Source organism: Antarctobacter sediminis, from assembly GCF_019218285.1.
Classification (GTDB): domain Bacteria; phylum Pseudomonadota; class Alphaproteobacteria; order Rhodobacterales; family Rhodobacteraceae; genus Antarctobacter; species Antarctobacter sediminis.
Map to the genome: position 1 here is coordinate 453,136 of NZ_JAHUZG010000003.1, position 112,028 is coordinate 565,163.

The following is a 112,028-nucleotide window of genomic DNA, read 5'->3' on the forward strand; positions in this document are numbered from 1 at the left end:
TCCTGCCGGACGACCTGCGCCTGAAGACTGCCAACCGACTGGCCAGCGCGGACCTCTACAAGGGGGTGGTCTATGCCCACAACCCGCAGATGTTCTACCTTGGCATGCAGGACCAGTGGTTCACCTTCAACATGTTCGACGCGCAGGCCTGGTGGGTCCGCGATGCGATCATGGGCAAGATCGACATTTCCGGCGTCACCAAGGACCAGATGCTGGCGGATGTGAAAGAACGCGAAGAGCGCGAAGAAGCCAGCGATGACGTGAAATACGCGATCCGTTATCAGGCCGACTATATCGAAGAGCTGGTTGCCGAAACGGACTATCCCAGCTTTGACATCGATGGCGCCTGCCAAGCCTTCTACGAATGGAAAAAGCACAAGGCCGAAGACATCATGGCCTTCCGCAACAACAGCTACAAGTCCGTGATGACCGGCACCATGGCACCCGTTCACCACACCCCGTGGAAAGATGCGCTGGACGACAGCATGGAGGCCTATCTGCGGAACTGATCCAGATGGTTGCCCGGGGCCGAGCGAACAGGCGTCCCGGGCCTCCTATCCTGTGGCATGCGCATTTTCTCACTCCCCGCGTTATGTGCTGCCACAGGACCCAACCCCGGCTCTGCCTGTCTTTCAGGCAGAAAGGGGTCTGAAACATCCCCCTCCCCGGCCCGAAGAACTGTCCCCTTCACGGTCCGGTTTGGCCCCTGTCTGAATGGCAGGGGCTTTTTTCATGCGTGGGTCCAAGTGTCGGCGCCGCCAAATACTTATATTAAAAGCAGTATCTTAGAGCGACCCCAAGGGCGCGCCTTGGAGGTCTTGCGGCCAAAAAATTCACTTTGGGAATTTTAGTTTCCCTAGAGGGCGTCCCTGTGTCGGGTTTCGAACCATGCCAACGGCACTTCACGAATATCCGGATTTTCGCAAAATGTCCGATCTGTGCCCGTTTCGGTCTGAATAGGACGGCGACTCGGACCAGCCTTTGGCCGAAGATGAAACAAAGGAGTCCGAATCTATGCACTACTCAGGGTTCAAGGTCATCAAGGAAGCGCTCACCGGCCATCGCGGCTGGGGTCCGGCATGGCGCGATGCCACACCGAAAGCGCAATATGACTATGTCATCATCGGCGGCGGCGGTCATGGACTGGCCACAGCCTACTATCTCGCCAAGGAATTCAAGCAGGCGCGTATCGCGGTGCTGGAAAAGGGCTGGATCGGTGGCGGCAACGTCGGCCGCAACACCACGATCATCCGCTCGAACTACCTGTTGGACGGCAACGAACCCTTCTACGAGTTCTCGTTGCAACTGTGGGAAGGACTGGAGCAGGAACTGAACTACAACGCGATGGTCAGCCAGCGCGGTATCCTCAACCTGATCCACACTGACGCACAGCGCGATGCCTTTATCCGTCGCGGCAACGCGATGATCCTGAACGGCGCCGATGCCGAACTGTTGACCACCCAGCAGATCGTGGCGCGCTATCCGTTCCTGAACGTCGACAACGCCCGCTTCCCGATCAAGGGCGGACTGGCCCAGCATCGCGGCGGCACCGTGCGCCACGATGCCGTGGCTTGGGGCTATGCGCGCGCCGCCGACAAGCACGGCGTCGACATCATCCAGAATTGCGAGGTCACAGGTTTCCGGATCGAAAATGGCACCTGTACCGGTGTCGAAACCTCGCGCGGATTCATCGGGGCAGGCAAGGTCGCGGCCTGTGTTGCGGGGTCGTCCTCGCGCCTGATGGAGAAGGCAGGCATGCGGCTTCCGATTGAAAGCCATGTCCTGCAAGCGTTCGTGTCCGAAGGTCTGAAGCCGCTACTCCCCGGCGTCATCACCTTCGGCGCGGGCCATTTCTATTGCAGCCAGTCCGACAAGGGCGGCCTTGTCTTTGGCGGCGACATCGACGGCTACAACTCTTACGCACAGCGCGGCAACCTGCCCGTGGTCGAGGACGTCTGCGAAGGCGGCATGGCGATCTTCCCCAACCTTGGCCGCGCGCGACTGCTGCGTATGTGGGGCGGAATCATGGACATGTCGATGGACGGCTCTCCGATCATCGACCGCACCCATATCGACGGGCTCTATTTCAATGGCGGCTGGTGTTACGGCGGCTTCAAGGCCACGCCTGCCTCGGGCTTTGCCTATGCGCATCTGCTGGCCACCGACACACCGCACAAGACCGCAACCGCCTATCGCCTTGATCGTTTCGCCACCGGGCACATGATCGACGAAAAGGGCATGGGCAACCAGCCCAACCTGCATTGAGCGAGGACCGGACATGCTGATCAATCACCCCATCCTCGGCCCCCGCGACGCCGCCGAATTCGTCTACAAGGGCGACGCATCCCTGATCCACCGGCCGGACTGGCAAGCCCCTGACGCAGTGGCACAATTCACCGAATACGGATACCTGCGCGACAACCCCGCCGGGCTGCACCGCGAGTTGTGGTTCCACGAACAGGGCGACCGGTCCTGGCTGGTCGTGACCCGCGACACCACCACCCATGAAATCACCAAGGTAGAGCTGGCGCGCGATGTGGCGCGGGCCGAGGGGCGTTCCAAATGACCGGCAAAAACCGACTGAACGGCGGCCTGATCGACCGCAACAAGCCCATGTCCTTCACCTTTGACGGCAAGCGCTATAGCGGGTTTCAGGGGGATACGCTGGCCTCTGCGCTGTTGGCGAACGGCGTGCGCCTCATGGGCCGCAGCTTTAAGTATCACCGTCCGCGCGGCCCTCTGACCGCCGGGTCCGAAGAGCCGAACGCCATCGTCGAACTGCGCAGCGGTGCCCGGAAGGAACCGAACACCCGCGCCACCACGGCCGAGTTGTTCGACGGGCTGACCGCCAATTCGCAGAACCGCTGGCCGTCGCTGAAATTCGACGCGATGGCGGTCAACGACCGGCTGTCCACCTTCTTTGCCGCCGGGTTCTACTACAAAACCTTCATGTGGCCCGCCGCCTTCTGGGAGAAGGTCTATGAGCCGATCATTCGCAAGGCCGCCGGATTGGGCACGCTTGCGCATGAGCCGGACCCGGACAGCTATGACAAGGGTTTTCTGCACTGTGATCTGCTGATCATCGGCGCTGGTCCGGCGGGTCTTGCCGCGGCGTTGACCGCCGGGGAATCCGGGGCACGCGTGATCCTCGCGGACGAGGATTATATGCTGGGCGGGCGCCTGAATTCCGACAGCGGCCTGCTGGCGGATGAGGATGGCACCGCCTGGGCCGCGCAGGCCGTCGCCCGTCTGAGCGCGATGCCCAATGTTCGCGTCATGTCGCGCAGTACGGTGATCGGAGCCTTTGACCACGGCATCTATGGCATGGTCGAACGGGTCAGCGACCACCTGCCCGAACCCGCTCCCGGCAAGCCGCGCCAGATCCTGTGGCGGATCTATTCCAAGCGCGCGATCCTCGCAGCCGGGGCCACCGAACGCCCCATCGTCTTTGAAAACAACGACCGTCCGGGCATCATGCTGGCCTCGGCCATGCGCAGCTATGCCAACCGCTGGGCGGTCACACCGGGCAAGGCGATTGCCGTCTTTACCAACAACGACGACGGGCACCGCACCGCTGCCGACCTGCACGCCAAAGGTGTCAAGGTGACGGTGATCGACACCCGCCCCGATGCTGGCATCACTCCGGATTACGAAATCCTGTCGGGTGCCCGTGTCACCGACACCAGCGGACGGCTTGGCCTGCGTCATGTCGAGGTCACGCAGGCCAATGGCCAGACGCGGACCCTGCTGGTTGACGGTCTGGGCGTCTCTGGCGGCTGGAACCCCAACGTTCACATGACGTGCCACCAGCGCGGTCGCCCGCAATGGGACGAAACGCTGGCCGCTTTCGTTCCCGGCGGCACCATGCCGACCGGCCTTATCCCGGCGGGTGCGGCCAAGGGGGTGTTCTCTACCCATGGTGCGCTGACTTCGGGACAAGAAGCAGCGGCACAGGCCCTGTCCGATCTGGGCATGGCGGCCCCTGCCCCGGTTCTCCCGCGGGCCGAGGATGCGCCGGTGCGCCTGACACCCTTCTGGCATGTCAAAGGTGCAAAACGTGCCTGGGTCGATCAACAGAACGACGTGACCGCCAAGGACGTGAAACTGGCGCATCAGGAAAACTTTGTCTCGGTCGAACACCTAAAGCGCTATACCACGCTGGGCATGGCCACCGACCAAGGCAAGACCTCGAACATTGCGGGCCTTGCCATCATGGCCGAGGTCGCCGGCAAACAGATCCCCGAGGTCGGCACCACCATGTTCCGCCCGCCCTATACTCCGACGGCTATGGGCGTGCTGGCGGGTCGGTCTCGCGACAAGGATTTCCGCCCCGTCCGCAAGACCCCCAGCCACTACTGGGCCGAGGAACAGGGCGCTGTCTTTGTCGAGGTCGGCATGTGGCTGCGCGCGCAATGGTTCCCGAAACCCGGCGAAACCCATTGGCGGGAAAGCGTGGATCGCGAGGTTCTGCAAACCCGGAAATCCGTGGGCGTCTGTGACTGTACCACGCTGGGCAAAATCGACGTGCAAGGCACCGATGCAGCCGAGTTCCTGAACAAGGTCTATGCCAATGGCTTTGCCAAACTGGCGGTGGGCAAGACCCGCTATGGCCTGATGCTGCGCGAAGACGGGATCGCCATGGACGACGGCACCGCCGCGCGCCTTGCAGAGGATCATTTCGTCGTCACCACCACCACCGCCAACGCGGTGCCGGTCTATCGTCACATGGAATTCGTGCGGCAGGTCCTGTTCCCGGACATGGACGTACAACTGATTTCCACCACCGAAGCATGGGCGCAATATGCCGTGGCCGGTCCGAACTCGCGCAAGCTGCTGCAAAAGATCGTCGACCCGGAATTCGACATCTCGAACGAAGGCTTTCCCTTCATGGCCTGCGGCGAGATCACCGTTTGCGGCGGCTTGCGGGCGCGGTTGTTCCGGATCTCCTTCTCGGGCGAACTGGCGTTTGAAATCGCGGTGCCGACCCGCTATGGCGACGCGCTGATGCGCCGCCTGATGCAAGAGGGCCAAGAGTTCGACGTCACCCCCTATGGCACCGAAGCGCTGTCCGTCATGCGGATCGAAAAGGGCCACGCCGCAGGCAACGAGCTGAACGGAACCACCACCGCCAACAACCTTGGCATGGGTCGCATGGTCTCTAAGAAGAAGGACTCGATCGGGTCTACCCTCTCGGAACGCCCCGGCCTGAATGAAGATGGCGCGCTGAAACTGGTGGGCTTCAAGCCGGTCAACGCGCAGGACAAGGTGCCTGCCGGTGCGCATCTGATGACCAAGGGGTCGCCGGTCGATGCGGCACATGACCAAGGCTATATCACCTCGGCCTGTTTCTCGCCCAATCTTGGATGCCATATTGGCATCGGCTACCTGAAATCCGGCGATACCCGCCTGGGCGAGGTTGTTCGCCTCGTCAGCCCGCTGACCGGCGTCGATCACGATGTCGAAGTTGTCAGCGCCCATTTTGTCGACCCAGAGGGGGAACGTCTCCGTGCATGATCTGAAACCCCTGACCCCGCTTGGTGCCACCGATCCGCGCGTCGACAGCATCGGATCGGTGACCCTGACCGAAGTCACCTCTGTTGCGCTGGCCTCTGTCGCCGCGCGGCTGGGCCACGAAGAGGCGGCGCGCAGTGCCTTGGCGGCCTTCATCGGTGGCGAGGTTCCTGCCCCGTCGCGCCATGGTGGCGGTGCGCTCAATGCCTTCTGGACCGGCCCCGATCAATGGATGGTCGAGGCCCCGATGGATACCCATGAGGACCTGGCGCATCACCTGGCAGAGGTGCTGGGTGCCGATGCCAGCGTCACGGAACAGACCGACGCATGGTGCCGGTTCGATCTTTCGGGCTATGAACTGCCGTCGATCATGGAACTGCTCTGCCCGGTCGACCTGCGGTCATGGCAGGGGGGCGAGGTTCAGCGAACCTCGATCGACCACCTTGGCTGTTTCGTGCTGAACCGCGGCCCGCGCGCCCTGTCGGTGATCGGCCCGCGCAGTTCGGCAGGATCGCTGCACCACGCGCTGATGACGGCCTGCAAGTCGGCCGCCTGACAACACCTATACCGAGGGCACCGGACGGTTGCCCTCGGTCCTGTACAGGTTGATCCGTTTGCGATCCTCCTGCGGGCTCAGCCCGTATTCGGCGCGGTAATGGCGGGTGAAATGCTTGGCGCTGGCATAGCCCACCGCCGCCGCCACATCCGCCACCGCGTCATTTGTGTACATCACGATCTGACGTGCCGCCTGCATTCGCAACCACCGGAAATAGGTGGTCGGGTTCTGCCCGGTGGCCTGCTTGAAACTGCGCTCAAGGTGGCGGGGCGTGATTTCTAGTTGCGCCGCAACTTCGGCGACAGAGGGCGGGTCGGTCAGGTCGGCGGCAAAAACCTCGATTGCTTTTGATACGATAGGCGACAGGTCGTCCTTGATGCTGCCGGTCAGGTGGACGGGCACCGATTGCTTGACCCCGATCTTGCGCATCATCGGGTGCTGGAACCAGCAGGCAACCTCGGTCGCGACGTGACCGCCAAGGGCATCGTCGATGAATCCCAGCGCCAGATCAAAGGCCGCAGCCGCCCCAGAGGCCGTGACGCAACGTCCTGAAACCTCGATGACCTCATCGCTGTAAGAAATTTCCGGGAATTCGGTGGCGAATGCGGCCTCGTAACACCAGTGAACGGACAGCTTTTCACCCGGGACAGCACCACTTCGGACCAATGGGAACACCCCGCCGCTGATCGCCCCAAGGGTGCAGCCATGCCGCCCCAAACGGCGCAGATGCGCAGCGCTGCGGGGGTCCGAAAACCGCACTGACGGTGCGGACAGTAACAGCAGGTAATCCACCTCTTCCACCGTTTCCAACAGGGATTGCGGCTCGAACGGGATGCCCGCACTGGATTGAACCGGCATGGGGGCCTCGGCGATCAAGGTCCATTCAAAGGCTGTGCTGCGCGAGATTTCATTTGCCGCGCGCAGGGGTTCGATCACCGATGTCAGACACGCCATCGGGAAACCCGGGAACAGAAGGAAGCCGATTGTCTTAGTCATCTGAACCAATCTCCGCCCAATCCGACCAATTTTTAACCACGGGAAAACTTTTTTGCAATGGAGTGAATTTTCGCTAGACTGTTGACCGGTAGCAGTTGCCGTTTTTTGCCGCTAAATCTTGAGGGTCAGCATGAAGATTGAGACGACGAAGCCCATGACCAAACTGATCCAGGATCCGCACAGTCTTCGCGATGAGCGCGAGAAGGTGCTGGAGGTGGCGATCGGACGCGAGGTGCGCGCCTATCGCAAACAAAAGGGCATCACCGTCGCGGAACTTTCCAAGCTGACCGACCTGTCCATTGGTATGCTGTCCAAGATCGAGAACGGCAACACCTCGCCTTCGCTCACCACCTTGCAGACGCTGGCCAATGCGCTTTCGGTGCCCCTGACCGCCTTTTTCAAAGGCTACGAGGAACGACGCGAGGCCGTACACACCAAGGCCGGCGAAGGTTTGGAAATCGAACGCGCCGGCACGCGTGCCGGGCATCAGTACAGCTTGCTGGGACATATCGGATCGAACTCCAGCGGCGTGATCGTGGAACCCTATCTCATCACTCTGAATTCCGAGGCCGACACCTTCAAGACCTTCCAACACGACGGGATCGAGATGATCTACATGCTGGAAGGCAGGATTGGCTACCTGCATGGCAAGGAACACTACCCACTGGAACCCGGTGACACGTTGTTCTTTGACGCCGATGCGCCGCACGGGCCCGAAGTGCTGACCGAACTGCCCGCGCGTTATCTTTCGATCATCTGTTACCCGCAGAAAAGCTGATCCGGGACAGAAGGCCAAGCCCCCGGACATCGGGAGCTTGGCCGGGCCACATCATTTCTGAAGCGGCGGTTCGGTTTCAAGATCCGGCCAGACCCCCGGCGACGTCGGCAGGCCATCGTCGAACTGGCTGAGATAGTCCAGCATCATCGGACGGTTGGCGATGAACCCTTTATAGGTCGCCAGCTCTTCGGGCAGGTCACGGACAACACGATGCAAACGGCGGCCCCATTTCGGCACCGATACGATGTCCTGAAAGGCAATCAGGTAACAGCGGATCGGGAACAGCAGCGCGTTTGACCGGGGCAGACGGTAGAAGGTCTGCAACTCGACCCGCAGGTGCTGTTTCGAACCGATGTTCTCGGGCGTCAGCGTGGTCTTCTGCACTCCCCATTTGTGATAGTTCTCGGGGCTGGTGTCCAACAGCGGGTTCACCGTCATTGTCCAGTTCAGCCGCCGCGCCGGGGCACCCTGCTGGACGTTCAGCAGGAATTTCAGCGCGCGCTTGAAAATCCCCATCTCATGGGCCAGCGGCACAGGCGCGTGCCACTCGAAGAAGTCCATGCCGATATCGAAATCAAGGCTCCAGTCCGCCTGGGTCGTGACCATGCCCGCATCCATGTAGAGCATGTCGTTGCGCTGATCGAGCACCGCGAAATCGCCCTGCGCCTGCCGCGTGATGTATTCCAGCGGCCCGCAAGGCAGCGTGGTTTCATCGAGGAAGGTAAAGCTGTGGTCGATCCCCATCGGCTTGTTGATCCAGCGCCAGCGGTCGCCATCACGGTGCAGTTCGAACAGGTCCGGATAATCCTCGGACTTGCTGACCATGATCAGTTCCAGCGTGTCCCATCCGGCCAGCGTCATATGCGGCAGCGACTGGCAGCGCAAAGGGTCATCAGCCAGCACAATCGCGCGGTCCCGCATTTCCGAAACATAATGTTCGTCAACGTCGAACCGTTTTTCATAGACCGACCCGGCCGGTCCGCCCCGATGCTGTTCCATGTTCACCGAGTACATGTAGCTGTCTTCGTGGAACGGGAACGGGAAGCGTTTGATTGCCCAGTCCGAATTGCGGAACGAGTAATCGTCGCGGAAAGTCTCTTCGTTGAATTGAATCGTCATGGTCGCGCTCCCCTATCGGTCCAGAACCAGCGTCTTGCCGACAAAACGGCTGACGCAGGGCATGATCTTCTTTCCGCTGGCGTGGTCTTCGTCGTCCAGCCAGTGATCGCGGTGGACGAACTCGCCATCCGCCTCGACCACATCGGTCTCACATTGGCCGCAGGCGCCGCCCCGACACAGGAAGGGCGCCTCGACGCCACAACGTTCCATCGCCTCCAGCAGGCTTTCGTGTTCGCCCACCTGAATGGTGATGTCGGATTTGCACAGGCGCACCTCGAAAGGTTTGCCGGGTTGCGGGGCAAGGAATTCCTCAGAGTGCACGTTTTCGTCCGGCCAGCCATGGGCCTCGGCGGTCTTGTGCACCCATTGGATCATGCCTTGCGGGCCGCAGACATAGACATGCGTGCCAAGGGGCTGTCCGTCCAGAAGATCCTCCAGCGCGATGGCCTGTTTCTGGTCATCGTAATAGACATGCACCTTGTTCGGATGGCGCGAGGTCAGCTCGTCGACATAGGATCCCAACGCCTTGCTGCGGCAGGCATAGTGCAGTTCCCACGCGCCGCCCATGCGTTCCAGATGCGCAATCATCGCCATGAAGGGCGTGATGCCGATACCGCCGGCAAGGAAGACATGTTTGCGCCCGCGCAGATCCAGCGGGAACAGGTTCACCGGATAGGTGATTGTCATCGCGTCGCCGACCTTGACGTTGCGATGCATGAACACCGATCCGCCCCGGCCTTCGTCATCGCGACGCACCGAGATGGCATAGATCGACTGGTCGGCGGGGTCGGACATCAGCGAATAGGGGTTCAGGCGGGTGCGGCCGTTGTCGTTCATCTCGACCACGGTATGCGCCCCGGCCGAAAACGGCGGGAAGGGCTTGCCGTCGCGGCGTTTGAACTCGAACCGGGTCACAAGCTCGTTCAGCGGCACGATGGCGCTGACTTCGACTTCGATCTTCTCGGCGCCGGCCTTGGCTTTCTGGGGGGCAGCACTCATTTGTAAAGCTCCACGGGTTCGGGCACGTTTCCGGGATCCTCGGCGTCGATGCAGACACCCTGGAACGCGGCCAGCCGACGCGAGTAGTGGTCGCGCACAAACAGGTTCAGCCCGCAATGCGAACAGACGAAGGGATCGGTCATCACGTCCTCGGTGATGCCCTTGCAATGCACGCATTGCATACGGCGCGCCACCGATCCGCGATGTTCGGTCTGGATCGCGGTATGGGGGATGCCAGCGGTCATCGCCTCGTTCTGCGCCTGCCCCATCAGTCCCTCGGTCCCCGTCAGGTAGACCTGAAGCCCCATGTGGGCGTCGGACAACACGCGGCGGATCCGCTGGACCGAAGCCTCGTAACTGGGGCCAACATAGAATTGCGCGGGCTCCAGCGCCTTCAGGCGGTCGACATAGGTCTCGCCCGTGGCCTTGGGGATATAGATGATATGCGCGGTGCGGAAAATCTCGGCATCCTGCGCCGCGAGGTCCAAAAGCGCCTCGGCGCCCTCGGCATCGGCGATCATCAGGTGCGCCTTTCCCGGTCGCGGTTCGAGCGTGCCGTAGACAGGCCGGCTGCGGATGCTTTCGGGGAATTTGAATTTCGACATGCTGCCGTTTCTCCCTGCGGATTATTGGTGGCAAAAAGGCGCGCCCTTCGGGGTCGCGCCTTCTGCAGTGTCAAATATCAGCCCTTGGCGGTCCGGATCGACTTGTCCTTGTCGTAGAAGGGCATCTCTTCGGCAACGCAGGGGATCTCGGTCCCGTCGGCGTTGCGAACGGTCAACTGGGTGCCCGGAACCGCGCAGTCCACCGGCATCCGCGCGATGCCGACCGTGTGGTCGAACAGGTCCGAACGCATCCCGTAGGTCACGACGCCAACCGGCTTGCCGTCCTTGAGCAGTTCCGCACCCTCGTCGGCGGCGGTGGTGCCTTCAAGGCGGACACCGTAGATCTTGAACCGCTCTTTGCCTTCCAGAGCATAGTGGTTTTCCGCACCGCGGAAACCTTTCTTGCCCGGCGACACGGTGAACTCCAGCCCCAGTTCCCACAGCGAATCGCCACAGGGGCCATCGTCGAACGGATAGGTTTCCGAGTTGTCGCCCGGATAGAACAGCAGGTAGCTTTCGGTCCGCAGCAGGTCGAGGGTCGAGAACTGCACCGGGCGGATGCCCATGTCCTTGCCGTCTTCGAGGATCGCGTCCCACAGCTCGATGGCGTGGCGACCTTCGCAGAAGATCTCGTAGCCGCGTTCGCCGGTATAGCCGGTGCGCGAGATCATGACCGGTTTGCCGAACAGCTTGGTCTGGATGATGCCGAAATAGGCAAGATCACGGATGCCGGGCACGTGCTTGGCAAGGAAGTCCACGGCAACGGGGCCTTGCAGTGACATGTCGTGCAGGTCGTCGTCGAAGATCATCGAGACGTTCTTGCCGTAGGCTGCCATGGCAAGGCTTTCGTGGCCGGTTCCGGTGCCGTGCACAAGCAGCCAGTTGTTGACCGACAGGCGATAGATCACGCAGTCGTCGATGAACAATCCGCGGTCGTCCAGCATCGCGGCATAAACCGCGCGGCCCGGCATCAGCTTGTCGACGTTCCGGGTGGTGGCGCGATCAATCACCGCGGCGGCATGCGGCCCGCTGAGGTGGATCTTTTTCAGGCCCGAGACGTCCATGAGGCCCGCCTTGGTGCGCACCGCCTCGTAGTCGGCCTTGGCGCGTTCGTCGGAGTGGTCATAGAACCACGCCGTCCCCATGCCGTTCCAATCTTCCAGCTCACCGCCGATCTCGGCGTGGCGCTGAGCCAGTGCCGACGTTCTGTAGATGATCGCCATCGCGTCTCTCCCTGTCATTCGAGGTTGGCGGATATTGAGACCCAAGCGATTTCAAAAATCAATACTTGTGTTCAGATTTTTTTCCTGCCGGGAAACTTCGCAAATGCGGCCCCGGCGCGTTCGGAAAGCGGGCAAAACCGCAACCGATACACCCTGACAGTGAAAAAAATTTGACAGGGTGAATGAAAATGGCTTCCCATAGGTAAAATAACTTGAACCAAAATTAAAGTCCGAAACGCAGGGAGAAAGCAAAATGGACGGCAACCTGAACGCCCTGACCACGGTGTTCACCGAGTTTTACTACTGGGTGACTGTGGTCTTCATGTTCCTGATTCACGTCGGGTTCTGCATGTATGAAGTCGGTGCAAGCCGCCGACGCAACCACATGCATACATTGATGAAAAACGTCATGGTGATCCCGCTCGTCACGGTGACGTTCTTCTTCTTCGGTTGGTGGATCTACTGGGCCTTCCCCATGTTCCCCTTCTTTGGTGGACTCGACCACGACATGGGTTCGGGCAACCTGCCCTGGGCCGAAACCATGGGCCCGAACGCCGCCGACCGAATCACCGGCGTCTTCTGGGCGGCCTTCCTTTTGTTCTCCTGGACGGCGGCCTCGATCGTGTCCGGCGCTGTGATCGAACGCATCCGCTCTTCGGCGCTTTGGGTACACGCGGTGCTGATCGGGTCGGTCTGGTGGATCATCGATGCCGCATGGGGCTGGCACTATGACGGTTGGATGGTGAAATACCTTGGCTACCACGATGCCTATGCATCGGGGGTGATCCACGCGATTGCCGGTGGCTATGCCCTTGGGGTCATCGCGGTGCTTGGCCCGCGTATCGGCAAGTTCGCGGCCGATGGCACCCCGCGGGACATCCCCCCGCATAACCCGTGGATGCTGACCATCGGCATCTTCCTCATCTACACCGGCTTCTGGGGTTTCTACGCCGCCTGCAACGTGCCCGCCATTTCGCCCGAGGCCATTGGCGGCCAGATCACCGGCACCACATGGACGGCCACCAACATCTATCTGGCACCGACGTCGCTGTCGGGGATCACCTTCAACTTCCTGATGTCGCTCTCGGGCGGGTTGATGGCGGCCTATGTCGTGTCCAAGGGCGATGCCTTCTGGACCTTCTCCGGCGGTCTGGCCGGTGTCATCACCGCCTCTGCGGGCAATGACCTGTATCACCCGGTGCAAGCGATGCTGATCGCCGCCGTCGGCGTGGTCATCGTCTACCGCCTGCACTTCTGGGTAGAACGCCGGTTCAAGCTTGACGATGCGGTGGGCGCGGTCGCCGTGCACGGTTACGCCGGTTTCGTCGGCCTCGTCATCGCGGGCTTTGTCCTCTGGGGGGCGCCTTCGTCACCGTATGAAGGATATGCCACGATCAACCCGGTGGGTCAGATCACCGGCGCGCTGATCATGTTCTTTGGTCTTGGCTTTGTGCCGGCCTTCGTGGTGTCCAAAATTCAGGCAGCCATGGGCGTTCTGCGGATCCCCGAGGAGGTCGAGCTTGAAGGTCTCGATTACGCTGAACACCATGCCTACGAAGAAGCCAAGGAGGCCATCATCGAGGCCGACAAGGCGCATCTGGCCACCAAACTCACCCCCGCGGAATAAGGAGACATCACCATGTCTACGATTGGTTACGAAAGCTGGGCCGTCGATCTGGCGGATGTCGGTCCGATCTATCCCTTCCAGGGGCACGAGATGCTGATGGTCGCCTTGGGCGTGATCTTCTGGCTGGGTTGGCATCGCGTCCAGTTCATCCGCGAGAATGAACACCTTGAGAAAGCCAAGCAAAGGGCGCTGGACCACGAGAAGGTGCAGCAAAGCGTCGAACGCTACTGACCCGTCATTCGGCAAGAGCGGCTGTGCCCGCTCTTGCCTCTAAGGAAAAAAATATTCATCCTAGTTGCGGCAATGGAAATCCGGTGCTAGCCTGATCCCATCACCCGACATGGGTAGAATCAAGAAAGTGGAGCGACACCAGAATGTGCGGAATTGTCGGACTGTTTTTGAAAGACAAGGCGCTTGAGCCTCAGCTGGGTGCCTTGCTCACCGATATGCTGATCACCATGACCGACCGCGGCCCCGATAGCGCCGGGATCGCGATTTACGGGGCCGAAGACACTTCGGCATCGAAACTCACCGTTCAGGCCGAAGATCCGGAAACGGCATTTGACGGACTGGCCGACAAACTGGGTGCGGCCCTTGGTGGCGCCGTCACCCTGACCCGCAACAGCACCCACGCGGTGCTCAGCGTCCCCGCCGGCAAGGCCGACGAGGCCCGGACCGCCCTGCGCGAGATTGCCCCCGACGTGCGGACCATGTCCTTTGGCGACACGCTGGAAATCTACAAGGAAGTCGGCCTGCCCAAAGACGTGGCGGCGCGTTTCGACATTTCCAAGATGTCCGGCACCCATGGCATCGGCCACACCCGGATGGCGACTGAATCCGCCGTGACCACACTGGGCGCGCACCCGTTCAATACCGGATCCGACCAGTGCCTTGTGCACAATGGCTCGCTGTCGAACCACAACTCGCTGCGCCGCAAGCTGCAACGCGAAGGCATCCACATCGAAACCCAGAACGACACCGAGGTCGGCGCAGCCTACCTGACGTGGAAGATGCAGAACGGCGCGACGCTGGGCGAAGCGCTGGAAGCCTCGCTTGAGGATCTCGACGGTTTCTTCAACTTCGTCGTCGGCACCAAGGACGGTTTCGGCGTTGTGCGCGACCCGATCGCCTGCAAACCCGCCGTCATGGCCGAGACCGATCAATACGTGGCCTTCGGTTCGGAATATCGGGCGCTGGTGAACCTGCCGGGTATCGAAACCGCCCGCGTCTGGGAACCCGAACCCGCGACCGTCTATTTCTGGACCCACGAAGCGGCCCCCAACCCGAAAAAGAAGGCGGCATGATGCAGACCTACGATCTTCAAGCCAACAGCCTGCGCGAGCTGAACGCCGCGCTCCATGCCCAGGCCAATGACACCAATCAGACCAGCTGGGAAATCGTGAACCCGCGCGGCAGCCATGCGGTGGCCGTGGGTCTGGATGCCCCCATTGAGGTCAGCGTCAAAGGGTCGACCGGCTATTACACCGCCGGCATGAACAAGCAGGCCACCGTGCATGTGCATGGCTCGGCCGGCCCCGGCGTGGCCGAAAACATGATGTCCGGCACCGTGGTCATCGAAGGCGACGCCAGCCAATACGCCGGCGCCACCGGCCACGGCGGTCTGCTGGTCATCAAGGGCAATGCCTCGTCGCGGTGCGGCATCTCCATGAAGGGGATCAACATCGTTGTGCATGGCAATGTCGGCCACATGTCGGCCTTCATGGCGCAATCAGGGAACCTTGTGGTCTGTGGCGACGCGGGCGACGCTTTGGGTGACTCGATCTACGAGGCACGCCTCTTCGTGCGCGGTTCGGTGAAATCGCTGGGCGCGGACTGCATCGAAAAAGAGATGCGCCCCGAGCACATCGAAATCCTGCGCGACCTGCTGGAACGCGCCGGAAGCGATGCCAAACCCGAAGAGTTCAAGCGCTACGGCTCTGCCCGTCAGCTGTACAACTTCAAAGTCGACAACGCGTACTGAGGGAGACATGAGCGTGAAAGACATCAAGGACAAGACGCCCCCTCGGACGATGCCGATCCAGTCGGCAACGTTTTCGAACCCGATCAACGCCGAAATCCGTCGCGCCGCGGCGACCGGCATCTACGACATCCGCGGTGGCGGGGCCAAGCGCCGCGTACCGCATTTCGATGACCTTCTGTTCCTCGGCGCTTCGGTGTCGCGCTATCCTCTCGAAGGCTACCGTGAGAAATGCGACACCAAGGTGACCCTTGGCACGCGCTTTGCGAAAAAGCCCATCGAGCTGGATATTCCGATCACCATCGCGGGCATGTCCTTCGGTGCCCTGTCGGGCCGCGCAAAAGAGGCGCTGGGACGCGGCGCTTCGGCAGCGGGCACATCGACCACCACGGGCGACGGCGGCATGACCCCCGAAGAACGCGGCCATTCGTCCAAACTGGTCTATCAGTACCTGCCCTCGCGCTACGGGATGAACCCCGACGACCTGCGCAAGGCGGACGCCATCGAAGTTGTGGTTGGCCAGGGCGCCAAGCCCGGCGGCGGCGGTATGCTGCTGGGTCAAAAGATCTCGGACCGCGTGGCCGAGATGCGCAACCTGCCCAAGGGCATCGACCAGCGTTCGGCCTGCCGTCACCCCGACTGGACCGGCCCGGACGATCTGGAAATCAAGATCCTCGAACTGCGCGAAATTACCGCGTGGGAAAAGCCGATCTACGTCAAGGTTGGCGGCACCCGCCCCTATTACGACACAGCCCTGGCGGTGAAGGCTGGTGCGGATGTCGTGGTTCTGGATGGCATGCAGGGCGGCACTGCCGCGACGCAGGACGTGTTCATCGAACACGTGGGCCTGCCGACGCTGGCTTGCATCCGCCCGGCGGTTCAGGCGCTTCAGGATCTGGGCGTGCACCGTGAGGTTCAGCTGATCGTTTCCGGCGGCATCCGCACCGGCGCCGACGTGGCCAAGGCCATGGCGCTTGGCGCAGACGCGGTCGCCATCGGCACTGCCGCCCTGATCGCACTTGGTGACAACGACCCCCGTTGGGAATCCGAATACCAGAAGCTGGGCACCACTTCGGGTGCCTATGACGACTGGCACGAAGGTCTGGATCCGGCGGGCATCACCACCCAGGACGCCGAACTGCAAATGCGTCTGGACCCGGTCGAAGCCGGGCGTCACCTGCGCAACTATCTCAGCGTCATGACGCTGGAAGCGCAGACCATCGCCCGCGCCTGTGGCCACAACAACCTGCACAACCTCGAACCCGAGGATCTGTGCGCGCTGACGATGGAAGCCGCGGCCATGGCCCGCGTCCCTCTCGCCGGCACCGAATGGTACCCCGGCAAACCCGGTTTCTGAAACACAGGGCGCGGCCTCTTGCAGGGGGCCGCGCCGCTTCACAAGATGGCGCCCAGACAGATGACGACCATCGCGACACAATAGGACAGAGAGGATGACACAAATGGCAAAAGATCAGGTCGCGCCGGACGCAAAGATCGACCTCGCCACCTACGCCGCTGAACGCGGCGTCAAGTATTTCATGATCTCCTTCACCGATCTCTTCGGTGGCCAGCGCGCCAAGCTGGTGCCCGCAGCGGCCATTGCCGACATGCAGGAAGACGGCGCCGGGTTCGCTGGATTTGCAACCTGGCTGGATCTGACTCCCGCGCACCCCGACATGCTGGCCGTGCCGGATCCGTCCTCCGTCATCCAACTGCCCTGGCAGCCGGACGTGGCCTGGGTGGCCGCCGATTGCGTCATGGAAGGCAAACCCGTCGAACAGGCCCCGCGCAACGTGCTCAAGCGCCTGATCGCCGAAGCCGCCGAAGTGGGTCTGCACGTCAAGACCGGCATCGAGGCCGAATTCTTTCTGCTGACACCGGAAGGCGATCAGATCTCGGACCCCTTCGATACGGCGGCCAAACCCTGCTACGATCAGCAGGCGGTGATGCGCCGCTACGACGTGGTGCGCGAGATCGCGGATTACATGCTGGATCTCGGCTGGAAACCCTACCAGACCGACCACGAGGACGCGAATGGCCAGTTCGAAATGAACTGGGAATTCAACGATGTCCTGACCACCGCCGACCAGCACTCGTTCTTCAAATTCATGACCAAGTCGGTCGCCGAAAAGCACGGTTTCCGCGCCACGTTCATGCCCAAGCCCATCGAGGGCCTTACCGGCAATGGCTGCCACGCGCATATCTCTGTCTGGGATGCCCCGGGTGACGCGTCCAAGACCAACGTCTTTGCCGGCGAAGGCGAAGGCCCGACCGGCGAAGTTGGCCTCTCCGAGCGCGGCAAACACTTCCTCGGCGGCATCATGAAGCACGCCTCGGCGCTGGCGGCGATCACCAACCCGACCGTCAACAGCTATAAGCGGATCAACGCACCGCGCACCATTTCGGGCGCCACCTGGGCCCCGAACAGCGTGACATGGACCGGCAACAACCGCACGCACATGGTGCGCGTCCCCGGCCCGGGCCGCTTTGAATTGCGCCTGCCCGACGGCGCGGCGAACCCCTACCTGTTGCAGGCGGTCATCATCGCTGCGGGCCTGTCCGGCATTCATTCCAAAGCCGATCCGGGCAAGCGCTGGGACATCGACATGTACGCCGAAGGTCACAAGGTCCGCGGTGCGCCCAAGCTGCCGCTGAATATGCTCGACGCGATCCGCGAGTATGACAAGGACAAGGAACTGAAGAAGATGATGGGCGACGATTTCTCGTCCTCCTACATCAAGATGAAGATGCAGGAGTGGAACTCCTTCGTGACTCATTTCAGCAAGTGGGAACGTGACCACACGCTGGACATCTGAGGTCCTGAAACTCGAAAACGAAGGGCCGCTGCATATTGCAGCGGCCTTTTTTGTGGCTGTGTGCGGGAATGCCGGGATATGAAAAACCGCCGTGGCTATGTCCACGGCGGTTTTCCTGACTGTCTTGTACTGTGCCGTTCTGGGCTGTACTGGCCGGTTTGGTTCAGAGGCCGGGGTAGATGGGGAAGCGCTGGCAGAGGGCTTCGACCTCGGCGCGGACCTTGGCCTCGACCTCGGCGTTGCCCTCTTCGCCATTGGCGGCCAGCCCGTCGACCACCTCGATGATCCAGTCGGCGATCTGGCGGAACTCGGCCTCGCCAAAGCCGCGCGTCGTGCCCGCGGGCGAGCCAAGACGGATGCCCGAGGTCACCGTCGGCTTTTCGGGATCGAAGGGCACGCCGTTCTTGTTGCAGGTGATATGCGCCCGCCCAAGCGCCTTTTCGGTGGCATTGCCCTTGACGCCCTTGGGCCGCAGGTCAACCAGCACCACATGCGTGTCGGTGCCATGGGTGACCGTGTCCAGACCGCCCTTGATCAGCTGGTCCGACAGCGCCTGCGCGTTGTTCACCACGTTCTTGATATAGGTCTTGAACTCGGGGCGCAGCGCCTCGCCGCAGGCCACCGCCTTGCCGGCGATCACATGCATCAGAGGGCCGCCCTGAATGCCGGGGAAGATCGCCGAATTCACTTTCTTGGCGATATCTTCATCATTGGTGAGGATCATGCCGCCACGCGGACCGCGCAGGGTCTTGTGCGTGGTGGTGGTGGCCACATGGGCATGCGGGAAGGGGCTGGGATGTTCGCCCGCGGCCACCAGACCGGCGAAATGCGCCATGTCCACGTGCAGATATGCGCCGACCATGTCGGCGATCTGCCGCATGCGGGCGAAATCGATCTGGCGGGGGATGGCCGATCCGCCGGCGATGATCAGCTTGGGCTGGTGTTCCTTGGCCAGCGCCTCGACCTGGTCGTAATCCAGCATGTTGTCCTGCTGGCGCACGCCGTATTGCACGGCGTTGAACCACTTGCCGGACTGGTTCGGCCGCGCGCCGTGGGTCAGGTGGCCGCCGGCATCCAGGCTCATGCCCAGGATGGTGTCGCCGGGTTTCAGCAGCGCCTGATAGACGCCCTGGTTGGCTTGGCTGCCCGAGTTCGGCTGCACATTGGCATAGTCGCAGTTGAACAGCTGTCTGGCGCGCTCGATGGCAAGGTTTTCGGCCACGTCGACGAACTGGCAGCCGCCATAATAGCGCCGGCCGGGATAGCCCTCGGCGTATTTGTTCGTCATGACCGAGCCCTGCGCCTCCATCACCGCGCGGGAGACGATGTTCTCGGAGGCGATCAGCTCGATCTCGTCACGCTGACGGCCAAGCTCGCCCGTGATCGAGGCGAAAACTTCGGGATCGCGGGAGGAGAGCGACTCGGTAAAGAAACCGTCGTCGCGATGGGGGGCGTTCATGGCGCTGCTCCTTTGGATTCGGTTGGCATGTTTCGTATCGGAAACTTGCCGGGTCTCAAAGAACCTAAAGCGACGCAGGGGAGGTTTCCAGCGGCATTGGCGGGCAGGCACTGGCCCTGCCGGTAAACATGTGCTTCCATCCGCCCCGGATGAAGACGACAGGAAACCCCCGATGAGCTTACGGATCGCTTTTTGCGCCTCGCGCGCGCCTGTTGCGCAGGCCGCCCTTGCCGGGCTGAGCCGCCGTTACGGCGATCATGCGGAACAGGGAGCGGATGTGATCGTTGCGCTGGGCGGTGACGGGTTCATGTTGCACACGATGCATCGGACGCAGGCGCTGGAGGTGCCGGTCTACGGTATGAATCGGGGCACGGTCGGCTTTCTGATGAATGAATATTCGGAACACGGGCTGGTAGAGCGGCTGACCGCAGCGGAAGAGGCAGTGATCAACCCGCTGGCGATGCGCGCACAATGCGCGGACGGGACCGAACATCACGCGCTGGCGATCAACGAGGTGTCACTGCACCGGTCCGGGTCACAGGCCGCGCGCCTGCGGATCAGCGTCGACGGGCAGGTGCGCATGGCGGAACTGGTCTGCGACGGGGCGCTGGTTGCCACGCCCGCAGGATCGACCGCCTATAATTACTCGGCGCACGGGCCGATCCTGCCCATTGGGGCGGATGTGCTGGCGTTGACCCCGGTGGCGGCTTTTCGTCCGCGTCGCTGGCGGGGCGCATTGCTGCCGAAATCGGCAGAGGTCAGCTTTGACGTGCTGGAAGCCGACAAGCGGCCCGTCATGGCGGAGGCGGACGGATCCGAGGTGCGCGACGTGCTGGCGGTGCATATCCGGTCGGAACCGAATGTGGCGCACCGGGTGCTGTTCGATCCGGGCCATGGGCTGGAAGAGCGGCTGATCCGCGAACAATTCGTCTGACCTTTACCCGGCAGGTTTGGTCGTTGCCCGACTCGTCGCCATGCGTCAGGCTGGCAGGGGGAGGCCATGGCCAAAACGCGCCAACCGAGGGAGGATTTGATGTTGAATTCGAAATGGGGGCCCATTGTCGCCACTGGTGCAATGCTGGCCGCGGGCGTCGTGCGGGCAGAGTGCGCGGATGATGCGGCCATTGCGGGCTATGTCGCTGACTACCTGTCCAAGACGCCGACCGCCGCGTTGATCCCGGACGGCAGCATGGAGGATGCGCGCTGTACCCAAGATAAGCTGGTGGCGGCCATGGTGCCGCATCTTGGGCCGGTCATCGGCTACAAGGCGGGGCTGACCAGCAAGCCCGCGCAGGAACGTTTTGGAGCAAGCGAACCGGTGGCCGGTGTCCTGTACCGTGACATGATGCTGGACAACGGTGCCGAGGTGCCGGTGAACTTTGGCGCGCGGTCTCTGTTCGAGGCGGACCTGATCCTTGTGGTCGGCGATGCCGCGATCAACGACGCCAAAACACCCGAAGAGGCCATTGCGCATATCTCGGCCGTGCATCCGTTCATTGAACTGCCGGATATTGTCTATGCCGCCGGTGAACCGATCAACGCGGTGACGCTGACGGCCAATGGTGTGGCCGCCCGCATGGGGGTGCTGGGCGCTGCCCTGCCGGTCGACGATGAGGCGGCGATGCTGGCGGCGCTTGCGGCGATGACGGTCACTGTGCGCGATGCCGAAGGCGCTGTGCTGGCAGAGGCGCCGGGGGCCGCGGTGTTGGGCAATCCGGTGAACGCGGTACTGTGGCTGATGTCCAAGGGATATGAGCTGAAGGCGGGCGACCTGATTTCGGTCGGGTCGATCGGGCCGCTGCTGGCTCCGCCGCAGGCAAAAGGCGCCGCCAGCGTGACCTATGCCGGTTTGCCCGGCGACCCGGTGGTCACCGTAACGTTTACCGAATGAGGCAAAGCGCGGGGGCGGCCGGTGGCTCGTCCCTGCGCGCCGGTTCCTACTGCTGGGGTTTCAGGTCGAAGCCGTCAAGTTCATAGCGCTTGCCACAGGGGCCGGCGTCCTCGGACTCGCCACAGGCGGATCCCTTGAAGCTGAGCGTCAGGACGCCCGGCTGGCCGGTGACGGCGGCATCCTGAATCGCGTTCAGGAACACGCGGCGATAGCGGCCATCCTCCAGCCCGATCCAGAACGAGGTCAGGCATCCCGCCGGGCCGCAGACCATGTCAGGTGTGCTGTCACAGACCATGGCGCCATGGTTGACGCGCAGGTCCAACGGCGGTTTGCCATCAATATCCAGCGTCTGCTGGAATCCGGTGCCGACGGTCAGTTGACCATCCAGAACCGAGCAAGCCTCCCGCATGTCGCCCAAGATCTGCGCGGCGGGGTCCTTGAGCGTGCGGCGTTCCAGTTCACGTTCCGCGAAATCGGGCAGCGGGCAGTATTTCTGCACCTCGGTGATCGCAGCGTTAGAGCCGATCAGGGTAAAGCGATGGATCTCGGGCGCGCTGTCCGCGCTGTACCAGACATGCAACTGCGCCCGGATCCCGGCCTTCAGGCGGTTGATGCCCCGCAGATGCGTTTCTTCCAGCGGGGCATGAAAGCTTTCCAGCCCGCTGTGGCTGAAATCCAGCGACCCGGCCAGTTGCGATCCGACGAATAGCAGCGTGTCCAGACGCGGTGCGGCCACCATGTCTGGCATGTTCTGCGAGGTCAGCCGATAGGACAAGGGATCGCCCTGCGCGCAAGCCAGTTCAAAGCAAAGCCTTTGGTCCGATCCGTTGCAGACGCGGGCCGCGTGGTCGGTTGCACCTTCGCCGCCGATGAACTCCCAATTCGCCATGGCGGTGCCGGTCCAGGACCAGAAAGCGGCAATGGCGAGGATCAGCGCCCTGAAGGCCTTGCTTTGCATCGAGATTCTCCTTTCGCGAGTTCCGGGGATGAGTCCATGGCATCGCGGGCAGGTCAAGCCGTGAGCCTCATCACTTCTGCGCAATGCGTCTTTCCGCAGTAACTTTGCAACCTTGGCACCAAGGCCGAATCGAAACTTTGCAAACTGGGTGAATCATCAAATCAGGCAGCAATTATTCGGCGGGTTTGCAAATCTTTGCAGGCGGATTCCGCAAATCTTCTGCGATAATGTGTCCTGACCGTCGGTAACAGGCTTGCCCGGTCGCGGACGCAGCGCCTAAGCGATTTGTCAGGGAATAGAGGAGGCAACCCCATGGGCTATCAAGACGTGTATGACAGCGCTCAGGCCGATCCGGAAGGCTTCTGGATGGCCGCGGCCGAGGCGATCGACTGGGAAAAGAAGCCTTCGAAGGCGCTCTTTGACCGGGGCGATCACATGTACGAATGGTTCGCCGACGGCATGGTCAATACCTGCTGGAACGCGGTGGACCGCCATGTCGAAGCGGGCCGGGGCGAACAGACCGCCATCATCTACGATAGCCCGATCACCCATACCAAGCGCGAGATTTCCTACGTCGAACTGCGCAACCGGGTTGCCAACCTTGCCGGAGCCCTGCGCGCCAAGGGCGTCGAAAAAGGCGACCGCGTCATCATCTACATGCCGATGATCCCCGAGGCGCTGGAGGCCATGCTGGCCTGTGCCCGCCTTGGCGCCGTGCATTCGGTCGTGTTCGGCGGTTTTGCCTCGAACGAGCTGGCGGTGCGGATCGACGACGCCAAGCCCAAATGCATCATCGCCGCCTCCTGCGGGATGGAACCGGGCCGCGTGGTCCACTACAAACCGCTGCTGGATGGCGCCATCGAACTGTCCGAGCACAAGCCCGATTTCTGCGTGATCTTCCAGCGCGAGCAGGAAGTGGCGCAGCTGATCGAGGGGCGCGACTATAACTGGCACGGGTTCCAGTACGGCGTCGAGCCGGCGGAATGTGTCCCGGTCGAGGGCAACCATCCTGCCTATATCCTCTATACCTCCGGCACCACCGGTCAGCCCAAGGGCGTCGTGCGCCCCACCGGCGGCCACCTCGTGGCGCTGAACTGGACCATGAAGAACCTCTACAACGTCGATCCCGGCGATGTCTTCTGGGCGGCCTCGGACGTGGGCTGGGTCGTAGGCCACAGCTATATCACCTACGGCCCGCTGGTTCACGGCAACACCACCATCGTCTTCGAGGGCAAGCCCGTGGGCACGCCCGATGCCGGCACCTTCTGGCGCGTGATCCAAGAGCACAAGGTCAAGAGCTTCTTCACCGCGCCCACGGCTTTCCGGGCCGTGAAACGCGAAGACCCCAAGGGTGAATTTGTCAAGAAATACGACCTCTCGGGCCTGCGGGCGGTTTTCCTTGCCGGCGAACGCGCGGACCCGGACACCATCGAATGGGCGCAAAACCAGCTGAACGTGCCGGTGATCGACCACTGGTGGCAGACGGAGACCGGCTATTGCATCGCCGGCAACCCCTTGGGGATCGAAGAGCTGCCGATCAAGCTGGGTTCTCCGGCAAAGCCGATGCCGGGCTATGACATCCAGATCCTCGACGAAGGCGGACACCAGATGCCGCGCGGCGAATTGGGCGCAATCGCGATCAAGCTGCCGCTGCCGCCGGGAACACTGCCGACGCTGTGGAACGCCGAGGCGCGGTTCAAGAAAAGCTACCTTGAACATTTCCCCGGTTACTATGAAACCGGCGACGCGGGCATGATTGATGAGGACGGATATGTCTACATCATGGCGCGCACCGATGACGTCATCAACGTCGCGGGCCACCGCCTGTCCACCGGCGGCATGGAAGAGGTGCTGGCCGCCCATCCCGACGTGGCCGAATGCGCGGTGATCGGTGTGACCGACCAGCTGAAAGGTCAGTTGCCGCTGGGCTTCCTCTGCCTGAACGCGGGCACCAACCGCCCGCATGACGAGATCGTCAAGGAAAGCGTCAAACTGGTGCGCGAAAAGATCGGCCCTGTTGCGGCGTTCAAGCTCGCCTGCGTGGTGGACCGCCTGCCCAAGACCCGCTCGGGCAAGATCCTGCGCGGCACCATGGTCTCCATCGCGGACGGGAAAGACTACAAGATGCCCGCCACGATCGACGATCCGGCAATTCTGGATGAGATCAAAGAAGCCCTGCAAGCACTGGGTTACGCCAAGGGCTGACACCCGGCGGGCGTTGCGGGACTCTTTTCCCAACCGGTATGAGGGGCGCTGCGGCGCCCTTCTTTGGTTTTGTAAATACCTCGGGGGAGGCGCCGGAGGCGACGGGGGCAGAGCCCCCATCGCGCAGGTTCGGGCCGACGCGCGGTCTCAGCTGTAGTGGTCAACCGGGGTTCCGGCGATGGCCGCCATGTTCAGCAGGCCGCGCGCGGTGATCGACGGTGTTACGATATGGGCGCGGTTGCCCATGCCCATCAGGATCGGACCGACTTCCAGCCCGCCGCCCTTCATCTTGAGGATGTTGCGCGTGGCCGAGGCCGCATCCGCATGGCCAAAGATCAGCACGTTGGCCGCGCCTTTCATGCGGTTGCCGGGGAACAGGCGTTCGCGCAGATCGGGGTCCAGCGCGCTGTCCACGTTCATTTCGCCCTCGTAGCAGAAGTCGCAGCCGCGTTCGTCGAGGATCTCCAGCGCGTCGCGCAGCCGCTGACCCGAGCCTTCGGACTGGTTGCCGAATTGCGATTGCGAGCAGAAGGCGACGTTGGGTTCGATGCCAAAGCGCCGCACGTGACGGGCGGCACCGACGGCGGTCTGTGCCAGTTCATCGGGTTTGGGCAACTGTCGGACATGGGTGTCGGCGATGAACAGGGGGCCGTCTTCGAGGATCATCAGCGACAGCGCCCCATGCGGGTGCAATTTCTTGGTGCCAAGGATCTGACGCACGTAATTCAGGTGCCAGCGATATTCGCCGAAGGTGCCGCAGATCAGGCTGTCGGCCTCGCCGCGATGCACCATGATGGCGCCGATGGCGGTGGTGTTGGTGCGCATGATCGCGCGGGCCAGATCGGGGGTGACGCCGCGGCGGGCCATGATCTGGTGATAGGTTTCCCAGTAATCGCGATAGCGCGGGTCGTTTTCCGGGTTCACGATGTTGAAATCGCGATCCGGCCGGATTTCAAGGCCAAGCCGTTCGCAGCGCGTGTTGATGACCTCGGGGCGGCCGATCAGGATCGGCGTCTCGGTGGTCTCTTCCAGGATCGCCTGCGCGGCGCGCAGCACGCGTTCGTCCTCGCCCTCGGCAAAGACGATGCGGCGGCTGGCGGTGGCGGCGGCCTGAAAGACCGGGCGCATCAGCAGGGCGGACTTATAGACGCTGGCGTCGAGGCGCTGCTTGTAGGCGTCCAGATCGGCCAGCGGACGGGTGGCGACACCGCTTTCCATCGCCGCGCGCGCCACGGCCGAGGACACGATGCCCGACAGGCGCGGATCAAACGGTTTCGGGATCAGGTATTCCGTGCCAAAGGTCAGCTGCTCCCCGCTATAGGCCGCAGCGGCCTCGGCGCTGGTGGTGGCGCGGGCGAGGGCCGCGATGCCCTCGACACAGGCCACCTGCATGGCGTCGTTGATCTCGGTCGCGCCCACGTCCAGCGCGCCCCGGAAGATGAAGGGGAAACAGAGGACGTTGTTGACCTGATTGGGGAAATCGCTGCGGCCCGTGGCGATGATCGCATCCGGCGCGGCCTCGCGGGCGAGGTCGGGCATGATCTCGGGGGTCGGGTTGGCAAGGGCAAAGATGATCGGACGGTCGGCCATGCGGGCCACCTGTTCCGGCTTCAGGACGCCGGGGCCGGACAGGCCGAGGAAAAGGTCGGCACCGTCGATCACATCGTCCAGCGTGCGCTTGTCCGAGGGCTGCGCAAAGCAGGATTTCTGCGGGTTCATGTCCTCTTCGCGGCCTTCGTAGACCAGCCCGTGAATGTCACAGAGCCAGACGTTCTCGCGCTTGACGCCCAGCTTCAGCAACATGTTCAGGCAGGCGATACCTGCCGCGCCGCCGCCGGTGGACACCACCTTGATGTCGGCCCAGTCCTTGCCCGCCACATGCAGCGCATTGGTCGCCGCCGCCCCGACGACGATGGCGGTGCCGTGCTGATCGTCGTGGAAAACCGGGATGTTCATCCGTTCGCGGCAAATTCGTTCAACGATAAAACAATCCGGCGCCTTGATGTCTTCGAGGTTGATCGCGCCAAAGGTCGGTTCCAGCGCGCAGACGATATTGGCCAGTTTCTCGGGATCGGGTTCGTTCACCTCGATGTCGAAACAGTCGATGTTGGCGAATTTCTTGAACAGGACGGCCTTGCCTTCCATCACCGGTTTCGAGGCCAGCGCACCGATATTTCCCAGCCCCAACACCGCCGTTCCGTTGGAAACCACCGCAACGAGGTTGCCGCGCGTGGTGTAACGGGCGGCCGCGCTTTCATCGGCCTTGATTTCAAGGCAGGCCTCGGCGACCCCCGGAGAGTAGGCCCGGCTGAGGTCGCGCCCGTTGGCCAGTGGCTTGGTCGCGCGGACTTCCAGCTTTCCGGGTTTGGGGTTCTCGTGGTAAAACAGGGCCGCTTGGCGCAATGTTTCGTTGGGTGTATCGGTCATGAAGAGCCCCTCCCGAGGAATTTGTTTAGCGTTAAACGATCCCTGGCTCCCGCGATCAGGAGTCGCGGCTGCGATACCAGTTTAGATCATCCTTGAAAATTGCAAACCGCCGCGTTTCGCGGGGCAAATGTGGCTGTTCCCGCTAACAGTGCCGCTGCGCGCCCCCTTGCAATCCGCAGGGCGGCTTCGCAACATGGGGCGCAACTGTCGAGGGAGATCCTGCGCATGGCCCAACCCACCAGCGAAACCGCCGATCTGGCCGAAGCGGCCCGCGCCGTGCGCGAAAACGCCTATGCGCCCTATTCGCATTTCAAGGTAGGGGCCGCCCTGCGCACGCCGTCCGGCGCGGTTTTTGTGGGCTGCAACGTGGAAAACGTGGCCTATCCCGAAGGCACCTGCGCCGAAGCGGGGGCCATTGCGGCCATGATCGCCGCGGGTGAAACCGAAATCGCCGAGGCCTATGTCATCGCCGACAGCGCCCACCCGGTGCCGCCCTGCGGCGGATGTCGGCAGAAACTTTTCGAATTTGCCAAGGCCGGAACGCCGGTTACCCTGGCGACCGTCGATGGCGCGGAACAAAAGGTCAGCGTGGCCGACTTGCTGCCGGGGGCCTTTGCGAACAGCCACATGGATCGCGCCTGATGGATGCCCGCGGCGTCATTTCCGAACTGCGCAAGGGAGAAGAACCGTCCACCCGTGAACTGGCGTGGTTTGCGCAGGGACTGGCCGATGGCACCGTCAGTGCCGCGCAGGCCGGGGCTTTTGCCATGGGGGTCTGCCTGCGCGGCTTGTCAGAAGCGGGACGCGTGGCGTTGACTCTGGCCATGCGGGATTCCGGTCATGTGCTGGACTGGGATCTGGACGCGCCAGTGGTGGACAAACATTCGACCGGCGGCGTGGGCGACTGCGCCTCTTTGGTTCTGGCCCCGGCGCTGGCCGCCTGCGGGGTCTACGTGCCGATGATCTCGGGGCGCGGCCTTGGGCATACGGGCGGTACGCTGGACAAGCTGGAGGCGATCCCGGGCTATTCCGTTTCGGTCGATGAGACCATGTTGCGCCACGTTGTAAACGAAGCAGGATGTGCCATCGTCAGCGCCTCGGCTGACATTGCCCCGGCGGACAAGCGACTTTATGCTATCCGGGACGTGACCGGGACGGTCGAAAGCCTTGACCTGATTACCGCCTCGATCTTGTCGAAGAAACTGGCCGCCGGGCTGCAATCGCTGGTTCTGGACGTCAAGACCGGTTCGGGTGCCTTCATGAAGACGCGGGACGAGGCGCGTGCCCTTGCCGAGGCGCTGGTCAGCACGGCCAATGCCGCCGGGTGCCCGACAACCGCCCTGCTGACCGATATGTCCCAGCCGCTGGCGCCCGCGCTGGGCAATGCGCTGGAGGTCGACGTGTCGATGGCGGTGCTGACGGGGCAGGACAAGGGACCGCTGTATGAACTCAGCGTCGCGCTGGGGACGGAGCTGTTGCAGACGGCCGGGATCACCGGGGGCGAGGCAAAGCTGCGCAAGGCCATAGCCAGCGGCGCGGCGGCAGAACGGTTCGGGCGGATGATCTATGCGCTGGGCGGGCCGCTGTCCTTTGTCGAGGATTGGCGCCGGTTCCTGCCTGAAGCGACCGTAATTCTGGAAGTGCCGGCCCAGACGGACGGCGTTGTCACCGCGATCGACGGCGAGGCGCTGGGCCTTGCGGTGGTGGATCTTGGCGGCGGACGCCGGGTGGAAACGGATCAGGTAAACCCGGCGGTGGGGCTGTCGGACGTCGTGCGGCTGGGCACGCGCCTGTCGCGGGGGCAACCTTTGTGCCGGGTCCATGCGGCGCGTGAAGAACAGGCCGCGGCAGCCGCGCTGGCAGTGATGAAGGCCGTCACGCTGGGTGACGCGGCCTCTGCCGATGTGCCTCTGGTGTTGGAACGGGTAAGCTGATGCGCGCATTCCTCGTTGTCATGGACTCGGTCGGGATCGGCGGCGCGCCGGACGCGGACCGTTATTTCAACGATGGCCAGCCGGATACCGGTGCCGATACCTTGGGCCATATCCTTGACGCCTGTGCGCGCGGCGCGGCCGAGGATGGCCGCAGCGGGCCGTTATATCTGCCCAATCTTGCGGCGCTGGGCTTGTACCGGGCGGCGGATCTTGCCACAGGCGGTGCCCGCGCGGATGCAACGACGATCACCGGACTGTGGGGCGCGGCGACGGAGGTCTCCAAGGGCAAGGACACGCCCTCGGGCCATTGGGAACTGGCGGGGCTTCCCGTGCCTTGGGACTGGCACTATTTCCCCGACACCGTACCCGCCTTTCCCCAAGATCTGATCGCCGAGGTTTGCCGCATTGCAGGCACCGAAGCGGTGCTGGCCAATTGCCACGGATCGGGCACGGTGATGCTGGAGGATTACGGGGCCGAACATATCCGCACCGGTTGGCCGATCTGCTATACATCGGCCGACAGCGTGTTCCAGATCGCCGCGCATGAAGAGCATTTTGGCCTCGAACGGCTGCTGGCGCTTTGCGAAAAGCTGGCCCCGACCCTGCACGCGATGAAGGTGGGCCGGGTGATTGCGCGGCCCTTTGTCGGTGAGCCGGGCAGTTTCAAACGCACGATCAACCGGCATGACTATGCCATAAAGCCACCCAGTCCGATCCTGACGAACTGGGTGCAGGAGGCCGGGCGCCGTGTCTATGCCGTGGGCAAAATCGGTGACATCCTGTCCATGAGCGGCATCGACGAGGTGCGCAAAGGTGATGACGCCACGCTGATGGGGCACCTGTCGGATCTGGTGGATGAGGCCGAGGAAGGATCGTTGACCTTTGCCAATTTCGTCGAGTTCGACAGCCTTTACGGCCACCGGCGCAATATCGCGGGCTATGCGCGACACCTGGAATGGTTCGACGCAGAACTGGGACGGCTGCTGCCGAAACTGCGCGAAGGTGACATGCTGCTGGTCACCGCCGATCATGGCAATGATCCCAGCTGGATCGGCACCGACCACACGCGCGAACGCGTGCCGGTCTTGATCGCAGGTAAAGGTGCGGGCAGCATCGGGCAGGTTGCATTTGCCGACGTTGCGGCCTCTATCGCGGAGCATCTGAAAGTTCCGGCGCAAGGGCCGGGAAGGAGTTTCCTGTGACAGAAGAAGACCGCCGCCCGATCACGGACGAAGAGCAACTGGACCGCATTGCGCGCCTGCCCAAGGTTGAATTGCATCTGCATTTCGAAGGCGGTGCGCCGCCTGCCTTTATTCGCGGGTTGGCCAAAGAAAAGAACGCCGACATCAGCGGGATCTTCAACGAGGACGGATCTTACGCCTATCGCGACTTCTGGCATTTTCTCGAAGTCTATGAGGCGGCGACCTCTGTCCTGAAAACGCCCGAGGATTTCGGGCGGCTGTGTACGGCGGTTCTGGAGGAAAGCGCCGCCAATGGCGTGGTGTATTCCGAAACCTTCCTCAGCCCCGATTTCTGCGGCGGTGGCGATGTTGCGGCGTGGAAGGAATATCTGCACGCGATCCGCGAAGCCGCCGATGCGGCCGAGCGCGACATGGGCATCACCCTGCGCGGCATCGTTACCTGTATCCGCCATTTCGGCCCGGAACAGGCCAAGCGCGCCGCGCTGTGCGCGGCAGAGACCGCCGGCGACTGGCTTGTGGGCTTTGGCATGGGCGGGGATGAGAAGAAAGGCAAGCAGCGCGACTTTGCCTATAGTTTTGACATGGCGCGCGAGGCGGGCCTGCGGCTGACCACCCACGCCGGAGAATGGAACGGCCCGCAAGAGGTTCGTGACGCGGTTGAGGATCTGCGTGTTGAACGGATCGGCCACGGCGTCCGCGCGGCCGCAGATCTTGCCGTGGTCGACATGCTGGCCGAGCGTGAAATCACGTTGGAGGTTTGCCCGGGGTCCAATGTCTTTTTGGGGGTCTACCCGTCGTTGCGGGCCCATCCCATCGATTTGCTGCGCAAACGCGGGGTCAAGGTTACGGTTTCGACCGACGACCCGCCGTTCTTTCACACCACCATGCGGGATGAGTACCTTGGGCTTGCCAAGAGCTTTGGTTGGGACGAAGAGGTGCTGTCAGAAATCAACCGAACCGCCCTCGATGCCGCTTTCTGCGATGCGGCCACGCGCGAGGCCGTGCAAAAGAGACTGGAGCAGCCATGAGCGAGCATCTCACCGTCGTCGATCACCCGCTGGTGCAGCACAAGCTGACATTGATGCGCGAACAGACCACGTCGACCGCAAGCTTTCGGCGGTTGCTGCGTGAAATCAGCCTGTTGCTGGCCTATGAAATCACCCGCGATCTGCCGATGTCGACCATGCGCATCGAAACGCCCCTGTGTGAGATGGACGCGCCCGTGATCGAAGGCAAAAAGCTGGCACTGGTGTCGATCCTGCGGGCAGGCAACGGGTTGCTGGACGGCATCCTTGAACTGATCCCGGCGGCGCGGGTCGGTTTTATCGGGCTGTACCGCGACGAGGAAACGCTGAAGCCGGTTCAATATTACAACAAGCTGCCCGAGCAGATGGGGGAACGCCGGACTATCGTCGTTGACCCGATGCTGGCGACGGGCAATTCTTCGGCGGCGGCGATCGACCTCATCAAAGAGGCCGGGGCCAAGGACATTCGGTTCCTTTGCCTGCTGGCCGCCCCCGAAGGCGTCAAGCGCATGGCCGAGGCGCACCCGGATGTGCCGGTGGTGACGGCCTCGCTGGACGAACGGCTGAACGAAAAGGGCTATATCGTTCCCGGCCTGGGCGATGCGGGCGACCGGATGTTCGGCACCAAATAAGGCCAGAGCTTTCGCAGCGGGCGCAGGCCGTGGAAATGGCATTCCGCCCGCTGCGACATTCCCGGCCATTGCGGCGATTGCGGGGTGCCACACCTGTGGACAACTCCGCCTGCCCAAGGTTTTCAAGGCTTTACAGGTTGTCTTTCAAGGGGGTACTCTAACGGTTATCATCTGTGGGGACAGACATGACCTTGAAAAAGCTCTCTTTTTTTGCGCTTGCCGTTTCCGGATTCGGAATTTTTTCTCTGCCAGCGGCCGCGCAAAACTCCGTCCGGGACGTTCCGGCCAACTTTCCACCAGCCTCTTTCACGGGCAAGCAGTTCGTTGACAGCCGCGGCTGCGTTTATGTGCGGGCGGGCTTTGACGGGGCCGTGACATGGGTGCCGCGCGTGTCGCGGCAACGCCAACACATTTGCGGGCAAACGCCAACCTTCGGGACCACCGCTGCCGCGGCACCGGCTGCCCCGGTGGCACCGAAACCCGCCGCCCCCAAAACCGTCGAGATCAAGATCGCTCCGGCGGCGAAACCCGCCGCACCGGTGCGTCAGGTCAAGACACCAGTGCGCGCCGCCAAGCCGGTCGCAGCCCAGCCGCCGCGCGTGGTGCGCCGTGTGCCCGCCGCACCCGCCCCGGCCCCGGTGGCCAAGAAACCGGTTGTCAAAAAGGTTGCGCCCGCCGCCGTGCAGGGACAGTTCGCCTGCGTCAACGGGGAAACCTATCGCGTCGTCAACGGTATGAAACTGCGTGCCAGCTGTGGTCCGCAAAAGACTCCGCACGCGACGATCATCCGCCGGGGCGAGGCACCCGCGCCGGGCAAAAATGTTTATTACAACAAGAACAGCTGGGAAGGCAGCAGCCTGACCCTGCCGCCCAATACCCGGATCGTGCCGGATCACGTCTTTGAACAGCGTGACACGCAGGTGGCACATGTGCCCGCGGGCTATCGCCCTGCATGGGTCGACGACCGGTTGAACCCCTACCGTGCATGGCAAACCGTGCAGGGGCATCAGGATACGCAGAAGGTCTGGACCAACACCGTCCCGCGCAAGCTTGTGACCGAGGTCCGTCGGCACGAGGTCAAGGCGCCGGTGATCGTGGGGCAGGCCAAGTCGCCGCTGCCCCTGACAGCCATCGTCACGACCTCTGGCCATGCGCCCAAAGCGGCCAGCGAGCCGCAGGTCAAGGTGGGGCGCTGGATCGAGGTCGGCGCGTTTACCACGCAGGACAAGGCGAAATCCGCCGCTCATCGGTTGCAGTCGGCGGGCCTGACGGTTCGCATGGCCAGCGCCACCCGGCATGGTCAGGCTTTTTCGCTGCTGCGCGTGGGGCCCTATGACTCGTTCGAACAGCTTCAGATGGCGCTGCGCCGGGTGCACGGCACCGGGTATACACAGGCCTACATCCGCTGAACCTGTATCAAACCTGATCGCCAAGCCCGCCCGCGCAACTTTGCGCGGGCGTTTTCATGCGCCGCAGATGCCTTGCAGGCGTACCCAGTCGGCGTCGCTCAGCACCTGACGGCTGCCTTCGGTGGCCCTTGGGTCGGCCTCGATCAGCGGCAGGGTGCGTTCACCGGTGATGTCCAGCGCATAGGCAAACGGAGAGCTGCGGATCTCGGCGGCGGCAAAGGCGGCGATCAAAGGGTCGATTGGCGGAAGGGGCGGTGTGTCGGCCATGACCTGTTCCGCATAGGCGGCCAGCGCATTGTCGGGCAGTTCGCCGGTGGTCAGCAGCCGCAGGCTGGCCACAAGACCGGCGTGATCCAACAGCGCAGCCAACGGATCGGTGCGGGATACCCGCACCGCTTCAGTAAGGACGAACCCGGCCGCCACGTCGGGATCTTCGTGATCCTCGACCACCGACCGGTTCAGCAGAATGATACCGCCCGGCAGATGGGCGCTGAGCTGGGCGCCGCCGGGCAGGATCACGATCCGGCCCCGTTCCAACAGTCGGGCTGACAGATGTTCAAGCGGCAGGCGCGCGTCGCGCGTATTGCAAGGCTTGCCCGCGACCCGTTCGATATGGCGCAAGAGTTTGTCGCCGATCTCGGCTCGCTTGACCGGAGGCACCACCGTCACCGCGTAGCGTTCCAGCGCGCCGGGCAACCAAAAGACCGCCGCTGCGGCCAGCGCCGCGAAAACGCCGCCCGTCAACAGAAAGCGCAGCTTGCCCGGCCGCGGGCGACGGCGTTCGATGGCGCGCAGCAGCCTGTCGATGCCTGCGATCATCTCGGTTTCCGAAGCCGGAAGCTCCAGCGTTTCGTCCGGCGCATTGTCCGGGTGGTAAATGGCGGGCAGGTCCTTGCCATTGGCGCGGTTCACTGCCCCCAGCGACCAATGCGCCAGCGCCGTGCCATTGATGTCCGAAAGCGTCAGCGTGGCCTCGCCCAGCGAAACGATAACCTCACGCCGCTGATCCTCTGGCGAGGGGCGCCAGAGGCCGGTCGCTTCGAGACGGGCAAATTGTTTAAGGGCGGTCATCGGGCGCTGCTCTGCCTCGGGTTTGGGCGACGCTAGCACGGGGGCGGGGGCTGGGCAATCGACCGGGGTGTGAGCGATTGCCTCAGCTGACGATTGAAACGCTGTAGGTCGAAAAGGCGCGGTCGCGCACGGGGATAAGCGCCTTGTATTCCTCGCTCTGAAACAGTGCGTGAACCGCATCCATGTCCGGGTATTCGACCACCATGATGGCCTCGGCGGGCTTGTTGCCGACCACCACGTCGCCCACCGGAAAATGCTGGGACAGTTTGCCCCCCACCTTGTCCAGCAGCGGCATGGCCACTCTGAGATAGGTTTCGTAATCGTCCTGATGCTCCGGGTTCGGGGTCAGGCAGGCGATGACATAGACGCTCATGAGGGCCCCGCAGTCTGTTGTAAATCAGGCGCACGTGACGGCAACATGCCAATGGTTGCAATGACAGATGTCATTGCAATCACTGTTTTCAAGGATTTTCGGGGGGGCGCCGCTTAGTCCAGCGTCTTGGCCGCTTCGCGCAGGGCGAATTTCTGGATCTTGCCGGTCGAGGTCTTGGGCAATTCCTGAAACACCACTTTCTTGGGCGTCTTGAACCCGGCCAGCCTTTCGCGGGCAAAGGCGATCAGGTCGGCTTCGGCGGCCTTGTGCCCGTCCTTCAGTTCGACAAAGGCGCAGGGCACTTCTCCCCATTTTTCGTCCGGCTTGGCCACCACGGCACAAAGCAGCACCGCGTCATGGGCCATAAGCACGCCTTCGACCTCGACCGACGAGATATTCTCGCCGCCCGAGATGATGATGTCCTTGGCGCGGTCGGCGATCTGCACATAGCTGTCGGGATGCTGCACGGCGATGTCGCCGGAATGGAAAAATCCGCCCTTGAAGGCCTCAGCCGTGGCCTTGGGGTTCTTGTAATAGCCTTTCATCACCCCGTTGCCACGGAACATGATTTCGCCCTTGGTCTCGCCATCGCGGGGGATGTCGGTGCCCTGCTCGTCATGCACCGTGACCTCTTCCATGAAGGGCATGGCCACGCCCTGACGCGCCTTGATCGCGGCGCGCTCGTCGCCTTGCAGTGGTTCCCATTCGGCCTTCCATGTGCATTCGGTCGCCGGGCCATAAACTTCTGTCAGCCCGTAGACCTGCGTGACGTTGAAGCCCATGGGTTCGATCTTGGCCAATGTGGCAGGGGCAGGGGGCGCACCCGCGGTAAAGACCTCGACAATATGGTCGAAGTCCCGCTTTTGGTCCTCTGGGGCGTTGACCAGCATGTTCAGCACGATGGGCGCGCCGCCGAAATGGGTCACGCCTTCGTCGGCGATGGCGTCATAGATGGCGGGCGCGGTGATGTCGCGGCAGCAGACCACGGTGCCGCCAAGCGCGGGCATCATCCACGTGTGGCACCAGCCGTTGCAGTGGAACAGCGGCACGATGGTCAGATAAACCGGGTGCAGCACCATGCGCCAGCTGACGATCTGGCCCATGGCGTTCAGATAGGCACCGCGATGGTGATAGACCACGCCCTTGGGCCGCCCTGTGGTGCCCGAGGTATAGTTCAGCGCGATGCTTTCCCATTCGTCCTCGGGCATGATCCAGTTGAAATCCGCATCGCCTGAGGCAAGGAAATCCTCGTATTCGGTGTAGTCGCCATAGGCATGAACGCCAGCGTGATCGTCGGCCACCTCGATCACGATGGGCGCGGGGCCTTCCATGTCTTCGATGGCGGCGGCCAGCACCGGCAGGAACTGCGGATCGCAGAGCACCAGCTTGGCACCGCCGTGGTCGAGGATGTAGGACACCGTGGCCACGTCCAGCCGCGTATTGATCGCGTTCAGGATCGCACCGCAGGCGGGCACGGCGAAATGCGCCTCGGCCTGGGCGGGAATGTTCGGCAGGATGGTGGCAACCACATCGCCCGGCTGTACACCCGCCTTTGACAGGGCCGAGGCCAGCCGCGTGACCCGTGCGATGTATTGGGCATAGGTCTTGCGATGGGGACCATAGACAACGGCAAGGTGATCGGGCCAGATCCCCGCCGCGCGGCGCAGAAAGCTGAGCGGTGTCAGCGGCACGTAGTTCGCGGCGTTGCGCCCCAATCCGGTTTCGTCAGCCAGCCACCCCATGAGTTCCTCCAAATGCCTCTGTTTGCGCGGAATATGCGCAAGATTCTTGCGCATGAAAAGCCCCGTAAGGGGGATTCATTTCGGTCCGGCCTGCGGCTAATCTGCGGGCATGATCCTGTCCCCGGGCCGCCGTTTCATCTTTGTCCACATCCCCAAGACTGGCGGCACTTCGATGGCGCTGGCGCTGGAGGCGCGGGCGCATCGTGATGACATCCTGATCGGGGACACGCCAAAGGCGCGCCGCCGCAGGGCTCGGGCCAAGGCATTGGCGGAACGGGCGCGGGGACGGATCTGGAAACATTCGACGCTGGCGGATCTGGACGGCGCCCTGAGCCGGGACGAGATCGGCACCATGTTCTGTTTCTGCCTTGTTCGGAATCCTTGGGACCGAGTGGTCAGCTATTACCACTGGCTGCGGGCGCAAGAGTTCGATCACCCGGCGGTGCCTCTGGCCAAGGCGCATGATTTCGCGGATTTCCTGCGGCATCCACATACGCAGGCGACCCTGCGTGCCTGGCCCTATGGGCGCTACATGCGCGATGCCTCTGGTGTGGAAAGGGGGCATTTCCTGCGGCTGGAGCATTTGGCCGCGGATATGGCACCCTTGGTCGGCCACCTCGGTTTCCGACCGGACATGCCGCATGAAAACCGCTCGGCCCGGGATAGGGACTACCGTGCATATTATGAGGCGGGGACCCGTGCTCTGGTTGCGGGCCTCTGCGCCGAAGACATCGCCCGTTTCGGTTATGCCTTCGACGACTGAGACAGGGCTCAGGGGCAGACACCGCCAATGTTCAAGTATCCGCCATAGACCCACCCGTTGGGGTTTGCCGCCCCCCAAAGCGGGTTGGTGCATCGCCCGGACATGCATTGGACCTGATACCAGCTGCCCGAGCGATTCCAGACGGAAATCTCGTCACCCAGATACAGCTCGCCGATCTGTTGATACCCCGAACCGGGGCCGGTCCGCACGGCCAGAAAACCGTTTCCGCCCGCATGGTTGTACTGGCTGATCGGACGAACCCCCACCACCCAGCCGGTACAATCCCCGGCCTGAACCTGCGGGGCCGAGGCGACGGCCAAAAGGGCCGCGGCGGCCAGCGTCTGAATGCGTGTCATCTGTTCCTCCCGGTTGATGGCTTGCGCCGCTCCGTCAGGAGCGAGCGGGAGAAATATCGCATTCCGATTTTTGCACGTCTTTGACCTGCGTCAGGCGGGCGGTGCCGGGGCCGCCCGCCGGACCGTCAGCGGATCGGCGTGAATTGCGCGTCTTTCAACGTACAGTCCCGCACCACGTCGCGACCGCAGGGCACCGGATCAAGGTCGCGCGACAGGCAGACGCGAACCTCTTGTATGTGGCTGTCCTTGCAGGTGACGGTGATCATGTCCGGCTCCAGCGTCGGATTGGCCTTGATAAAGGCCTCTTCGACCAGCGAGGCGGGCAGCGTCACGGGTTTGTCCAGCTTTCGAAAGACCTCGGGGCGGGTGATCCGTCCATACGCCTCACGTGAGAGCGCGTAGTATTGCGTGGCCGAAAGGCCAGAACAAACGCCGTGTTTCTTCCACTGGTGCCAGGCCAGACCGCCGGATCCCATGATGTCGGCCATCTCACCGGTCATCCGGCGCGAGGGTGCCCGTTCAACCGTGGGGCAAAAGGCTGGCCAGCCGCGATGGTACTGCGGCCACAGACCGTGCAGAATCCAGCCGGCATCTGTTTCGCATTGCTCTGCGTCGCGGGCATCGCCTTCCAGTGCGCACCAGTTCGGCGACCAGCTAAGCGCCATCACGTAGTAATCAAAGACCCCGGCTTTTTCACCATCCGCGCGCGACGCGCCGCCGATCAGGGCCAGAAACAGCACCAGAACACTCATCAAACGCATTTTTGCTTCCCCTTTGGCTTTGCGGTCACTATATAGACGCCGAGTTTCCCGACAACGGTAACCCGCTCCGCCCGCCGGAGCCGCCCTTGGCCCAGACCGGCCTCGGGCCGCGCAGGAGGCTTGCCAGCGGAACCGGTCATGACCAAGGAGTAGACGAAATGTCCAAGCTGCTGCACCCCAAGGCGACTGCCGTCTGGCTGGTGGACAATACCACGATGACCTTCAAGCAGATCGCCGATTTCACCGGGTTCCATGAACTGGAAATCCAGGGGATCGCCGACGGGGACGTGGCCACCGGGGTCAAGGGCTTTGACCCGGTTGCGAACAACCAGCTGGAACAGTCCGAGATCGACAAGGCGGAAAAGAACCCGCTGCACAAGCTGAAGCTCAAGCACAACCCCGCCGCCCGCGACGAGGAAAAGCGCCGTGGCCCGCGCTATACCCCGCTGTCCAAGCGGCAGGACCGTCCGAACGCGATCCTCTGGCTGGTCAAATTCCACCCGGAACTGGCAGACAGCCAGATTGCCAAGCTGGTGGGCACCACAAAGCCGACGATTCAGTCGATCCGCGAGCGCACGCACTGGAACATCCAGAACATGCAGCCCATCGACCCGGTGGCACTGGGTCTGTGCAAGCAATCCGAACTGGATGCTGCCGTGGCCAAGGCCGCGAAAGATCTGGAGCGGGTGATGACGGACGACGAGCGCCGCAAGCTGGTTTCGACCGAGCAGAGCCTCGACATGGATCCCGAACCCCGCCTGCCTTCGGCGATCGAGGGGCTTGAGACCTTCAGCCTGTCCGATCCGCGCGGCGATGAGGACGACGAAGACTCGCGCAAGAGCGACGATGATTACCTTGACGCGGACAGTTTCTTTAACCTGCCCGGCGGCGACAAGGACGACGACGAAGACGAACGCTGAGATGGACGGCGGGGCGCCGCTCCTGCCCCTTGCGGACCATATCGCCCCGCCCACCGTCCCACAAAGGGCGTCCCGATCCGGGGCGCCTTTTTTCTTTTCATTGGGAAATCAGGCGGACTTCAGAATTCCATGCCCAGCTTGATGCCCCAGAAGGTTTCACGATCGACGTCGCGCGACACCTCGGCACGACCCTTGAGCCCGGTTCTGCCGGTGTCAAAGCTGGTTCCCAGCGTCATGGCCCCGCCCCCACTGACATCGGCGGCATCAAAGCTGGTGCTGGCCCCGCCAAGTGAAAAGGTGATGTCGTCCGGCGTGCCGCCAAAGGTTGTCACCGCCAGATAGGGCCGCATCGACAGATCATCCATTTGCATCGGAAGGCCTATTTCCAGCCGCAATGCGGTGCTGGTTGTGGTCCGTTCACCGATCCGTCCCCCGGCAAGGCCGGTCACGTCGTACCCTTCGGTCTTGTGGCGGAGGTAGTCGCCCTGCACCACCATGTCGATGCCATATCCCGCCGTCGGATTCTGCCAGAGCAGGCCGGTGCCGCGCAGGCTGATCCCCAACAACTGACCGTCGAAATCGGCGGAACCGGTGCGGAAATCGGGGCTGCTGATCTTGTTGTGCGTCCGCCCGGCATAAAGCGCACCGTCATAGCTGAACCGGCCGCGTTCGCCAGAGATGCCAAGGCCCACGAAATAGGACCGGATCCGGGTTTCGGTCACACCATCGTCCAGATCGCTGGCACCCTGCCCATAGCCGATAAAGGGCGCAAGGCCAGCCCACCGCGTCGTATAGCCCAGCGTCACGCCGCGTCCGTCATAGTTCGCGCCCTGGCTGGCATCAGGAGCAATTGCGCCGGATGTGGCGAAGGTGCCCAGCCACGGCCCCTGTTCCGCGCGAAAATCCAACACGCTGCCGCCGATGCCCATACCCAGTTCGCGCGACAGGCGGTCCGCTGAGGAAACCGGGGCTTCGTCGACCACCACGAGGAACGGCGCACCCAGCGCGGCTGCCGGGATCTTGCCGCCGCCAAGGCCGGGCCCACTGCCATCGACAAGGAGAAAACCGCCCCCCTTGACCTCGATCGTTTCGGGCAGGCTGCCGAAGGTCAGAACCTGCGATTGCCGGGTCAGAACCCGCAGCGTGTCGGCTCCGGCCCCCATCTCGATCGCGCCGGTGATCCGGCTGCCGTCCAGCAGAGTCAGCATGTCGTCGCCGCCGCCAAGGTTCAGCGCGGTGCCGCCACGCCCGATCAACGTGCCCTTGTTCACGACTTCATGGACCGCCAGATCGCCCCCATCGGTGTTGATGGCGATCTCACCCTCGATGTGGCCAGTGTTGTAGACAAAGGACGGCCCGGCGGCGGGGGCGTCGAAATCGATCCCGTCCTCGGCCCCGAGGCTGATCAGCCTGCCGTGGTTGGTGATCCGTCCGCTGTCCAGATCAATGGCGTCCTGATCTCCGGTCGACTGGATCAGGCCCGAGTTCACGATCTCGGCAAAGTCTCCGGCGTTCACGCCGTCGTCGCCCGCGATGATCGTCCCGGTGTTCGTCACCTTCGCATGATCGACGTTGACGTTGATGCCTTCGTCCGGCGCGGTGATCGTGCCGTGGTTGATGACCAGCGGATTGTCTTCCAACTGGACACCATCGTCGTCGAGGCTGGTGATCACACCGTTGTTGATGACCACGCCATCGTTGTCGATATTGATACCGTCGCCGCCCACGCCGATCACGGTGCCGTTGTTGGTGACATGCACGTCATTGTCACCCTGAATCCCGTGGTCGCCCGGGCCTCGGACGGAACCGTCATTGACGATGATGACATTGTCATCCACCCGCAGGCCCCGGTCGCCGCCATCGATCACCCCGGTCGGGGTCACGGTGACGGTCCCGCCGTCGAACCCGCTGTCTTCGATGCCCAACCCGGTGCCGGCGCAGACAACCTCGTCGCCGTCATCCGGGGTGGCGGGAACACAGGCCGACTGTTGCGCCAGCGAAGCGACCGGGACGAGGGTGGCAAAGGCAACAGAGAGGGCAAGGACAGAAACGCGGTTCATCGAAAAGCCTTTTCGTAAAGAATGCGCCATGCCCGCTAAAGCGCCCATGTAACAGAACGGTATCGTCGCGGCGCTGTGCCGACGACTGCGGCACAGCTGCAACGCTAACGGGTCACAGACGTTTGCGGGCGTTCAGCGCTGCGGTGATGGTGCCATCGTCGAGGTAGTCCAGCTCGCCGCCGATGGGCACCCCTTGCGCCAGAGAGCTTAGCTGGATGCCACGGTTTTCCAACTGGTCGGCGATGTAATGTGCGGTTGTCTGGCCGTCGATGGTGGCATTCAGGGCAAGAATCACCTCGCTCACGCCTTCGACCTCCAGTCGTTGGATCAGCTGCGGAATCCGCAGGTCTTCGGGGCCGACGCCATCCAGTGCCGACAGCGTGCCGCCCAGAACGTGATAGCGGCCTTTGTAGGTGCCACTGCGTTCCATCGCCCAAAGGTCGGCCACCTCTTCGACCACGCAGAGCAGGCCGTTGGCCCGGGTGTCATCGGCGCAGATCGAACAGATCTCGGAGGTGCCGACATTGCCGCAGTTCAGGCATTCGCGGGCGCGTTCGGCCACCTCGCTCATGGCTTGTGCCAGCGGTCCCAGCAGGATGGCGCGTTTGCGGATCAGGTGGAGAACGGCGCGCCGCGCGGATCGTGGCCCCAACCCCGGAAGGCGCGCCATCAGGTCTATCAGGGTCTCGATCGGGTTCGTTTCGCGCGCCATGTCAGAGCGCCTCGCCGGGCAGGGGCACGCGGGTCACGGTAAACCCTTCGGCCCGCAGCAGTTCGATCATGCCGTTTTCGCCAGGCAGGTGGAAATTCCCGACAGCGGCAAAAACGCCCCCCTCTGTCAGCGCGTCCCTGGCCGCTTTGACAAAATCCACATTGCGTTCATCCACCAGGTAGTCCGTCATCCGCGCATATAGCGCAGGGCCTTCGTTGCCCAGCGAAGCGGTCACCTGCGCATGGTCCCATGCCATCATCAGGCCCACCTGGCCGCTGCCATACAGCGCCAGCGCCGTGGCGCGGGCCTCGGGCGTGCCGCCGGGCATGAGGTAGATGGCATAGGTGCCGATGATCGCGCGGGCCAGATCCTCGTTTCCCGGGGTGTTCAGCTTGGCCGACAGGCGGGCGCTGTCCTCCAGCGGCAGAACGGGAATGCCGTGAATATGGGCAAGCGTCTGGATATAGCTGTCCTGCGAGGGCAGAACCCCGGCCGAGAAATCCTCGCAAGGGTCGTACAGCAGCAGTTCCGCCAAGGTGCCCAGCTTCAGTTCACCCAAGGCATCGCGCGGCCAGCCAAGCGCGCCCAGCCGGGTCACAAGATGCGGTTCGATCCGGGGGGGCAGGTCCAGATCGGCATAGGCGGTGACGCGGGCATCGGGGCGATAAACATCGTCGCCGCGCATATAGGCATCATGGCTGGCACGGTCCGGGAAGGTCGGGTCGATTTCCAAGGCAACGTGGCTGGCGCCTTCGATGGCCGTGGTCACGGGGGCAGGCAGGGTCAGGACGCTGCGGTGGCTGCTGTGCATGGTGCCCCAAAGATGGGACACCGCGCCAGCCGGGGATTCGATCCGCCAGAAACGGCCGGTGCCGTTGGGAATTTCGGCCGCGCGCCGTTCCAGTTCGTCCCTGCCCTCGGGGGCAAAGACCGTGTCATGGATTTCGATCCGGGGGGGAAAGCACAGCGCGCGCGTGGCCCATGCCTGCGCCTCGGCCCGTGGCGCATCGGCCAACAGGGCAAGGCAGGCCAGACCGCCGCAAAGCACACCCCGGATCATGCCGCGCATGGATCAGAACGGCAGCTTCATGTCGGCGGGCAGGCCCATCGACTCGGTCAGGGCGCGCATTTCCGACTGCGCGCGGTCGCTGGCGCGGGCCTGAGCGTCCTTGATCGCGGCAAGGATCAGATCCTCGGCCACTTCCTTTTCTTCGGGGACAAAGATGCTGGGGTCGATTTCCAGCGCGGTCAGTTCGCCTTTGGCGGTGGCGGTGGCCTTGACCAGACCGGCACCGGATTCGCCGACGACTGTCATATTGGCGAGGTCTTCTTGCATCTGGGCCATCTTGGCCTGCATTTCCTGCGCCTGCTTCATCATCTTGGCCATATCGCCAAGACCGCCGAGTCCCTTGAGCATCTACCTGTCTCCGCTGGATGGTTTGCGCGGTTATCGCAGGGGCGGGGCGGTGGGGCAAGGGGCTGACCCTTGCCCTGCCGTTCTCGGCGAAAGCGGGCCGTTACGGCGAGACCTGAGCCGCCTCGATCCGTTCGATCAACGCGTCAAGGTCCTGCGTGACAGATCCGGGGTCGCAGACCAGCGTCGCCAGAACCTCGTTGTCACGGGACACGTTGATGCCGCCGTCTTCGCCTTCGTACCACACCTCGTAGCCGTATGCGCCGTCTTCGGAACGGAAGGTCACCGATGCGTTCGGGACGCGGGTCATACCATTCCACGGAACGTAATAGATGCTGGCCATGTCCATCGACAGTTCCAGTTCCGGGGCCTTGCCGGGCGCAAAATAGCCATAGGTGGCCTGCATGCCGTCCTGCCAGATCGCATCACAGACCTCGACGGCCTTGGCACCGTTGTTGAACGTACAGGCGAACCGTTCGGTGCCATCGATTTCGCAGTATTGGCCGGCAAGCACGGGGCTGCCCAAAAGCATAAGAGCGGGAAGGATAGATTTCATAACGATCACCAAGTTTTAAAGTCACGACAAAATCGTCGTGCGAGACTTGGCATGGTTGGCGTCCTGCGAAAAGCCTGCCGTATGGTCACTCTTCCTCGAAGGGATCCCATTCGTCCTCGACCTCGGGCAGCGCTTCTTCCAGCGCTTCGGTCGCGGCTTCTTGCGCGGTGCGGATATTGGTGATCTTGGCCTTGGGAAAGGCGGCCAGCGCGGCGCGGACAAAGGGGTGTTCCTCTGCTTCGGCCTCCAGCGCCAATCGCGCGGCATCGCGTTTCTCAACCACGGTCAAGGCCTCGCAGCCGTTGACCAGCGTGACTGCCCAGCGATTGCCGGTCCAGCGTTGCAGGGCGCTGCCAAGCCGCTGTGCCAGATCCGGGGCGGCGTTGTCGGCGGGTGTGAACTCGATCCGGCCGGGTTGATAGGCGGCAAGACGCACCCCGGCTTCGATCTCGACCAGAAGTTTTACGTCGCGGTTGGTGCGGATCAACTCCAGCACATGTTCGAAGGTCGGGTAATGGGCCAGCGCGGCTGAGGCGGCAGGCGCAAGGGCGGTCACGGTGCCGCCCTGCGATGCCCCCGATCCGCGCGGCGCGCTGGCCTGCGGACCGGGGCCGGTGGCATAACCGCCGCCGCCGGGGCCTCCGCCCGGACCGCCAGTAGGCGGTGGGGGCGGGGGGCTGTCCTGCAATTTCCGCATCAGTTCCTCGGGAGAAGGACCTTCGGCCACATGAGTCAGGCGGATCACCGCCATTTCGGCAGCCATCATGGCCGAGGGGGCATTCGAAACCTCTTCGATCGCTTTCAGCAGCATCTGCCACGCCCGTGCCAGCGCGCGCATCCCCAACCCATCGGCAAAGGCCTGACCGCGCCCGCGTTCATCGGGGGAAACTGTGGGGTCCTCCGCCGCCTCTGGCGTGATCTTGACCACCGAAATCCAATGCGTCAGTTCGGCCAGGTCGCGCAGCACCGCCAGCGGGTCGGCCCCGTCGGCATATTGCGCCGAAAGTTCCTCCAGCGCGCCCGCCGCATCGCCGCGCATGATCCGTTCGAACAGGTCCATGACCCGGCCCCGGTCGGCCAGCCCCAGCATGGCGCGCACCTGATCGGCGGTGGTTTCGCCCGCACCATGCGAAATGGCCTGATCCAGCAGCGAGGTCGCATCCCGCGCCGACCCTTCGGCCGCGCGTGTCACCAGCGCCAGCGCATCATCGGTGATTTCGGCACCCTCGGCCGTCGCGATCTTGCGCAGCAGGCCGATCATGTCCTCGGGCTCGATCCGGCGCAGATCGAACCGCTGGCAGCGGGACAGAACCGTGACCGGCACCTGCCGGATTTCTGTGGTGGCAAAGATGAATTTCACATGGCTGGGCGGTTCTTCCAAGGTCTTGAGCAGCGCGTTGAAGGCGCTTTTCGACAGCATGTGAACTTCGTCGATGATGTAGATCTTGTAGCGTGCGCTGGCCGCCCGGTAGTGCACGCTGTCGATGATTTCGCGGATGTCGCCCACCCCTGTGCGGCTGGCGGCGTCCATTTCCATGACGTCGACGTGGCGACCTTCCATGATGGCGACGCAATGTTCGCACTGACCGCAAGGATCGGTCGTCGGGCCGCCCTGTCCATCCGGCCCGATACAGTTCATCCCCTTGGCGATGATGCGGGCGGTGGTGGTTTTCCCCGTGCCGCGAATCCCTGTCATGATAAAGGCTTGCGCAATGCGATCGGCGGCAAAGGCGTTTTTCAGTGTCCGCACCATCGCGTCCTGCCCGACGAGATCGGCAAAGGTTTCGGGGCGGTACTTGCGGGCGAGCACCTGATAGGCGGGCGAGTCGGTCATGAACGGTCCTTTTGGCGGCCTCTGGAAGCTACCGGTTTGGCCGGGGGGATCGCAAGCCGTTCACGTGCCCCGGGAACCGATGACGCCGCGCCGGGGTTGAAACAGCAGGAGGGCCATATGCGACTGAGACATGTAAAGCGCAGCCGGAACGTCGAGGATCGTCGCGGACGGGGCGGCAAGGCGGCCGGCCTTGGCGGTCTTGGCGTGGGCGGCGTGCTGTTCGTTCTGGCCATCGGCTATTTCACAGGCATCGACGTCACGCCCCTGCTGACCGGTGGCCAGCAAGGCCCGCAATCCAGCACCCCGCGTGAGCTGACCGAGGCCGAGCGACAGGCAGGCGATTTCAGCGCGCAGGTGCTGGCCACCACCGAAGAGGTCTGGGGCGGGATCTTTCCGCAGGCCTTTGGCCGCGCCTATGATCCGCCTGTGCTGGTGTTGTTTTCCGGCGTGACCTCCAGCCCCTGCGGCGGGGCTTCGGGGGCCACCGGCCCTTTCTACTGTCCCGCCGATGAAAAGGCTTATCTGGACACGGCGTTTTTTGCGACCATGCGGTCGCAGCTTGGGGCCGGGGGCGATTTCGCGGCGGCCTATGTCATCGCGCATGAGGTGGCCCATCATGTGCAGAATGAACTGGGTATCCTCGGGCAAGTGAATGCCGCCCGCCAGCAGGCCAGCCAGCGTGACGCCAACGCCCTGACCGTCAGGCTGGAATTGCAGGCCGATTGCCTCAGCGGCGTCTGGGCGCGCAACGTCGAAGGGTTGATGGAAAAAGGCGACCTGCAAGAGGCGCTGAACGCCGCCCGCCGGATCGGGGATGACTATCTGCAACGACGCGCCGGGAAGGTTCCGCAGCCGCATACCTTTACACATGGCACCTCGGAACAGCGGCAACGCTGGTTCGCGCGCGGCTTTGATGCGGGTGATCCGAATGTCTGCGATACCTTCGACACGGATCGGCTGTGATGCAGATCAGGGGCCGCGAGGCTTGATTTCCGCGCCCGGACACGGCAAGCCTGTGGCAGGCCGTTCACCGGCGGCCTCCTGATCCGCGGAAAGCGCCTGCACCGGTTCCCGACGAAGAAATCCGACACCATCGGTTTTCTCTGGCCCGATACAGCGGATCGCGGGCCGTGACGGAGGAACCCGATCATGACCGAGCTTTCCCTCGATTCCCTGCGCTTCGAAGCCAAACGCCTGCACCGCGCCTTTATCGCGCGTGAGGTCTGGGCCGTGCAGCGCCTGCAACAACACCCGCCCAAGCGCGCCGGGGATGCCCTGCGCCGCGCGGATTTCCTGCATGTGATCGCGCAGGAAAACGGTTTTGCCAGCTGGCCGCGCCTGAAACTGGCGGCGGAAACCACCGGTCTGGACCGTGCGGCCAGACAGCAGCGCCTGAAAGTCGCGTTGTTCCACGGCCAGAACGCAGTGGTCGAAACCTTGCTGGCCGATACACCGGATCTTGCCGACGGGTTGTTCGGCCTCGAATGCGCCCTTTATCGGCGCGAGGCGGTCGCGGCCGCGCTGGCCCGCGATCCCGAACTGGCGACCAAACGGCTGGGGCCGCGAACGCCGATCCTCCACCTTGCTTTTTCTCGCTGGCACAAGGCGCGCCCGGACCTGCGCGAGGACATGCTGGCGGTGGCCGAGATGCTCTTGGCGCACGGGGCCGATGTGAACGACGGCTATCCCTTTGCCGAGGGGGACGATCACCTGCTGTCCGCGCTTTATGGCGCCATCGGGCATGCGGACAACATGACTCTTGCGCGCTGGCTTTTGGACCAGGGCGCCAATCCCAACGATGGCGAGTCGCTGTACCACGCGACCGAACTGGGTCATCACGACGGGCTGCGGATGTTGCTGGAGGCGGGGGCCGATCCGCATGGCACCAATGCGCTGCTCCGCGCCATGGACTTCCACGATCACGCGGCCGTGGTGCTGTTGATTGAACACGGGGCAAAGCCGGACGACTTCAACGCGGCCGAAGTGGGCGGCGAACAGCCTTGGGTCGTGCCCGCCCTGCATCAGGCGGCGCGCCGGGGCTGTGACCGGCGCATGGTCGAGATCCTGCTGGACGCCGGGGCCGATCCGGCCCGTATCTGGCAAGGGGCCAGCGCCTATGGCTTTGCCCGCGTTCACGGCAACCGCGCAGTAGCGGAGGCGATCGAGGCACGCGGTGCTGTCGTTCCACTAACACGCGAAGAAACCCTGTTGGCCGGAGCTGCCGAGGGTCAGGACAGCAGCGGTGCCTATATCGACCCGGCCATCCTGCCCAAAGCCTATCGCAACATCCTGCGCGAGATCCTGCACCTGCCGGATCGTCTGCCGCAGATGCGGCGGCTGGTGGCGCTGGGCCTGCCTTGGGATCAGCTGGACAGCATGGGCGTGCCCCCGGTGCAGGCTGCCGGGTGGGAGGGGCTGCCCGAGGTCATGGGCTTTTTCCTCGATCAAAGACCAGACCTGTCCCATGTCAACGGCTATGGCGGCACTTTGTTGTCGACCATCCTGCACGGGGCGGAAAACGCCCCCGACCGCGAAGGGCGTGATCATGTCGGTTGTCTGGAAATGGCCCTGACCCACGGGGTTGCCCTGCCACGGCGCGAAATCGGATTCGCGGCCCGCGAGGACGTCCGTGCCTTTCTGGAGGATTGGGCCGAGTCGCACCCCGGACAGGTTGTCTGACGCCGGTCCGCGCCTTCGGGCGCGGGCCTTTGCGTGGCATTCTGAACGCACCACGTGAAAAACCGTCTCCAACTGTCCCGATTCTGGCGGGATTCGCCCGGTTTGCCCCTGTCGAATCGCTAGGCCGACCGGGGACCGCGTGTATTATCCCCAGTGGCGGAAATCCGCGACCGTGGGGGCGGTCGGGGCGCCGTCGCTGCCACTGGGGAGACACCGAATGGTCGAGGATGAGCAGATAACAGCCGGCACCGCCGGGTCTGTCGTTCTGCATGTCCTGCCGGTGGGGGGCGGTATCGTCGCCTTTTCCCCTCTGCCCGGCGCGAGAGGCGACTATCGCGGCGATCTGGACCACCTGTCCAGCTGGCGTCCCGCTATGGTGATTTCCCTCGTGACCCCGTCCGAGATGCTGGATGCCGGAGCGCAGTCGCTTGGTCAGGACATTCAGGACAAGGGCACACGCTGGATTCACCTGCCGATTCCACGCGGCGAAGCGCCCAGTGCCGCGCTTGAGGAAACATGGTTCACGGTCAGCAAACAAGCACGCAAGGCGCTGTTGGGTGGCGGGCGCGTGATGATCCACAGCCGTGACGGACGCGGGCGCGCCGGCATGTTGGCCCTGCGCCTGATGATCGAAGCGGGGGAGGCCCATGATGAGGCGTCGGACCGGCTGGCCGCGGTACAGCGCGGCATCTTCCTTGAGCCGTGGCAGCGCAACTGGTCCTTTGCCGCGCAACGCGATCCGGTGCCATTTGTGCGCCACGCCCGGTCTGGCTGAGGTTTTTTCTGGCCTGGAAACGGCAACGGCCCGGCGCAAAGCACCGGGCCGATTGAGGTGAGAGATTGCAACGACCCAAGCGGGGCTCGTTACGGCTGCTTCCTTCCGGACCTGACCGGGTTGGCGAGGCGCCTGCCCGCACAACCTCTCGACCCTCTATTTAGGCCTCCTGCGCGGAATTTGCAATGGGGGGCGATGTGCTCTCCCTTTCGGGGGAATTGGCCGCTATGACAGCGTGATGGACGAGACATTCGAGATATTCGCAAGCGTGCCCCCGGGGCTGGAACCGATGCTTCTGGCCGAGGTGCAGGAGGCGGGATTCGCCGGGGCCGCGCAGGTGCCGGGCGGTGTGACCTTCGCCGGCGGCTGGGCCGAGGTGGCGCGGGCCAACCGTGACTTGCGCGGCGCAGGCCGTGTGCTGGCACGCTTTGCCAGCTTTCGGGCGATGCATCTGGCGCAGTTGGACAAGCGCGCGCGCAAGCTGGACTGGGCCGGGATCCTGCGCCCGGATGTGCCGGTGCGGGTCGAGGTCAGCTGTCGTAACTCGAAGATCTATCACGACCGCGCGGCGCGGCAGCGGGTGGAACGGGCGATTGCCGAAACCGTCGGCGCGCCGGTCTTGACCGAGGCCGCGGACGAGGCGGTGCGGATCATGCTGCGGATCGAGGATGATCTGGCGGTGTTCTCGGTCGATACCTCGGGTGAGCCGCTGCATCGGCGCGGGCACAAGCAGCAGGTCGGCAAGGCCCCGATGCGCGAAACGCTGGCGGCGCTGTTCCTGCGGGCCTGTGGCTATGACGGGTCGGAAACCGTGATCGATCCAATGTGTGGTTCTGGCACCTTTGTCATCGAGGCATCGGAATGGGCGGCGGGGCTGGCCCCGGGGAGGGCCCGCAGTTTTGCCTTTGAAAAGCTGGCCGTCGCGGTGCCAGAGGCGCCGCGTCAGGCGCGGCGCGGGGTCACTGCCCAGTTCCACGGATCCGACCGGGACGACGGGGCGATCCGCATGAGTCTGGCCAATGCCGAACGGGCCGGGGTGGCGGATCTGTGCGATTTCAGCCGCGCCGCGGTCAGTGATCTGGTGCGGCCAGAGGGGCCGCCGGGGCTGGTCATGGTGAACCCGCCCTATGGCGCACGTATTGGCAATCGCAAGCTGTTGTTCGCGCTATACGGCACGTTGGGCGCTGTGTTGTCCGAGCGGTTCACAGGATGGCGGCTGGGCATGGTGACTTCGGATGGGGGGCTGGCCAAGGCCTCCGGGCTGAGCCTGACGGCGGGGCCACCGGTCAGTTTCGGCGGGCTGAAGGTGAAGCTGTATCAGGCGCGGTTGTAGCCACTGTCCAAGCGTGGGCAGATTAGGGTGCTCTGACTCACCACCAAGATGACCGGGCCAGTTTCGGAGCGCCATCGCTTGCGATACCTGAGACCTCCGGCGGTCTGCATCAAGGGCGCTTGCAGCGCCGCCTGCGGCGGTGAACCCTTGACCCAGACCCCCGGACGCCTCTTGGACGGTATCGCGACGGCGGCTCCGCGAAGATGGCCCTTGCCGGGATCCGGCTGCGGCGCGGGGTCTATTCGCGGACGAGACCGCCCGGGCAGAAGAAGCGGGTGTACAACCCGTAGCAGGTGGCCGTCATCTTGTAGCCCTTCACATCGACGCGGGCATACAGGTAGCGGTCGTCGTAGGTCAGGTCGATGCCCTGCATCAGCAGGTCACCGCAGGCGCGCGGGTCGGTGCGGCAGAGCAGCAGCGCCGCCGCATCCAGACCGGATTTTCCGTCCAGACCTTCGTTGACGATGGCGAGTTGCAGTTGCTGGCGCAGTTCGGCCTCGGCGGCTTCGGGGCCGGGTTTGGTGACAAAGGCAGCGATCAGCGCCATGGCCAACATGCCGAACAGGAAACGGAACATCGCGGCCCCCTTGAATTTCACGCAACTGACTATGCAGTAGGCGACCGGCCCGCGGCACGCAACAAGGGTTTCAGAACAGGCCGGCCATTTTCGCCCCGCCCAGCAGGTCCTCGGCCATATGATGCGCATAGCGGCCTGAAGGCGGCACCATGTCGGCCACCTGAACCACGGTCATCCCGGCGGCAAAGGCGGATTCGGCGCCGGTGTTGCTGTCCTCGAAGGCCAGACAGCGGCGGGGATCGGCCCCCAGCCGTTCGGCGGCAAGAAGATAGGGATCGGGGGCCGGTTTCGCCCGGCTGACGCAATCGCGGGTCACAACCACGTCGAACCGTGGCGCGAGACCGGATTGTGCAAGTTTGTGCAGCGCCCCGTCACGCCCAGAGGAGGTGGCGATCGCACGCGGCATGTTGCGTTCGGCGAGGTGCAGGAGAATCTCGGCCGCGCCGGGTTTCAGCGGGATGCCCGATGCGGACAGGCGACGGCTTTCCGCCTGCCAATCGGCGCCTATGGCGTCAAAGTCCCGGTCGCCGAAATGCTCTTGCAGGATGGACCGGCCGGTATCCACGGCAGTGCCGACGAGACGCAGGAAGATCGCTTCGCTGAGGTCGAGGCCATGCCGGGCCAGCGCCGCGCGGCCCGATGCAAAGGCGAGCCGTTCGGTATCCAGCAGGGTTCCGTCCAGATCAAAGATCACGGCGTCATAAGGCATTGCGGCTCCTGTCGCTTGGTTGCTGCCGGGGTACAATGGAAACGGGCGGCCCGAAAGCCGCCCGCTGTCACGAGTTATGTCGCAGTCTTGCAGGCTGTTTACAGCTGGATGCGGAACAATGCGAAACCGTCCGCGCCTTCGCCTGCGTCCTCGATCTGAACCGCCTGCACGTCATCCATGTAGTTGCGCGCCTTGGGGCCGGTTTCGAAGACGACTGTGGTGCCCTCCATCGGCTTGAAGTGCCAGTTGGCATCCGCCGCCGGGTTGATGGTGCCCTGTTCGACGATGTAGCGCACGATCACGTCGCGGTTGGTGTCCGGTGCCTCGAAGATGATCGTGTCGCCCATGGCACCCGGGAAGCTGCCGCCGCCGGACGCGCGGTAGTTGTTGGTGGCGATGATGAATTCCATGTCATCGGTCACCGGCTGGCCATTGAACATCAGGTCCACGATGCGGCTGGCCTCAGGGTTTTCCAGCTCGCCCTTGGGACCAAAGCGCGACGGCTGGCTGAGGTCGATCTGGTAGGTCACACCGTCGATCACATCGAAGTTGTAAGACGGGAAGGCCGCGTTCAGCAGCGGCGCGTCCTGCGCGCCCGGCGTCACCTGATTGAACATGCCGGCGGAGCGTTCCAGCCAGCCCTTGACCTGCGCGCCCGTCACCTTCACCGCGCGAACGGTGTTCGGGTAGAGATAGAGGTCGGCCACGTTCTTGATCGCCACGGCGCCGGGGGCGACATCGGTGTAATAATCGGGGCCACCGCGACCACCGGCCTTGAAAGGCGCGGCGGCGGAAAGGATCGGCAGGCTTTCGTACTCGGTGCCCTTCATCATCTGTTCGATGTACCATTTCTGGGCGATCGAGACGATCTGGACCGAGGGATCATCGGCCACCAGAGCAAAGTAGCTGTGCAGCGGGGCCGAGGTCTGGCCCACGGCGCGGCGCACATAGGCCAGCGTTTCCTCGTGGTCGGTCTGGGTGGCGTCCAGCACCGGCTGGTAATCCTCGACCAGCGCGGTGATCGAGCGATCCTCGTTCCGCTTGGAGATCGGGCGCGATTCCGAGGTGGTGGTGACCACACGCCAGCTGTTGCCGTCGCGTTCCAAGAGCAGGTCGATCAGGCCCATGTGCGAGCCCCAGAAGCCGCCCATGACGGCGGGCTTGCCGTGGATCGTGCCCTTGTCCACGTCGACGGCGGCGAAATCCGCATAGGTCGGCGAGGGGAAGACAAGGTGCGAGTGGCCAGTGACAAGCGCGTCGATCCCGTCGAGCGCCGCCAGCGGCACACTGGCGTTTTCCATGCCGTCGCTGTGATCGGCCGAGCCGATGCCCGAGTGCGACAGGGCGATGATGAGATCTGTGCCCTGTTCCTGCATTTCGGGGATATAGGCCTTGGCGGTTTCGACGATGTCGCGCGCCTCGACGTTGCCTTCAAGGTGCTTGCGATCCCAGTTCATGACCTGCGGCGGGGTAAAGCCGATGACGCCGATCTTGATCGGGTGTTTGGTGCCGTCGCCCATCTCGATCTCGCGGTCGAGGATCGTGTAGGGCTTGACCAGGGTCTCATCCTCACGCGCGGAGGCACCTTTTTTCTTGGCCAGGTTGGCAAGAACGACCGGGAAGTCAGCGCCGGCCAGCGATTTCTCAAGAAAGCTGAGGCCGTAGTTGAATTCATGGTTGCCCAGGGTGGCGACATCATAGCCCAGCGTGTTGAAAGCGGTGATGATCGGGTGGCTGTCGCCGTCGTTCATGCCGCGTTCATAGGCGATGTAATCGCCCATCGGGTTACCCTGGAGAAAGTCGCCATTGTCCACCAGCAGCGAATTCTTCGCCTCGGCGCGGATGCCATTGATGATGGACGCGGTGCGCGACAGGCCGACGGTGTCGACAGGGCGGTCCGAGTAATAATCATAGGGGTGAACGTGGACATGGATGTCCGTCGTTTCCATGATCCGCAAATGCGCCTGGTTCGAGGCAGCATTGGCCGAGTAAGGGTGCAAGGTGATCAAGGCGGCCCCGGCAGTGGTGCCCGCCAGGAACTGGCGGCGCGATAGTTTTGTGTTCGGGAAGGACATGGGAAACCTCTAGTGTTCGATTCAGGAGCTTCCCATGCACTTCTTTCCTGACAGTCGCATGACAGTCCCGAAATTCAAGCCTCAACTGTAGCGTGTATCTTGATGTTCCGCTACGGCATTTCGGCTTGCCGGTTTGCATCCCCGGGCGACACGGGGCAGGTTGCGCCAACAATGAATGAGGGCGCCATGCGGCACGCGGAACAAGTGACATTCGGAGGTTCAGGGCTGGACCGGGCGGCAGAACTGCGTGGGGACATCGGTGCCCTTGCGGCAGCCATGCAGGATGCGCGCTCGCGCACGATCTTGATGTGGCGCGGCAAGCCGCTGGTGACCGGGGATGATGGCATGACCCTGCTGCGCCTGCCGCTGGATCACCCGATCCTGTCCGAGTCTGACAATCCGCCAATCCTGTTGGGCCGCGAAGAGGGGGCGGCTGTCTTTTGTCATGACATCTCGCGTTGGACCCCGGATGATTTCGACGCAGAGGCACAGGCCAGTTTCCTTGATCCCAGCGAATATGTGCATCCCGGCTGTCCCGAAGGGCGTTTTGCCGAAATGCGCCGCATCATGACATGGCTGACACCGCGCGATGCCGAACTTGCCGCAACGGCCAAGGCGGTGCATGGCTGGCACGCCTCGCACGGCTTCTGTTCCCGCTGCGGCGCAAGATCCGAAATGCATCAGGCCGGGTGGCAGCGCATCTGCCCCGCTTGCGGCGCGCATCATTTCCCGCGCACCGATCCTGTGGTCATCATGCTGATCACGCGGGGCAATCGCTGTTTGATGGGGCGCTCCCCCGGATGGCCCGAGGGGATGTATTCCTGCCTTGCCGGTTTCGTCGAACCCGGCGAAACCATCGAGGCGGCGGTCCGCCGTGAAACATGGGAAGAGGCCGGGATCCGTGTGGGTGCAGTGCGTTACCTTGCCAGCCAGCCATGGGCATTTCCGGCCTCGTTGATGTTCGGGTGCCATGGCGAGGCGCTGGACGATCAGATTACAATCGACCCTGCAGAGCTGGAAGATGCGATCTGGGTCACGCGCGAAGAGCTTGCCCAAGCCGCCGCAGGCCAGAACCCGAGGTTGATGCCCGCACGAAAAGGGGCAATTGCGCATTTCCTGTTGCGTAACTGGATGGCGGATAGACTGGACTGACAGGTCTACTGCGGTAGGATACCGGCAAAGAGCCGGACAACTAGAGGCGGAGCAGGCACATGGAACTGACGGCACGCGAAGATATCGAAGCCCCGCAAGACCGGGTCTTTGCCATGATGAGCGATTTCGACACCATCGAACGGCAGGCCATGCGGCGCGGGGTCGAAGTTTCGCGCACCGCCGAAGGGCCCGGCGCGGGGATGGCTTGGGACACGGGGTTTCGGTTTCGTGGCAAACGGCGGCAGGCACAGGTCACGTTGACCGAATACCAGCCTTCGGAACGTCTGGTCTTTACCAGCGTGTCGGGCGGGCTGACCATGGTGCTGACGCTGGACATCGTGGCGCTGTCGCCGGGCCGGACCCGGATCAATGCCACCACCACCATGAGCGCCAAGACTCTGTCGGCACGGCTGTTCCTGCAATCCATGAAACTGGCCCGGGGCGGCATGGACAAACGGTTCCGCAAGGGCGTGGCCGAACTGGCCGGTGCCATGGAAACGCGTCTGCGCGGCGCCGCCTGACCGGTTGCGGCGGCAGGCCGGGGCGCTAGATTGCCGGGATAGGCAGCGGGGAGGAGCGCCGAATGTTTCGATTGACCTGGGTTCTCGCGGTGTTGGCCGCGCCTTTATCCGCGCATGAATTCTGGATCGAACCCTCGGGGCCCCGCTTTGACGAGGGCGCAGCTGTGCAAGCCCGGCTTCTGGTCGGAACAGAACTGAAAGGCGCAACCTACAGCTACAACCCGCAGAATTTCACCCGGTTCGAGATTGTCACCGCGGCGGGGGTTCAGCCGGTCGAGGGCCGGGTCGGCGACAAGCCCGCGCTGAACATGGTGCCCGAGGGCAACGGGCTGGCCACCATCGTCCACGTCACCCGCAACTACAACCTGACCTATCGCGAGTGGGAAAAATTCACCGGTTTCTGTACCGAAAAGGATTTCACTTGGGCCATCGACCGGCACCTTGAACGCGGCCTTGGTCAGGACCGTGTCCGTGAAAGGTATTCCCGCCATGCCAAAAGCCTCGTGGCGTTGGGCGATGGTGTCGGCGCGGACCGTGAACTGGGCCTGATCACCGAGATCGTGGCCGAGGCCAACCCCTTTACCGATGACCTGTCGGATGGGATGCCGGTGCGGGTGCTGTACCAAGGCGCGCCGCGCGCCGACGTGCAGGTGGAACTGTTCGAGCGTGATCCAGAGGGCAATGTCACCATCCACCGCTACCGCACAGACGCCGAAGGCCGCGCCACGATCGGGGTGAAACCGGGGCATTTCTATCTTGTCGACGCCGTTGTGATGCGGGAACTTGAGATCGAGGAGGAGGGCGACCCGGCCTGGGAAAGCCTCTGGGCCTCACTGACATTCGAGGTGCCGAAATGACACTGGTCGAGGAACTGGGCGGGGTGCTGGATGCCTCGGGTCTGCTGACGGGCGAGGATATGGCCGCGTGGTCGCGGGACTGGACCGGCCAATACGCATGGACCCCCCTTTGCGTGGCGCGCCCGCGCAGCACCGCCGAGGTCTCGGCCGTGCTGCGCGCGGCCCATGCCGCCAAAGTGCCGGTGGTGCCGGTGTCGGGCCATACCGGGCTCGCAGGCGGAACCTTCGGCGCGGGCGCAGTCATGCTGTCGCTGGACCGAATGAACCGGATCGAGGAAATCCGCGCCCCGGCACGGCTGGCGATTGTCGAGGCGGGCGTGGTGCTGAGCGACCTGCATACGGCGGTAGCCGAAAAGGGGCTGAACTTCCCCATGACCTTCGGCGCCAAAGGATCGGCGCGGATCGGCGGATTGCTGGCAACCAACGCGGGCGGGTCCAACGTTCTGCGCTATGGAAACACGCGCGATCTGGTGCTGGGGATCGAGGCGGTGCTGGCGGATGGCCGTGTCGTCGACCTGATGTCGGAACTGCACAAGAACAACACCGGCTATGACCTGCGCCACCTGCTGATCGGCTCCGAAGGCACGCTGGGCATCATCACACGGGCGGTGCTGAAACTGGTGCCGCAACCGCGCGCCTACGCCACCGCAATGGTGGCAACCGAGGACCTGCCCGGCGCGCTGGCGGTCCTGAACCGCCTGCAAGACGTCACGGGCGGCGCGGTCGAAGCCTTTGAATACATGCCGCGCCTCTACATGCAGACCTTTGCCCGAATGCACCCGGAGGCGCAAAAGGTCTTTGATGCGGAATACGAGGTCAACATCCTCGTGGAACTGGGCGCCACCGCGCCGCGCGATGTCGAGCCGGGGCCGGATGGGCAGGTGCCGCTGTCTTCCTACCTCGAAGACGTGCTGGGCGACCTGCTGGAAGAGGGGGCGGTGGTCGACGCCGTGGTGGCGCAGAACGATGCGCAGCGCGCCGCCATGTGGGCCCGGCGTGAAGCCGCAGCCGAAGTGTCTCTGTCGCACAAGCCACTAATCAACAACGATGTTTCCGTCCCGGTGGACAAGGTCGGCACCTTCCTCGAACAGGCGGATGCCCGGCTAAACGGGATCGACGTCGGCGCCCGTGCGATGGTCGTGTCACACCTTGGCGATGGCAACATACACTACGCGGTCTGGCTGACCGATGAAAATGCCAAGGATGCGGTGATGGAGGCTGTCGAAGACGTGGTCCTGTCGCTGGGCGGGTCGTTTTCCGCCGAACATGGCATCGGCCTGTCCAAGCGCCCCTCGATGGCGCGCCGCAAGGATGCTGTCGCGCTGGAAATGATGCGTGCAATCAAATCCGCGCTGGACCCTGGCAATATCCTTAATCCGGGCAAGGTGCTGCCCGAGGCGTAAGCGCGGCGCTTTCTTCGCGGCGCTCCGTTCCGCGGCATCGGTCGGGCGAGGGGGCGCTGCCCCCTCTGACCCCCGGAGTATTTTCCCCAAGAAGAAGCACAAGAGATCATCGGTCTCCAGCGCCCTTGGTTTCTTCTTGGTCCAAATACTCAAAAAGCCTGTATCGCCACGCGCATCAAGCGTCCCGTTGGGCAATCCAGTCATGGTCGGGGTGGTTCTTGAACCGCCATTTGCGCAAGGGGCCGGCCATGACGTTCAGGTAATACATCTCATAGCCATAAGGCGCGCCGCAGGGGTGGTGGCCCTTGGGTACCAGCACCACGTCATGGTCGCTGACGGACATGGTTACGTCCAGTGACCCGTCTTCGGTAAAGACCCGCTGGTGGCCATAGCCCTGCGCCGGGTTCAGCCGGTGGTAGTAGGTCTCTTCGAGGTAGGTCATGTCGGGGAAGGTGTCTTCGTCATGGCGATGCGGCGGGTAGGAGGACCAGTGGCCCGACGGCGTGTAGACCTCGGTCACCAGAAGCGAGGAGGCCACGTCGCGTTCCTCCATCGCGATGGGGTGGATGTAGCGGGTGTTGGTGCCCTTGCCGCGTTCGACGAGGTCGATGCCGGCGGGGCCTACCTGCGCCGCCGGATAATCGCCGATGGCCGGGGCCGAACAGACCGCCAGCGTGCAGTTCGTGGTGGCGGTGGCGGTCCAGTCGCTGCCGGCGGGAAGGTAGACGGCGTGGGGCGGGATGCGGTCGAAGACGTTCATCCGGTCGCCGAGTTCGCCGAAATCCTTTCCGGCACCGCTGACATGGGCCTTGCCTTCGACCAGCACGAGGATCACCTCACGATCGCCGGTGTGGCCCTCGGCGCGTTCGTCGGCGCCCAGTCGCCAGAGGTCGAAGCCGACATAGCCCCAGTCGGGGCTTTCCGGGGTGCGGGCGTTGTCCACGGTGATTTCGTGGACTTTGCCGCTGGTTCCGGCGGGTTTGCGGAGAAGTTGGGTCATCGGGGCTTTCCTTGGGTCAGGGCTGGCGGCGCGCGTCCTGTTGGGCCAGCGCCTTGGCAAAGGCGTCGGGTGACAGGCCATCGGACAGGGCGCGGTGGAACAGCGCGTTCTGGGTTTCGGGGGCGAGCCCGCCAAGCGGCGGATCGCTGTCAAGATTGGTCGGGAAAGAGTAGCCTTCGGCCGCGGCGCCAATGGCGGCGGCGGTGGTTTCATCGTCCAGCTTGCCGCTCGCTCGCAGCGCCTGGATCGCCGGGTAGAGGACGCCGCACATGGCGCTGCGGTCCACGGTTTCCATCGCGCGGCCAAAGGCCGAGGACACCTGCAGCAGGTTCGCCATGCGGTGGATGTCGCTGCTGCGGTTTTCGCCTGCCGCATGGAACAGCGCCGGGTTGAAGAACACGGCGTCGCCCTTGGACAGTGGCAGCTGGATGCAGTTTTCTTCGAAATACTCGCGGAAATCCTCGCGTCGGTAGGCCATGTAGCCGGGGCGGAAAAGTTGCGAGAAGGGCAACAGCTTGGTCGGGCCGCTTTCGATCGGCATGTCGCAATGGGCGACCGCGCCTTGCAACGTCATCACCGCCGAAAGGTCATGCACATGGGCCGGGAAGCGCGCCGCCACCTCGGCGGTCTGGAAACCGAGGTGATAATCGCGATGCGCACTTTGCGCCTGACCGCCGGGGCGGACGAGGTTCACCTGCGCGGTCATCTGGTAGAAGGGGCCAAGCCATGCCTCGCAGACGGCGGCGATGGCGGTGTTGCCGTAGTAGAGGGCAAAGGCCTGCGGGTCTTCGAGGCAGTGTTTTTGCAGCGAGTTCCAGATCCGCGCGTTCGACCCTGCCTTGGCGAAATGATCGCCTGCGCCCAGTCCGGCCTCATGTTCGCGCGCGATGATACGTTCGAAGACCTCGGTCGCGCGGTCGATGGGCGCGGTGTCCTGATAGGCGCCCTTCAGGGCCAGAGCCCCGGCGGATTGCCCCAGAACAAAACCCCATTCCGCCAGCAGTTCGGCGCGTTGGGCCGGGTCGCTCAGCACGCCTTGCAGTGCCGCGATATCATAGACGGGAACGTTCTTTTCCACCGCCGAGGCGAACCGCAGGTCCGAAACCGACAGGGATTGCCCCGTAAGCTGCGCGAACTCGGCAAGGTCACAGGATGTGACGTCAAAATAAGCCGTATCTTTCATGGGTCTCCTCCCTGGTCTTCTTGTTTCTTGCGGACCGCCTGAGCGTCCCAGGCGACAAAGAACTGATGGGCGCAATAGGTGCCGATGGCGGCAAAGAGGATGGCCCAGAGCGGGTTGCCCCAGCTGAGTTCCAGTCCCGCCCATCCAAGGCAGAGCGCCACCGTCGCCACCCGCCGCCAGAGCGGTAGGAAAAACGGGTGTTGGACGTCAAAGGCGCTCTGTTTCATGGGTCAGCTTTCGATTTCCAGCCCGGCCTTGGCGCAAACGTCGAGGATGTGCTGATAGCCCTTCTTGGAATACTCGTAGGGCGGGGCCTTGGCCGGGTCCTGTTCGGCCTCGACCACGATCCAGCCATTGTAATCCATCGATTTGAGCTTGTTCGCCACCTGCTGGAAGTCGATGCAGCCGTCGCCCGGTACGGTGAAGGCGCCCGCGATCACCGCATCAAGGAAGCTCCGGTTGTTGTCGCGCACGTCCTTGACCACCTCGGGGCGGATGTCCTTGAAATGCACGTGCAGAACGCGGTCGGACCAGCGGTCGAGCGTGCGCATCACGTCGCCGCCGCCGAACAGCAGGTGACCGGTGTCGAAGCAGAGCGAGACCTCGTCCGAGGTGCCCTCCATCAGCCAGTTCACGTCATCCTCGTCCTCGCAGAAGGATCCCATGTGGTGATGGTAGGCCATGGGCATGCCCTGATCCTTCATCCACTTCGCGACTTCCGAGAGCTTGCGGCCATAGTCCAGCACCTCGTCCCGGGTCAGCTTGGGGCGGTCGTTGACCGGCGTGCCGATCTGACCCTGCACGGTGTTGGAACATTCGGCATAAACGATGCAGGGGCTGTTCAGGGCCACGAATTGCTCGACCTGCTGGCGGACGGCCTCGATTTCCTGCGCCACATCGTTGACAAAGAGGTTGCCCGAGCACCAGCCACCACAAAGACCGATGTCGTATTTGTCGAGGTAGGCGCGCAGGCCGGGCGTGTCATGCGGCATGCGCTGGCCACGTTCGACGCCGGTATATCCGATCTCGCGGCTTTCCTTCAGCGCCTGTTCCATCGTGTAGGCGGCGGTGAGGTCGGGCAGGTCGTCGTTCTGCCAGGCAATGGGCGAAATGCCGATCTTGACGCTCATTTGGATGTCTTTCCGTTGGATGTTGGGGGTAAGCCGGGCTTAAGCCCGGCCTACGGAAATTGTCAGCCGCGGTCCTTGAGTGCGGCCTCGTAGCCTTTGCGGGCCTCTTGCACCTCGGCGCGTTCCGAGACCTCGGGGACGGCCACGTCCCACCAGTTGCCGCCATGCGGGGTGCTGGGGTAGGGGTCGGTGTCGATGACGACGACAAAGGGGCCAGTGGCCTCCTTGGCGCGGGCCAGCGCCTCTTCCATCTCGGCGATAGAGTTTACATGCACCGCGGCCGCACCCATCGAGGCCGCATGTGCGGCAAAGTCGATATTGGCGGCATTCTCGTGCACCGTGTGGTCCAGCAGGTTGTTGAACTCGGCCCCGCCGGTGCCCATTTGCAGCCGGTTGATGCAGCCGTAGCCGCGGTTGTCGGTGATGACGAGCGTGAACTTGATGCCCATCATCACGGCGGTCGCCAGTTCCGAGTTGGCCATCATATAGGTGCCGTCCCCGGCAAAGCAGACCACGTCGCGGCCGGGCTGGGCCATCTTGATGCCCATGGCGCCGGCGATCTCATAGCCCATGCAGGAATACCCGTATTCCATGTGATAGGCGCCGGGGCGCGGGGCCTTCCACAGCTTGTGCAGCTCACCCGGCATGGTGCCTGCGGCGCACATGACGACCGTATCCGGCCCGCTGGCGCGCTGAACGGCACCGATCACCTGCTGATCCGTGGGCAGGGCATTGCCGTCGGCGGGCGCATCGGTCAGCGGGTCGACATTGGCGAACCAGTCCGCTTTCAGCCCGCTATCCACGTCTGCGGCCCGGTAGCTGGTCAGTTCCAGCGCCAGTTCCGTCAGGCCCGTCTTTGCGTCCGATTGCAGCGGTATGGCACCGTGTTTCACCGCGTCATAGGCATTGACGTTCAGGCTGACCAAGGTCGCCTGCGGGGTCTTGAACAGCGACCACGACCCGGTGGTGAAATCCTGAAACCGGGTGCCGACACCCAGCACCAGATCCGCCTCGGCGCAGACCGCGTTGGCCGAACTCGCCCCGGTCACGCCCACCGGCCCCATGTTCAGCGGGTGATCCCAGGCCAGCGCCGACTTGCCCGCCTGCGTCTCGACCACCGGGATGTTATGCGCCTCGGCAAAGCTCTGCAGATCCGCACAGGCGTCCGCGTAATGCACGCCGCCCCCGGCGACGATCACCGGGCGTTTGGCGGCGCGGATCTTTTCCACCACGCGGTGCAGCTCGTGATGATCCGGGCGGATGCGGCGGCGGAACCATGTGCGCGGCTCGAAGAAACTCTCGGGGTAATCGTAGGCCTCGGCCTGCACGTCCTGGCAGAAGGCCAGCGTGACCGGGCCACATTGCGCCGGGTCGGTCATGGTGGCCATGGCGCGGGGCAGGGCGGTCAACAACTGTTCCGGACGGGTGATCCTGTCGAAATAGCGCGAGACCGGCTTGAAACAGTCATTGGCCGAAACCGTGCCGTCCTCGAAATCCTCGATCTGTTGCAGAACCGGGTCCGGGCCGCGATTGGCAAAGACATCGCCGGGCACCAGCAGCACGGGCAGGCGGTTCACATGAGCCAGCGCGGCGGCGGTGACCATATTGGTCGCGCCCGGCCCGATGGAAGAGGTCACCATCATTGCGCGCTGTCGGCCCGATTGCTTGGCATAGGCAATGGCGCAATGGGCCATGGTCTGTTCGTTGTGGCCGCGCCAGGTGGGGAAATCGCCCTGCGCGTGGTACAGTGCCTCGCCAAGGCCCGCCACGTTGCCATGGCCGAAGATCGCCCAGCACCCGGCAAGGAAACGCTCGCCATCCTCGTTCATCTGCGCCGAAAGATAGCGCACCATCGCCTGTGCGGCGGTCAGTCGGATCGTCTTCATGGTCACTCCTCCCCGCGTGCGGCATCCCAGTAGCCACACAGCCGTGCATAGTTGTCTTTCATCTGCGCCACGGCCTCGGCATCCGTGAGCGCCCCGGTCATCCAGCCCTTGGCGGCTTCGGCAAAGATCGTGCGGCCGACGGCAAATCCTTTGACCAGCGGGTATTTCGCCGCGACCTCAAAGCTTTCCTTCAGCGCCGAATCCTCGGCCCCAAGACCCAGCACCACGATACCACGGGTGTTCGGGTCGTTTTCCTCGATGGCGGCGACCGCGTTCTGCCAACCGGCCTCTGTCTTCATCGGTTCCAGCTTCCACCAGTCGGGATAGACGCCCAGATCGTAGAAACGGCGGATCACCTGCGCGGTGGTGTCGTCACCCACCGGTCCGGCTTTCGACGGGATCACCTCCAGCAGGAATTCCAACCGGTTGCGGCGGCAGGCGTGGAACAGGCGGGTGACGGTGGCTTCCTGCTCGGCCTTCATCTCGGGCGTGTCGTCGGGATGGTAGAAACACAGCACCTTGACCACATGTTCCAGCGGCCATTCGTTGAGGCCCCCGAAATCCGGCCCGATCTCGGGTTCCAGCGTCAAGGGGCGCGAGCCGGGCCATTCCACCGGGCGGCCGATCCACAGGCCGGTGCCTGCCGCCTTGTACAGCGCATCGCGGCCAAGGCGCGAGTCGCAGAGCAGCCCGTAACCGGGATTGCCGCCCGCCACCTCGGCGCAGGCCTCTAGGCACAGTTCCTTGAAGGTGCCGATCTTGTCGGGCGTTGCGCCGTCCAGATCCTCCAGCTGCATCCGGTGGTCGAAGGCAAAGACGCGCATGGTCGACCAGTCGCCCTTGCGGTTGGTGGCCCAGTGGACCTGCTCCAGCTCCTGATCCTTGCGCAGGGCCTTTTCCTTGACGCCGCGTTTCAGGAAGAACTCCAGTTCCGCCCACGAAGGATAGGCGGGCGTGCAGCCGTGGCGCGACACGGCAAAGGCGCCGCAAGCGTTGGCATAGGTCAGCGCGGTCGGCCAATCCTGATCGGTCAGCCAGCCTTTCAGAAGGCCGGACATGAACCCGTCGCCAGCGCCCAGCACGTTGAAGACCTCGATCGGGAAACCGGGGCCGCTTTGCCCTTCGTCCAGCGTGTCGGGCACGTCGCCGGTAAAGGCCACGGCGCCCATCGGTCCCCGCTTGCAGACCAGCGTCGCGCCCGAAACCTTGCGCACATTGCGCAGCGCCTGGATCGTATCGGTGGTGCCGCCCGCGATGTGAAATTCTTCCTCGGTCCCGACGATCAAGTCAAAGAGGTGTAGCGTCGATTGCAGCTTGGCCGTGACCTTGTCCGAGGCGATGAACCGGTTTTCGCCGTCGCCATGCCCGGACAAGCCCCAGAGGTTTGGGCGATAGTCGATGTCCAGCGCGGTCTGCATTCCATTCGCGCGGGCGATGTTCAGCGCCTTCAGCACGGCGGCCTCGGTCCGCGTGTGGCTGAGGTGCGTACCGGTGGCCACGACCGAACGTGCCTGCGTGATGAACCCCTCGTCGATGTCGTCTTCGCACAGCGCCATATCGGCACAATTGTCGCGGTAGAAGATCAGCGGGAACTGTTCCTGATCGCGGATACCCAGCAGCACCAGCGCCGTCAGGCGCTCCGGGTCGGTTACGACGCCGCGCGTGTCGACGCCTTCCTTTTGCAGTTCTTCGGTGATGAAGCGGCCCATGTGCTCATCCCCTACGCGGGTGATCAGCGCCGATTTCAGGCCCAGCCGCGCGGTGCCCGCCGCGATATTTGTGGGCGATCCGCCGATATACTTGTTGAAGCTTGCCATGTCTTCAAGACGCCCGCCGATCTGCGCGCCGTATAGGTCCACCGAGGACCGGCCAATGGTGATCACATCAAGGGTCTTGCCCATGCCAAACTGCCTTTCCGGAACGTCGAGAGGGCGTGCCGCTCTCCTCAGCGCGGCACGTGTTGGCGCTACCGTGAGGGGAGGGCGGCATCCGGTCAATTCCCCGGGCCGTGAATCCTTTCATCTGTGAGGGTGTTTGACAGGCATCAAAGAGAGGTTTTCGCCAAATGAAGTGAAACGTCTCAAGAGTGTACCTCGGCGTCCGTTCACCGCCCCGGTGTCGGAGCGGGCAGGGGGCGCGGGGCCTCTTGCCCGCTACCCGAGGAGCGGCGTGCGACGCAAGCCCATGAAAAAAATTGGTTTTGGCGCCAGTGAAGCCCGGCCTAGACGGATTCCGGCAGATAAAGATCGGGGCGTAGAAAGTGCTGACCGGGCGAGGCGCTTTCCTGTTGCTGGACGGCGGCGATCATCAGCGTGACAGTATCGTTGCAAAGCTGTTCAAGAGGCGTGGCAATGGCCATCTCCGCATAGCGGTCTGCCAGTGCGGCGCGCGATTCCGGAATCAGTTCGTGCAGGATCAACGTCACCTGGCCGGGCGCGCGCACTTCGCGCAGGGCGGCAATCGCGCCTTCCATGCCGCCGCCCGAGCAATACAGCCCTTTCAGATCTGGATGCCGCTGTAACAGTTCCAGCGTCGTTTCATAGGTCAGTTGCCGGGTTTCAAGGTTGACCATCGTGTCGAGGATGCTGAAATCCGGCGCGTATTCGCGGAAGTAGCTGCGGAACCCGGTTTCACGCAGTTCGTGGCCATGCCAGCGATAGCCGCCCACAAACACTGCCAGTTTACCGGGGTGGCCCACTGCTCGGAACATCATGTGGGCCGCAATCCGACCGGCCTTCATGTTGTTGAGACCGATATATCCGTGGCGCACGCCCTGCGCATAGTCATTCAACATGGCGAAACAGGGGATGCCGCGCCCCTGCAACTGGGCCACGGTATCGGTGATCTGCATGTGATTGACCGCCGAAGAGGCGATGGCATCGGTCCGGTCGGCAAGTTTCATCATCAGACCGGCGATGTCTCCGGGGCTTTGCGAGGGGGCGAATTCGACCGCGATCGAGCCGCGAATGCCCGGTGCGCGGGCGACGGCGGCCTCCATCTCGCGGGCGACGTTTTGCCAGAAGGGTTGCCGCGCCTTGGGAAAGACAAAGCCGAAACGGATTTCCGGCAGGTCGGCAAACATGCGTTGGCCGATCAACGCCGCCGCATGATAGCCGATGCGCTGCGCGGCCTCATAGACCCGGCGGGCGGTTTCCTCACGGACCTTGGCGCGGCCGTTCAATACGCGGTCGACGGTGGCCACGCTGACGCCTGCCTCGCGGGCGAGGTCGGTGATTGTCGGGCGTCCTGCCATGGCGGTTCCTCACGACTGCAACACAATGCAGGGCATCATGATGCAATTTGCAAGAAATCCAATCCCATTCTTTCATCGGTTGCGCGGTGATTGTGCCCTGATGTGCAAGGTTTCCCGCCAGAGCCTAGATGTTCGGATCTTCGGCGGCGCGTTCGAGCGCGTCAAAGGCCTGCATCAGTACAACGATCTGTGTCGGGTCGATATAGGACCGCAGCGCCTGCTGGCGCGCCTGCATCCGGGGCATGGTGCGTTCAAAGATCTCACGACCCTTGTCGGTCAGATCCAGGTGCAGTGCCCGGTTGTCCGCCTCGTCCCGGGTGACGGAAAGATAGCCTTCGTTGCTGAGGGATTTGACGTTCCGGCTGATCAGGCCTTTGTCCATTGCGGTCATGCGCGACAACTGCGCCGATGTGCAGCGGCCACCATCCCCAAGCACCGCGATGATACGCCATTGCGTGATGGTCAGCCCGGCGTGATCGCGCAGGATGCGCGAGGCCTGAGCGTTCAGCTTGGATTGCACCTTGGCAAGGCGGTAGGTGAGAAAATTGGCCAATGGCGCCTGTGCCAGGCCGACGGGATCGGTGTCGGTGTCCATGAAAAAACTATCCTTGCCGGAAGGCGAATAAACAAAAGGCCCAAGGCCTGCCTCAGGTTAGCGGCGCGATTGCGTTACAGGCAAGGAAGAAAGGCAGGGGCCGCGTCCCGTGTCGGACGTGGCAAACCCCTGCCCACGCGACCGCGGGCAGGGGAACTGTATCAGTACTGGCAGACCGTCGTCGCGGTTTGCAGGACGGCACCCGGAGTATTGGGCAGGCGCATGAAGGTCACGCGCCGGTTTTCGGCGGCATCGGGATATGCCTCGTTCTTGAGGACGTATTCCCCCCAGCCCACCGGGTAGAGCGGCACGCCGACATAGGCGCCTTCCAACAGGCGGGTGACAGAGGCCGCGCGCCGCAGGCTGAGGTCACAGTTGTATCCTTCCGAGCCAACCGCATCCGTGTGGCCGACCACCGCATAAGACGTGCCTTGCAGCGCCGGGTCGTTCAGCGCGGCGATCAGCGTATCGATCTTGCCGCTCTGGTCCTGCCGAACCTTGTCACTGTCATAGTCGAACTCGATGGTGATCGCGACCGAAGGCAGGACGACCTTGCCGGTCTTGGGCGGTTCGGGCGCGTCGTATTTCGGCGGTTCGGGCGGCGGTGCCTTGCTGACAACCACCTTCTTGTTGTCGAGGTCCAGAACCAGGGTTTCGAACTGAACCGCCGGCCCGGCGCTTTCCAGCGCGATCCCGTCCGGGTCGATGTCGACCCCGGCGCAGTTGCCCGCATTGGCGTTCAGCAGGCAATTTGCCATCGCGCTTTTTGGCTGCGGTTTGAACGACATGATCGGGTCGTCGCCCTGGATGAAGATTTCGCCCTGCTGCGCAAGGCCTGCCGAGATCGGCAGGCCAAGGCAGAGAGCGACGCCGCAGAGAAGCTTACGCATCGCTCTCGTCTCCTTTTAGTAGTCCCGGACCACGACCGAGATCTGAGCCTTGGTCACGTCGGGGTTATGTTTGGACACGGCGCGGTAGTCGACGCCACTGTCGGTGTGCTTCTTGTCTTTCTCGCCGGCACCAAGGTCGAGGACCAGGGTTTCGTTGACGACGGTCTCATAGTGATCTTTCGACACGGCCTTGTGACCAACCGAGCAAGAGACCTTGGAGGTATCGCGGGTCACCTTGTCGATGGCCGCCTGACCGCCGTTGCAGATCGCAAGGATGGTTTCCAGGCCCGGCTCCGAGGTGCGCAGCGCACCCTTCGGCGGGAAGACGTACTGGGTGCCGCCGGGGATGACGATGTCATCGAGGCCCGGGAAAGGATACAGCACACAGCTGTCGTGGTCGTCGTCGATCGAGATCAGCGTCAGACGGCAGTCGTGGCGCGGTTCGATAAAGACCCGCAGTTCGTCACCAACCTTGTAGGTAGGCTTGTCGGTGTAGACGGTCAGGTGGCTTTGCGCCGCAACCGAATGCTGAACCGGGTCATAATCAGCGCCGTATTTCTTGGCGTCGTCATGGGTCTTGATCGGTTCCTTGCCTTTCACGACATAGTCGTTGCCGGTCGGCTTGTAGTCATCGTCCGCCTTGACGGCCACGGTGGTCTTGTAAGGATCGTCCTTGGTCACGACCACTTTCTTGTCGTCATAGTCGTCGGCCTTGACGATCGGCTTGGCGTCATAGTCGTCGTCCTTGACCACCACGATCTTTTTCTTCGGCTCATAGTCGGTGTCCTTGACCACCTGCTTGACCGAGTAGGACAGGTCCGCCGTCACGACGTGATCCGTCTTGTAGGGGTAGTAGTCGGTCAGTTTGTCGAGCAGCACAGGATAGGCCGCCGTCCATTCGTCCCGAGCGATGGGCGAGGTGTCCAGACGGGTCAGCAGGCCGGCCATTTCATGCCCGGCAAAGGCCATCCGCCCACGCAGGGCATCCGAGGTCAAACCCAGTTCGTTGGCCGCCTGATCGAAGTCGATGAAGTAATCGACGTGATAGACAAACAGGCCGCGCACCGGTTCCAGGCCAGCGGCCTTGGTGTCCGGGTCGATCCCGGCGCTTTCAAGGGTGGCAAGGAAGGCTTCCATGTCGCGCTGGAAGTACTCGTTCACCACATCCTTGCCCGGATAGATCGCGTCGATGGTCTGACGTGCCGAAGAGGGCAGGGCGAGGTTGTTCAGCGCAACGTCACGCACGGTGTCGTTGTTGAACCGCATACCTTTCGAGTGGCACGAGATGCACGAGATGCCGTTGACCACTTCGCCGGTGCCGTCGGGATAGTCCGTGTCACGGACGATCTGGGTCGGGCCGACGTTCAGGCGATCGCCTTCGGCGGTGTTCAGGTAATAGGCATGGAAACCGTTGGGCAGGGTAAAGATCGACTCGCCGCCGTCATGGTTGAAGGCAAGGTCAGGCCCATAGGCATCTGCCGGTCCCAGCGGGTATTCAAAGAAGCTCTGCCGCTTTTTCGACCCCGCAAAGTCATAAGAGGTCCAGAAGAAACCGGTGCCCATCGGGTGACGTTCGATAAGGCGGTTGTGCGTGGACACACCCGAATCCTGAAAGCCGGCGCGGACGACCTGCTCGTTCAGGATGTTTTTCTTCATGCTGATGCCCAGCTTGTGTTCCAGGCCCTGAACGGTGTCCGGCAGGCCAAGCACGTCGTAATACATCGGCGAAACCGAGGCGGTCGCCGCGAACCAGTCGGCCCGGATGATCGGGATCTTGGTGCCCGCGAGGTGTTGCAGCGAACCAAGGTAGGGGTCGGTGTCGCTTTCCATCGCGTAGGGATATTCGGCCTCGAGATAGGCCCAGGTCTCGTGGGTCCAGTCGAGATCCGGCAGGAAGACGCGCAGCAGAACGCCGTGTTCGTCGACCTTTTCGAACTTGTAGACGTTCGGGTTCCAGCTGAGCGCATTCATCAGCTTGACCGTACCCGCCAGGTAGGCGGTGTAGTTGTCGTCGGTGACCTCCGGGTCATTCCACATCGGGCGCATCGAGATATAGCGCACGCGGTCGCGGCGGTTGGTCGGCAGGCTCTGCATGTCGGCATGTGCCATGGCGTACATATCCGCCAGCGAGATGAACTTGCGCGGTTCGGGCGCGGTATCGCCAAGGGCGACGATCCAGTCCTGAAGCTGCTGAAGCTCGGCTTCGTTCGGCACACAGCTGGGATCCCAGCAGTTGTCCGGCATCGCCGGCGCGCCGCCGGTGATCACCTGATACAGCTTGGATTTCGAAGGCTCGCCCACGGCGACAAGCTTGGGGTCGTTGGCCAGCCGGCGCATGTCAAGAACGTGACCGAAACCGGCCTTGGCCTTGGTCAGGCCGTCGCCCAGTTTGCCGGTCTGGTGACAATCGGCGCAATATTTGTCGAGCACCGCATAGGCAGCCTTTTCGGCATCGGTCGCATCGGCGGGAAGCTCATAGTTCAGGTCTTCGGGATCAATGAGCAAGGTGCCGTCCTGCGCCCATGCGGGCACGGCGAAAGCGGTCGCAAGGGCGATCGCGCTCACCTTCATCAGGTCGTTGGGTTGCATAACATAGTCTCCTGTTGAAAGAGGGCTTGGTTGGAATCGGGTTACTGACACCGGATCGAGAGGTATTTCTTCGAGGCCCAGCCGGTGACCCCGCCGGTGCCGCGTTGTGGGTTCATGCACTGTCCCGAGAGGCAGCGGACCTGGGCCCAGTTGCCGCTCTGGTTCAGCACCTGAAGTCTGTCGCCGAGGTAGGTCTCGGAGATGATCCGGCCGCGCGTGCTGGCCTGCGTCCGGATATTCAGAAAGCCGGACCCGTTGTTGCGGGTGTGGCTGGTGAGCCTGTTCAGGTTGATCACCGTCGCGGTACACTGTGCGACCGGGCGGTCTGTCGGCTTGCTGGAGGCGAGGTAGCGGTTGGAAACCCACCCGTTCTGCCCGTTCGACAGACGCACGTTGTTCCAGCCGTCGTTTTCACCCAGCACGGTCACCTTGTCGGCAAAGTCGATACGGTTGATCACGCCATACTGCGTGCCCGGGCCCGAGCGGACGTTCAGGTGGTCGGTCCCGGTGACATACATCGTGTGTGTCTGCGTCGGCGGCGGAGTCACCACCTTTTCGGGCGTCTTGAGATAGGTGATCCGTTCGATCACAACCCGCGCGATACAGTCGGCATCGGCACCACAGCGGTCGCGGGTTCCGGTACGCCAGGCGTGTTGCTGGGTCGCGGTCACATTGCGGGCGGGGGCCTTGTAGGCACGCTCCATCTCTTCGTCGAGACCGGCAAGATAGCGGTCGCCGCAGATCGTGCGTTCGGTTGTGTTCAGGTTGCCCGACTTGCACCACCACAGCAGCGGCTCTTGGGGGCGGGTATCGACCACGGGCGGTGCAACCGGGGTTTCATCCGCGGTGCACTGACGTGCCACGTAGGATTTGGCGAGGATCGAATAGCCGTGCTCGCCGCAGACCTGAAGGTAGGCTTCGTAGGCGAAGCATTCGTTGAACTCCTTGGCCTCGGCATAAAGCGCATCGCACAGTGCCAGTTCCGGCTCGACCGGGGGCGGCGTGACCTCGCCATTGTCGGCGGGCGGTGCCGGTGGGTTGACCGGATCGGGGGCCCCGGGGACAACGGCGGCCTTGAGGATCGTCGATTGTGCCAGAATTTCGGCCATGGGAATGGCATAGTTCACCGCGTCACGGTTGGACCCGGCATGATGCAGGCCCACGACCTTTTGCAACGAGGCGTCGATCACAGGTGAGCCAGAGTTGCCCGGCAACGTGTCACAGGTGTGCAGAAGCTGCCTGTTCGACAGGGCAGGCGCATTGGCGCGGCATTTCTCGCGGCTGATGCGCTGGGCTTCGCCCATCGGGTGGCCGATCACCCAGTAGGGATCGTTGTCCTGCGGCGTGACGGCTGCAAGATCCAGCTTGCCGAATTCGGACGAGGGATCGCCGATTACCTCCAGCACTGAATAATCCAGATCCTTGGAGGACTCGACCGGAGTGGGCACCACGGTAAAACGGCGCGTGCCCTGATCGACGCCGGGCTGACGATAGCCTGCCACGAACAGCACCGAGTCGATGCGCGTGGCACCTGCGCGTTCGTTGTTCAGGATGCCCGGCACGCAATGGTGGTTGGTCAGGATGTGCTTTTTGTCGACGATGAAGGCGGTGCAAGGGTAAACGCCTGTATCCGTCAGGATATCCAGTCGGCCCACCGCCAGCCCCAGCTTGGAAAACACGCTGTTGGGCGAATAGTTGAGGATCGGTTCGTTGTTATAGTCGCCGATCGCCAGTTCAAGGTTGATGTCGCTGCCGCCCCCGGCCGCCTGATTGCGGCGCAGCACCACGCTGCCAAAGCTGGTCCGGTCGAACCCGACGAAGTCCTGCGCGTGGGATGGGGCCGGCGTCATGGCCGAAAGTCCCAGCGCAGTCATCAGTGTTGCCAGAGCAGCAGCGGTACGCACGACGAAGATCCTTCAAAAAAAGGGTTTCCAAAAGTCGTGTTCAGTTTGTTCAGAAGGGGCCGTTGCGTCAACGAAGGAAAACCCGACCTTGGGAAAAGTCGGGCAAAATCGGGAGTTTGGGATCTGGTCGCCGGGGGTGAAACCCGTGATGCCTACAGCACGCGGGACAGGAAGGCGCGGGTGCGCGCCTCTTGCGGGTCGTTGAAGACCTGTTCAGGCGTTCCGGATTCGAGAATGCGCCCCTCGTGCAGGAAGCAGACCGTATCGGCCAGTTCGCGTGCAAAACCCATCTCATGGGTTGCAAGAACCATGGTCATGCCCTCGGCGCGCAACTGTCGCAGAACGTCCAGAACCTCACCCACCAGCTCGGGGTCCAGCGCCGACGTGATTTCGTCGAACAGCATGATCTCGGGGCGCATGGCGAGCGCGCGCACGATCGCGACGCGTTGTTGCTGGCCGCCGGACAACTGGTCTGGGAAATGCTGCATCCGGTTGGCAAGGCCGAAACGGGCAAAAAGCTCGGCTACCTCGGGTTCCAGTTCGGCGCGGCTGCGGCCATGAACGCGACGCGGGGCCAGCATCGCATTGTCCAGCGCGGTCATATGCGGGAACAGGTTGTAGCTTTGGAACACCATGCCGATCCGCTGGCGCACTGGCTGCGGGTCGAACCCGGGTTCCGAAATATCGGTGCCGTCCAGCGTGATGCTGCCGTCGTCGATGGGTTCCAGCAGGTTCATGCAACGCAGCAGCGTGGACTTGCCCGACCCCGAGGCACCGATCAGGCAGATCATCTGCCCTTTCGTGACTTCTAGGTCGATGCCCCGCAGCACGGGGTTTTCGCCAAAGCTCTTGCGGATGTCGGACAGGATCAGGCTTGCCATCAGCTGCGCGCCTTTCGTTGCCGGTTCATCAGGTGGTCGGCATAGCGTGTTGCGGGAATGGTGATCGCAAGGAAAATCAGCGCCGCGCCCACATAGGGTGTGAAATTGGCCATCAGCGACTTATAGACGCCTGCCTGCCGAAAGATCTCGACCGGGCCGATAAAGCTTAGCAGCGCCACGTCTTTTTGCAGCGCGATAAAGAGGTTCATGTTGGCGGGCACCACGCGACGGATTGCCTGCGGCAGGATCACGAAACGCATGCAGTCTGCCGGGGCAAGCCCCAGAGACAGCGCGGCGGACCGCTGACTTTCGTGGATGGATTCGATGCCCGAGCGGATGACCTCGGCCACATAGGCGGCGTAGACAAGGACCAGAGCCAGAGAGCCCCAGATATAGGGCGAATTCCAAGGGCGTGGCAGGCCAAGGCCGGGAATGCCAAAGCCGATCAGGTAGATCACAAGGATCACCGGCAGACCGCGAAAGATATCGGTGTACAGCACCGCCGCCAGCCGCAGGGGATAGAGCGCTGGCGTGCGCAGGTCCCGCGCGATGGCCACCGCCAGCCCCAGCGCCGCAATCAGCGGTGCGCACCACGCAAAGATCGCGATGTCCAGCAGAAAGGCATTCAGCAGGCCGGGAAAGGTCTTGGCAAAGACTTCTCCGTTGAAGAACACGCGCTGCACCCTGTCCCATCCCGGCGCAAGCGGGATCAGGACAACAAGAGCGATCACCACGGCAAGCGTGGATCCGGCGGCGATAAGATTGGCGCGACGACGTTGCCGCGCTTCGAATATCTGGCGACGAGTGGGCATGCGCCGCGCCATAAGACGAAACAGGCCCGATGGGAAGGGTCTGAAGACGGTTTTCGCACCGGCAAATCCTGCGGCGAGTCCGATCCGGGGCTTTCGATCCGATCGGGGCCGGGGTATCGCGGAACTGGTGGTGCCACCAAGGTTCAAAGACAGGAAAGCCCATGATCGTCCGAGACCAGCCGTCCTCTCTGCGCCTGTTCCTTGTGCTGCAAGGCTCTGTGGTGCCGATGATCCTGTCCAAGATCCTCAGCATCACCCTGCTGTCGGTGATCGTCCTTTTGGTGGACCTGCACGTGATGACCCTGCCGCATATCTCGATCGCGGGGATGGGCATCTTTGGCGTGGCATTGTCGCTGTTTCTCGGCTTTCGCAACAATGCCGCCTATGACCGCTGGTGGGAGGCGCGCAAGCTGTGGGGCACGATGATCGCCGACGTGCGCAACCTCGGTCGGCACATGTGCATCTATGTCGGCAAGGGGGAAGACCGCGAAAGGATCCTGTCCTGCGTGGTGGCCTTCGCGCATCTGCATCGGGGGTTCCTGAGGGGCGTCGACGTGCGGGACCAGATCACCGGCTGGGTTGGCGCCGAAAAGGCCGATGTGATGCTTGCACACAGGAATCCGGCGGATGCGGCGCTGCGGTCGATGGCGGACCAGATCGCCGATCTGTCCCGGACCGGCGGTATCAGCGGCTATGGGCAACTGACCCTGTCACAGACCTTGTCATCGCTGGCCCTTGCGCAGGCCGGGTGTGAGAGGATCTCGACCACGCCCTTGCCCTATGTCTATTCGCTTTTGGTGCGGCGGACGACCTACCTTTATTGCTGGCTTCTGCCCTTCGCCCTGATCGAGGCGGCGAACTGGTTCGCACCGGTGGTCGCGGCGGTCGCGGCCTATGTGTTCTTTGGCCTTCAGGCGGTCACGAACGAACTGGAACAGCCCTTTCGCCACGTGCAGAACGGCCTGCCGCTGGACGCCATGTGCCGCACGATCGAGATTTCCGTGGCCGAGGCGCTGGACCGCACCCCGCCAGAGCCGTTGTTGCCCGGCAACCACGTGCTGACCTGAGAGCGGCCAGAGCGGCCCGAGCGATCGTGAAGCGCGCCCGGGCCAGTGATAGGGTTACTCGATGACCGGAACGCCGGTGGTTTCCTGAAGCCACTCGGCCTCGATCTCGGCCAGCTTGCCACTGTCTTTCAACGCGGTCAGGGCGGCGTTGACGCAGGGTTTCAGCGCACTGCCTTCTTCCATCAGCAGGCCGAACTGATCGGGATTCTCGGTCCGCTCGGGCGGGAACTGGCCAAGGATCACGCCGTTTTCCAGCACAACCGCCGCAAGGTACAGCGCGGTCGGAAGGTCGAACAGCGCGGCGTCGATCTGGCCCGCCTGCATTGCGGCAGTTACGTCGACGTTGTCACCGTAAAGCATCGGCTGCTTGTCGGGATCGATCAGGTCGGTCAGCATTGGCACGGCGGTGGTATTGGCATCCGCGCCCCACAGCAGCGACTTGAGGTTTTCAACCTTGGGTTCCGCGCCAGCGTCAACCACCGATTGCGTGGTCAGAACGGCCATGGCCGAGCTGTAATAGGGCAGCGAGAAATCGACGACCTTTTCACGATCCTCGGTGATCGAGAACTGTTGCAGGTTGAAATCGAAATCCTTGGCGCCGGGCTGGATCGACTGATCGAAAGAGGTGCGGACCCATGTCACCTGTTCGGGCGCAAAACCCATTTCTGCGGCGACCGCATAGGCGACGGCGGCCTCATAGCCTTTGCCGCTTTCAGGGGCGTCGTCCAGCACCCAGGGGAAAAAGGCCGGGTTGCCGGTGGCCACGGTCAGCGTGCCGTCGGTCAGGGTCTTTCCGGCAGCACAGTCGTTCTGGGCAAAGGCGGCGCCCGCCAGCCCGCAGGCGAGGGCGGCATAGATCGTCAGTTTCATAGGAGGGTTCCCCTGTCCTTGTTTGATTGGCGACAGCTTTGCCTTGCGGCGCGGCGTTGTCAATTTGGCTGCGGTTTTCCGCGCTGGCGTTTGGGCCTGAACGGGCCGTGCCATGTCGTGATGCTGTCACGCCCGGGGCATAAGATGCGCGGGATTCGGACCGGGGGACAGGCCATGAAATTCATTCATATGTCGGACATTCATCTGGGTGTGCCGGGCATGTTGATCGAGGGGATCGACCCGCACGAACGGTTGGCGCGTGCCTTTGGACACATTGCCGAACATCATTCGGACGCGGCGCGGCTGATCATCACCGGCGATCTGACCCATTGGGCCGATCCCGAGGCCTACGCGGCCCTGAAACAGGCCCTGCGGGTACTGCCGATGCCGGTACGCCTGATGGTGGGCAACCACGACGACCGCGCGGTGTTCCTTGACCATTTTCCCGATCATCCGCGCGACGCGGGTGGCTTTATCAACCACGCCGAAGACCTTCCCGAGGGGCGGTTCATCTATTGCGACACGGTTCAGCCGCAGACCCACGCGGGTCATTTCTGCGCGGCTCGGCGCGGCTGGCTGAAACAGCAGCTTGAGGGCTGCGACACCGCCTTTTTGTTCTTTCATCACAACCCGCTGCACCTTGGCGATCCGTCGACGGACATGCTGTCTCTGAACGACCGTGATCAGGGACCGCTGCGGACCCTGCTCAAAGCGCATCGCGCCAAGATTGCGCATATCTTCTTTGGCCACGTACACGAGCCGCTTTCGGGCACCTTGGCGGGTATTCCCTTTTCCGGCGTTGCCTCGACCGTACATCAGGCGATCCCAAACCTGTCACCGTCGAAACTGTCGGGTATGGGACCGCTGGATCCGTCTTATCGCGTGGTTCTGATCCGTGGCGAGGACGTGGTGGTGCACCAGATCCCCTTCGCTTGGGATGGCGAGGTGATCTGGCACGGCAACGATTGGGAAGACTGGGCCAAAGAGGCCTGAGTACGGCTTCAGCCGGGCTTGTAGGCGCGGTTGGCCTCGGGGTCTTCGTCCGAGAAGGGCAGAGCGGAGAGGTCGTCCCACAGCGCCTCGGGCAGTTTCATCGCCGCCCAGTCCAGCGTTTGCTGCACGCGTTCCGGTTTCGACACGCCCACGATGGTCGAGGTGATGCGCGGGTCGCGCAGCGAGAATTGCAGCGCCGCCGGTCCGGTCGGCACGCCGTGGCGGGCGCAGACCTCCTCGATGGCGCGGACAGGGGCCAGCGCGGCGTCGTCGGCCTCTTGATAGGTGATGCGCGGCATCTGGGCGCTGCCCTTGGCCAGCACACCGCTGGCAAAGGGGGCCGCGTTCAACACGGCAATTTCATTGTCATAGGCATAGTCGAACATGCCATCGGCCGCCCGGTTCAGCAGGGTGAAGCGGTTGTGAGAAATCAGCGCGTCGAAAGGATAGGCGCGCAGGATCGGCTCCATGATGTCCAGCCGCCCCATGGCAAGACCGACCGCCTGCGCCAGCCCCTCTTCCTTGAGCTTGAACAATTCGTCCAGCGCGCCGCCTTCGCCGGTGATCTCTTGCAGATCGCGGGCATGTTCCGGGTCGTGCAGGTGAAGCAGGGGGATGGTGTCGAGGTTCAGCGCGGTCAGGCTTTCCTCAATGCTTTCGCGGACGCGGGTCGCGTCAAAGCGGCCCGTTTCCATGTCGCGGTCCAGTTTCGTGGACAGGACAAAGCCGTCGGGCAGGCCGCCGCGTGCCTTGATGACCTGCCCGATGCGCTCTTCGGATCGGCCAAAGCCGTAGTTGCGCGAGGTGTCGAGAAAATTCACCGGCCCGTCGAAGATGGCATTGATCGTGGCAAAGGCCCGGTCATCGTCAACGGAATACCCGTAGGTGTCGGGCATGTCGCCAAGGGCCGAGGCCCCGAAACAAAGCTCTGTGACGTCAAGGTCGGTCTTGCCAAGGGCGTAGCGGGCCATGGGGCCTCCTGAATGTCCGGGGTTTGGGCAATTTGTGACCGGATCGGGCTGGGCTGGCAAGGGGCGCGCGGGTGTCCACGCGTGGACAGTTTGGGGGGACTGCGGAATCGATGGGTTACAGGGGCAAATTTACCCTTTGTTTGGATTTGCCCGGCGCAGGCAGACGCCGCGGCCCCCCGGTCTGGAAACCCTATCAGACAGAGGGGCATGCCAGATTTCTGCCGGGCAGAATGCGCGGCAAGACCGGCATTCGCAGGATGTGCTGCGATCGCCGGTTTCCGGAGAAGGCGTCTACAGCCGCCTACTTGCCGACCCATCCGGTATAGCTTTCGCCTTCGTCGTTTTCCGCCGTACACGGTTGGCCGACGGTGCGCGGCGGACCGGACAGAAAGGCGCGAAAGGATTCGTTTACACATCGGTCCCCCAAGTCGGTGACATGCAGGCATTGGCCGACAATCTGGATAAAACCCGGGCCGCAGTAATCCGAGCATCCCGCTTCCAGGCAGGTCTGAGCGGATGACGGCACGGGGATCGCCATCCCCGAGGCCGCGAGCGCCGCCATTGATAGAAACTTTCTGAACATGTCATTCCCTCTCTGCTGGATTGCTTCCCATTGTCCGGGCCCGAGTGCGCAGATCGCTCGAATGCCCGACGTTCAATACGCGGCGCAGACGGAGGCGCTGAGCGCGACAAGTGCTTCGTGCGGGACGGATTGCTTGTCAGGGTAACTCTGGTAGACGGCGCCCCACATCCATGACGCGGACGCCCCGCATCTGACGGTCAGGTCGCCCCTGAAATCCCCTGTCTTGCCCTCGCCCTTGAGAGTGACGGAGCAGGTTCCATTGCCGTTGGAACGGACGTTTTCGACCCACCAGTTCTGACTGTAGACGCCTTCGAGGTCTTCTGTGTAGGAGCCTCCGCCCCAACAGTTTGCGATTGCGGCGGATGGCGCAAGCGCCCCGACCAGAAGAGCAACGATCAGTCTGCATGTCATGACGCGGCGTCCAATTCTGTCTGTGGGCAAAGCCGAATTGCACCCGCCAGAAAGCGTGACTACCCCGACCTTGGCCGACATTCCCCAAGCGGAATGCCATCCATCAATGGGCGCTCACGTTTGCGCATTGTCAGAAAATATTGGGCACCAATCATGAACTCCCATCTGGAGAAGCCTACGGGATAACCCGGGTAATAGCGACCCTGCTGTGGGCAGGCGTGGACGGGGCCACCGCCTTGGCCGCCGGGTTTTCCACCAAGACAGCTGCGCCCGCGCAGCGGGCTGCAGGGGCGCAGGTGCATCGCGAGGCAAAACGCGTGGCCGGACGTCAGGCGGCGGGGTAGTGAGTAAACACCTCAGTCGTGCCGTCGCGGCGGATGAGGTGGACGTCGTAGGCCTCGCGCTCGGACTCTGGGCCCATGCCGGGCGAGCCGTAGGGCATCCCCGGAACGGACAGGCCGCGGGCGTCGGGGCGTTCGGCCAGCAGGCGACGGATGTCGGCGGCGGGGACATGGCCCTCGATCAGGTAGCCGTCGATCCGCGCGGTGTGGCACGACGTCATTTCCGGCGGGATCCCGTTGTCCATCTTGAACCGGATCAACGCGGCGTTGTGCGTATCCTCGGTTGTGACGGCAAAGCCCTCGCGCCGGAGGATCTTGACCCATGCGCTGCAACAGCCGCAGTTGCGATCCTTGAGCACGTGGATCCGGGGCGTCTCGGCGCGCAGCGCACCGGGAAGGGCGGTGGCCGCAAGGGCGCCCAGCAAGAGGCCCCGTCGGTGAATGGTCATGGTCGTCATATGCAGTCCCTGTCTGGTTCCGCAAAAGCAGATAGGGGTTCCGGTGGGGGGAAGGTCAAGACCGGCGGCCTATCCTCGCGGCAATGTCATCTGCGGATCATAGGGGCTGGGGTCGATGACCTCTGCGGCGATGCGATCGCCCAGCAGGTCGAGGTCCAGCCGCGTGCCCGGCGCGGCCAGATCAGGATCGACAAAGCCGAGGGCCAGGTTCATCCCGGTCCGAAACCCGTAAGCGCCCGAAGTCACCGTGCCGACCACCCGGTCGCCCTGCATCATCGAGGCGCCGGGCGCGGCTTGGCGGTCCGGGGCGTCGTGGCGCAGGGTGACAAGGTGTTTGCGCAGCCCGACGTCCTGCCGTTTCAGCAGTGCCTCCTTGCCGTGGAACGCTTTGTCGAAGGTTACGAAACGGTCCAATCCGGTCTCGAAAGGGGTGAATTCGGTCAGCAGGTCGGCCTTCCAGTGCAGGAAGCCCTTTTCCAACCGCATGGACTCGACGGCGAGGCTGCCGAACAGGCGTAGCCCGTGTTGCCTGCCCGCCTCGCGCAGGGCGGTGTAGGCGGCAAAAAGCGAGGCGTTGGGGACGTGGATTTCATAGGCCAATTCGCCGGAAAAGCTGACCGACAGCACGGTGGCCGGGGCGTAGCCGACGAAACACTCGCGGGCCGACAACCACGGAAAGCCGGTGGCAGACCAGTCGCCGCGCGCAACCTCGGACAGGACGGCGCGCGCCTTGGGGCCGGCAAGAACGAGGATGGTCTGATCGTTGGTCAGGCTGCGGATGCGCACGTCTTCGCCGGGGCGCAGATGTTGGCTCAGCCAGTCGCGGTCATGGTATTCCGAAGCCGCCGCCGACCCGTACCAAAGCCTGTCCGGCCCCCGGTCCGAGGCGGGCAGGTTGGCGAAGGTCGCCTCGGCCTTGATCATGCCGTGGTCGTTCAGCAGATAGCCAAGGCCCACGCGGCCGTCCTTTTTCGTCACCCGGCCACAACACAGCCGATCCAGAAAGGCATGACGGTCGGCGCCGGTGAGTTCGAGGCGGTTGAACCCGTTGACCTCGCAGAGGCCGACGGCGGTCTGCACGGCGGCCACTTCTGCCCGAACGGCGTCATGCGCCTCGTCAAAGCGGAAGCTGGGCGTGACATGTACGCCGGGGGCAAAGACCTCGGCCCGTTCCCAACCGTTTACCGGCGCGAAATGCGCGCCTTCGGCCTGAAGCACCGGGGTCAGGGGCGTGGTCTTGGCCATGCGGCCCGCCGGACGATGTTCATTGGGGAAATGAAAGCGGAATTCATTCTGGTAGTCCTGGATCGCCATGCGGGCGGTCAGTTCCGTGTTGGCATGGCCGGTAAAGCGGCGCGGGTCGATACACCAGCTGTCATAGCAGGCCTCGCCATGCACGATCTGCTGTGCCAGCATCCAGCCGTGGCCGCCGCCTTCGCCAAGGCCCGCGCGCAAGCCGATGATGCAATAGGCGTTGCGCTTGCCGGGGATCGGGCCGACCAGCGGCGCGCCGTCGATGGTATAGGTGATCGGGCCGTTGACGACGGTGGTGATGCCCACCTCGGTCAGGGCGGGCATCCGGGCAAAGGCGCCTTCAAGCACATCCATCACCCGTTCCAGATCATCGGGGCAGAGCGCGTTGACGAAATTCGGATCGATCCCGTCCATGCCCCATGTCTTGCAGTCCTGTTCGTAAAAGCCGACCAGCAGGCCGTTTTTCTCTTGCCGCGAGTAATAGTCCGAAATCGGGCAGCGGATCAGCGGCATCCGGTGGCCTGCCTCCCGGATAGCGGGGATCTCCTCGGTCACGAAATACTGGTGTTCCATCGACATCACCGGGTGATGCACGCCCATCATGGCGCCGACCTCGTTCACGCGATAACCGCAGGCGTTGATGACAACCTCGGCGTGGATCTCGCCCTTGGGGGTGGTCACAATCCACGTGTCATCGGACAGTTGCCGCAGAGCGGTGACGGGCGTGTTGCGGTGTACCTCTGCCCCGGCCTTGCGGGCGCGTCGGGCCAGCGCCTGACACAGCTGGGCCGGGTCGATGTCGCCGTCCAGCGGATCCCAGAGCCCGCCGATCAGGTTGTCGGTCGAGATGAGCGGATGGCGGCGGGCGCATTCCTCAGCGTCGATCACCTCGAACGCCACCCCCATGCCGCGTGCCATCGACGCGAAATGCCGGTATCCGTCCATCTGCGCCGCGGTGTTGGCAAGGCGGATGCCACCGTCGGCGTGGTGGTAGGTGATGGGGTAATCCGGGTCCTCGGCAAGCTCTTTGTACAGCGCGATGGAATGGCTTTTCAGGCCGACCATGGTCTGGTTCATGCCAAAGTTCGTCACCTGCGCCGCCGAATGCCAGGTGGTGCCCGAGGTCAGTTCGTCCCGTTCCAGCAGCATCACATCGGTCCATCCCTCCTGCGTCAGGTGGTACAGCGTCGAGCAACCGGCAATGCCTCCGCCGATGACGACGGCGCGGGTGGTGGTCTTCATGTCTGGTCTCCGTTCTGGCAGCCGTATCGGGGCGGAAAGCCGGGCATCGGGCAAGGGTGGCGATCTGTGTTAAGCGTCTCGAAATGTGAGTTTTCGAAAGCCTGTAGCTGCACGAGGTGGCTTGCCAGATAGCGGGGCCGCGACCGTAGTGGCGGGCATGGAACGCGATGATATGCAGAAATCCCGCCGGGCGGGTCGAGGCGGTGGCCGTCAGGCGCGCCATGCCGCCCGGGCGGCGGGGCCGGTCAACCCTGCGCCACCGGGCCAGCGGGGTGGGCAATATGCGCCGCTCAGCGCCCCGGATATCGAGGCGATCTACGGTGCGGCCAAGCGGTTGCTCCGGGATCTGGGGATGGGCGAGGTGCCGCCTCGCCTGCAAGCCGACCTTGTGGCGGCAGGTGCCGAGGCGCGCGCGGGGCGCGTCCATTTTCCTGCCAGTCTGGTCGACGACGCCGTGGACAAGGCCGCCAGACAGTTTGTCCTGCACGGGCGCGATCCATCGCGGTCAATCGAAGTGGGCGGCGACCGCGTGCATTTCGGAACCGGCGGCGCGGCGGTGCAGGTGCTGGATCTGGACAACGGCAACTATCGCGCGGCCACGCTGAGGGATCTCAAGGATTTCACGCGGTTGCAGGACGGGTTGGAGAATATCAGCTGGTTCACCCGCTGCTGCATCGCCACGGATCTAGAGGATGTGCGCGACCTTGACCTGAACACCGCCTTTGCCCTGCTGTCCCACACCACGAAACCGGTGGCCACGGCCTTTACCCTGGCCGAGACAGTGGCGCCGGTGGTGGCGATGATGGACATGGCGCTGGGGCAAGAGGGTGCCTTTGCGGCGCGGCCCTTCGTCAAGGCGCATATCAGCCCGGTGATCTCTCCGATGCGCTATGGCGAGGACGCGGTCGAGGTGGTCTATGCCTGCATCGACCACAATATCCCGCTGTCCTGCATCACCGCCGCGCAGGCCGGGGCGACGGCCCCCGCCACGCTGGCCGGGTTCCTTGCGCAATCGCTGGCGGAAACGCTGGCCAGCCTTGTCATGGTCCACGCGATCCGGCCGGGGCATCCGATGGTGTTTTCCAACTGGCCCTTTGTCATCGACCTGCGCACCGGGGCGTTTTCCGGCGGCGGCGGCGAGGTGGCGTTGATGAACGCGGCCTCGGCGCAGGTGTCGAATTGGCTGGGCCTGCCTTCGGGGGTGGCGTCGTCGATGACCGATGCCAAGGCGGTGGATGCGCAATACGGCGCGGAAAAGGCGATGACGGCATTGGCGGCGGCGCTGGCCGGGGGCAACCTGATCTATGAAAGCGCCGGGATGACGGCATCGCTGTTGGGGGCGAGTTTCGAGGGCTTTATCCTCGACAACGACATGTTGGGGGCCGTCTATCGCATGTTGCGCGGGGTCGAGGTCAGCGATGAGACGCTGGGGGTCGATGCGATCTGCGAGGCGGTGCTGGGCGAGGGGCATTTCCTCGGCTCGGCCCAGACCATGGCGGCGATGGAGCGGGACTATCTGTATCCGCGGCTGGCGGATCGGACAGACCCGCGCAGTTGGCAATTGGCGGGCGCGCAGGATGCCTGGACCCGGGCACGGGACGAGGCGCGCAGGATCCTGTCGTCGCCCGGGCCAAGCTACCTCAGCTCGGCCCAGGATGCGGCGATCCGCGCCGCCTTTCCGCAGTTGCGCTGACCTAAAGTCAGGCGGCGGCCTGATTTCGGGTTGCCACCTGTGCCGGATTTGCCGCGCTGCCATGCAGGCGCAGGCCGGCCAAGGCGCGTTCCACCTCGGATGCGTTCTGGCGCATGATGGCCGCGGCGGCGGTGGTCTGTTCCACCATGGCGGCGTTTTGTTGGGTGACCGAGTCCATCTGGCTGACGGCCGAGTTGACTTCGGACAGGGCGGTGGATTGCTCGCTTGATGCGGCGGCGATGGCGGCAGACAGGCTCGACACCTTGTCGAAACTGTCCACGATGGCTTGCAGGTTGCGCGCGGCATTGTCGATCAGGTCTACGCCGCTGGTCACCTCTTTCGAGCTGTTCGAGACCAGTTCGGTGATCTGCCGCGCTGCGTCCGACGCATTGCCGGCCAGCACGCGAACCTCTTCGGCCACGACGGCAAAGCCGCGTCCGGCGCTGCCGGCCCGCGCGGCCTCGACCCCGGCATTCAGGGCCAGAAGATTGGTCTGAAAGGCGATGTCGTCGATCAGCCCGATGATGCGGGTAATCTGATCCGAAGACGTTTGAATCCGGTTCATGGCACCGGATGCCTCTTCGACGGTTCGGGCGCCCTCCATGGCGGTCTGCGCGGCGCTGGCAGCGACGCGGTCAGCTTCTTGTGTGTTCTCGGCAGAACTGGCGACATTTTCGGTCAGCTCATGCACGGCGGCGGCGGTTTCCTCCAATGAGGCGGCCTGATTGGCGGTGCGCTGGGACAGATCGTCGGCGGCGGCGGAAACCTCTTCGATGATCTTCACAAGGTTGGCCATGGTGCCGGTGACTTTGGTCATCGTGTCCCGCAGGCTGTCGGTGGCACCATTCAGCTTGCGCCGCACATCATCGAACCGTTCGGGGTAGTCGCTGTTGTCCGGTCCGGGGATGACATGGGTCAGATCGCCCTCGGCCAGTTTGTCGATCGCGGTATTTAGATGGGCGAAAGCGGCGGATTGCTCTTCGGCCTGAATGCGAAAGCAGGTTTCGACCACTCTTTCGATGTCCAGCGCAAAGGCGCGGGTCAGTACGCCGACCATGGTGGCCAGTTGCGCGCGTTTTCGCCTTGGCACCCGTTTGAACAGGGCCGTCACCAGATCCGATGTCGCCAGCGAATAGGCGGACATGTAAGTGTCCAGTGGCAGGTTGATGCGGGCATGTGTGCGCCCGATCCGATCCACCGAGGCAAGGTAATCGGCATCAAAAGTGGCGGACAGCAAACGTGTCCAATGCTTTTTTTGCGCGTTGCGCGCGTAATCCATGCGTTCCGGCCCGTCGAAGAAGGCCGCAGCCTCTGGATCGGCTTGGGCGCGGGTGTAGAAGGCGGCCAAAACGGCATCAAGTTCGGGCTGTAATAACGTCCCGACCTCTCGCAGTAACTCTGCGTTCTTGCCGTCCAATTGGAAGTGCGAAAGTTTCTTGGTCAGATCGTTTGTCATCGGCTGTTCCGTTGCTGATCCCGTGGTGATCCCGGTCGCGTGGCAGCCATATAAGGGCAGAGAGGTTAACAAGCCCGTCGCGTCAGGCCGGACAGGCGGCATTTCTTGTCTGGCGTTTGCTTAAAGTTGTCCCTGCGTAAGGTTCGAGATTGTGTTGATAGGTCAACGGTTTGCCGATTTTCTGGTCAGACTGATACCTTTTTCAGCAGCACCTCGCGCGGGGTGTCCGCCTTGGGCGCGTCATGGATCACGCGGCCCCGTTCCAGCGCCACGAAATGGTCGCCAAGATCATAGGCGAAGTCGAAGAATTGCTCGACGAGGATGATCGCCATGTCGCCCTTTTCCCGGAGATAGCGGATCACCTCACCGATCTGTTTGATGATGTTGGGCTGAATCCCCTCGGTCGGTTCGTCCAGCAGCAAGAGCTTCGGCTGGGCAATGAGCGCGCGTGCAATGGCCAGCTGCTGTTGCTGTCCGCCAGAAAGATCGCCGCCGCGCCGGGCAAGGAACTGCTTGAGGATCGGGAACAGTTCAAAGGTTTCCTCGGGGATGCCCCAGTCGGATCTGGGCAGGCAGGCATAGCCGGTTTCGAGGTTTTCGCGCACGGTCATCAGGGGGAAGATGTCGCGGCCCTGCGGCACGTATCCGACCCCCGCGCGGGCCAGCGTATGGGCCGAGGTGCCCTTGGCGACAGGTTTGCCGTCCAGCGCCATCTCGCCGCCCGAGCGCGGGTGCGTGCCCGAGATCGCCTTGAGCAACGAGGTCTTGCCGACCCCGTTGGTGCCCATCAGGCAGGTGACCGCGCCGGGTTTGGCCGTCATCGAGATGTCATGCAGGATCTGGCTGTGGCCGTAGTGGAGGGTCAGGTCGGAAAGGCTCAGCATGGCGTTGGTGTTCCTGTCATCCGGGCCCTGCGCGGGTTTGCGCGGACGGAAGTGAGTATTTGTCCCAAGAAGAAGCGGCGGGTCACTTTTACCGGCCAAGGTAGACTTCGATCACCTGCGGGTCGCTGGTGACATGGTCGATGGAGCCTTCGGCGAGGACCGAGCCTTCGTTCAGGACGGTGACCTTGCAGCCAAGGCGGCGAACAAATTCCATGTCGTGTTCCACCACGACGACGGCGCGGGTCTTTGCCGCCTCGACCAGCATTTCGGTGGTTTTTTCGCGCTCGGCCGGGGTCATGCCGGCGGCGGGTTCGTCGACCAGCAGCAGGCGCGGTTCCTGTGCCAGCAGCATGCCGATTTCCAGCCATTGTTTCTGGCCGTGGCTGAGCTCGCCCGCGGGGCGGGGCAGTTCATCGGTCAGGCCGATCTGTTCGGCGATAGTTTCGATCCGATCCGCGCCCTGTCGGGTCTTTTTGTAGAAGAGCACGTCGAAGGGGCCGCGCGGGTTTCTGAGCGCCATGGCGAGGTTTTCGCGCACGGTCTGGGCCTCGAAGACGGTTGGCTTCTGGAATTTGCGGCCGATGCCTTCGCGGGCGATGGCGGATTCCGACAGGCCGAGGAGGGAAATCCCCTTGTCGCCCCAGAGCACATGGCCTTGGTCCGGTTTGGTCTTGCCGGTGATGATGTCCATGAAGGTGGTCTTGCCCGCGCCGTTGGGACCGATGATCGCGCGCAGTTCCGGTTCTCCGATCTGGAAGCTGAGGTTGTTGATCGCCTTGAACCCGTCGAAGGACACGGAGACGCCGGACATTTCAAGCAGGGTCTTGCTCATGATTTCCTCGCGAACTTGTCGACCAGACCGCCAAGACCTTGCGGGGCGAACAGCGTGACGGCGACGAAGGAGAGGCCCAGCAGCACCAGCCACCAATCGGTCCACTGGATCGTGTAGACGCCGAGGTCAATGTCGGGGGCGCCACCGCCGGTGAACCAACTGGAGGCCAGCGTGACGAAGACCGTGCCGAGGACGGCGCCGTAGAGCCGGCCACGCCCGCCGATGGCCACCCAGACGGCGAGGTAGATCGAAGCGATGGGGGCGATTTCGGCCGGGTTGATGATGCCCGCCTGCGGGTAGTAGAGCGCGCCCGCGATGCCGGCAACCACGGCGGTGAGGGTGAAGACGAAGAGCTTGTAGCTTTCCACGTGATAGCCGAGGAAACGCACGCGGGTTTCATCGTCGCGGATGGCGCGGATCACGCTGCCCATCTTGCCCGAGGTGACGAAGGCAAACAGGACATAGCCCAGCGCCAGCGCCACGGCGGAGGCCCAGAAGAAAGCCATGCTGACCACGCTTTGCGGGGTGGATTCGAAACCGGGGATGTTCTGGAGGCCCGAGAGGCCATTGTTGCCGCGCAGCCCGCTGTCATTCTGGAACAGGTAGAGCGAGAGCGCGAGGGTCATGGCCTGGGTCAGGATCGAAAGATAGACCCCGGTGACGCGGCTGCGGAAGGCCAGCCAGCCGAAGACCAGCGCCAGCAGGCCGGGCACCAGAACGACCATCAGCAGTTGCATTGGCAGGGAATGGGCGAAGGCCCAGATCGGCGGGAACTCGGACGCGCCGACCACGCCGAAGATCTGGGTGGCGATGGCATCGGAGAGTTCTTGCGGGGAGGGGGGGACGACCTGTGCCGCCATGCTTTCGGTGACGATGACCTCGGTCCGGGCATACATGAGCCACATGCCCACCGCGTAGCCGCCGATGCCGAAAAAGGCGAAATGGCCGAGGCTGAGGATGCCGCAATAGCCCCAGACAACGTCCATCGCGATGGCGATGAGGCAGAGGCAGAGGGTTTTGCCGAGGGTCTTGACGAAGCTGGTCGAGATCAACCCGGTGCCGGTTGCCTCGGCCATGAGGGTCACGACGCAGGTGAACAAACCGAGGCAGGCGAGGAACCAGAGGACTGAGGGGTTCTTGGCGAAGAAGCTGCGGGTCATGCGATCGCTCCCTGAAGCGGATGGCCTGTGGGTCCGGGGGCCGGTCGGGGTGGGGGCGCTGCCCCCTCTTGCCCGCTGGGCAATTCACCCCCGGGATATTTCCGGACAGAAGAAGATGGGTGTTTCGCCTTTCTTCCACCGGAGGGGGTGGGGGGGAGGGGCGTTACGAGAACGCCGTTCAGGTGGCTGCAATACAGGGTGCGCATGGTCTCAGTCTCCTGCCGCGCGGCCCTTGAGGGCGACGATGCCCTTGGGGCGGAACTGGATGAAGAGGATGATGAAGAGGATCATGTAGGTCTGCGCCGCCAGAGTGTTGGACGGATTGAACCATTCGATGCCCTTTTGCAGGGTGCCGATCATGAAGGCGCCCGCGAGCGTGCCCCAGACATTGCCGACGCCGCCCACGACCACGGTCATGAAGCTTTGCACGATGTAGTCGGCCCCCATTTCCGAGGTGACCTTGGCGTAGAGCCCGATGGCGACGCCCGCGATGCCGGCGATACCGGAGCCGAGGCCGAAGGTCATCATCTTGATGCGGTCGGGGTTGATGCCCATCGAGGCGGCCATGCGCGGGTTTTGCGTCACGGCGCGGACCTCCAGCCCGAGGCGGGTTTTCTTCAGAATGAAGAGCAGCAGGGCAAGGAAGAGCAGCGCCAGAACGAAGATCGCGATGCGGATGTAGCTGATGGCGATGACCTCGTTGATCTGCCATGCGCCGTCGAGCCAGCCGGGCGAGGTGAGGGGGCGCGCCTGCGTGCCAAAGATGTTCTTGGCCAGCTGTTGCAGGGCAATCGACACGCCGAAGGTGGCCAGCAGCGTTTCCAGTGGCCGGTTGTAGAGCCAGCGGATCACCAGCCGTTCCATTGCCACCCCGGCGGCGAAGGTCACGGCAAAGGCCAGCGGCAGGGCGATGATCAGCGACAGCGTGTAATCGGGGATGAACAGTTGCACCACGTAGCCGGTATAGGCGCCCATCATGATGAATTCGCCATGCGCCATGTTGATGACGCCCATGACGCCGAAGGTGATGGCAAGGCCGATGGCGGCGAGGAAATAGATCGAAGCCAGCGAGATCGCATCCAGCCCGAGGTCGGCAGCCCGGCTGATGCCGACGCGGCCTTGCACATCGATCCATGTCTGTTCGGCGATGTCCGTGATGGTCCTGTCGGGTTCGTCATAGGCCTCGTAGATGGTCCATCCGGCGAGGGTTTCGGTGACGATCTCGGGCGTGGCGCGGGGCGGGACGGTGCCTGCCGCGGCCAGCGCGTCATAGGCGCGCAGGCGCATGTCGGGCGCGCCCAGTTGGCTGACCGGGATGCCGCCGACCTTGCCGCCTTGCACATGGCTTTCCAGCAGCTGGCGGATCGCGGAGGGGTTCAGCAAGGCCGGTGCGCCGGCGGGTTCGGCAATCATCGCGTAGGCCTCGGCCGGTGTCAGGTCGGTGCCGGGCTTCAGGATGCGGGCGACATTGGCGTCTTGGGGGAGGGTTTCGGCGATCTGCGTCCTTGTGGTCAGGATCTGCGACAGGACGGCGCGGCCATCGACGCTGAGGTCGCCGGACAGGGAGGCGATGGCGTCGATGCGGGCCTGCGGTGTCTCGCCGTAGCGGGCGACAAGATAGGTCAGCAGTTTCTCTTTGCGGGCCTTCAGCGCGGGATCGGGCTCTCCGTTGATCGACGCAGAGAGCGGCGCGATCTGGCCGGGATCCAGCCCGCGGGCGATGGCCTCGACCGCTTCGGTGCGGCGGGCAATATCGGGATCGGACAGCTGGAATTGCACCAGCGCCTCGGCGATGGCCTTGCGCACGCCGCCGTTGGGTTTGATCTGCTTCACCGCGCCTGAATCGACGCCGGTTTCGACCGGTTCGCCGCTGGCGAGGTCAAGCAGGGTCAGGCTGTCGCCGCTGTCCTCGATGTAGAAGAACAGCCCGTCCTCGGTGCGGACATGGACCTCTTTGTCCTGCCAGCGTTCGAGGAAGCGCGGAACTTCGGGCAGGCCCGAGGCTGTCAGTGCCTCCAGCACGGGGCCGACGGTCTTGCGCGAGGGTTTGGCGACCTCGGCCTGATGCGCTTGCAGGATGGATTGCAGGTCCTGCGAAAACCCGGGCGCGGGAAGCCATGCGATCAGGAGAACCGCAAGAAGGGCACGAAGCATGTGTCAGCCTGTCATTGGAAAGGGGACCAAGCGGCGGGGCAGCGTGCCGCCCCGCCTTGTGTCATGCAGGGGCAGGGCGGTGGGACCGCCCCGCGCGCTGCCGGGTCAGTAGTTCGACTTGAGCTGAACGCAGGTCGAGGTCTCGGTGTTGTACATGCCGCAGCCGAGGTCTTTCCAATCCGACTTGAGCACGGCCGATTCCGGCAGGAAATCGGTCCAGGCGTCGCCCGGAACCGGATCGGTCTGGCTGATGATGTCGAACTGGCCTTCGGCGGTGATTTCGCCGATCAGGACCGGCTTGGTCAGGTGGTGGTTCGGCAGCATGACCGCGGTGCCGCCGGTCAGGTTCGGAAATTCCTGTCCGTACATGGCGGTGCGCACCGCGTCGACATCGGTGGTGCCAGCCTGCGAGACCGCGTTCACCCACATGTTGAAGCCGATGTAATGGGCCTCCATCGGGTCGTTGGTCACGCGATCCTCGCCCATGCGGGCCTTCCACGCTTCGACCCATGCGGCGTTGGCGTCGGTTTCGGCGGACTGGAAGTAGTTCCAGGCTGCGAGGTGGCCGACGAGGTTGACCGTGTCGAGCCCCGAGAGTTCCTCTTCGCCGACCGAGAAGGCCACGACGGGGATATCATCCGCCGAGATGCCCGCAGCCGCCAGTTCCTTGTAGAATCCGATGTTGGCGTCGCCGTTGATTGTGCTGATGACGCCGACCTGCTTGCCGTCTTCGCCCAGCTTGACCACGTCGCCGACGATGGTTGCCCAGTCAGAGTGACCGAAAGGCGTGTAGTTCACGAAGATGTCTTCTTCGGCGATGCCCTTGGATTTCAGGTACGAGGCGAGGATGTTGTTGGTCGTGCGCGGATAAACGTAGTCAGTGCCGAGCAGGGCGAATTTCTCGACGCCCAGTTCCTCGAGGAAGTAATCCACCGCCGGGATCGCCTGCTGGTTCGGAGCCGCGCCGGTGTAGAAGACGTTTTTCGACGATTCCTCGCCTTCGTATTGCACGGGGTAAAAGAGCAGGCCGTTCAGTTCCTCGATCACCGGCAGCACGGATTTTCGCGACACCGACGTCCAGTTGCCAAAGATCACGTCAACCTCATGCACGGTCAGCAGTTCGCGCGCCTTTTCGGCAAAGAGCGGCCAGTCCGAGGCCGGGTCGACCACGACCGCCTCAAGCTGACAGCCCAGCAGGCCGCCTTTTTCATTCTGCTCGTCGACCAGCATCAGCATGGTGTCTTTCAGGGTGGTTTCCGAGATCGCCATGGTGCCGGACAGCGAGTGGAGCACGCCCACCTTGATCGGGCAGTCCTGGGCGCTGGCGCCGCTGGCGATGATGGCCAGTGCGGCGGCACCGGACAGCAGTTTCGTGAAACGGTTCATTCCTGTCTCCCCGCGGGCAGGCGCCCCTTGTCCCGGCATGGCCAAGGACATAGGTCCTTTCCCGCAACTGTTTGTTGCATCCAGTGTGGCGGCCTGATGAGCTGCAAACTTTCTTGGTCGCCACACGCCCTCTTCCGTTCATCGTCAAGCAGCGCGGTTCAGGCGCCCCGAGTCATCTGGCGCAGGTCGCTTGCGGTCAATCTTGCGTCGGGATTGGACTGCGACCCGGCGGGGAATGCCCAAAAATTCACCTCTTGCGAGTGTGATTGGTGAATTATTAATCGTGCAGGTCGATCAAAGGGCGGTCGGCGCGGACCTGTCTGTTGCAATATTGGGCAGGGGCTGGCGGTAATGAGGCAGAACACGTCGCCGGGGGGGCAATGGCACTACAACTGCGCAAGGAACGCCCGGCCGAGGCCGCGGCCGGGGCGGCTCTGCCCCGGGCGCGTGGCACGCTTGATCTGGCGACCAAAACGCGCGGTCCTGTGTCGGGCATCGACCGGTTGCGGACTTCGGGGTGCCTGCGGGCGCTGTTCCCCCGGCGGTCCGCCGGGGTCGAGGCAATTGTCATCAACACCTCGGGCGGTCTGACCGGCGGCGACCGGCTGGACCTTGGCGCCAGCGCAGGGGCCGGATCGCATCTGACGCTGACGACACAGGCGGCAGAGCGGGTCTATCGCGCCAGTGCAGATGTGGCGCGGGTTGAAACCCGGCTGAACGCGGCCCCCGGGGCGCATCTGCAATGGGTGCCACAGGAATTGATCCTGTTCGAAGGGGCCCGCCTGCGGCGGCGGCTGCGCGTCGATCTGGCAGGTGATGCCCGTTTGTTGTTGGTCGAGCCGGTGATCTTTGGCCGCAGCGCCATGGGTGAACACCTGACGGACATTGGGTTCGATGACCGGATCGAGGTCTGGCGCGAGAATGCGCCGCTCTATCTTGATGCGCTGCGCCTGACCGGGGACTTGCAAGCGCAGATGGCCCGGCGCGCGCTGGGCGGTGGCGCGGGGGCCATGGTCAGCCTTGTCTATGTCGCCCCCGACGCCGAGGCGCATCTGGGCGCGGTGCGCGCGATGCTGCCCGATACCGGAGGCGTGTCCTTGATGCGGGACGATATGCTGGTGTTGCGCCTGCTGGCACCGGACAGCCTGTACTTGCGCCGCAGCCTCTTGCCCATTCTGGACCGGCTCAGCCGGGACACACTGCCGACTTCGTGGAGACTCTGACGACATGCAACTGACCCCGCGCGAAAAAGACAAGCTGCTGGTCGCGATGGCCGCCGAGGTGGCGCGCAAACGCCTGAGCCGTGGCGTAAAACTGAACTACCCAGAGGCGATTGCCCTGATCACCGATGCCGTGGTCGAAGGCGCACGCGACGGCCGTTCGGTCGCGGACCTGATGCAGGCAGGGGCCGAGGTCATCACCCGCGAGCAATGCATGGAGGGCGTGCCCGAGATGATCCATGAGGTTCAGGTCGAGGCAACCTTTCCCGATGGCACCAAGCTGGTGACGGTGCACGATCCGATCCGCTGAGGGCGGTCGCAATCTGAACAAAACAGGGGACATGAAGATGAAGACACTGGTGACATTCGGCGCGGCCCTTCTGGCGGCGGGTCCGGTCTGGGCGCATGAGGGCGGGCACCTGCACCCGCACGGGATGGAAAGCGGCCTGTCGCTCTTGCCGATGGCGGCGCTGATTGGCGTGGCGGCCCTGATCGCCTGGAACCGCAAATGATCCCGGGAGAGCTTTTCCCCGCTGACGGGGATCTTGTGCTGAATGCGGGCCGCGAGGCGGTGACGCTGCGGGTGGCCAATACCGGGGATCGCCCGGTGCAGGTCGGTTCGCACTATCACTTTGCCGAGGCCAACCCGGCGCTGGATTTCGACCGCGCCGCAGCGCGTGGGCTGCGGCTGGACATTGCGGCGGGGACGGCTGTCCGGTTCGAACCGGGGCAGGCACGTGAGGTGCAGTTGATCCCGATTTCAGGCGCGCGCCGTATCTTTGGTTTCAACCAGCAGGTGATGGGCGCGCTGGACGAAAAAGGGTGAGTCGGCACAGACTGGGGGTTTGAAGGACCAACCAGGGAAGGAAAGACCATGTGCGATCTTTGTGTAATGGAGACGGTCAAGGAAAGGATGCTGTCGCGGCGTTCGTTCTTCAAAGCCAGCGCCGCCGCAGGGGCGGGGGCGGTTATCGGCGCCAGTGCCGCTGCGCCCGCCATGGCCGCAGCACATGGTGGTGTCGTGGACATGACGCATACCTTCGACGAGAGCTTTCCGACCTATTTCGGTGTGCCCGGAATTTCCTACGAAAAGGGGGCTGACTTTGCCAAGGACGGGTTCAACCTGTTCAGCCTGACGATGAACGAACACACCGGCACACATGTGGATGCGCCGCTGCATTTTTCGGCTGACGGGCAATCGGTGGATGAGATCCCGGTGGGCAACCTCGTCTGCCCGCTGGTCAAGGTCGACATTGCCGCCCGCGCCGCCGAAGACCCGGACACCATGCTGACACCGGACGATCTGAAAGCCTGGATCGCCGCCCATGGCGACATTCCCGATGGTGCCTGCGTGGCGATGGATTCCGGCTGGGGTCCAAAAGTGGCCGGTGATGGGTTCCGCAACGCCGACGGCGATGGCGTGATGCATTTTCCGGGCTTTCATGTCGAAGCGGCCAAGATGCTGATGGAGGAAACGGGCGCTGTGGCGATTGCTTCGGACACGCTGTCGCTGGACCCGGGCAATTCGGCCACCTTTGACACGCATTACGCATGGTTGCCGACCAACCGCTACGGGATCGAGAACCTTGCCAATCTGGGCAATGTACCTGCCGCCGGGGCAACGCTGATCGTTGGCGCGCCCAAGCATGCGCGCGGCAGCGGTGGCCCGGCCCGCATCCTGGCGATGGTGTAACGCCCATGTTCCGGTCATCCCCTTATGAAATCTGGATAAACGCTTCGCGCTTTGCCTGTATGGCGGCCGAAGCGCAGGCGGTTGTTTCCATGCGTCTGTTGGGGATGGCCGGGCTGTGGTCCGTCACTCCGCAAGAGACGACGCGCATGATGCGCGAAAAGACCGAGAAGTTCCCACTGGCGATGCAGGAAGCGACCCGCGCCGCCTTGCGGGGGGACGACCCGTTTGGCGCGGCCCTTGGGCCGCTGCATCGCCAGACCCGGGCCAATGCCCTGCGGCTGGCGCGGCGCGGACCGAAATGGAGACTGTGATGGCGACGGTGAAACTCTTGTCCGACGATGAGTTGAGCGCCGATGCAAAAGCGGTTTTCGACGACATTCGCGCGGTGCGCGGCACGGATTTCATCAACAACTTCTGGCGGGCACTGGCGCATGACCCGGCGCTGTTGAAGGCGACGTGGGATCGGCTGAAGGCGGTCATGGGGCCGGGCGCGTTGGATCCGCTGGTCAAGGAAATGCTCTACGTCGCCGTTTCGGCCACGAATGGCTGTGCGTATTGCGCGCATTCCCATACCGCCAGTGCGCGGGCCAAGGGGATGACGCCAGAGATGTACGGTGAACTGCTGGCCGTGATCGGCATGGCCAACCAGACCAACGCGCTGGCCAATGCGATGCAGGTGCCGGTGGACGACCTGTTCAAGGAATGACGCGATGCCGGTTCGTCTGAAAGGATCCTGCCGCTGTGGTGCCTGCGCGTTCGAGGTCGATAGCCACACGCCATATCCCTACATGCGATGCTATTGCTCGATCTGCCGCAAACTGGCTGGCGGCGGGGGCTATGCGATCAACATCATGGGCGTGGCCCAGACGCTGACCATTACCGGGGCGGAGGTCATCGGCAAGATCAGAGTTGAGAAAGACGGTGCCATCAGCCCCATGTCCCGCAGCTTTTGCACGCGTTGCGGCACGGCCCTGTGGGGCTGGCACCCTGAGTGGCCGGACCTGTTGCACCCGTTTGCCTCGGCCATCGACACGGATCTGCCGGTGCCGCCAACACGTGTTCACATGATGCTGGCGGACAAGGCTCCGTGGGTGCAGCCCGACATTCGCGAGGGGGATCTGACATTTGACGGTTACCCCGACCAGTCCATCGAAGACTGGCACAAGACCCGAAACCTCTGGATCGACTAGGACGACAGGATGCCCGCCAAGATCAAACGCTCTGACTATGCCGCCATGTTCGGCCCCACCACCGGCGACCGGCTGCGGCTGGCTGATACCGACCTGATCATCGAGGTGGAAAAGGATCTGACCACCTATGGGGAAGAGGTCAAGTTCGGTGGCGGCAAGGTGATCCGTGACGGCATGGGGCAGGCCCAGACCACGCGGGCCGAAGGTGCGGTGGACACGGTCATCACCAATGCGCTGATCGTGGACCATTCGGGGATCTACAAGGCGGATGTGGGCCTGCGCGATGGTCGCATCCACAAAATCGGCAAGGCGGGCAACCCCGATACCCAGCCGGGCGTGGATATCATCGTCGGGCCGGGGACAGAGGCCATCGCCGGTGAGGGCAAGATCCTGACGGCGGGCGGGTTCGACAGCCACATCCACTTTATCTGCCCGCAACAGATCGAGGATGCGCTGCATTCCGGCCTGACCACCATGCTGGGCGGCGGCACCGGGCCTGCGCACGGGACGCTGGCCACCACCTGCACCCCCGGTCCGTGGCACATCGGACGGATGTTGCAGGCGGCGGATGCTTTTCCGATGAACCTCGCCTTTGCGGGCAAGGGCAATGCCTCGCTGCCCGCCGCGCTGGAGGAACAGATCCGCGCCGGGGCATGCGCGCTGAAACTGCACGAGGATTGGGGCACGACGCCCGGCGCCATCGACTGTTGCCTGAGCGTCGCCGATGCGATGGACGTGCAGGTGATGATCCATACCGATACGCTGAACGAAAGCGGGTTTGTGGAGCACACCGTCAAGGCCATGAAGGGCCGCACGATCCACGCCTTCCACACCGAGGGAGCGGGCGGCGGCCATGCCCCGGACATCATCAAGATCTGCGGCGAAGAGCATGTCTTGCCTTCTTCGACCAACCCGACGCGGCCCTTTACCGTGAACACGCTTGAGGAACACCTCGACATGCTCATGGTGTGCCACCACCTCGACAAGTCGATCCCCGAGGACGTGGCCTTTGCCGAAAGCCGCATCCGGCGTGAGACCATCGCCGCCGAGGACATCCTGCACGACATGGGGGCCTTTAGCATCATCGCCAGCGACAGCCAGGCCATGGGCCGCGTGGGCGAGGTGCTGATCCGCACATGGCAAACCGCCGACAAGATGAAGAAGCAGCGCGGACGCCTGTCCGAGGAAACCGGCGACAACGACAACTTTCGCGTCCGCCGTTATATCGCGAAATACACGATCAACCCGGCCATCGCCCATGGTATCGGGCATGAGATCGGCAGCATCGAACCGGGCAAACGTGCCGACCTTGTGTTGTGGAACCCCGCGTTCTTTGGGGTCAAACCGGAAATGGTGCTGATTGGCGGCACGATTGCCTGCGCCCAGATGGGTGATCCCAATGCTTCGATCCCGACACCACAGCCGGTCTATACCCGGCCGATGTTCGGCGCCTACGGGCGCAGCGTGGAAAACTCGGCCGTGGTCTTTGTCTCCGAGGCCGCGCAGGCCGAGGGGGTCGGTGCCGAACTGGGGCTGGCCAAGCAGACACTGGCAGTGAGGAACACCCGTGGCATTGGCAAGAAGGATCTGGTGCTGAACGATGCCACGCCCACGGTCGAGGTGGACCCGGAAACCTACGAAGTGCGCGCTGATGGCGAGTTGCTGACCTGTGAACCGGCCAGCGAACTGCCCATGGCTCAACGGTATTTCCTGTTCTGAGAGGGCCGGGCGGGGCCGTCGCTTGAACTCGGCCAGTGGCTCACGCAACATGGGCCACACTGCCCCCCCCTGCCCATCGAATGGAGAGTGAAGATGCGCGCAATTGGCTTGGCTGCCGCCCTGATCCCCCTGTCCCTGCCGGTTTTTGCCTGTCCCACCGGGGCAGATGTGGCAAAGGGCATTCGGTTCACCGTCGAAGAAACGGACAAAGAGGAATACCGTCGCATCGGGCCCGCGATGATCGAGGCGATCTATTCCACCGCGGACGGTGCTGCCACGCGCAACCTGTTGGCGCAGGGTGTCTATCTTGTGGAACTGGTCGATCTGATCGACGGGACGCCGGATCAGACGACCCGCATCACCTATGCCTTTCCCGGTCGTGCCGAGGACCTGAAACTGCCAGAACCGAATGGCGAGGTCGCCTATGATGTGGCGATCAACAATTTTGGCGACTTTGACAAGGAACGCCAGATCTATGACTTCGGCCCGATGGCCAAGATCAACTTTGGCTCCTGTGAATACGACATGATCCCGATCGAGATCCGCTATGACCCGGACGACGCGAACACCGTGGACATTCTGTACTACCTGCCCGAGTTCGGTTTTTCCTTTTACGCGGGCAGCGACTATGACGGCGGGTCCGACCGCTATCGTTACTCTAATATCGAGGTGATCGAGTGAGCGAACTTCCCGTGGCGCAGCAGCTGGAGCGCGCCGAAGACAGGCAGGGCGGGGCGCAGGCGCGCGTCGTTCTGGACTACGAGGCGCGGTTTTTGCGCCGCAAACGTCTGACGACGGAAGATGGCTGGCCATTTGTCGTCGATCTGGAGCAGACCACCTCATTGGACGCGGGCGATACACTGGTGCTTGGCGACGGGCGGCGGGTCGAGGTTGTGGCCGCCGCCGAAGAGGTTCTGGAAGTGCGCGGCGACAACCTGCCCCGGCTGGCTTGGCACATCGGAAATCGGCACACGCCGTGCCAGATTAGCGAAGGACGGTTGCTGATCCAGCGTGATCCGGTGATCCGTCACATGCTGGAGCATCTGGGCGCGGGGATCAACGAAGTGGTCGAGCCCTTCACCCCCGAAGGCGGTGCCTATGGACATGGCCGCACGCACAGTCACGAACACGGCCACACCGCCCATGCCCATTGACCCGCGCCTTCTGACCCTGACGCAATGGCTGTCTCCGGCCTATCCGGTGGGGGGCTTTGCTTATTCCCATGGGCTGGAAAGCGCGGTGCGGGCCGGGTGGGTGACGGATGCAGGATCGTTGCGCGACTGGCTCGAGGACATTCTGACTGAAGGGTCCGGCAAGGCGGACGCGCTGTGGATCAGGCTGGCGTGGCACGGCGAAACGCCTGCTGCCGAACTGGACGCCCTTGCCCGCGCGTGGCAGCCCGCACGCGAAAGGCTGCGCGAGGCCGACCGACAGGGGGCGGCCTTTGCGCGGGTCACGGCAGAGGTCTGGCGGCTGGACTTGCCGCCGATGCTTTTGCCGGTGGCGCTGGGCACGGCGGCACGCCAGATGGGCATGGCGGTCGAAGAGGTCGCCGCGCTTTACCTGCAATCCTTCGCGGGCAACCTTGTATCGGCCGCGCAGCGGTTGATGCCTCTGGGACAGACCGCGGCGCAGGCCGTGCTGGCCGAACTGGCACCCGTATGCGCCCGCGTGGCCGCGGACACAGAGGCGCAGACCTTGGACGACATGGTCTCTTGTGCCTTCTTGTCTGACGTTGCGGCCATGAAACATGAAACGCTTGAACCAAGGCTATTCCAGTCATGACACGGATGAACGGCCCTTTGCGCATCGGCATCGGCGGACCCGTCGGCGCGGGCAAAACCACCCTGACCGCGCGGCTTGCGGAACGGTTGAAGGACGATTTCTCGATCGGTGTGATCACCAATGATATCTACACCCAAGAGGACGCCGAGGCGCTGATGCGGATGCAGATTCTGCCGGCGGATCGGGTGATTGGGGTCGAAACTGGCGGCTGCCCGCATACGGCAATTCGCGAAGATGCCTCAATCAACCTCGCAGCGGTTGCGGAAATGCGCGACAGGCATCCCGAGGTGGAAATCGTACTGATCGAATCCGGGGGGGATAACCTTTCGGCCACTTTCAGCCCGGAACTGGCGGATCTGACCGTCTATGTGATCGACGTGGCCGCGGGTGAGGAAATTCCGCGCAAAGGCGGACCGGCGATCACACGCTCGGATCTGTTGGTCATCAACAAGACGGATCTTGCACCCTATGTCGGCGCCTCGCTGGAGGTGATGGACAGGGATGCAACACGGGTCCGCGCCGGGCGGCCCTTTGTCTTTTCGGCGCTCAAAGGCGGGGAAGGAGTCGATCAGATCGTTGCGCAACTGCACGAGATCGCAGGCCTCTGATCCGGGGCGGGGCTCAGGCGGCGCGCTCGCCGAGGTCCCAAAGCGGGGAAAGCCGTCCCGCTGGTCTGGTATCTGCCCCGGGGTATCCGGGAAAAACACGGTTTTTGAAGCTGTGGGGCTGGTCGATCAAAACGCGGCCCAGTCGGTGAACTTGTAGGTCTTGGGCTTGGTCATGCCGGGAACCGGGGTCGTCGGCTGGGTGGGGCGGGGTTGATTGTGCTTGGTCATCTTGTGTCTCCTTCTATGCATACCAACATGGGAGAAGGAGCATTGTTCCGACAGTCACGAAAACCGTACCGCCCGGTTCAGTCGGGCGGAATGACCCCTTTCTTCAGGATAATGTTGCCATAAAGCCTTGTTTCGCCGGTTTGAATCACGGCAAACGCGGTCTTTGCCCGGTCGTAGAAGGCAAAGCGTTCCAAGGTCGAAATTGGCGCTGGGGTATCGGCGGTTTGGTCGATAATGCGCTGAAACTCGGTAACAATTTCCGGCATGGCATCTGCGTTTCCGACGACCTGCATGGTATGGGCGGGATCGGTGACGAAACTGTCCAGCGGCATCAGGGTCAGCACGGCCTTCAGCACCTGAGTGGCGGGCAGACCATCCAGCCGGTGAACCTGACAGCCCATTGAATAGGCGGGGAAATTCGCATCGGCGATGACGATCTCATCGCCGTGCCCCATGGCGCGCAGCGCGTGCAGGATGTCGGGCGACAGGATGGCCGGGATATTGCGCAGCATGAAGGGTCCTCCGGAATACCTGACCATGAAACCCCGGCCCCTTGGGCGGTGCAAGGGGGAATGCCTGCGCTGATGCGGGCCTTTTGCCGTCAGGAAAACCGTCTAGAGTGGGCCAAACGGTGCGGACAAATGAGAGGCGGCATGGAAAACGAGACACCAAGGGGCCTGCCGACATTGCGGACACTGGCAATGCCCGGCGACGCCAATGTCAGCGGTGACATCTTTGGCGGCTGGGTCCTCAGCCAGATGGATCTGGCCAGCGGCATCATTGCCGGGCAACGCGCGCAGGGGCGGGTGGCGACGGTGGCCGTCGACGCGATGAAATTCATCCGCCCGGTCAGCATCGGTGATGTGCTTGAGGTCTATGGCTGGGTTGAACGGGTTGGCCGTACCTCGATGGGGATCGGGCTGGAGGCCTGGGTGATCCGCAACCGGATCGGCAAGCGCGAGAAGGTGACCGAAGCGGTCTTTACCTACGTGGCCCTGGACGAAGAGGGCAACAAGCGCAAGGTTCCGCCCGAGGCCTGAACAGACCCCGGGCGGTCAGGATCAGAGCAGTTCCAGATCCGACGCGCTTTCGCGGCCGTCACGGCCGGTGCGCAGTTCGAAGCTGACTTTCTGGTTGTCCTGCAGGCCGGTCAGGCCCGAACGCTCGACTGCAGAGATGTGGACGAAGATGTCCTTGCCGCCGCCTTCGGGCGCGATGAAGCCGTAGCCTTTGGTGGTGTTGAACCATTTCACGGTGCCGGTGGGCATGTGAGAGTCTCCAAGAATTTTGCCGCACGCGGAAGTGCTGCGGCTCGGCAATGTCAGAGCAGTATCGGTTGCGCTGACGCCGGATACCGGAGACAGGTAGGCGATAGTGGTAACGTAGCGCTTCTGGATATGGCAGCTTTGGTGAGTCGAGGCAAGATGGATTGACGCGCCGGTCCCGGCGCGTGAAGCTGTCGCTCATCCATGTCGGCAGGCTTTTGCCTGAACCGGGGCAGTCAGGCAAGCCCCGGTTCCGTCCCGTTGTTCAGTTTCGGGTCAATTCCCCGCTCACCTTGTTGGTATAGCTTTCGCCGCCCGCGTCGAATGTGCCACCGCCGGTGATCGAGGCCCATTTCCCGGTGCCGCCCATCACCATCCAGTCGCCCTGTGTGCGACCCTCGGCGCTGAGGCCCGTGGCGATCCATTTGATCACGGCCACGTCTCCGTCGCCGTCGGTGTAGCGGCACAGGCCATCGCCAGACACCGCGCCCTTGTCGATCAGAATGGCGCCAAAGCAGGGGCCGGATGCGCTGGCAAAGGGGTTGTCCGGGCTTTCCGTTTCGAACCGATCGTACATCGAGGTGGCATGGACAACGACCAGCCCCTCGCTCACCGGCATCGGCGTGGCCGTCGATGTGCCGTGTCCAATGCCGGTGGCGTCGATGGTTTCGGAAAGAACAGGGGTGGAAAAAACAACAAAGACGGCCGCTAGGGCGCTGAAACGGGTCGAATACATGATTTTCTCCTCCGGAAACGGCCCCGGTTGGGCCCGGGGCGCGTTCAGGAGGATAACATGAAACCGCGCGGACGCGGCGGGATCAGTTGCAGGTGAACCGCTCTGTCCACGTACCCCAGTTGTTCATGTCCATGTTGCGCTGGCGAAAACCGTAGGTGTTCGACGAACCGCGAATGCGGAAATGCCGCGCAGACCCGCGCCAAAAGATGCGGCTGTTCACCGGGGCGATGCTTTCCGCATAGGTGTAGAAGATCCGGTTGGTGGTGAAGCCCACCGTGGCGGTTTCACCGGGAGCCAGGTTCCACCAGCCGCGTGTGATCCAGTTGCCCGAGAGGTCCCGGTAATGGATAGCCGTCTGAATGCGGCGGTTGCAGGCGTTGAGGTAGATAATCGTGAACTGGTTGTTCTGGGCGTATTGGGTGTCTGCCTGGGCGCGTGTTTCACCGGCGGAAAACGCCGTCATAAGGCAGAGCGCCAGCATGAGAAGACGATGCATGTAAGGATCCTTGCCAATAATTTGCTGTTGTTAAGAAAAGTTAAGACAGCCCGAACCGAACGGTCAAGCACGTAGCTGACCTAGGGTCGTCACAAGCGGCTGGCAAGTAAGGATTCCTTGCCTTTGCCGCTAGATTTCGCCCCGCGAGAGTTTTCCTGCGAGGAAGATCAAAAGGTAAAAGCCCCAGACGATTACCAGCAACTTCAACGCCAGCCGAGTGGGTAGATAGATGTAAAGGACGCCGAAAATGCCCGAGCAGAGACAACCGAAGAAAAGGTAGAATGCCGGCTGTTTCGAAAAGTCGATCTGCTGGCCAAACAACTCGAAACGGCTGCCGACCCAGAACATCAGCGCAATCGACGAAATGGCGATCGTTGCGCCGATCGCCATCCTCTTGTTCATTCTGACCGCTCCGGTGTCAGCGCGTGAATTTCTTGTGCTTCAGGCGGGTCGGTTCAAGGGCATCGGCGCCAAGGCGGCGCTTCTTGTCCTCTTCGTAGTCTTCGAAGTTGCCTTCGAACCATTCCACATGCGCCTCGCCCTCGAAGGCAAGGATATGCGTGCAGATCCGGTCGAGGAAGAACCTGTCGTGCGAGATGACCACGGCGCAGCCCGCGAAATCGACCAAAGCGTCTTCCAGCGCCCGCAGCGTTTCCACGTCTAGGTCGTTGGTCGGTTCGTCGAGCAGGATGACGTTGCCGCCTTCTTTCAGCAGGCGCGCCATGTGGACGCGGTTGCGTTCGCCGCCGGACAGCAGGCCAACCTTTTTCTGCTGGTCGCCGCCCTTGAAGTTGAAGGCCGAGCAATAGGCGCGGCTGTTCATCTCGGCATCGCCCAGCTTGATCTGCTCTGCTCCGCCGGAAATTGCCTCCCAGACGGTTTCGTCAGCGGACAGGTCATCGCGGGACTGGTCCACATAGGCCAGTTTCACCGTGTCGCCGTATTCCAGCGTGCCTGCGTCGGGGTTCTCGTGCCCGGTCAGCATCTTGAACAGGGTAGATTTACCCGCGCCGTTCGGGCCGATCACACCGACGATACCCCCCGGCGGCAGCGAGAACGAAAGGTCTTCGATCAACAACTTGTCGCCCATGGCCTTTTTCAGGCCCGAAACCTCGATCACCTTGGCCCCAAGGCGCGGACCGTTGGGGATGATGATCTGCGCGCGGGAAAGCTTTTCGCGTTCGGACTGGTTGGCAAGCTCGTTATATGCGCTGATCCGGGCCTTGGACTTCGCCTGACGCGCCTTGGCGCCTTGGCGCATCCATTCCAGTTCGCGTTCCAGCGTCTTCTGCTTGGCCTTGTCCTCGCGGGCTTCCTGTTCCAGCCGCTTGGCCTTCTGCTCCAGCCAGCTGGAATAGTTGCCTTCGTAGGGGATGCCGCGGCCACGGTCCAGTTCAAGGATCCAACCGGTGATCGAGTCGAGGAAATACCGGTCGTGGGTGACGATCAGGATCGTGCCCTTGTAGTCGATCAGGTGGTTCTGCAACCAGGCGATGGTTTCCGCGTCGAGGTGGTTGGTCGGTTCGTCCAGCAGCAGCATGTCGGGCGCTTCAAGCAACAGCTTGCACAACGCAACGCGGCGGCGTTCCCCGCCCGACAGGCTCGAAACATCGGCATCGTCCGGTGGGCAGCGCAGCGCCTCCATGGACACGTCGACCTGGCTGTCCAGATCCCAGAGGTTCTGGCTGTCGATCACGTCTTGCAGCTTGGCCATCTCGTCGGCGGTCTCGTCCGAGTAGTTCATGGCCAGTTCGTTGTACTTGTCGAGAATGGCCTTTTTCTCGGCCACGCCCAGCATGACGTTTTCGCGCACGCTGAGCGACTCGTCCAGCTTGGGTTCCTGCGGAAGATAGCCGACCTTGGCACCCTCGGCGGCCCATGCTTCGCCGGTGAAATCCTTGTCGAGGCCGGCCATGATCTTCATCAGGGTCGACTTACCGGCGCCGTTGACGCCGACGACACCGATCTTGACGCCCGGAAGGAAGCTTAGCCGGATGTTTTCAAAGCATTTCTTGCCGCCCGGATAGGTCTTGGAGACGCCATCCATGTGATAAACATACTGATACGAGGCCATGATCCGCTCCTGTCACGCGTGCGCAATGTTCGTGACGGAGTAGCGCGTTGGGGCGGGCGGTGCAATCGGCGGCGAAAACTCGGGAAAATTTGCCTTAAACCGATCTAAAGATTTCGGGGTCATCTACGAATGGATCGCCGCTGGGCGGGCATCTGGAGAGGTCGGGATGATGCAAGGAAGGCCAGAGCAGGGGCAAGGCTGTCTTGGCCTGCGCTGGTGGCTGGTGTTGTGGGTCGCGGGGCCTGCGACGGGTTTGTCACTGCTGGTCGGTGTCTTTGCGGGCTGGTGGTTCGGGGGCGCGGGCTGGTTGCCGGTTGCGTTGGCCTTGTTGCAGGCCTTGATCGTTTGTGTGGCTGCCCTGTTTGCGACCAAGGCAATCGTCCGGCGTCTGGCAGAGTTGCAGGCTGCCGTGCTGCAAAGCGCGGCGGGCGGTTCGGTCGATCTGCCCGAGCGGACATCGGGGGATGAGATTGGCGCCTTGTCGCGGGCGGTCGCTGAGATGCAAACCGCTCTGACGCAGGCGCGGCACGATCCGGCCAAGGCCGCGCAGCAACAGGATCTGGACGCGCTGCGAACCGGGCTGGAAACCCTCGCGTCTGGCAGGCTCGTGGCCTTGTCCGTTTCCGATCCCGGGGTCGTCCGCGCTTTTGACGCGGTTCAAACCTGTTTGCAGGTGCTTGCGGCGCGGCGTCGGGCCGACCAGCAACAGGCCACCGCAGGGAGAGAGGAACTGGCAGTCAAAGCGGCGCGGATCGTCGAACACGGGCAAACAAGGATCGAAGCGGTGACGCAGTTGTACACGGCTATCTCCGCGCAAGAGACCGACCTGCGGGAGGCGTCGGTCCGGGCGAAGGAGGACGTGACAGCCCTGACTTTGGTGCGCGACGGGATCGCCACAGGGGCGCAATTGCGTGGACAGGCGGTCGAGGCCATGGGCAGCATCGTGACATCGACCGAAGAGATCGGTCGCGTTGTCGAAGTGCTTGAGGACATTGCCTTTCAGACCAACCTGCTGGCGCTGAATGCCGGGGTCGAGGCGGCACGGGCCGGGCCTGCCGGCCGGGGTTTTGCTGTTGTGGCTGAAGAGGTCCGCGGCTTGGCCGCACGATCGGCGGACCGCGCGGGCGAAATCCGGGACCTGGTCGAGGCGTCGCGTGACAGGGTCGATCAGGGCGTTCGTCTGGTTGCCGCCCTCGGACGCGCGATTGCTGATACGCGGGGTGACGTGGCTGCGCTGGCCGGTCGCAGCGACGCATTGGCAGACCTGGTCGCCAATCAGGCAGAAGCAGTGGCAGAGCGCGCCCGGAGGCTCGACGATTTGGCCGGGGAGATGGCAAAAGACATGGCGCAGGCCACTGCTCTGCACGGTCACCTGGTCGATCCGCAGCCGTCCCCGACGGTGGCAGGGCCGTTGCCTGTGCCTGAAAAACGCGCGGTATAAGGCCGATGGCAGGTCGCGCGATGCCGGTTTCTTGCACATCCCCGGGCAACCGCGTATCCGCATCGGCGGCGCGCTGGCGCGCGCCTCAATCGGGAGGAGGCGGCGTGCCACAGGCGAATGTGCAGCAATCACCACTGGCCGCGCCGGGGCGTATCGCTCTGCGCAGCGGGGGCGTTGATGCGCAAGCCCTGCGCCCGGGTTCCCGGGTCGGCTTGTTGGGCGGCTCTTTCGATCCGCCTCACGCGGGGCACCTGCATCTGTCGCGCGAGGCGCTCAAACGGTTCGGGCTGGATCGTGTCGTATGGCTGGTCAGTCCCGGCAATCCGCTGAAACCCAATCCGCCCGCGCCTTTGGCTGAACGGATCGCGGCGGCGAGGGCGCTTGTTGACGATCCCCGGATCACAATCAGCGATTTCGAGGCACGCTCTGGCACGCGCTATACCGCCGAAACGTTGATCGCACTGCGGCAGAGCTTTCCCAATGTGCGCTTTACCTGGTTGATGGGGGCCGACAATCTGGCGCAGTTCCATCGGTGGGAAAATTGGCAAGGCATTCTTGAAACGGTGCCCGTTGGCGTTTTGGCCCGGCCGGGGTTGCGCACGGCGGCGCTGTTTTCTCCGGCGGCGCGGATCTATCGCGCGGCCCGGATCCCGGCGCATGCGTCGCAGTCTTTGGGGCGGACCCGGGCGCCGGGCTGGTGTTTCGTGAACATCCCGATGATGAATGTCAGTTCTTCTGCCATCCGGGCTGCGGGCCACTGGGCAACAGGCAGGAAAACGTGAAGCGGCAAGCGCCAGTTGCCGGTTGCCGGGAGGGGCGGGATTCGCTTAGATCTGCGGCATGACGCATGGCATTTCCAGACGTGCCTTCCTGGGAGGAGCGGCAGGCGCCGCGCTTGGCGGCGCAGGTTTGCCCGCTTGGGCGCGTGCCCCCGAAACATCGTTACGCCCGGTTGCGCGGTCCGATGATTTTCGCAAACTTGTCCAGCCGCCGGCAGAGGCGCTGATCGAAAGAGCCGCGCTGGATGGCGAGGTCGGCTTTGCGGTGGCGCGGCTGCGCAGCGGTGAGATGCTGGAAACGCATTCGCCTGACGCCGCCCTGCCACCGGCAAGCGTGGCCAAGGCGGTGACGGCCGGTTACGCGCTGGATGTGCTGGGGCCGGGGCATCATTTCGTTACTCGTGTGATCGCTACCGGGCCGGTCAAGGATGGGATCGTTCAGGGCGATCTTGTGCTTGCGGGCGGGGGTGATCCGACATTGGACACCGATGCTTTGGCTGATCTGGCGCAAGCGGTCGGTGCGGCGGGTGTGACAGGCGTCACAGGCGGGCTGAAGGTTTGGGGTGGCGCGCTGCCCTCCTTGACCGGTATTGATGCCGCGCAGCCGGATCACGTGGGCTATAACCCCTCTGTTTCCGGGTTGAACCTGAACTATAACCGGGTGCATTTCGAATGGCGCAAGGCTGGGGCGGATTACACCGTGACCATGCAGGCGCGGTCTTCGTCGCATCGGCCGGACGTGCGCATGGCGCGGATGGACCTGATCGACCGCAGCACGCCGATTTACACCTATCAGGACAGCATCGGGCGCGACAACTGGACGGTGGCCCGGCGTGCGCTGGGTGATGGCGGTGCGCGCTGGTTGCCCGTCAAAAAGCCCGAAGCCTATGCGGGCGAAGTGTTCCAGACCATGTTGGCCGCCCATGGCGTGACGGTTGGCGCCTCGACAATTGCCTCCGCGTTGCCCGAGGGCCGTGAACTGGCCCGTCATGACAGCGCGCCATTGCGCGTGATCCTGCGCGACATGCTGAAATGGTCGACGAACCTCACAGCCGAGGTTGTGGGGCTTGCCGCTACGGTGGCGCGGACCGGAGTCGTCCCCGCCTCGCTAGAGGCGTCGGCTGCGGAAATGAACCTCTGGGCGCGGGAGAAGCTGGGGGTCTTTGGCCTTGCGCTGGTCGATCACTCGGGGTTGGGCGACCAAAGCCGCATCAGCGCGCTCCAGATGGTGGGCTGTCTGCGTGGACTGCGTTTGACCATGGGGATCAAGCCGCTGCTCAAGGACATCCCCATGCGCGACAGCAACTACAAGGTGGTCGAGGATCACCCGCTGAAAGTGCGCGCCAAAACCGGGACGCTGAATTTCGTCAGTGGTCTTGCCGGATTCATCGACCTTCCCGACGGCACCGAGCTGGTCTTTGCGGTCTTTGCCGCCGATGTGCCGCGCCGGTCGGCCCTGACCGTGGATCAGCGCGAGCGTCCCGAAGGCGGGCGCAGTTGGAACAGTCGGGCCAAGATCCTGCAACAGGGGCTGATTGGCCGTTGGGGTGTGCTTTATGAAAGCGATCCGGTCTAGTCAGCGCCGTCGAAATGGAAAAGGCCCCGCAGACGGGGCCTTTCCTTTGCGTGGCAGCAGATTTCGCGATCAGTTGTCGATCACGACCTTCATGTTCTTTTTGCCGACCTGACGGGTCAGTTCGAACAGGACTGCCGCATGTTCGGGGTGCAGGCGCACGCAACCGGCAGAGGCGGGACGGCCAAGGCGGCTGATCTGGTCGGTGCCGTGGATCGCGTAATCCCCGTTGAAGAAGATGGCGAAAGGCATCGGCGCGTTATTGTAGATGCTGGACTTGTGGTACTTGGACAGCCAGTAGGCATTCCATTGGCCGCGCGGGGTGTGCTTGCCCTGACGGGCGGTGGAAACGGGCCAGCGATAGGCCACCTTGCCATTGTAGATTACGGTCATGGTTTGAGTCGACACATCGACCTTGGCCACCAGCGGGGCCGCCATGGACATCAGCGGGGTAAGGCAGAGCATCGCCGCGCCAAGCGCGGCCGCATAAAAACGATTCATTTGTCCCTCCAGGTAAAAGCTTGGCAGCTTCGGCGAAAAAATGCCTAGAAGGACATTACTACGCGGTTACCCGCTGGTCAGTCGGGGATACCTGACCTTGCCCGCCACGGGCCTAGAGCGTCGAAATCTATGGGATTTCTGCAACAGCCCGGGGCAGATTCGCGAGGATTCAACGCAGTTTCACAGTTTCAGATGACGGGCCCGGGCACCGCGTTCGATCGCGGCGGCATGTAGCCGGTCGATATTCAGCTCATAGCGAATCTCTTCCAGCAGGCGCAGTTCGGCCTCTTGCAGCGTGCCGTCGGCGGCGGCGACATCGCAGGCCAGCGCATAGGCGGTTTCAAACAGGCGTTCCGGCAGATTGTCCCGGATCAGCCCGAACAACGCATCCAGCCCGTCCTCTTGTTCGAACAGTTCGAACACAAGGCTCGACATGGCGCGGACACGGTCGGCATCGTAATCGGCAAAGACCGGCAGGATCTTGACCGCCGCGTCGATCTTGACCAGTTCGACAGTCCGCACGTTCTCATCCGAGACGGAGACAGCGATCATCAGCGCCACAAGGCAATCCTGCGGGCTGAGCGGATGGGTTTCGTCGTTCATGGGGGCCTCGGTCTGTCGCTTGGTCGCTCTGCAATTTATTGACGCAGACCCCGAGGGGCAATAGGAAGCGCGCGCAACATTTCCCCAAGGAGAAACGAAATGTCCGATCTGCGCGACGCCGCGATGAGTGCAAAGGCATGGCCTTTCGAAGAGGCGCGTCGGATCCTCAAACGGTATGAAAAGGCACCGCCCGAAAAGGGTTACGTGCTGTTCGAGACAGGCTATGGCCCCTCGGGTCTGCCACATATCGGCACCTTTGGCGAGGTCGCGCGGACCACGATGATCCGCCGCGCCTTTGAGGTGATCTCGGACATTCCGACCCGGCTGATCTGTTTTTCCGACGACATGGACGGCATGCGCAAGGTTCCGGGCAACGTTCCGAACCAAGACCGCCTGCGCGAAGACCTTCAGCGCCCGCTGACCAGCGTCTATGACCCGTTCGAAACGCATGAATCCTTTGGCCACCACAACAACGCCATGCTGCGGCGGTTCCTCGATACCTTCGGGTTCGAGTACGAGTTCATCTCGGCCACCGAATTCTACAAGAGCGGCCAGTTCGACGAAATCCTGCTGCGCGCGGCGGAAAAATATGATGACCTGATGGCCATCATGTTGAAATCCCTGCGTGATGAGCGGCGCGAGACCTATTCGATCTTTCTGCCGATCCACCCCGAAACCGGCCGCGTCCTCTATGTGCCGATGAAGAACGTCGATGCCGCCAAAGGTGAGATCACCTTTGACGATGAGACGGGCCGCGAATGGACCCTGCCCGTGACCGGCGGCAACGTAAAGCTGCAATGGAAGCCGGATTTCGGTGCCCGCTGGGCTGCGCTGGGCGTCGACTTCGAGATGTACGGCAAGGACCACAGCACAAATACGCCGATCTATGACGGCATCTGCCGGACGTTGGGCGTGCGCCCGCCGGAACATTTCACCTATGAACTGTTCCTCGACGATAAGGGGCAGAAGATCTCGAAATCTTCGGGCAATGGCATCTCGATCGACGAATGGCTGACCTATGCCTCGACCGAATCGCTGTCCTATTTCATGTTCCAGAAGCCCAAGACCGCCAAACGTCTGTTCTTTGACGTGATTCCCAAGGCGGTGGACGAATACCACCAGCAGTTGCGGGCCTATCCGGGGCAGGATCTCAAGACGCAGGTCAACAACCCGGTCTACCACATCCACAACGGTGACGTGCCCGAGTCGAAGATGGTGGTGCCTTTCTCGATGCTGCTGAACCTCGCTTCGGCGGCCCATGCGGAAAACAAAGAGGCCATGTGGGCCTTCATCAACCGCTATGCGCCCGAGGCGACGCCGGAGACCCATCCCGATCTGGATGCCGCGGCCGGTTTCGCGGTCAAGTACTACGAGGATTTCGTCAAGCCGACCAAGGTGTTCCGCGCCCCCGACGAAAAGGAACGCGCCGCGATGCAGGATCTTGCCGCGCAACTCAAGGCGCATGACGGCGCGACGGATGACGAAACGCTTCAAAGCCTCGTCTTCGCGGTGGGCAAGGCGCATGATTTCGAGAACTTGCGGGACTGGTTCAAGGCGCTTTATGAGGTGCTTCTGGGTCAATCGCAGGGGCCGCGTTTCGGCGGTTTCATCGCGCTGTACGGTGTGAATGAAACCGTTTCCCTGATCGAAAAGGGATTGGCGGGCGAACTGGGCTGAACGGCCCCGCTGCCCCGGCATTTGACGGAGCTGCCTCGTGGCTTACCTTTGGGAAAGCCACGAGGAGACCGACATGCGTAAAATGATTTTGGGGCTGGCCGTTGCGGCCAGCCTGTCCGGGGCGGCCTTTGCACAGGATGCGCTGACCCCGAACCCGCAGATCCAAGGCATCATCCAAGGCCAGATCGACGCCTTCCTTCAGGACGATTTCGCGACGGCCTTCGACTTTGCCAGTCCGGGGATTCGCAACGTGTTCCGCACGCCTGAAAACTTTGGCGCCATGGTACGCAACGGCTATCCGATGGTCTGGCGTCCCAGCGACGTGCGTTTCGGTACGTTGAGACAGCTCGACGGCGGGCTTTGGCAACAGGTCCTGATCCAAGACGAAAGCGGCGCCTCCTTCATCGTCGAATACAGGATGGAGCAGGTCGGAGGCGACTGGCGCATTTCCGGCGTGCGTGTCGTACCGGCACCGGGCGTGTCGGCCTAAACTGCGCCCCTCAAAAATCGGTCCACAGACCCAGCTTCAAGCCCATGGAGCTGTCGCCTGTGATGCCCCATGTTACCCC

The 112,028-nt window shown here is 63.2% G+C and carries 109 protein-coding genes and 1 other RNA gene (2 of these 110 only partly in view); 53 read left to right on the forward strand and 57 right to left on the reverse strand.

The window, feature by feature from the left end; all coding sequences use genetic code 11:
• The 5 genes from KJP30_RS17185 to KJP30_RS17205 all read left to right on the forward strand — a co-directional run.
• Positions 1-509: the final stretch of a trimethylamine monooxygenase gene (locus KJP30_RS17185; RefSeq protein ID WP_218450566.1), read on the forward strand. Its footprint begins 841 nt before the window's first position; only the last 509 of its 1,350 coding nucleotides appear in the window; its start codon lies off the left edge, out of view; its stop codon occupies positions 507-509.
• Positions 510-1,014: 505 nt separating this feature from the next.
• The gene (locus KJP30_RS17190) at positions 1,015-2,265 is read left to right on the forward strand and encodes a sarcosine oxidase subunit beta family protein (protein ID WP_218450567.1); all 1,251 of its coding nucleotides are present in this window, start codon (positions 1,015-1,017) and stop codon (positions 2,263-2,265) included.
• A gap of 13 nt (positions 2,266-2,278) precedes the next feature.
• Positions 2,279-2,566 carry a sarcosine oxidase subunit delta gene (locus tag KJP30_RS17195; RefSeq protein ID WP_218450568.1) on the forward strand — a complete coding sequence of 96 codons (288 nt, stop codon included), beginning with the start codon at positions 2,279-2,281 and terminating at the stop codon, positions 2,564-2,566.
• Positions 2,563-5,514, forward strand: a complete 2,952-nt coding sequence (locus tag KJP30_RS17200) for a sarcosine oxidase subunit alpha family protein (RefSeq protein WP_218450569.1) — start codon at positions 2,563-2,565, stop codon at positions 5,512-5,514. The genes KJP30_RS17195 and KJP30_RS17200 overlap by 4 nt, the downstream gene beginning before the upstream one ends.
• Positions 5,507-6,067, forward strand: coding sequence for a sarcosine oxidase subunit gamma (locus tag KJP30_RS17205; protein ID WP_218450570.1), 561 nt, complete (start codon positions 5,507-5,509; stop codon positions 6,065-6,067). Before KJP30_RS17200 ends, KJP30_RS17205 begins: the two co-directional genes overlap by 8 nt.
• A 6-nt stretch (positions 6,068-6,073) precedes the next feature.
• Here the strand turns inward: KJP30_RS17205 and KJP30_RS17210 are convergent, their stop codons facing one another.
• Positions 6,074-7,063 carry a GlxA family transcriptional regulator gene (locus KJP30_RS17210; RefSeq protein WP_218450571.1) on the reverse strand — a complete coding sequence of 330 codons (990 nt, stop codon included), beginning with the start codon at positions 7,061-7,063 and terminating at the stop codon, positions 6,074-6,076.
• Positions 7,064-7,217: 154 nt separating this feature from the next.
• Between KJP30_RS17210 and KJP30_RS17215 the strand changes: the two genes are divergently transcribed.
• Positions 7,218-7,841, forward strand: coding sequence for a helix-turn-helix domain-containing protein (locus KJP30_RS17215; RefSeq protein WP_425515717.1), 624 nt, complete (start codon positions 7,218-7,220; stop codon positions 7,839-7,841).
• A gap of 51 nt (positions 7,842-7,892) precedes the next feature.
• Here the strand turns inward: KJP30_RS17215 and dmmC are convergent, their stop codons facing one another.
• The 4 genes from dmmC to KJP30_RS17235 form a co-directional block, all read right to left on the reverse strand.
• Positions 7,893-8,960, reverse strand: coding sequence for a heme-dependent oxidative N-demethylase family protein (dmmC, locus tag KJP30_RS17220; RefSeq protein WP_218450573.1), 1,068 nt, complete (start codon positions 8,958-8,960; stop codon positions 7,893-7,895).
• A gap of 12 nt (positions 8,961-8,972) precedes the next feature.
• Positions 8,973-9,959 (reverse strand): PDR/VanB family oxidoreductase, encoded by a 987-nt coding sequence (locus tag KJP30_RS17225; protein WP_218450574.1) that lies wholly within the window; start codon positions 9,957-9,959, stop codon positions 8,973-8,975.
• Positions 9,956-10,564 carry a dimethylamine monooxygenase subunit DmmA gene (dmmA, locus tag KJP30_RS17230; protein WP_218450575.1) on the reverse strand — a complete coding sequence of 203 codons (609 nt, stop codon included), beginning with the start codon at positions 10,562-10,564 and terminating at the stop codon, positions 9,956-9,958. Before dmmA ends, KJP30_RS17225 begins: the two co-directional genes overlap by 4 nt.
• Positions 10,565-10,641: 77 nt before the next feature.
• The gene (locus KJP30_RS17235) at positions 10,642-11,787 is read right to left on the reverse strand and encodes an aminomethyl transferase family protein (RefSeq protein ID WP_218450576.1); all 1,146 of its coding nucleotides are present in this window, start codon (positions 11,785-11,787) and stop codon (positions 10,642-10,644) included.
• 253 nt (positions 11,788-12,040) lie between these two features.
• Here KJP30_RS17235 and KJP30_RS17240 point away from each other — a divergent pair, with 253 nt between their 5' ends.
• The 6 genes from KJP30_RS17240 to glnT all read left to right on the forward strand — a co-directional run bounded on the left by KJP30_RS17240 (position 12,041) and on the right by glnT (position 18,208).
• Complete coding sequence (locus KJP30_RS17240; protein ID WP_218450577.1) at positions 12,041-13,414, forward strand: ammonium transporter; 1,374 nt, start codon at positions 12,041-12,043, stop codon at positions 13,412-13,414.
• Between the two features lie 12 nt (positions 13,415-13,426).
• Positions 13,427-13,645, forward strand: a complete 219-nt coding sequence (locus KJP30_RS17245; protein ID WP_218450578.1) for a hypothetical protein — start codon at positions 13,427-13,429, stop codon at positions 13,643-13,645.
• 143 nt (positions 13,646-13,788) lie between these two features.
• Positions 13,789-14,718 carry a class II glutamine amidotransferase gene (locus KJP30_RS17250; RefSeq protein WP_218450579.1) on the forward strand — a complete coding sequence of 310 codons (930 nt, stop codon included), beginning with the start codon at positions 13,789-13,791 and terminating at the stop codon, positions 14,716-14,718.
• Positions 14,718-15,395 carry a GltB/FmdC/FwdC-like GXGXG domain-containing protein gene (locus KJP30_RS17255; protein WP_218450964.1) on the forward strand — a complete coding sequence of 226 codons (678 nt, stop codon included), beginning with the start codon at positions 14,718-14,720 and terminating at the stop codon, positions 15,393-15,395. Before KJP30_RS17250 ends, KJP30_RS17255 begins: the two co-directional genes overlap by 1 nt.
• 7 nt (positions 15,396-15,402) lie before the next feature.
• Positions 15,403-16,749, forward strand: a complete 1,347-nt coding sequence (locus KJP30_RS17260) for an FMN-binding glutamate synthase family protein (protein ID WP_218450580.1) — start codon at positions 15,403-15,405, stop codon at positions 16,747-16,749.
• A gap of 103 nt (positions 16,750-16,852) precedes the next feature.
• On the forward strand, positions 16,853-18,208 hold the full coding sequence (gene glnT / locus KJP30_RS17265) for a type III glutamate--ammonia ligase (RefSeq protein ID WP_218450581.1): 1,356 nt from the start codon (positions 16,853-16,855) through the stop codon (positions 18,206-18,208).
• 163 nt (positions 18,209-18,371) lie between these two features.
• Here the strand turns inward: glnT and glyA are convergent, their stop codons facing one another.
• Complete coding sequence (gene glyA / locus KJP30_RS17270; RefSeq protein WP_218450582.1) at positions 18,372-19,667, reverse strand: serine hydroxymethyltransferase; 1,296 nt, start codon at positions 19,665-19,667, stop codon at positions 18,372-18,374.
• Positions 19,668-19,839: 172 nt separating this feature from the next.
• Here glyA and KJP30_RS17275 point away from each other — a divergent pair, with 172 nt between their 5' ends.
• Together KJP30_RS17275 and KJP30_RS17280 are read left to right on the forward strand one after the other, a co-directional pair.
• Positions 19,840-20,601: an NAD kinase gene (locus KJP30_RS17275; protein WP_218450583.1), complete on the forward strand. Its 762-nt coding sequence runs from the start codon at positions 19,840-19,842 to the stop codon at positions 20,599-20,601.
• Between the two features lie 99 nt (positions 20,602-20,700).
• Positions 20,701-21,558: a 2-keto-4-pentenoate hydratase gene (locus KJP30_RS17280; protein ID WP_246594594.1), complete on the forward strand. Its 858-nt coding sequence runs from the start codon at positions 20,701-20,703 to the stop codon at positions 21,556-21,558.
• Between the two features lie 46 nt (positions 21,559-21,604).
• On the opposite strand, the gene KJP30_RS17285 is transcribed toward KJP30_RS17280, so the two are convergent.
• Positions 21,605-22,516: a hypothetical protein gene (locus tag KJP30_RS17285; RefSeq protein WP_218450584.1), complete on the reverse strand. Its 912-nt coding sequence runs from the start codon at positions 22,514-22,516 to the stop codon at positions 21,605-21,607.
• Positions 22,517-22,828: 312 nt separating this feature from the next.
• Here KJP30_RS17285 and prpE point away from each other — a divergent pair, with 312 nt between their 5' ends.
• On the forward strand, positions 22,829-24,721 hold the full coding sequence (gene prpE, locus KJP30_RS17290) for a propionyl-CoA synthetase (protein WP_218450585.1): 1,893 nt from the start codon (positions 22,829-22,831) through the stop codon (positions 24,719-24,721).
• Positions 24,722-24,868: 147 nt separating this feature from the next.
• Here prpE and KJP30_RS17295 read toward each other — a convergent pair whose 3' ends face one another.
• The gene (locus KJP30_RS17295; RefSeq protein WP_218450586.1) at positions 24,869-27,148 is read right to left on the reverse strand and encodes an NADP-dependent malic enzyme; all 2,280 of its coding nucleotides are present in this window, start codon (positions 27,146-27,148) and stop codon (positions 24,869-24,871) included.
• A 204-nt stretch (positions 27,149-27,352) separates the two neighbouring features.
• Between KJP30_RS17295 and KJP30_RS17300 the strand changes: the two genes are divergently transcribed.
• The 6 genes from KJP30_RS17300 (at position 27,353) to KJP30_RS24930 (ending at position 33,350) form a co-directional block, all read left to right on the forward strand.
• Entirely contained in the window at positions 27,353-27,790 is a 438-nt protein-coding gene (locus KJP30_RS17300) for a cytidine deaminase (RefSeq protein ID WP_261390966.1), read from the forward strand.
• On the forward strand, positions 27,790-29,082 hold the full coding sequence (locus tag KJP30_RS17305) for a thymidine phosphorylase (protein WP_218450588.1): 1,293 nt from the start codon (positions 27,790-27,792) through the stop codon (positions 29,080-29,082). The genes KJP30_RS17300 and KJP30_RS17305 overlap by 1 nt, the downstream gene beginning before the upstream one ends.
• A complete protein-coding gene (locus tag KJP30_RS17310; RefSeq protein WP_218450966.1) occupies positions 29,079-30,284 on the forward strand; it encodes a phosphopentomutase in 1,206 nt (401 codons plus the stop codon). Before KJP30_RS17305 ends, KJP30_RS17310 begins: the two co-directional genes overlap by 4 nt.
• Complete coding sequence (locus KJP30_RS17315) at positions 30,281-31,312, forward strand: adenosine deaminase (protein WP_224874578.1); 1,032 nt, start codon at positions 30,281-30,283, stop codon at positions 31,310-31,312. Before KJP30_RS17310 ends, KJP30_RS17315 begins: the two co-directional genes overlap by 4 nt.
• On the forward strand, positions 31,309-31,941 hold the full coding sequence (upp, locus tag KJP30_RS17320) for a uracil phosphoribosyltransferase (RefSeq protein ID WP_218450589.1): 633 nt from the start codon (positions 31,309-31,311) through the stop codon (positions 31,939-31,941). The genes KJP30_RS17315 and upp overlap by 4 nt, the downstream gene beginning before the upstream one ends.
• Before the next feature lie 467 nt (positions 31,942-32,408).
• Positions 32,409-33,350 (forward strand): SPOR domain-containing protein, encoded by a 942-nt coding sequence (locus tag KJP30_RS24930; RefSeq protein ID WP_343222793.1) that lies wholly within the window; start codon positions 32,409-32,411, stop codon positions 33,348-33,350.
• 54 nt (positions 33,351-33,404) lie between these two features.
• Here the strand turns inward: KJP30_RS24930 and KJP30_RS17330 are convergent, their stop codons facing one another.
• The 3 genes from KJP30_RS17330 to KJP30_RS17340 all read right to left on the reverse strand — a co-directional run bounded on the left by KJP30_RS17330 (position 33,405) and on the right by KJP30_RS17340 (position 36,536).
• Positions 33,405-34,421, reverse strand: coding sequence for a hypothetical protein (locus tag KJP30_RS17330; RefSeq protein ID WP_218450591.1), 1,017 nt, complete (start codon positions 34,419-34,421; stop codon positions 33,405-33,407).
• Positions 34,422-34,503: 82 nt separating this feature from the next.
• Complete coding sequence (locus KJP30_RS17335) at positions 34,504-34,794, reverse strand: DUF1330 domain-containing protein (RefSeq protein WP_218450592.1); 291 nt, start codon at positions 34,792-34,794, stop codon at positions 34,504-34,506.
• Between the two features lie 113 nt (positions 34,795-34,907).
• Complete coding sequence (locus KJP30_RS17340; RefSeq protein WP_218450593.1) at positions 34,908-36,536, reverse strand: AMP-binding protein; 1,629 nt, start codon at positions 36,534-36,536, stop codon at positions 34,908-34,910.
• Positions 36,537-36,645: 109 nt separating this feature from the next.
• On the opposite strand from KJP30_RS17340, the gene KJP30_RS17345 reads away from it, so the two are divergent.
• Complete coding sequence (locus KJP30_RS17345; RefSeq protein ID WP_218450594.1) at positions 36,646-37,299, forward strand: sulfotransferase family 2 domain-containing protein; 654 nt, start codon at positions 36,646-36,648, stop codon at positions 37,297-37,299.
• 8 nt (positions 37,300-37,307) lie between these two features.
• On the opposite strand, the gene KJP30_RS17350 is transcribed toward KJP30_RS17345, so the two are convergent.
• Both KJP30_RS17350 and KJP30_RS17355 read right to left on the reverse strand, forming a co-directional pair.
• Positions 37,308-37,655, reverse strand: a complete 348-nt coding sequence (locus KJP30_RS17350) for an SH3 domain-containing protein (RefSeq protein WP_218450595.1) — start codon at positions 37,653-37,655, stop codon at positions 37,308-37,310.
• Between the two features lie 125 nt (positions 37,656-37,780).
• Positions 37,781-38,407 (reverse strand): ribonuclease T2 family protein, encoded by a 627-nt coding sequence (locus tag KJP30_RS17355; RefSeq protein WP_425515724.1) that lies wholly within the window; start codon positions 38,405-38,407, stop codon positions 37,781-37,783.
• A 167-nt stretch (positions 38,408-38,574) separates the two neighbouring features.
• Between KJP30_RS17355 and KJP30_RS17360 the strand changes: the two genes are divergently transcribed.
• The gene (locus KJP30_RS17360) at positions 38,575-39,336 is read left to right on the forward strand and encodes a DUF1013 domain-containing protein (protein ID WP_218450597.1); all 762 of its coding nucleotides are present in this window, start codon (positions 38,575-38,577) and stop codon (positions 39,334-39,336) included.
• Positions 39,337-39,455: 119 nt separating this feature from the next.
• Here the strand turns inward: KJP30_RS17360 and KJP30_RS17365 are convergent, their stop codons facing one another.
• The 6 genes from KJP30_RS17365 to KJP30_RS17390 form a co-directional block, all read right to left on the reverse strand.
• Positions 39,456-41,396 carry a hypothetical protein gene (locus KJP30_RS17365; protein WP_218450598.1) on the reverse strand — a complete coding sequence of 647 codons (1,941 nt, stop codon included), beginning with the start codon at positions 41,394-41,396 and terminating at the stop codon, positions 39,456-39,458.
• A gap of 112 nt (positions 41,397-41,508) precedes the next feature.
• Positions 41,509-42,108 carry a recombination mediator RecR gene (recR, locus tag KJP30_RS17370; protein WP_218450599.1) on the reverse strand — a complete coding sequence of 200 codons (600 nt, stop codon included), beginning with the start codon at positions 42,106-42,108 and terminating at the stop codon, positions 41,509-41,511.
• Position 42,109: 1 nt separating this feature from the next.
• Positions 42,110-43,177: a TraB/GumN family protein gene (locus KJP30_RS17375; protein ID WP_218450600.1), complete on the reverse strand. Its 1,068-nt coding sequence runs from the start codon at positions 43,175-43,177 to the stop codon at positions 42,110-42,112.
• Positions 43,178-43,180: 3 nt separating this feature from the next.
• Complete coding sequence (locus KJP30_RS17380) at positions 43,181-43,525, reverse strand: YbaB/EbfC family nucleoid-associated protein (protein ID WP_218450601.1); 345 nt, start codon at positions 43,523-43,525, stop codon at positions 43,181-43,183.
• 100 nt (positions 43,526-43,625) lie between these two features.
• On the reverse strand, positions 43,626-44,078 hold the full coding sequence (locus tag KJP30_RS17385) for a hypothetical protein (protein WP_218450602.1): 453 nt from the start codon (positions 44,076-44,078) through the stop codon (positions 43,626-43,628).
• Positions 44,079-44,163: 85 nt separating this feature from the next.
• Positions 44,164-45,912, reverse strand: coding sequence for a DNA polymerase III subunit gamma/tau (locus KJP30_RS17390; protein WP_218450603.1), 1,749 nt, complete (start codon positions 45,910-45,912; stop codon positions 44,164-44,166).
• 117 nt (positions 45,913-46,029) lie between these two features.
• On the opposite strand from KJP30_RS17390, the gene ypfJ reads away from it, so the two are divergent.
• From ypfJ to KJP30_RS17405, 3 genes are all read left to right on the forward strand, one after another.
• Positions 46,030-46,875 (forward strand): KPN_02809 family neutral zinc metallopeptidase, encoded by an 846-nt coding sequence (gene ypfJ, locus KJP30_RS17395; RefSeq protein WP_218450604.1) that lies wholly within the window; start codon positions 46,030-46,032, stop codon positions 46,873-46,875.
• 186 nt (positions 46,876-47,061) lie between these two features.
• Positions 47,062-48,591 carry an ankyrin repeat domain-containing protein gene (locus KJP30_RS17400; protein WP_218450605.1) on the forward strand — a complete coding sequence of 510 codons (1,530 nt, stop codon included), beginning with the start codon at positions 47,062-47,064 and terminating at the stop codon, positions 48,589-48,591.
• 217 nt (positions 48,592-48,808) lie between these two features.
• Positions 48,809-49,366 (forward strand): protein-tyrosine phosphatase family protein, encoded by a 558-nt coding sequence (locus tag KJP30_RS17405; RefSeq protein WP_218450606.1) that lies wholly within the window; start codon positions 48,809-48,811, stop codon positions 49,364-49,366.
• Between the two features lie 53 nt (positions 49,367-49,419).
• Here the strand turns inward: KJP30_RS17405 and ffs are convergent.
• Positions 49,420-49,519: signal recognition particle sRNA small type (gene ffs / locus KJP30_RS17410), an RNA gene on the reverse strand.
• An 85-nt stretch (positions 49,520-49,604) separates the two neighbouring features.
• On the opposite strand from ffs, the gene KJP30_RS17415 reads away from it, so the two are divergent.
• Complete coding sequence (locus tag KJP30_RS17415) at positions 49,605-50,699, forward strand: THUMP domain-containing class I SAM-dependent RNA methyltransferase (protein WP_218450607.1); 1,095 nt, start codon at positions 49,605-49,607, stop codon at positions 50,697-50,699.
• 238 nt (positions 50,700-50,937) lie between these two features.
• On the opposite strand, the gene KJP30_RS17420 is transcribed toward KJP30_RS17415, so the two are convergent.
• The 3 genes from KJP30_RS17420 to KJP30_RS17430 form a co-directional block, all read right to left on the reverse strand.
• Complete coding sequence (locus KJP30_RS17420; RefSeq protein WP_218450608.1) at positions 50,938-51,276, reverse strand: hypothetical protein; 339 nt, start codon at positions 51,274-51,276, stop codon at positions 50,938-50,940.
• 70 nt (positions 51,277-51,346) lie between these two features.
• Entirely contained in the window at positions 51,347-51,985 is a 639-nt protein-coding gene (locus KJP30_RS17425) for an HAD family hydrolase (protein ID WP_218450609.1), read from the reverse strand.
• 98 nt (positions 51,986-52,083) lie between these two features.
• Positions 52,084-54,060, reverse strand: coding sequence for a bifunctional 2',3'-cyclic-nucleotide 2'-phosphodiesterase/3'-nucleotidase (locus tag KJP30_RS17430; protein ID WP_218450610.1), 1,977 nt, complete (start codon positions 54,058-54,060; stop codon positions 52,084-52,086).
• A 186-nt stretch (positions 54,061-54,246) separates the two neighbouring features.
• On the opposite strand from KJP30_RS17430, the gene nudC reads away from it, so the two are divergent.
• From nudC to KJP30_RS17450, 4 genes are all read left to right on the forward strand, one after another.
• A complete protein-coding gene (gene nudC / locus KJP30_RS17435; RefSeq protein WP_218450611.1) occupies positions 54,247-55,212 on the forward strand; it encodes an NAD(+) diphosphatase in 966 nt (321 codons plus the stop codon).
• 59 nt (positions 55,213-55,271) lie between these two features.
• Positions 55,272-55,733, forward strand: a complete 462-nt coding sequence (locus tag KJP30_RS17440; protein WP_218450612.1) for an SRPBCC family protein — start codon at positions 55,272-55,274, stop codon at positions 55,731-55,733.
• A gap of 62 nt (positions 55,734-55,795) precedes the next feature.
• Positions 55,796-56,590: a DUF4198 domain-containing protein gene (locus KJP30_RS17445; RefSeq protein ID WP_218450613.1), complete on the forward strand. Its 795-nt coding sequence runs from the start codon at positions 55,796-55,798 to the stop codon at positions 56,588-56,590.
• Complete coding sequence (locus tag KJP30_RS17450) at positions 56,587-57,993, forward strand: FAD-binding oxidoreductase (RefSeq protein WP_218450614.1); 1,407 nt, start codon at positions 56,587-56,589, stop codon at positions 57,991-57,993. The genes KJP30_RS17445 and KJP30_RS17450 overlap by 4 nt, the downstream gene beginning before the upstream one ends.
• A gap of 175 nt (positions 57,994-58,168) precedes the next feature.
• Here the strand turns inward: KJP30_RS17450 and iolB are convergent, their stop codons facing one another.
• From iolB to KJP30_RS17515, 13 genes are all read right to left on the reverse strand, one after another.
• Complete coding sequence (gene iolB, locus KJP30_RS17455; RefSeq protein ID WP_218450615.1) at positions 58,169-58,993, reverse strand: 5-deoxy-glucuronate isomerase; 825 nt, start codon at positions 58,991-58,993, stop codon at positions 58,169-58,171.
• A gap of 16 nt (positions 58,994-59,009) precedes the next feature.
• Positions 59,010-60,176, reverse strand: coding sequence for a phytanoyl-CoA dioxygenase family protein (locus tag KJP30_RS17460; RefSeq protein WP_218450616.1), 1,167 nt, complete (start codon positions 60,174-60,176; stop codon positions 59,010-59,012).
• Positions 60,173-60,403, reverse strand: a complete 231-nt coding sequence (locus KJP30_RS17465) for a hypothetical protein (RefSeq protein WP_218450617.1) — start codon at positions 60,401-60,403, stop codon at positions 60,173-60,175. Before KJP30_RS17465 ends, KJP30_RS17460 begins: the two co-directional genes overlap by 4 nt.
• 3 nt (positions 60,404-60,406) lie before the next feature.
• Complete coding sequence (gene iolE / locus KJP30_RS17470; RefSeq protein WP_218450618.1) at positions 60,407-61,306, reverse strand: myo-inosose-2 dehydratase; 900 nt, start codon at positions 61,304-61,306, stop codon at positions 60,407-60,409.
• 62 nt (positions 61,307-61,368) lie between these two features.
• Positions 61,369-63,192: a 3D-(3,5/4)-trihydroxycyclohexane-1,2-dione acylhydrolase (decyclizing) gene (gene iolD / locus KJP30_RS17475; protein WP_218450619.1), complete on the reverse strand. Its 1,824-nt coding sequence runs from the start codon at positions 63,190-63,192 to the stop codon at positions 61,369-61,371.
• A gap of 2 nt (positions 63,193-63,194) precedes the next feature.
• Positions 63,195-65,093: a bifunctional 5-dehydro-2-deoxygluconokinase/5-dehydro-2-deoxyphosphogluconate aldolase gene (locus KJP30_RS17480; RefSeq protein WP_218450620.1), complete on the reverse strand. Its 1,899-nt coding sequence runs from the start codon at positions 65,091-65,093 to the stop codon at positions 63,195-63,197.
• Between the two features lie 320 nt (positions 65,094-65,413).
• Entirely contained in the window at positions 65,414-66,445 is a 1,032-nt protein-coding gene (locus KJP30_RS17485; RefSeq protein ID WP_218450621.1) for a LacI family DNA-binding transcriptional regulator, read from the reverse strand.
• A gap of 124 nt (positions 66,446-66,569) precedes the next feature.
• Positions 66,570-67,040 (reverse strand): MarR family winged helix-turn-helix transcriptional regulator, encoded by a 471-nt coding sequence (locus tag KJP30_RS17490; protein ID WP_218450622.1) that lies wholly within the window; start codon positions 67,038-67,040, stop codon positions 66,570-66,572.
• 161 nt (positions 67,041-67,201) lie between these two features.
• The gene (locus KJP30_RS17495) at positions 67,202-67,930 is read right to left on the reverse strand and encodes an OmpA family protein (RefSeq protein WP_224874577.1); all 729 of its coding nucleotides are present in this window, start codon (positions 67,928-67,930) and stop codon (positions 67,202-67,204) included.
• 15 nt (positions 67,931-67,945) lie between these two features.
• On the reverse strand, positions 67,946-70,519 hold the full coding sequence (locus KJP30_RS17500; protein WP_218450623.1) for a DUF4384 domain-containing protein: 2,574 nt from the start codon (positions 70,517-70,519) through the stop codon (positions 67,946-67,948).
• A 41-nt stretch (positions 70,520-70,560) separates the two neighbouring features.
• On the reverse strand, positions 70,561-72,393 hold the full coding sequence (locus KJP30_RS17505) for an SH3 domain-containing protein (RefSeq protein WP_218450624.1): 1,833 nt from the start codon (positions 72,391-72,393) through the stop codon (positions 70,561-70,563).
• A 182-nt stretch (positions 72,394-72,575) separates the two neighbouring features.
• Positions 72,576-73,304, reverse strand: a complete 729-nt coding sequence (locus KJP30_RS17510; protein WP_218450625.1) for an amino acid ABC transporter ATP-binding protein — start codon at positions 73,302-73,304, stop codon at positions 72,576-72,578.
• Positions 73,304-74,116, reverse strand: coding sequence for an amino acid ABC transporter permease (locus tag KJP30_RS17515; RefSeq protein WP_218450626.1), 813 nt, complete (start codon positions 74,114-74,116; stop codon positions 73,304-73,306). The genes KJP30_RS17510 and KJP30_RS17515 overlap by 1 nt, the downstream gene beginning before the upstream one ends.
• A gap of 161 nt (positions 74,117-74,277) precedes the next feature.
• Here KJP30_RS17515 and KJP30_RS17520 point away from each other — a divergent pair, with 161 nt between their 5' ends.
• Complete coding sequence (locus KJP30_RS17520; protein ID WP_218450627.1) at positions 74,278-75,183, forward strand: bestrophin family protein; 906 nt, start codon at positions 74,278-74,280, stop codon at positions 75,181-75,183.
• A gap of 54 nt (positions 75,184-75,237) precedes the next feature.
• On the opposite strand, the gene KJP30_RS17525 is transcribed toward KJP30_RS17520, so the two are convergent.
• On the reverse strand, positions 75,238-76,053 hold the full coding sequence (locus KJP30_RS17525) for an ABC transporter substrate-binding protein (RefSeq protein WP_218450628.1): 816 nt from the start codon (positions 76,051-76,053) through the stop codon (positions 75,238-75,240).
• Positions 76,054-76,227: 174 nt separating this feature from the next.
• Here KJP30_RS17525 and KJP30_RS17530 point away from each other — a divergent pair, with 174 nt between their 5' ends.
• Positions 76,228-77,046 (forward strand): metallophosphoesterase, encoded by an 819-nt coding sequence (locus KJP30_RS17530; protein WP_218450629.1) that lies wholly within the window; start codon positions 76,228-76,230, stop codon positions 77,044-77,046.
• Positions 77,047-77,054: 8 nt separating this feature from the next.
• On the opposite strand, the gene KJP30_RS17535 is transcribed toward KJP30_RS17530, so the two are convergent.
• The 5 genes from KJP30_RS17535 to KJP30_RS17555 all read right to left on the reverse strand — a co-directional run bounded on the left by KJP30_RS17535 (position 77,055) and on the right by KJP30_RS17555 (position 82,306).
• On the reverse strand, positions 77,055-78,017 hold the full coding sequence (locus KJP30_RS17535; protein WP_218450630.1) for an aldo/keto reductase: 963 nt from the start codon (positions 78,015-78,017) through the stop codon (positions 77,055-77,057).
• Positions 78,018-78,318: 301 nt separating this feature from the next.
• Positions 78,319-78,579, reverse strand: coding sequence for a hypothetical protein (locus KJP30_RS17540; protein ID WP_218450631.1), 261 nt, complete (start codon positions 78,577-78,579; stop codon positions 78,319-78,321).
• 93 nt (positions 78,580-78,672) lie between these two features.
• Positions 78,673-79,011 carry a hypothetical protein gene (locus KJP30_RS17545; RefSeq protein ID WP_218450632.1) on the reverse strand — a complete coding sequence of 113 codons (339 nt, stop codon included), beginning with the start codon at positions 79,009-79,011 and terminating at the stop codon, positions 78,673-78,675.
• A 328-nt stretch (positions 79,012-79,339) separates the two neighbouring features.
• The gene (locus KJP30_RS17550; RefSeq protein WP_218450969.1) at positions 79,340-79,801 is read right to left on the reverse strand and encodes a DUF411 domain-containing protein; all 462 of its coding nucleotides are present in this window, start codon (positions 79,799-79,801) and stop codon (positions 79,340-79,342) included.
• Between the two features lie 78 nt (positions 79,802-79,879).
• Entirely contained in the window at positions 79,880-82,306 is a 2,427-nt protein-coding gene (locus tag KJP30_RS17555) for an FAD-dependent oxidoreductase (protein WP_218450633.1), read from the reverse strand.
• 157 nt (positions 82,307-82,463) lie between these two features.
• Here KJP30_RS17555 and KJP30_RS17560 point away from each other — a divergent pair, with 157 nt between their 5' ends.
• The gene (locus tag KJP30_RS17560; protein WP_425515718.1) at positions 82,464-83,999 is read left to right on the forward strand and encodes a trimethylamine methyltransferase family protein; all 1,536 of its coding nucleotides are present in this window, start codon (positions 82,464-82,466) and stop codon (positions 83,997-83,999) included.
• Between the two features lie 7 nt (positions 84,000-84,006).
• Here KJP30_RS17560 and KJP30_RS17565 read toward each other — a convergent pair whose 3' ends face one another.
• From KJP30_RS17565 to urtA, 6 genes are all read right to left on the reverse strand, one after another.
• Complete coding sequence (locus KJP30_RS17565) at positions 84,007-85,455, reverse strand: methyl-accepting chemotaxis protein (protein ID WP_218450634.1); 1,449 nt, start codon at positions 85,453-85,455, stop codon at positions 84,007-84,009.
• Positions 85,456-85,640: 185 nt separating this feature from the next.
• Positions 85,641-86,339 carry an urea ABC transporter ATP-binding subunit UrtE gene (gene urtE / locus KJP30_RS17570; RefSeq protein ID WP_218450635.1) on the reverse strand — a complete coding sequence of 233 codons (699 nt, stop codon included), beginning with the start codon at positions 86,337-86,339 and terminating at the stop codon, positions 85,641-85,643.
• Positions 86,340-86,427: 88 nt separating this feature from the next.
• On the reverse strand, positions 86,428-87,171 hold the full coding sequence (gene urtD, locus KJP30_RS17575; protein WP_218450636.1) for an urea ABC transporter ATP-binding protein UrtD: 744 nt from the start codon (positions 87,169-87,171) through the stop codon (positions 86,428-86,430).
• The gene (urtC, locus tag KJP30_RS17580; protein WP_218450637.1) at positions 87,168-88,331 is read right to left on the reverse strand and encodes an urea ABC transporter permease subunit UrtC; all 1,164 of its coding nucleotides are present in this window, start codon (positions 88,329-88,331) and stop codon (positions 87,168-87,170) included. The genes urtD and urtC overlap by 4 nt, the downstream gene beginning before the upstream one ends.
• Positions 88,332-88,541: 210 nt before the next feature.
• On the reverse strand, positions 88,542-90,485 hold the full coding sequence (gene urtB, locus KJP30_RS17585; RefSeq protein ID WP_218450638.1) for an urea ABC transporter permease subunit UrtB: 1,944 nt from the start codon (positions 90,483-90,485) through the stop codon (positions 88,542-88,544).
• Positions 90,486-90,590: 105 nt separating this feature from the next.
• Positions 90,591-91,871: an urea ABC transporter substrate-binding protein gene (urtA, locus tag KJP30_RS17590; RefSeq protein WP_218450639.1), complete on the reverse strand. Its 1,281-nt coding sequence runs from the start codon at positions 91,869-91,871 to the stop codon at positions 90,591-90,593.
• A gap of 380 nt (positions 91,872-92,251) precedes the next feature.
• On the opposite strand from urtA, the gene KJP30_RS17595 reads away from it, so the two are divergent.
• The 13 genes from KJP30_RS17595 (at position 92,252) to ureG (ending at position 100,086) form a co-directional block, all read left to right on the forward strand.
• Positions 92,252-93,094: an urease accessory protein UreD gene (locus KJP30_RS17595; protein WP_218450640.1), complete on the forward strand. Its 843-nt coding sequence runs from the start codon at positions 92,252-92,254 to the stop codon at positions 93,092-93,094.
• Between the two features lie 4 nt (positions 93,095-93,098).
• Positions 93,099-93,401: an urease subunit gamma gene (locus KJP30_RS17600; protein ID WP_218450641.1), complete on the forward strand. Its 303-nt coding sequence runs from the start codon at positions 93,099-93,101 to the stop codon at positions 93,399-93,401.
• A 31-nt stretch (positions 93,402-93,432) separates the two neighbouring features.
• Complete coding sequence (locus tag KJP30_RS17605) at positions 93,433-93,603, forward strand: peptidase M23 (protein ID WP_246594595.1); 171 nt, start codon at positions 93,433-93,435, stop codon at positions 93,601-93,603.
• A complete protein-coding gene (locus KJP30_RS17610) occupies positions 93,600-93,917 on the forward strand; it encodes an urease subunit beta (protein ID WP_218450642.1) in 318 nt (105 codons plus the stop codon). Before KJP30_RS17605 ends, KJP30_RS17610 begins: the two co-directional genes overlap by 4 nt.
• A gap of 48 nt (positions 93,918-93,965) precedes the next feature.
• A complete protein-coding gene (locus KJP30_RS17615; RefSeq protein WP_218450643.1) occupies positions 93,966-94,784 on the forward strand; it encodes a cyclase family protein in 819 nt (272 codons plus the stop codon).
• 59 nt (positions 94,785-94,843) lie between these two features.
• Positions 94,844-95,095: an antifreeze protein gene (locus KJP30_RS17620; RefSeq protein WP_218450644.1), complete on the forward strand. Its 252-nt coding sequence runs from the start codon at positions 94,844-94,846 to the stop codon at positions 95,093-95,095.
• Positions 95,095-95,490, forward strand: a complete 396-nt coding sequence (locus tag KJP30_RS17625; RefSeq protein WP_218450645.1) for a carboxymuconolactone decarboxylase family protein — start codon at positions 95,095-95,097, stop codon at positions 95,488-95,490. The genes KJP30_RS17620 and KJP30_RS17625 overlap by 1 nt, the downstream gene beginning before the upstream one ends.
• Positions 95,491-95,494: 4 nt before the next feature.
• Positions 95,495-95,974: a GFA family protein gene (locus tag KJP30_RS17630; RefSeq protein WP_218450646.1), complete on the forward strand. Its 480-nt coding sequence runs from the start codon at positions 95,495-95,497 to the stop codon at positions 95,972-95,974.
• A gap of 9 nt (positions 95,975-95,983) precedes the next feature.
• Complete coding sequence (gene ureC, locus KJP30_RS17635; protein WP_218450647.1) at positions 95,984-97,693, forward strand: urease subunit alpha; 1,710 nt, start codon at positions 95,984-95,986, stop codon at positions 97,691-97,693.
• Between the two features lie 93 nt (positions 97,694-97,786).
• A complete protein-coding gene (locus KJP30_RS17640) occupies positions 97,787-98,374 on the forward strand; it encodes a hypothetical protein (protein WP_218450648.1) in 588 nt (195 codons plus the stop codon).
• Complete coding sequence (locus KJP30_RS17645; RefSeq protein WP_218450649.1) at positions 98,371-98,847, forward strand: urease accessory protein UreE; 477 nt, start codon at positions 98,371-98,373, stop codon at positions 98,845-98,847. The genes KJP30_RS17640 and KJP30_RS17645 overlap by 4 nt, the downstream gene beginning before the upstream one ends.
• Positions 98,837-99,478 carry an urease accessory protein UreF gene (locus KJP30_RS17650; protein WP_246594596.1) on the forward strand — a complete coding sequence of 214 codons (642 nt, stop codon included), beginning with the start codon at positions 98,837-98,839 and terminating at the stop codon, positions 99,476-99,478. The genes KJP30_RS17645 and KJP30_RS17650 overlap by 11 nt, the downstream gene beginning before the upstream one ends.
• Positions 99,475-100,086: an urease accessory protein UreG gene (ureG, locus tag KJP30_RS17655; protein ID WP_218450650.1), complete on the forward strand. Its 612-nt coding sequence runs from the start codon at positions 99,475-99,477 to the stop codon at positions 100,084-100,086. Before KJP30_RS17650 ends, ureG begins: the two co-directional genes overlap by 4 nt.
• Positions 100,087-100,391: 305 nt before the next feature.
• Here ureG and KJP30_RS17660 read toward each other — a convergent pair whose 3' ends face one another.
• The gene (locus KJP30_RS17660; protein WP_218450651.1) at positions 100,392-100,826 is read right to left on the reverse strand and encodes an RbsD/FucU family protein; all 435 of its coding nucleotides are present in this window, start codon (positions 100,824-100,826) and stop codon (positions 100,392-100,394) included.
• A 141-nt stretch (positions 100,827-100,967) separates the two neighbouring features.
• On the opposite strand from KJP30_RS17660, the gene KJP30_RS17665 reads away from it, so the two are divergent.
• Positions 100,968-101,354 carry an acyl-CoA thioesterase gene (locus KJP30_RS17665; RefSeq protein WP_224874568.1) on the forward strand — a complete coding sequence of 129 codons (387 nt, stop codon included), beginning with the start codon at positions 100,968-100,970 and terminating at the stop codon, positions 101,352-101,354.
• Between the two features lie 21 nt (positions 101,355-101,375).
• Here the strand turns inward: KJP30_RS17665 and KJP30_RS17670 are convergent, their stop codons facing one another.
• The 5 genes from KJP30_RS17670 to ettA form a co-directional block, all read right to left on the reverse strand.
• Entirely contained in the window at positions 101,376-101,582 is a 207-nt protein-coding gene (locus KJP30_RS17670; RefSeq protein WP_218450652.1) for a cold-shock protein, read from the reverse strand.
• 262 nt (positions 101,583-101,844) lie between these two features.
• Positions 101,845-102,315 (reverse strand): hypothetical protein, encoded by a 471-nt coding sequence (locus KJP30_RS17675; RefSeq protein WP_218450653.1) that lies wholly within the window; start codon positions 102,313-102,315, stop codon positions 101,845-101,847.
• Positions 102,316-102,397: 82 nt separating this feature from the next.
• On the reverse strand, positions 102,398-102,811 hold the full coding sequence (locus tag KJP30_RS17680) for a DUF1036 domain-containing protein (RefSeq protein WP_218450654.1): 414 nt from the start codon (positions 102,809-102,811) through the stop codon (positions 102,398-102,400).
• Positions 102,812-102,940: 129 nt separating this feature from the next.
• Positions 102,941-103,213, reverse strand: coding sequence for a hypothetical protein (locus KJP30_RS17685; protein ID WP_218450655.1), 273 nt, complete (start codon positions 103,211-103,213; stop codon positions 102,941-102,943).
• Between the two features lie 16 nt (positions 103,214-103,229).
• A complete protein-coding gene (ettA, locus tag KJP30_RS17690) occupies positions 103,230-104,885 on the reverse strand; it encodes an energy-dependent translational throttle protein EttA (RefSeq protein WP_218450656.1) in 1,656 nt (551 codons plus the stop codon).
• 166 nt (positions 104,886-105,051) lie between these two features.
• On the opposite strand from ettA, the gene KJP30_RS17695 reads away from it, so the two are divergent.
• The 3 genes from KJP30_RS17695 to dacB all read left to right on the forward strand — a co-directional run bounded on the left by KJP30_RS17695 (position 105,052) and on the right by dacB (position 108,681).
• On the forward strand, positions 105,052-106,326 hold the full coding sequence (locus KJP30_RS17695) for a methyl-accepting chemotaxis protein (RefSeq protein WP_218450657.1): 1,275 nt from the start codon (positions 105,052-105,054) through the stop codon (positions 106,324-106,326).
• Between the two features lie 188 nt (positions 106,327-106,514).
• Positions 106,515-107,108 carry a nicotinate-nucleotide adenylyltransferase gene (locus tag KJP30_RS17700; protein ID WP_246594636.1) on the forward strand — a complete coding sequence of 198 codons (594 nt, stop codon included), beginning with the start codon at positions 106,515-106,517 and terminating at the stop codon, positions 107,106-107,108.
• A gap of 58 nt (positions 107,109-107,166) precedes the next feature.
• Positions 107,167-108,681 (forward strand): D-alanyl-D-alanine carboxypeptidase/D-alanyl-D-alanine endopeptidase, encoded by a 1,515-nt coding sequence (gene dacB / locus KJP30_RS17705; protein ID WP_218450658.1) that lies wholly within the window; start codon positions 107,167-107,169, stop codon positions 108,679-108,681.
• Positions 108,682-108,750: 69 nt separating this feature from the next.
• Here dacB and KJP30_RS17710 read toward each other — a convergent pair whose 3' ends face one another.
• Both KJP30_RS17710 and KJP30_RS17715 read right to left on the reverse strand, forming a co-directional pair.
• Entirely contained in the window at positions 108,751-109,179 is a 429-nt protein-coding gene (locus KJP30_RS17710) for a L,D-transpeptidase (protein WP_218450659.1), read from the reverse strand.
• 180 nt (positions 109,180-109,359) lie between these two features.
• A complete protein-coding gene (locus KJP30_RS17715) occupies positions 109,360-109,782 on the reverse strand; it encodes a tellurite resistance TerB family protein (RefSeq protein ID WP_218450660.1) in 423 nt (140 codons plus the stop codon).
• A gap of 99 nt (positions 109,783-109,881) precedes the next feature.
• Between KJP30_RS17715 and KJP30_RS17720 the strand changes: the two genes are divergently transcribed.
• Positions 109,882-111,459 carry a lysine--tRNA ligase gene (locus KJP30_RS17720; protein ID WP_218450661.1) on the forward strand — a complete coding sequence of 526 codons (1,578 nt, stop codon included), beginning with the start codon at positions 109,882-109,884 and terminating at the stop codon, positions 111,457-111,459.
• A gap of 73 nt (positions 111,460-111,532) precedes the next feature.
• Entirely contained in the window at positions 111,533-111,949 is a 417-nt protein-coding gene (locus tag KJP30_RS17725; RefSeq protein ID WP_218450662.1) for a DUF4864 domain-containing protein, read from the forward strand.
• A 10-nt stretch (positions 111,950-111,959) separates the two neighbouring features.
• On the opposite strand, the gene KJP30_RS17730 is transcribed toward KJP30_RS17725, so the two are convergent.
• Positions 111,960-112,028 carry the 3' end of a hypothetical protein gene (locus tag KJP30_RS17730; RefSeq protein WP_218450663.1) on the reverse strand. Its footprint extends 606 nt past the window's final position, so 69 of the gene's 675 nt are visible here — the last part of the coding sequence; the start codon falls outside the window, past its right edge; the stop codon is at positions 111,960-111,962.

Coding starts and splice junctions, on each gene's coding strand:
- KJP30_RS17190 (WP_218450567.1), top strand. CDS start 1,015: ATGCACTACTCAGGGTTCAAGGTCATCAAGGAAGCGCTCACCGGCCAT.
- KJP30_RS17195 (WP_218450568.1), top strand. CDS start 2,279: ATGCTGATCAATCACCCCATCCTCGGCCCCCGCGACGCCGCCGAATTC.
- KJP30_RS17200 (WP_218450569.1), top strand. CDS start 2,563: ATGACCGGCAAAAACCGACTGAACGGCGGCCTGATCGACCGCAACAAG.
- KJP30_RS17210 (WP_218450571.1), bottom strand. CDS start 7,063: ATGACTAAGACAATCGGCTTCCTTCTGTTCCCGGGTTTCCCGATGGCG.
- KJP30_RS17215 (WP_425515717.1), top strand. CDS start 7,218: ATGACCAAACTGATCCAGGATCCGCACAGTCTTCGCGATGAGCGCGAG.
- dmmC (WP_218450573.1), bottom strand. CDS start 8,960: ATGACGATTCAATTCAACGAAGAGACTTTCCGCGACGATTACTCGTTC.
- KJP30_RS17225 (WP_218450574.1), bottom strand. CDS start 9,959: ATGAGTGCTGCCCCCCAGAAAGCCAAGGCCGGCGCCGAGAAGATCGAA.
- dmmA (WP_218450575.1), bottom strand. CDS start 10,564: ATGTCGAAATTCAAATTCCCCGAAAGCATCCGCAGCCGGCCTGTCTAC.
- KJP30_RS17235 (WP_218450576.1), bottom strand. CDS start 11,787: ATGGCGATCATCTACAGAACGTCGGCACTGGCTCAGCGCCACGCCGAG.
- KJP30_RS17240 (WP_218450577.1), top strand. CDS start 12,041: ATGGACGGCAACCTGAACGCCCTGACCACGGTGTTCACCGAGTTTTAC.
- KJP30_RS17245 (WP_218450578.1), top strand. CDS start 13,427: ATGTCTACGATTGGTTACGAAAGCTGGGCCGTCGATCTGGCGGATGTC.
- KJP30_RS17250 (WP_218450579.1), top strand. CDS start 13,789: ATGTGCGGAATTGTCGGACTGTTTTTGAAAGACAAGGCGCTTGAGCCT.
- KJP30_RS17255 (WP_218450964.1), top strand. CDS start 14,718: ATGCAGACCTACGATCTTCAAGCCAACAGCCTGCGCGAGCTGAACGCC.
- KJP30_RS17260 (WP_218450580.1), top strand. CDS start 15,403: ATGAGCGTGAAAGACATCAAGGACAAGACGCCCCCTCGGACGATGCCG.
- glnT (WP_218450581.1), top strand. CDS start 16,853: ATGGCAAAAGATCAGGTCGCGCCGGACGCAAAGATCGACCTCGCCACC.
- glyA (WP_218450582.1), bottom strand. CDS start 19,667: ATGAACGCCCCCCATCGCGACGACGGTTTCTTTACCGAGTCGCTCTCC.
- KJP30_RS17275 (WP_218450583.1), top strand. CDS start 19,840: ATGAGCTTACGGATCGCTTTTTGCGCCTCGCGCGCGCCTGTTGCGCAG.
- KJP30_RS17280 (WP_246594594.1), top strand. CDS start 20,701: ATGTTGAATTCGAAATGGGGGCCCATTGTCGCCACTGGTGCAATGCTG.
- KJP30_RS17285 (WP_218450584.1), bottom strand. CDS start 22,516: ATGCAAAGCAAGGCCTTCAGGGCGCTGATCCTCGCCATTGCCGCTTTC.
- prpE (WP_218450585.1), top strand. CDS start 22,829: ATGGGCTATCAAGACGTGTATGACAGCGCTCAGGCCGATCCGGAAGGC.
- KJP30_RS17295 (WP_218450586.1), bottom strand. CDS start 27,148: ATGACCGATACACCCAACGAAACATTGCGCCAAGCGGCCCTGTTTTAC.
- KJP30_RS17305 (WP_218450588.1), top strand. CDS start 27,790: ATGGATGCCCGCGGCGTCATTTCCGAACTGCGCAAGGGAGAAGAACCG.
- upp (WP_218450589.1), top strand. CDS start 31,309: ATGAGCGAGCATCTCACCGTCGTCGATCACCCGCTGGTGCAGCACAAG.
- KJP30_RS17330 (WP_218450591.1), bottom strand. CDS start 34,421: ATGACCGCCCTTAAACAATTTGCCCGTCTCGAAGCGACCGGCCTCTGG.
- KJP30_RS17335 (WP_218450592.1), bottom strand. CDS start 34,794: ATGAGCGTCTATGTCATCGCCTGCCTGACCCCGAACCCGGAGCATCAG.
- KJP30_RS17340 (WP_218450593.1), bottom strand. CDS start 36,536: ATGGGGTGGCTGGCTGACGAAACCGGATTGGGGCGCAACGCCGCGAAC.
- KJP30_RS17345 (WP_218450594.1), top strand. CDS start 36,646: ATGATCCTGTCCCCGGGCCGCCGTTTCATCTTTGTCCACATCCCCAAG.
- KJP30_RS17350 (WP_218450595.1), bottom strand. CDS start 37,655: ATGACACGCATTCAGACGCTGGCCGCCGCGGCCCTTTTGGCCGTCGCC.
- KJP30_RS17355 (WP_425515724.1), bottom strand. CDS start 38,407: ATGAGTGTTCTGGTGCTGTTTCTGGCCCTGATCGGCGGCGCGTCGCGC.
- KJP30_RS17360 (WP_218450597.1), top strand. CDS start 38,575: ATGTCCAAGCTGCTGCACCCCAAGGCGACTGCCGTCTGGCTGGTGGAC.
- KJP30_RS17365 (WP_218450598.1), bottom strand. CDS start 41,396: ATGAACCGCGTTTCTGTCCTTGCCCTCTCTGTTGCCTTTGCCACCCTC.
- recR (WP_218450599.1), bottom strand. CDS start 42,108: ATGGCGCGCGAAACGAACCCGATCGAGACCCTGATAGACCTGATGGCG.
- KJP30_RS17375 (WP_218450600.1), bottom strand. CDS start 43,177: ATGCGCGGCATGATCCGGGGTGTGCTTTGCGGCGGTCTGGCCTGCCTT.
- KJP30_RS17380 (WP_218450601.1), bottom strand. CDS start 43,525: ATGCTCAAGGGACTCGGCGGTCTTGGCGATATGGCCAAGATGATGAAG.
- KJP30_RS17385 (WP_218450602.1), bottom strand. CDS start 44,078: ATGAAATCTATCCTTCCCGCTCTTATGCTTTTGGGCAGCCCCGTGCTT.
- KJP30_RS17390 (WP_218450603.1), bottom strand. CDS start 45,912: ATGACCGACTCGCCCGCCTATCAGGTGCTCGCCCGCAAGTACCGCCCC.
- ypfJ (WP_218450604.1), top strand. CDS start 46,030: ATGCGACTGAGACATGTAAAGCGCAGCCGGAACGTCGAGGATCGTCGC.
- KJP30_RS17400 (WP_218450605.1), top strand. CDS start 47,062: ATGACCGAGCTTTCCCTCGATTCCCTGCGCTTCGAAGCCAAACGCCTG.
- KJP30_RS17405 (WP_218450606.1), top strand. CDS start 48,809: ATGGTCGAGGATGAGCAGATAACAGCCGGCACCGCCGGGTCTGTCGTT.
- KJP30_RS17415 (WP_218450607.1), top strand. CDS start 49,605: ATGGACGAGACATTCGAGATATTCGCAAGCGTGCCCCCGGGGCTGGAA.
- KJP30_RS17420 (WP_218450608.1), bottom strand. CDS start 51,276: ATGTTCCGTTTCCTGTTCGGCATGTTGGCCATGGCGCTGATCGCTGCC.
- KJP30_RS17425 (WP_218450609.1), bottom strand. CDS start 51,985: ATGCCTTATGACGCCGTGATCTTTGATCTGGACGGAACCCTGCTGGAT.
- KJP30_RS17430 (WP_218450610.1), bottom strand. CDS start 54,060: ATGTCCTTCCCGAACACAAAACTATCGCGCCGCCAGTTCCTGGCGGGC.
- nudC (WP_218450611.1), top strand. CDS start 54,247: ATGCGGCACGCGGAACAAGTGACATTCGGAGGTTCAGGGCTGGACCGG.
- KJP30_RS17440 (WP_218450612.1), top strand. CDS start 55,272: ATGGAACTGACGGCACGCGAAGATATCGAAGCCCCGCAAGACCGGGTC.
- KJP30_RS17445 (WP_218450613.1), top strand. CDS start 55,796: ATGTTTCGATTGACCTGGGTTCTCGCGGTGTTGGCCGCGCCTTTATCC.
- KJP30_RS17450 (WP_218450614.1), top strand. CDS start 56,587: ATGACACTGGTCGAGGAACTGGGCGGGGTGCTGGATGCCTCGGGTCTG.
- iolB (WP_218450615.1), bottom strand. CDS start 58,993: ATGACCCAACTTCTCCGCAAACCCGCCGGAACCAGCGGCAAAGTCCAC.
- KJP30_RS17460 (WP_218450616.1), bottom strand. CDS start 60,176: ATGAAAGATACGGCTTATTTTGACGTCACATCCTGTGACCTTGCCGAG.
- KJP30_RS17465 (WP_218450617.1), bottom strand. CDS start 60,403: ATGAAACAGAGCGCCTTTGACGTCCAACACCCGTTTTTCCTACCGCTC.
- iolE (WP_218450618.1), bottom strand. CDS start 61,306: ATGAGCGTCAAGATCGGCATTTCGCCCATTGCCTGGCAGAACGACGAC.
- iolD (WP_218450619.1), bottom strand. CDS start 63,192: ATGAAGACGATCCGACTGACCGCCGCACAGGCGATGGTGCGCTATCTT.
- KJP30_RS17480 (WP_218450620.1), bottom strand. CDS start 65,093: ATGGGCAAGACCCTTGATGTGATCACCATTGGCCGGTCCTCGGTGGAC.
- KJP30_RS17485 (WP_218450621.1), bottom strand. CDS start 66,445: ATGGCAGGACGCCCGACAATCACCGACCTCGCCCGCGAGGCAGGCGTC.
- KJP30_RS17490 (WP_218450622.1), bottom strand. CDS start 67,040: ATGGACACCGACACCGATCCCGTCGGCCTGGCACAGGCGCCATTGGCC.
- KJP30_RS17495 (WP_224874577.1), bottom strand. CDS start 67,930: ATGCGTAAGCTTCTCTGCGGCGTCGCTCTCTGCCTTGGCCTGCCGATC.
- KJP30_RS17500 (WP_218450623.1), bottom strand. CDS start 70,519: ATGCAACCCAACGACCTGATGAAGGTGAGCGCGATCGCCCTTGCGACC.
- KJP30_RS17505 (WP_218450624.1), bottom strand. CDS start 72,393: ATGACTGCGCTGGGACTTTCGGCCATGACGCCGGCCCCATCCCACGCG.
- KJP30_RS17510 (WP_218450625.1), bottom strand. CDS start 73,304: ATGGCAAGCCTGATCCTGTCCGACATCCGCAAGAGCTTTGGCGAAAAC.
- KJP30_RS17515 (WP_218450626.1), bottom strand. CDS start 74,116: ATGCCCACTCGTCGCCAGATATTCGAAGCGCGGCAACGTCGTCGCGCC.
- KJP30_RS17520 (WP_218450627.1), top strand. CDS start 74,278: ATGATCGTCCGAGACCAGCCGTCCTCTCTGCGCCTGTTCCTTGTGCTG.
- KJP30_RS17525 (WP_218450628.1), bottom strand. CDS start 76,053: ATGAAACTGACGATCTATGCCGCCCTCGCCTGCGGGCTGGCGGGCGCC.
- KJP30_RS17530 (WP_218450629.1), top strand. CDS start 76,228: ATGAAATTCATTCATATGTCGGACATTCATCTGGGTGTGCCGGGCATG.
- KJP30_RS17535 (WP_218450630.1), bottom strand. CDS start 78,017: ATGGCCCGCTACGCCCTTGGCAAGACCGACCTTGACGTCACAGAGCTT.
- KJP30_RS17540 (WP_218450631.1), bottom strand. CDS start 78,579: ATGGCGGCGCTCGCGGCCTCGGGGATGGCGATCCCCGTGCCGTCATCC.
- KJP30_RS17545 (WP_218450632.1), bottom strand. CDS start 79,011: ATGACATGCAGACTGATCGTTGCTCTTCTGGTCGGGGCGCTTGCGCCA.
- KJP30_RS17550 (WP_218450969.1), bottom strand. CDS start 79,801: ATGACCATTCACCGACGGGGCCTCTTGCTGGGCGCCCTTGCGGCCACC.
- KJP30_RS17555 (WP_218450633.1), bottom strand. CDS start 82,306: ATGAAGACCACCACCCGCGCCGTCGTCATCGGCGGAGGCATTGCCGGT.
- KJP30_RS17560 (WP_425515718.1), top strand. CDS start 82,464: ATGGAACGCGATGATATGCAGAAATCCCGCCGGGCGGGTCGAGGCGGT.
- KJP30_RS17565 (WP_218450634.1), bottom strand. CDS start 85,455: ATGACAAACGATCTGACCAAGAAACTTTCGCACTTCCAATTGGACGGC.
- urtE (WP_218450635.1), bottom strand. CDS start 86,339: ATGCTGAGCCTTTCCGACCTGACCCTCCACTACGGCCACAGCCAGATC.
- urtD (WP_218450636.1), bottom strand. CDS start 87,171: ATGAGCAAGACCCTGCTTGAAATGTCCGGCGTCTCCGTGTCCTTCGAC.
- urtC (WP_218450637.1), bottom strand. CDS start 88,331: ATGACCCGCAGCTTCTTCGCCAAGAACCCCTCAGTCCTCTGGTTCCTC.
- urtB (WP_218450638.1), bottom strand. CDS start 90,485: ATGCTTCGTGCCCTTCTTGCGGTTCTCCTGATCGCATGGCTTCCCGCG.
- urtA (WP_218450639.1), bottom strand. CDS start 91,871: ATGAACCGTTTCACGAAACTGCTGTCCGGTGCCGCCGCACTGGCCATC.
- KJP30_RS17595 (WP_218450640.1), top strand. CDS start 92,252: ATGGCACTACAACTGCGCAAGGAACGCCCGGCCGAGGCCGCGGCCGGG.
- KJP30_RS17600 (WP_218450641.1), top strand. CDS start 93,099: ATGCAACTGACCCCGCGCGAAAAAGACAAGCTGCTGGTCGCGATGGCC.
- KJP30_RS17605 (WP_246594595.1), top strand. CDS start 93,433: ATGAAGATGAAGACACTGGTGACATTCGGCGCGGCCCTTCTGGCGGCG.
- KJP30_RS17610 (WP_218450642.1), top strand. CDS start 93,600: ATGATCCCGGGAGAGCTTTTCCCCGCTGACGGGGATCTTGTGCTGAAT.
- KJP30_RS17615 (WP_218450643.1), top strand. CDS start 93,966: ATGTGCGATCTTTGTGTAATGGAGACGGTCAAGGAAAGGATGCTGTCG.
- KJP30_RS17620 (WP_218450644.1), top strand. CDS start 94,844: ATGGCGGCCGAAGCGCAGGCGGTTGTTTCCATGCGTCTGTTGGGGATG.
- KJP30_RS17625 (WP_218450645.1), top strand. CDS start 95,095: ATGGCGACGGTGAAACTCTTGTCCGACGATGAGTTGAGCGCCGATGCA.
- KJP30_RS17630 (WP_218450646.1), top strand. CDS start 95,495: ATGCCGGTTCGTCTGAAAGGATCCTGCCGCTGTGGTGCCTGCGCGTTC.
- ureC (WP_218450647.1), top strand. CDS start 95,984: ATGCCCGCCAAGATCAAACGCTCTGACTATGCCGCCATGTTCGGCCCC.
- KJP30_RS17640 (WP_218450648.1), top strand. CDS start 97,787: ATGCGCGCAATTGGCTTGGCTGCCGCCCTGATCCCCCTGTCCCTGCCG.
- KJP30_RS17650 (WP_246594596.1), top strand. CDS start 98,837: ATGCCCATTGACCCGCGCCTTCTGACCCTGACGCAATGGCTGTCTCCG.
- ureG (WP_218450650.1), top strand. CDS start 99,475: ATGACACGGATGAACGGCCCTTTGCGCATCGGCATCGGCGGACCCGTC.
- KJP30_RS17660 (WP_218450651.1), bottom strand. CDS start 100,826: ATGCTGCGCAATATCCCGGCCATCCTGTCGCCCGACATCCTGCACGCG.
- KJP30_RS17665 (WP_224874568.1), top strand. CDS start 100,968: ATGGAAAACGAGACACCAAGGGGCCTGCCGACATTGCGGACACTGGCA.
- KJP30_RS17670 (WP_218450652.1), bottom strand. CDS start 101,582: ATGCCCACCGGCACCGTGAAATGGTTCAACACCACCAAAGGCTACGGC.
- KJP30_RS17675 (WP_218450653.1), bottom strand. CDS start 102,315: ATGTATTCGACCCGTTTCAGCGCCCTAGCGGCCGTCTTTGTTGTTTTT.
- KJP30_RS17680 (WP_218450654.1), bottom strand. CDS start 102,811: ATGCATCGTCTTCTCATGCTGGCGCTCTGCCTTATGACGGCGTTTTCC.
- KJP30_RS17685 (WP_218450655.1), bottom strand. CDS start 103,213: ATGAACAAGAGGATGGCGATCGGCGCAACGATCGCCATTTCGTCGATT.
- ettA (WP_218450656.1), bottom strand. CDS start 104,885: ATGGCCTCGTATCAGTATGTTTATCACATGGATGGCGTCTCCAAGACC.
- KJP30_RS17695 (WP_218450657.1), top strand. CDS start 105,052: ATGATGCAAGGAAGGCCAGAGCAGGGGCAAGGCTGTCTTGGCCTGCGC.
- dacB (WP_218450658.1), top strand. CDS start 107,167: ATGACGCATGGCATTTCCAGACGTGCCTTCCTGGGAGGAGCGGCAGGC.
- KJP30_RS17710 (WP_218450659.1), bottom strand. CDS start 109,179: ATGAATCGTTTTTATGCGGCCGCGCTTGGCGCGGCGATGCTCTGCCTT.
- KJP30_RS17715 (WP_218450660.1), bottom strand. CDS start 109,782: ATGAACGACGAAACCCATCCGCTCAGCCCGCAGGATTGCCTTGTGGCG.
- KJP30_RS17720 (WP_218450661.1), top strand. CDS start 109,882: ATGTCCGATCTGCGCGACGCCGCGATGAGTGCAAAGGCATGGCCTTTC.
- KJP30_RS17725 (WP_218450662.1), top strand. CDS start 111,533: ATGCGTAAAATGATTTTGGGGCTGGCCGTTGCGGCCAGCCTGTCCGGG.